Below are 111,562 nucleotides of genomic sequence, written 5' to 3'. Positions count from 1 at the left end.
GGGTCGGCGTGGCAGGCCGAGCCACACGCGAGCGCGGTCTGAGTGGTGACCAGCGCGACCTTGCCGGCGCCCGCCGCCATCATGATCGTGCCCGCGACGTCCGGGGTCGGCATCGGTGCGCCGTTCCCCGCGCCGGCGCCTTCCTGGACGAGGTACGCCGCTCCCGGGGCGATGCTGCCCGTCAGCTTCGTGACCTGCCACGTCGTGCCGGTGGACGAGGCGTACTGGACGGACCAGCCGCTCACGTCGACCGGGGCCGAGCTGTTGTTGGTCAGCTCGATGAAGTCGTTGGTGTACGGTGCGCCGCTGTTGCCGCCGCCGCCGTACACCTCGGTGATGACCACGTCGGTGGACGCGGCCGCGGCCGGCCGGGCCACGAACGCGGCCACCCCGGCGAAGACGAGACTGGAAGTGACCACGAGGGCGCCCAGGCGGCGCCGTGATCGGATCTGGGCAGACATGGCCGGATTGTCACACCGGGACCCTGCCTGTCCAAGGTCCAACACGTGAACAGCCGGTATGCGCGCCGAAGGCACGGGTGATCATTCGCGGGCGTGCAGTGCGAGCAGCTGGTGCACCTCGAGCGGCTCGGTCTTCCCCTTGAGTTCGATCAGCCCCAGCGACTCGGTGACGGCGTCCGGCAGCAGCGCCTTGGTCGCCGGTCCGATGGCGACGCCACCGCCGGGCGCTTCGCCCTCGATCCGGGACGCCACGTTCACGGTGTCGCCGATGACCGTGTGGGTCCGCCCGCCCTCGGTCCCGAGCAGGCTGACCGACGCGATGCCGGTGTTGATCCCGACCCGGAACGGCGGCCAGTTCGGGTGTGCCGCCTGGACCGCGGTCGCCGCCTCCTGCAGCGCGAGCCCCGCCGCGGCCGCCCGGGCCGCGTGGTCCGGCTGGTCACCGCGCTTGTTGAAGGTCACCATCAGCGCGTCGCCGATGATCCGGTCGACGTCGCCGCCGTGTCGCCGTACGACCGGTGGGACGACGACCTGGAAGTACGTGTTCAGCATCGCCGTGACCTCGGCCGAGCCGTGCTTCTCGGAGAAGGTCGTGAACCCCTGCAGATCCGCGAACAGCACGCTCAGCTCCCGCTGCCCGGAGATGGTGTCCTCCATGTACAGGTCCGCGAACCGCTCCTCGTACCACTGGATCCGCACGCCGGCCACGACCAGGACGAACGCGGCGAGCATGAGCACGTGCCACTCCCACCACGACAGCGCCCAGTTCCGGGCGAACACCAGCGCGATCATCGCCTCGGCCAGCAGCACCCACGCGGCGATCATCGACAGCAGCATCAGCGACGGCCGCTCCCACCACGTCCGCAGGTACAGCGCCGCCGCGGTCGCGTACAACAACACAGCCGGTACGGCGAGCGCCGTGAGGATGCCGTCGGCAGTCTCGGGCACCGACGTGGCGTGCAGCGGCGGCAACCGGAGCACGGACGCCGCCGCCCACAACGCCATCAGCGTCAGCAGCCCGGCCCGAAGCCGGCGCCCCCACCGGACGGCCGCCACCGCCCGTTCGCCCGTCAGATTCAGGCTGGACAGGAACGCGAACACCGACGCCAGCGCCACACCGACCGGAGTCGCGAGCGTGAACCCGGCGTTCGGTGTGTCCAGCAACACCTTCGGCGTGGCCAGCGCATGCAGCCCGAGAAACCCGGCTGCCGACAGAAAGGCCAGCGACACGAGCAGCACCCGCGGATCACCCCGCCGAAGCGCCGCCACACCGGTCATATAGGCCAGTACGGCGCTCGCTCCGGCGGTGATCAGCACCAGCCAGAAATGCGACGGATGGTGCTCCCAATGCACGTCGAGCCGCGGTTCGCGCCGCAGCAGGACCAGACCGGCCAGCGGTACCAGCAGCACCAGGGAGGTCAGCGCGATCATCGCCGGCGTGTAGACGAACCGCCGTTCAGGCATCCGACGAGACCTTGAAATGGGTGTGGATCTGCGACACGACCACCGAGCCCTCGCCCACCGCCGACGCCACCCGCTTGACCGAACCGCTGCGCACATCCCCGATCGCGAACAACCCCGGGACGGTCGTCTCGTACGGCTGCGGCGGCCGGTCCTCGTGCCACTGCGGATCCTCGGCGGCGTCCGAGCCGGTCAGCACGAATCCGTGCGCCTCCCGCCCGACCTCCGCCGGAAGCCAGCCCGTCCCCGGCACCGCGCCGATCATCACGAACAGCCCGTTGGCGGGCAGCGTCTCCTCGGCGCCGGTCTCGCGATCCCGCAGCGTCACTTCCTGCAGCCGTCCCTCACCGGTACCACCGACGACCTCGCTGGACGCGCGCACGGTCACGTTGGGCGCGGCGTCGATCGCGTCGATCAGGTACTGCGACATGCTCGCGGACAGATCCTTGCCCCGGATCACCAGAGTCACGTGCCGGCAGTACCGCGCCAGGTGCAGCACCGCCTGGCCGGCCGAGTTCCCGCCACCGACCACACAGGCGTCAAGACCCTTCAAACCATGGGCTTCCGACACACTGGCGCCGTAGTACACGCCGGTCCCCATCAGCTTCTCCAGCGACGGTACGTCGAGCCGCCGGTAGGACACGCCCGTCGCCAGTACGACGGCACGCGCGGTCACCTCGCCCACGCCACCGATGACGGCGACGAAATGGCCGTCCCGCTTCTCGAGCTTCTCCACCGTCCGCATCAGCACGAAGTGCGCACCGAACACCCACGCCTGCTGATAACCCCGCTGCGCCAGCTCCGACCCCCGGATCCCGCGCGAGAAGCCGAGGTAGTTGCGGATCAGCGAGCTCGTCCCGGCCTGCCCGCCGATCGACTCCCGCTCCACCACCAATGTCCGCAATCCCTCGGACGACGCGTACACAGCCGCCGCCAGCCCGCCCGGACCCGCACCGATCACGAGCACGTCGAACGACGGGTCCTCGCCCTCGGCCAACGTCGTCGACACACCCCAGGCCTCGGCGATCTCCACGTCCGTCGGATCGTGCAGGACGGCGCCACCCACCGCCGACATCCACACCAGCACACCGTCGCCCGGATCCGGTTCCCCGATGTACTCCAGGACGTCGTTCGCCAGGTCCGAACCGCTGTTCCGGAACGCGCTCGGGATGCCGTTGCGCGCGAGCAGGCTGCGCACCTCCTGACCCCGGACCGAGTCGACCGAGGCGATCACCACCACCTCACGCCAGTTGGCGACCTCGTACCGCGACCACTCCTGGACGAACTCCGCCACCGTTCGGTGGAACAGCTCGTCGTGCGCGATCCACGGCTTGAGCACGTAGTAGTTGATGTCGCCCACCGACATCGCGGACAGGATCGCGGCGGCCGTCGTCCGGTCGGCCCACGCACCCCACTCGATCAGCAAGGCCCGGCGGGCGTCGGGATGCAGCGTCCGGGCCGCCGCGAAGATCTCGGCGCGCTGCTCGTCCGGAATGGCATGGTCGACCAGCACGATGGCCACCCGCTGTCCCGCATCGTGTGCCCGCCGTAGGGAGTCGAGCGCACCGGCGGCCGACGGCTCGCCGCGCACCCGGAAGTCGGCGCCGAAGCCGCGTTCCAGCTCTGTCTCGCACCGGTCCAGACGCCCAGGGTCAGCGTCGACGACGAGCAGTAACGGCCGTGCGCGATGCAGCTTGTTCAGTTCCCCGGGATCCCCACCCATGCTTGTGACGGTAGGTGCGGCCGGACCCGTGGGCAATGGTCAAAACGCTTGTTCGCCGGTCCTGTCCGCCCCAGTGGGACAGGACCGGCGAAGCTCGAACCGTCAGTTGACGCTGACCGCCGACCACGCGGCGGCGACCGTCGCGCGCTCGGTGCTGTTCGCGCCGTACAGGTCGGTGGCCGCGTTCAGCGTCGCGGTCCGGGCCTGGGCGTACGTCGTACCGGTGGTCATGTAGGTCGTCAGGGCCCGGTACCAGATCTTGCCGAGCTTGTCGTGGCCGATCCCGGTGATGGCCGAACCGTTGCAGGTCGGCGAGTTGTGCGGCAGGCCGCCGATCGTCTTCGCACCGGTGCCCTCGGCGAGCAGGTAGGCGAAGTGGTTCGCGATCCCGGAGGAGTAGTGCACGTCGAGGTTGCCGACGCCCGAGGACCAGCAGTCGGGGGAGTTGCCGTCCTTGCTCGGCTTGTCCATGTACCGCAGCGCCGGCCGGTCCTTCATGATCTCTTCGCCGATGTAGTAGTCGCCGGGGTCGGCGGCCTTGTTCGAGTAGAACTCGACCAGGGTGCCGAAGATGTCGCTGGTGGCCTCGTTCAGGCCGCCGGACTCACCGGAGTAGGTGAGGTTCGCGGTCGCCGAGGTGACGCCGTGGGACATCTCGTGGCCGGCCACGTCGATCGACACGAGCGGACCCGCGACGACGTTGTCGCCGTCGCCGTACGTCATCTGCTTGCCGTCCCAGAACGCGTTCACGTAGTTGGTGCCGTAGTGCACCCGGCTCGGGACGCCCTTGCCGTTGTTGAAGATGCCGTTCCGGCCGTGGGTGTTCTTGTAGTAGTCGAACGTGGTCGCGGCGCCGTAGTGCGCGTCGACGGCGGCGGTGGCCCGGCTCGCGGTGGTGCCGGTGCCCCAGTGGTTGTCCGCGTCGGTGAAGCGCGTCGGCGTCGGGCAGCCGAGGCCGAACAGCTGGCAGAGGATCGAGTCGGTCTTGTTGTTCGCGTCGGCGGTGTAGCCGTTGCCGCGGGCCGGGTCGGTCAGCGTGAAGCCGCCGGTGGCCGGCGTGGTGTCGAGCGGCACGGTCCCGCTGTAGAGGCTCTGGCCGTCGCCGGTCGCCGTCTCGATGTGCTGCTCGCTGACGAGCTTGGCGCCGGTCAGGGCGTCGACGGTCGTGGTGATGCGGCTCGGCGTACCGTCGGCCTGGGTGCCGACCGTGGTGACCAGGTAGGCCAGCCGCGGGGCGCCCTTGCGGGCCTCGATCACCAGCGCGGGCTTGCCTTCGGCCTTCAGGCCCTTGGCCAGCGCCTTCGAGGTGGCGGTGGCGACGCTGACCTTCGGCGTCCGGTTCACGTTCGCGCTGCGGGTCAGCGTCAGGCTGGCGCTCTTGAAGCTGCCGTCCTTGGCCTGGTGGACGACCACGTCACCACCGAGGACCTGGAGGCCGCCGACGGTCCGGTCCATCCGGACGTGGCTGGCGCCGTCGGGGTCGACGATGACGTCCTTGACCACGAACGCGTCGGCCGTGGTCGCGCTCAGGGCGGTGAGATGGCTGTCGATCGCGGCCTTGGCCTTGGCGACAGCCGCGGCCGGGGTGGGGACGGGGTCTGCTGTCGGCGCACCCGTGGCGGTGGTGGCACTGGACAGACCGAGGGCGGTAGTGGTCGCCACTGCGGTGGCAGCGGCGAACAGGGCGGATCTGTTCATCCTCGTGCTCCTTCTCAGGTGTCCCGGGGGCCTCACGCCCCAGGAACGAGGTGCTGGAACGTTACCGCCCGGTCACCGGGCGTGGCCAGAGGTGGAGAAAAGTTGCCTTTCCTGCAGCCTCGCGGGGAATTCCACGCTTTGGTCGGTACGGGGCGATACCGTCGCGGCATGGCGAAGAGCACAGCGGTGATGGTCACCGTGGGAGGCCGCGAGGTCCGGGTCTCCAGCCCCGACCGGATTGTCTACGAGGCGACCGACTGGGCTCCGGAGGTCACCAAGCTGCAGGTCTGCGAGTACTTCATCGGTGTGGCTCCCGCGTTCATGCGAGCGTCCGGCGACCGTCCGGTCGCTCTGGAACGCTGGCCCGGCGGGTGGCGCGAGGGGATGACGCTGTCGGTGGACTCGATCGGTCGGCAGACCGGGGACGGCTTCTACTCGAAGCGCCTCCCCAAGGGCGCGCCCGACTGGCTCCGGACCTGCCGCGTCCTGACGCCGAACGACCGCCCGATCGACGAGCTGTGCCTGACGGAGCCTGCCGCCGCGGTGTGGGCGGCCCAGATGGGCACGCTGACCTTCCACCCGTGGGCCGTGCGCAGCAACGATCTCGACCACCCCGACGAGCTGCGCCTCGATCTCGATCCACAGCCCGGCGCGACCTTCGCCGACGCCCGGAGGGTGGCCGGCGTCGCCCGTGAACTGCTCGAGGAGCTGGGCCTCCGGGGATACCCGAAGACCAGCGGCAACCGGGGGATCCACATTTACGTGCGGATCCGGCCGGAGTGGTCCTTCGACGAGGTCCGGCACGCCGCGATCGGCCTCGGCCGTGAGCTCGAGCGCCGCGACGACGGCGTGACGACGGCCTGGTGGAAGGAGGAACGCGGCGAGGCCTCGATCTTCCTGGACTTCAACCAGAACCTCCGGGACCGCACGGTCGCCGGCGCCTGGTCGCTGCGACCGCGACCGGGCGCGCCGGTCAGTACGCCGATGACCTGGGACCGGCTCGCCGAGGTGGACGACCCGCGGGCCTTCAACCTGCACACGGTTCCGGACTACCTCGCCGACGGTGATCCCTGGGCGGACATGGACGACACGGCGTACCCGCTCGACGCGCCGCTGCGGTTGTGGGAGGAGCTGCCTGGCGGCGAGCTGAACTTCCCGCCCGACTACCCGAAGATGCCGGGCGAGCCGCCCCGCGTCCAGCCGAGCAAGAAGGTCGCCGAGCACTGGGACGAGCAGGGCAACCGCATCGCGCCGGACTGACACTTCGCCGGGCTGTCTCGTCGGAAGGGCGTCAACAGTCAGCACGGCAAGGAGAAGCACCTATGGACGCCCGTTTCAACTACGCGGCCAGCACGATCGGACCCAAGTTCGTCAAGCACATCGTGTCGGCGAGCACTGCGGTCGCGGGGTCGTTGCCGATCGCCACCTTGGAGCTGGTGCAGCTCCGGGTCAGCCAGATCAACGGCTGTGCGGTCTGCATCGACATGCACACCAAGGACGCCACCGAGCACGGCGAAACCGCGGTCCGGCTGAACCTGGTCGCGGCCTGGCGCGAGGCGACGGTCTTCACCGAGGCCGAGCGTGCGGCCCTGGAGCTGGCCGAGCAGGGCACCCGGATCGCCGACGCCGCCGGTGGTGTCAGTGACGAGGTCTGGGCCAACGCGGCCAAGCACTACGACGAGGACCAGCTCACCGCGCTGGTGTGCACGATCGCCGTCATGAACACCTGGAACCGCCTCAACGTCATCACCCAGCAGCCGGCCGGCGACTACGTCCCCGGCCAGTGGGGCTGACGGCTAGATCGTCCGCAAGGCCCCGCCGTCGATCGGAATGATCGTCCCGGTGATGTACGACGCGGCGGGGGACAGGATGAAGGCGGCGACCCGGCCGAACTCGTCGGGATCGCCGTAACGACGCAGGGGAATGGTCTTCTCGGAGGCGCGCCGGGCCGCCTCCGAGTCGCCACCCTTGCCGTCGAGCTCCTTCAGCCGGTCGGTGGCGATCCGGCCGGGCATCAGGCCGTTCACCCGGGTGCCGTTCGGGCCGAGCTCGTCGGCCAGGGTCTTCGCGACCATCGCGAGGCCCGGGCGCAGGCCGTTGGAGATGGCCAGTCCGTTGATCGGAGACTTCACCGACGACGACAGCACGAAGGCGATCGACGTACCGTCCGAGCCGGCTCGTGCGACCGCGCGGGCGATCCGCAGACCGCCGAGGAAGACGCTGTCGAAGGCGGCCCGCCAGTCGTCCTCGTCGCTGTCGAGCGCCGTGCCCGGCCGGGGCCCGCCGACGCTGATCAGGGCACCGTGCAGGGCACCCCACTTGGCGATCGCGGTCGCGGCCAGCCGCTCGGCGCTGTCCGGGGCGGCGTTGTCGACCGGGATGCCGACCACGTTCTCGCCGAGCTCGGCGGCGGCCCGGGTGATCGCCTCCTCGTTGCGGCTGGAGATCACCAGCCGGGCGCCTTCGGCCGCGAGGGCTTTCGCGGTGGCGAAGCCGAGTCCGGCGCTGGCGCCGGTGACGATATAGGTGCGATCGCGCAGTCCGAGGTCCACGGTCCCATCCTGCCTCACCACTGTCCGTCGCGCACCTCGGCGGTTTTCGTAGCCGACAGCAAGGACTACCGAGTGGTCTAGTACGCCGACCGCCGCAGCGGGGACTCGGCCGTGGTCAGGTGCCAGGCGGTGTTCACCAGGCCCAGGTGCGAGAAGGCCTGCGGGAAGTTCCCGAGCATCCGGCCGGTGGCCGGGTCGTACTCCTCCGAGAGCAGTCCCACATCGTTGCGCAGGGCAACGAGCTTCTCGTACAGGTCGCGGGCCTCGCCGACCCGGCCGATCATCGCCAGCGCGTCGGCCAGCCAGAACGAGCAGATCAGGAACACGCCCTCGTCGTCGTCCAGCCCGTCGTCGGTGTGCTCGGTCAGGTACCGCCGGACGAACCCGTCGGACGTCAGTTCCCGCTGCACCGCCTCGACGGTCCCGACCACCCGCGGGTCGCTCGCCGGCAGGAACCCGACCTGCGGGATCAGCAGTACGGCGGCATCGAGCGCCTTGCTGCCGTAGGCCTGGGTGAACGTGTTCCGGTCGGCGTCGAACGCCTTCGCGCAGACGTCGCGATGGATCTCTTCGGCCAGCGCCCGCCACTGCTTGGCCGGACCGCCCAGTCCGTACCGGTCGACCGCCCGCGCGGCCCGGTCGAACGCGACCCAGGCCATCACCTTGGAGTATGTGAAGTGCTGGCGCCCGCCGCGGACCTCCCAGATGCCTTCGTCGGGCTGGTCCCACACCTCGGTGAGGTGGCGCATCAGCCCGCGCTGCACCGCCCAGGCCTCGTCGGTCGACCCGATCTGCGTCTCGCGGGCCAGCGCGAGGACGTCCATCACCTCGCCGAACACGTCGATCTGCAACTGGTCGGCGGCCGCGTTCCCGATCCGCACCGGCGCCGACCCGCCGAACCCGGGCAGCCAGTCGGCCTCGAACTCCGACAGCCGGCGTTCGCCGGTCACGCCGTACATGATCTGGACGGCGTCGGGCGAGCCGGCGATCGCGCGGAGCAGCCAGTCGCGCCAGGCGACTGCCTCATCGGCGTACCCGGCGCGGAGCATCGCGGACAGCGTCATCGTTGCGTCCCGCAACCAGCAGTACCGGTAGTCCCAGTTGCGCTGCCCGCCCAGGGACTCGGGCAACGAGGTGGTCGGCGCCGCGACGATGCCGCCGGACGGCCCGTAGGTGAGTGCCTTCAGGGTGAGGATCGACCGGGTGACCTCCTCGCCGAACCCGTTCGCGCCCTTGCTGCGGGCGATCCACTCGGTCCAGAACGTCTCGGTCGGTTCCAGGGCCGCGAGGGCGTCGGTCGGTTCCGGCACGGGGTGGTGCGACGGGTGCCAGGTGAGCACGAACCAGGCCCGGTCCCCGGCCGAGACCCGGAAATCGGCGTACGTCGCGAAGTCCCGCCCGTACTGGTGGACGTCGGAGCGCAACGACACCGCGTCCGGACCCGCGATCGCGACCACCTGGCCGTTCAGGTTCCGCACCCACGGAACGACGTGACCGTAGTCGAACCGCAACCGCAGCTCGGACCGCATCTCCACGGTCCCGCTGATGCCTTCGACGATCCGGACGATGTCCGGCGCGGCGTCGCGGGGAGGCATGAAGTCGATCACCCGGACCGAGCCGGTGTCCGTCGACCACTCGGTCTCCAGGACCTGCGTGTCGTCGCGGTAGTGCCGGCTGCTGACCGCGTCGGCATCGCGCGGAGCGACCCGCCAGTGGCCGTTGTCGTCGGTGCCGAGCAGCGCGGCGAAGCAGGCGGGGGAGTCGAACCGCGGGAGGCACAGCCAGTCGATCGAGCCCTGCTTGGACACCAGTGCGGCAGTCTGCAGGTCACCGATCAGCGCGTAGTCCTCAATCCGCCGCTCCGGCCCGCGCTTCGGGCCGGGACGCCGCCGGGGATCCGGGTGCTGGCCCGTCGTCTGCTGCGCTGTCGCCTGCTGCGCCGTCTGCTGGCTTGTCACCCTGTACTTCCTGTCTGGAGAAGTAGACCAGTCCGCCGAGCGCCAACAGTGCGAAGAAGAACCACTGCAGCGCGTAGAAGAAGTGTGGCCCGTCGTCGATCTCCGGCCCCGGGAACGCGCCGAACGCCGGGTCGTTGGCCGGCTCCTGCTTGTCCACGGTCAGGTAGCCGTCGTACAGGTTCAGCCCGAGGGCCTTGGCGAAGTCCGGTCCGTTGATCAGTCGCGCCGTACCGTCGTCCGGAATGCCGCCGGTGGTGTGGCCGCCGCGCTCGCTGCGCTGGAGCCGGCCGGTGATCGTGACCTGGCCGGTCGGTGTGGCGGGGATGGAGAGCGGCGCGAGCTCGGCGCCCTGCCGGGCCAGGAAGCCGCGGTCGACCAGCACGGCCTTGCCGTCGGCCAGGCGCAGCGGGGTGACGATCTCGAAACCGGGCCGGTCGTTCACGTTGCGGTACCGCATGACGATCTGCTTCGAGGCGTCGAACGTGCCCGTGACGACCGCGGTCCGCCAGGCATGCTGGTCGCCGACCACGCCCTGCGGGCCGACGATCTGGTCGAGCGGCGCCGGCGGAGCGGCCAGATTGGTCCGGGTGACGTCGTTGCGGGCCTTGCGCTCGTCCAGGCGGTGCAACTGCCAGCGGCCGAGCTGGACGCACACTCCGGCGAGCACGAGGACGGCCAGCGCGGCGGCGATCCAGCGGACATTCATCAGGCGACGCACATCTCGAACTTAAGCCATAGCCTGAAACCACCCGCCCCCGGCACGTAGGCTGGAGCCGTGACAGCAACGGACGAGACGACCCAGATGGGCCTGGCGGACCGGTACGGCCGGGTCGCCACCGACCTCCGCGTGTCGCTCACGGACCGTTGCAACCTGCGCTGTACCTACTGCATGCCCGAGGAAGGCCTGGAATGGCTCCCCAAGCCGGAGCTGCTCACCGACGACGAGATCGTCCGGCTGGTCTCGATCGCGGTGACCCACCTGGGCGTGCGGGAGATCCGGTTCACCGGCGGTGAGCCGCTGCTCCGCCGGGGGCTCGTCGGCATCGTCGCGCGGACGACGGAACTCGCACCACGGCCCGAGGTGTCGCTGACGACCAACGGGATCGGCCTCGCCCGGCAGGCGCAGGCCCTCAAGGACGCCGGTCTGGATCGGGTGAATGTGAGCCTGGATACGGTTCGGCCGGACACTTTTGTCCAGCTCGCCCGCCGGGACCGGTTGAAGGATGTGCTGGCCGGGCTCGAGGCGGCGCACGTCGCCGGGCTGACCCCGGTGAAGGTGAACGCCGTACTGATGCGCGGTGTGAACGATCAGCAGGCGCCAGAGCTGCTGGACTACTGTTTGGAACGCGGTTACGAGCTGCGTTTCATCGAGCAGATGCCGCTGGACGCCCAGCACGGCTGGAACCGCGCCACCATGATCACGGCGGACGAGATCCACGAGCAGCTCGACGGCCGCTTCGGCCTGACCCCGGTCGATGCGTCGACCCGGGGGAGTGCGCCGGCCGAATTGTTCCTGGTCCGCGGCGGTCCGCAGACCGTCGGCATCATCGCCTCGGTCACCCGGCCGTTCTGCGGTGACTGCGACCGGGTCCGGCTGACCGCCGACGGTCAGGTCCGCGACTGCCTGTTCGCGCGCACCGAGTCGGACCTGCGGACGGCGCTGCGATCGGGGGCCGACGACGCCGAACTGGCCGACCGGTGGCGGCGCGCGATGCGGAACAAACTCCCCGGCCACGGCATCAACGACCCGAGCTTCCTGCAACCCACCCGGCCGATGTCCGCGATCGGCGGCTGAGCGCCATACCGGCCCAATCCGGAAATGTACTTTTTCGGTGCGGCCTAACACTTAGGAGAAAGGCTCGACCTCACGCAGGAATGACCGGCGGGCCAGGAAGTCCGACAGGCTCTCCTTGTGTTCGTCGCAGGCCAGCCAGGTCTTGCGCCGGTCAGGTGTGTGGATCTTGGGGTTGTTCCAGCGCAGCGCCCACGTGGCCGGCTGTCCGCAACCCTTCGCGGAGCAGACGGCCGGAAGGGCTTCGTCGCTCATCTGCCGGCCTATTCCTGATTACTCAATAATCAAAAGAGTGGGGAAAATGAAGCGACGTCGGACAGCCACGGGGGGAGCCGTCCGACGCCGCATCAAGTCTCTGAATTTCACTCATGAACTTCAGAGCACGCGGGAGATTCTGACACGGATGCTGCCAAAGTTTCCAGTCCCGGCGAGGATCACTTTTCGGTGTCGTTGTCGCGGTCCGGATCCGGCGCTGTGACGACCCCCGGCGACGACCCGATCGCCGGCCGTTCCGGCGCCACGAACGGCGTCGCGCTCTGCACCGTCGTGGTCCGTTGCGCGTTCGCCAGCACCACCGCGATGTACGGCAGGAACACCGCCGCGACGATGAACATCCAGCGCCACGGCGACGGCGTGACCACCGCGAGCACGAAACAGACGATGCGGATCGACATCATCCAGGCATACCGAACGATCCGGCTGTCCAGATCCTCCGACCGGCCCGGCTGCGCACTCGTCACCGAGATGACGGTTTCGCCGGTCCGCTCACGGCGTCTCGACATCTATCCTCCTCAACAGGACCAACGGTACGCCGCGTCGTCCGCTCCGGCGCAGCCAGGATGGAGAGGAACGTCTCATGACCGACCGCACCTACCGCGTGACCGAGATCGTGGGCACGTCCAAGGAAGGCCTGAACCAGGCGATCACCAACGGCATCGCCCGGGCCGGCGAGACCCTGCGGCACCTCGACTGGTTCGAGGTCAGCGAGATCCGCGGCCACATCGCCGACAACCAGATCGACCACTACCAGGTGACCATGAAGGTCGGCTTCCGGCTCGAAGACTCCTGATCGGCCCACCGCGACCCGGCGTTCGAGGGGACAACCCCCTCGAACGACGGCGGTGCTGATCCGCGATAGCGTTCCTCCGAACTGGTGTCGGGTGAGGAGGACTTGTGAGCAGGTCTGTGTTGGTGACCGGTGGCAGCCGGGGCATCGGGCTGGCGATCGCGACCGCGTTCCGGGAGGCCGGTGACCAGGTCGCCGTGACCTACAACAGCAGCGAGCCGCCGGCGGGCTTCCTCGGGGTCAAGTGCGACGTCACCGACGCCGAGCAGGTGGACGCGGCGTTCGACACCGTCCAGGAGCAGCAGGGGCCGGTCGAGGTGCTGGTGGCCAACGCCGGCATCACCCGCGACACGCTGCTGCTGCGGATGTCCGACGACGACTGGGACGCCGTCATCCAGGCGAACCTCACCGGCGCGTTCCGGGTCGCCCGGCGGGCGGCGAAGGGGATGTTGCGGCTGCGCCGCGGCCGGATCGTGTTCATCTCGTCCGTGGTCGGCATGCTCGGCTCGCCCGGCCAGGTCAACTACGCGGCCAGCAAGTCCGGCATGATCGGCATGTCCCGGTCGATCGCGCGCGAGCTCGGCAGCCGCGGCATCACCGCGAACGTCGTCGCCCCGGGCTTCATCGAGACCGACATGACCGCGGTCCTGCCGGAGGAGACCCAGAAGCAGTACCTGAGCCAGATCCCGCTCGGCCGGTTCGGCCGGACGGAGGAGATCGCGCAGGCGGTCCGCTGGCTCGCCTCCGAGGAGGCCGGGTACATCACCGGTGCGGTGATCCCGGTCGACGGCGGCATCGGCATGGGCAACTGACTCTCGTACTTCGTAGCTCCGTACTTCAGAGAAAGGGACGCCGGTGGGCATCCTCGACGGCAAGCGCATCCTGGTCGCCGGAGTCACGCTGGACTCCTCGATCGGCTTCGCCACGGCCAAGGTGGCGCAGGAACAGGGCGCCACCGTGCTGATCTCGAACTTCGGCCGCGCGCTGAGCATCACCAGACGGATCGCCAAACGCCTGCCGGTCGAACCTCCGGTGCTGGAGCTCGACGTCACCAACCCCGAGCACCTGGCGGCCCTGCCGGATGCCGTCCGCGAGCACGTCGACGGCTTGGACGGGGTCGTCCACTCGATCGCCTACGGCAACCCGGAGACGATCCTCGGCGGCAAGTTCCTGGACGGTCCGTGGGACGACGTGGCCCAGGCGGTGCACGTCTCGGCGTACTCGCTGAAGGCGCTGGCCGTCACCTGCGCGCCGTTGATGAGCCGCGGCGGCAGTGTCGTCGGGCTGACCTTCGACGCGACCGTCGCCTGGCCCGGGTACGACTGGATGGGCGTGGCCAAGGCCGCCCTCGAGTCGACCAGCCGCTACCTGGCCCGGGACCTCGGTGCCCAGGGCATCCGCTGCAACCTGGTTTCGGCCGGCCCGCTGAAGACGCTGGCCGCGAAGGCGATCCCGGGCTTCGAGAAGTTCGAGGAGCCGTGGCTGGACCGGGCCCCGCTGGGCTGGGACCCGTCCGACCTGGAGCCCACCGGCCGCACCATCGTCGGCCTGCTGAGCGACTTCTTCCCCGCGACCACCGGCGAGATCGTGCACGTCGACGGCGGCTACCACGCGATGGGAGCGTAGGGGTTGGCCACATCGCTGGTTGAGCTCCGGGTCCTGGACGGCGCCAACCTCTATTTCAGTCGTGCCGCGGTCAAGCTCACGCTCGACGTGTCGGCCCTCGTCGACGCCCCGGCCCCGGCCGCGAAGGCGTACGCCCAGGCGATCGGTCTCGGCGCCACCCGGCCCGGCCGGATCGGGTCCGGGTTCCGGCAGCGGTTCGCGATCCGCGTCGCCGGTCACGTCGTACGCCGGATCGCCCGGGAGGCCGGCATCGGCCGGATCGGCGTCCGGGTCCGCCCGGAGTCCGACGTACGGCGTCTCGTCGTGGCGTTCCCGTGGGCCCACGAGGGCCGGGCCCGGGCGCTCGGGGCCGCGATCGTCGAGGTGCTCGACGCGTTCGGGGACAGTGACCTGACCGACCTGATCACGGCCGTCGGCGACCGGGTCCGCAACGAACCACCCGGGAACTCGCCGCCGACGCTGCGCCCGAAGGTGCCGGTGGTCGCGGTCACCGGTACGAACGGCAAGACCACGACGTCGCGGATGATCGCGCACATCGGCCGCGCGGCCGGCCTGCACGTGGGCTGGTCCAGCACCGACGGCGTGTACTTCGACGGCAAGCTGGTGAAGTACGGCGACTTCTCCGGGCCGAGCGGTGCCGGTCAGGTGCTGTCCCAGCCGGGGATCCAGCTGGCGGTGACCGAGACGGCCCGGGGCGGGATCCTGCGCCGCGGGGTCGGCGTGGCGTCGAACGACGTGTCGGTCGTGACGAACGTCACCGCGGACCACCTCGGCCTGGGCGGCATCGACACCGTCGACCAGTTGGCCGAGGTGAAGGCGGTCATCACCCAGATCACCCGCCCGCGCGGCTGGTGCGTGGTGAACGGCGACGACCCGCGCACGTTCGCGATGCGGCTCGGTTCGCCGGCCAAGTGCTGGGTGTTCTCGCGTGACCCCGACTCGCCGTCGATCCGGACCGTGCTGGACGAGGGCGGCCGGGCGACGACCGTACTGGACGGCTTCATCACCGTGCTCGACCAGGCCAGCGACCCGGAGCCGCTGCTGAAGGTCGTCGACGTACCGATGACGCTGTCCGGGCTGTCGCACTACAACGTCGAGAACGCGCTCGCTGCCGCGTCGGCCGCGCTCGGGCTCGGGCTGCCGCGGGCGGCGGTGATCGAGGGGCTGAGCACGTTCGCGCCGAACGAGAACAACCCCGGCCGGATGAACATGTACTCGCTGCGCGACTTCACCGTCGTGATCGACCTCGCCCACAACGAGGCCGGGCTGGAGGCGTTGCTCGAGATCATGAACGGCGTCCGGCCCGAGGGCGGGCGGTTGCTGCTGGCCCTCGGTTCGCCGGGGGACCGGGCCGACGACATGGTCTCCGCGCTGGGGGCGATCGGGGCTCGCGGTGCCGACCGGGTGGCGATCGGCCACAAGACCGAGTACCTGCGTGGCCGGCCGCCGGCCGAGCTCGAGGAGGTGTTCCGGGAGGGCGCCGCGTCGGTGGGCGTGGACGACGTACCGGCGTACCCGACCGAGCTGGAGGCGGCCCAGGCCCTGGTCGGCGAGGCGAAGCCCGGGGACGTGGTCGCGGTGATGTCTCTGCAGGATCGGGCGAGTCTTGACACCTGGTTGCGGTCCGAGGGGGCTACCGTCGACACACCGGAGATCTTGAAGAGCAAGGTCGAGAGAGCCCAGCACTAGCCCCGTCCCGCCGCGGTTGGGGCGGGGAACGGGGTGTCATGCGCTATCTGTGGTCGATTCCGTCCGCGGTGGTCGCCTGGTTCGTGGCGGGCTTCTCCGCGACGTACCTGAAGGGACTGCCGGGCGGTACGACGCTGTTCGTGCCGCCGCGGATCGACCTGCTGGTGCTGGGCGGGTTCGCCGGGGGAGTGCTGGCCGGGCTCCTGATCGCCCGGGTGCGAGTCGCCGTACCGGTCGTGCTGGTCGTTGCCGCGGGCATGTGGTGGCTGACCGGCAACAGCTGGTCCGACCGGTCGCTGGTGATCATGTTGCTGGTGGCAAGCGCTGTCGGCGCCCTGTTCGGTGCCCTGGGTGCCCGCAGCTCGGTCGTCGCGGCGTTCGCGCTCGCTCTCCCGGTGGCGTGGTACGCCCTGCGTCCCGCTCAGCAGCTGACCGAGTGGCGCTGGCTCTGGCAGCTCAACGGCTTGCTGGTCGCGATCGGGCTCGCCCTGCTCCTGTACGTCGCCTGCTGGCGGCGAGGTTGGCGGTCGGCGTACTTCTGGCTGCCGTTGGCGGGGTTCTACCTGGCATCCTTCGGCGTCGTGGACGCGGTCCGCGTGATCAGCCGCTCGACCGACAAGCCGATGGACGCGGTCGGGGACGGCGCGACCGAGGCGTTCTTCCAGTCCTTCGAGCCCCTCCTGCGCGAGTACTGGCCCTGGCTGGTCGCCGCCGTCCTGCTCGCCGTCCCGATGGTTGCCCTCAAACTCCGCGCCCTGCCTCCGCCACCACCCCCGATCGATCCCTACGCCGACCGGTCCAACGACGCCGTCCTCTCCGACGACCTCGACTGGATAGACCGCGACGAACCCCGCCGCCGCCTCCTACCCCGCCGAGACCCGGTCACCTAGCCGAGAAGTTTCCGGCCGAGACGCTGGGGGCTATCGAGTTCCGAACGTGTTGCGGATCGCTTCCAGGAAAGCGGTCCCGTGCGTCGTGTCGGGCAGGATGCGGCACGCTCTGATCGGTCCGTGGCGACGAGTCCCAGCCCACCGTGACGTTGGGATAGAACGGTACGCCGAGTTGCCCGGCGTACCGCTCGTACTCCGCGAACGCGGCCGCACGCAACTCGTCGACGGACCCGTCCGGGAAGTCGGCCTTCCCCGCGTCGTAGTGATGCAGCCACACGTACGACGTCCCGGAGTCGAACCCGAGCCGGGCGAACGTCTCGTGGGCCATCAACGGCGAGTCGGACCCGGTCGGGATCACCTCGGTGCTCCAGAGCACCGCGTCCAGGTGCAGCCCCGGATGCCCGGTCCGCTCCGTCTCCGCGCGGAACCAGTCGAGCGCGTCCCGCGCCGCCTCCACCCCGCCGAGCCCCTGCACGAAGTTGGCCACGTCGTACACCGTGAACCACGGCCGTCCGTCGAGCCGGAGGTAGTTCGGCCGGGAGAAGTAGTGCTCGATCACGAACCGGACCATCGATTCGAACGCGGCCCGGTCCAGCGCGCCGTCCTTCAGCTGTGGCGGGACCGCGGTACCACTCGGGAAGATGTCGACCAGATGAGGAACCCGTTGTCCAAGGCCCCGGACAGGTACGGCCTGTCGTCGTACCAGTAGTAGTCGAACAGGAACCCGTCGACCCCGTGGGCCACGGCGAGGTCCACATCCTCGGCCGCGGCCACCGGATCGCTCTCGTCACGGCATCCGAGCGCGGGCACCCGCGGCTGCCGATGCCCCGGGAACCGCGAGGTCGCCCCTTTGACCAGCTCCCACTCGGTCCAGCCGGCACCGAACCACTCGGCGTTCCGGGGATCCCGGTGCCAGCTGGGGAAGTAGTAGGCGAGAACGGTGGGGCGGGTCATCCGGTCACTCCGTCGAGGTGTCGGTCTCCTCGTCGGGCTGGACGAAATCGGGGTCGCCGCCCTCGTCGCCGGAGCGCGCGCCGGCCTGGGCGAGGTGCGAGACGGACTCGAGCTCGGCCAGCACGGTCTGGTGCTGGTCGACGCAGAGTACGACGAGGTCGCCCGGGTTGGAGCGGCTGAGGGCGTGCCGGATCGCGGTCAGCTCGTCCAGCACGGTGTCGACCTGCCGGCAGCGGGCACCCTTCTCCATCGCCGCCCGGACGCCGGCCTCGACCAGCGCCGCCGACTCACCACGCTTGCGTCCGCGCAGCCGCGCGTCCTCCCGGACCACGACCACGTCGAAGTGCTCGGCCGCGACCTCACCCAGCTCCCGGATGTCGTCGTCGCGCCGATCGCCCGCGGTCGCGACCACGCCGATCCGCGACGGCCGCCCGAGCTCCGACGATGCGCTCAGGCTCTCGCCGAGCTTGTCGACGAAGTCCCCGAGCATCCGCATCGCCGGCGCGTTGTGGCAGTAGTCGACGATCACCGTGCGCCCGTCGACGTCGATCTCGTTCAACCGCCCCGGCGACAGGTAGTACGACGTACTGAAGGTCCGCAGGCCCTGCCGGATGTCGTGCAACGGCGCACCGGCCGCGAACGCCGCCGCGGCGGCCGCCATCGCGTTCTGCACGTTCATCATCGCCCGGCCGCCGAACGTTGCCGGAAGCAAGTGTGTCCAGGCCAGCTGCATCGACCGGCGGCCGTGCTTGACCACGATCATGTCGCCCAGATCGGACCGTTCGAGGACGACGGCCCGGCCACCACGCCGGCAGTGTCCCTCGATGTACTCGCGGACCTCGCTGCCCGGCTCGGCCATGCTGAACCACACCACCTGGCCGGAACACCGCCGCCGCATCTTGCGCACCAGCGGATCGTCCGCGTTCAGTACGGCGTACCCGGTCCGCGGCACGGCCTCGACCAGGACCGCCTTCACGTCGGCGAGCTGCTCGAGCGTGTCGATCCCACGCATCCCGAGGTGGTCCGGCTGGATGTTGAGGACGACGGCGATGTCGTTGCGCTCGTACCCGAGTCCTTCCCGCAGGATCCCTCCGCGCGCCACCTCGAAGACGGCGAAGTCGACGCGCGGGTTCTGCAGCACCATCCGGGCGGACTTCGGCCCGGACGCGTCCTGGCGGATCACCAGCCGCTCGTCGATCACGATGCCGTCGGTCGACGTCATCCCGACCTTGCGGCCGATGCCCTTGAAGACATGGCTGATCATCCGCGAGGTCGTGGTCTTCCCGTTCGTCCCGGTCACCGCGACGATCGGGATCCGGCTGGTCGCGCCGGGCGGGAACAGCATGTCGACGACCGGCTTGGCGATGTACTGCGGCTCGCCGATCGTCGGGTTGGTGTGCATCCGGAACCCGGGTGCCGCGTTCACCTCGCAGATCGCGCCGCCGGTCTCGCGCACCGGCTGGGTGATGTCCGGGCAGATGAAGTCGATGCCGGCGATGTCGAGCCCGATCATCCGGGCCGCCTCCTCGGCGATCTCGACGTTCTCCGGGTGCGCCTCGAAGGTGCGGTCGATCGAGATGCCGCCGGTGGACATGTTCCCGGTCAGCGTCAGCTTCACCATCACGTCTTCGGGCGGTACGTCGTCCAGCTCGAAACCCTGGCTGCGGACGAGCTCCCGGGCCGCGGCGTTCACCGTGATCCGGGTCAGGATCTTCTCGTGCCCGACACCGCGCCGCGGGTCCGCGTTGGTGATGTCGACCAGCTCCGCGACCGTGTGGATGCCGTCGCCGACCACGTGTGCGGGGACGCGTTCGGCGATCGCCTCCATCCGGCCGTTGATGATCAGGCAGCGGTAGTCCTTGCCGGTGACGAAGCTCTCGACGATCACCGAACCACGCCGCGACTGCTCGGCAGCTATCGGGAAGGCTTCCCGGACGGCGTCCGCGTCCTGCAGGTTCAGGCAGACACCACGGCCGTGGTTGCCGTCGAGCGGCTTGCACACGACGGGGTAGCCGATCTTGTTCGCCGCCGACACAGCTTCGTCGACCTCGCGGACCGAGACCGACCGCGGTACCGGCAGACCGGCGGAGGCGAGCAGCTTGGTGGTGAGGTCCTTGTCGCCGGCCACGTCCACCGCGATCGAGCCGGTCTCGGACGTCATGGTGGCCCGGATCCGCTTCGCGTGCACTCCCTGACCGAGCTGCACCAGGCTGAACTTGTTCAGCCGGATCCACGGGATGTCGCGGGACACCGCCTCGTCGACGATGGCCTGCGTCGACGGTCCGAAGGCGCTCCGCTCGGCCTGCCGGATGAACTTCTCCAGCTCGGTGGTGAAGTCGAAGTCCGGCGTGGGCTGGACCAGGTAGTTCACGAACCGGACGGCGAGCTCGCCCGCGGCCAGACCGACGCCCTCGTCGGCGTACGCGTAGACAATGTTGTAGCGGCCCGGGAGGCCCTTGACCTGGCGGGTCTTGCCGCGACGCATGTCGTGGCCGGCCTCCTGCTGGAGCTGCAGTGCCACGTGCTCGGCGATGTGGCCGAGCCAGGTGCCCTCGTGCAGGCGCTCGATGAAGCCGCCGCGGCGTCCGCGTGAGCAGTGGTGCTGGTCGAGGCGGGGCAGGTACTCGAGCAGCTTCTCGGTGAAGCCCGGGATCGTGTTGGACGGGAAGTTCTCCAGCGAGCCCAGATCGACGACGAGGTGAATGGCGGGGTCGTAGCTCCACACGTTCGGGCCGCGGTAGACGCGGGTCTCGATGATCTTCAGGTCCGGGCTGGGGGTGCCGGCGGTGCTGGGGGTGTTCTCGGTCATGCGTGTCCACTGTCTGGTTGCGGGCTGTCGGGGTGGCTGAGTTCGGCGCCGGCCGTGATCGGCTCGGTCGCCTCCGGTCTGGACTCCCCGGCCGCGGCAGGCCTGGTCGCCCGCTTCGACGATTCAGTCTGTGCCGTACGGCGTCCGGCCCGGCGCTTGCGGTCCGCGTAGTACTTGGGTGACACCCCTTCGGCGGCGATCTCCTTGGCCAGCTTGCGCAGATCCGCCTCGGCGGCTTCCATCTCGGCGATCTCCGCGGGTGGCGGCTGCTTGCCGTACGAGAGCAGTACGCGCGCCTGCAGGTCGAAGGTCGCGGTGGCCGGCAGCACGTGCAGTACGACGCCGGAGGCGAGGATGGGTTCGGCCCGGCCGGCGTAGTGCGCGTTCGACGTGATCCGGCTGCCGTCGAAGATCGTCACCGCGCCCCGGCCGACGACCTCCAGATGAGATCCTCGGAAGACGGCCGCGGTGTCCTCGTCGACGCCGATGCCGAGCAGGCCGGGGGACTGGGCGACGAGCGACAGCAGGCGGCCGTAGCGGTTCCGCTGGGCGAAGTGCTGGTCGACGATCGCGCCCTGGACCAGGCCGAGCCCGTTGGACAGCTGGCTCATCCGCTGCCGCGGGGTGGCGCCGGAGCGGCCGAAGGCGATCATGTGCTCGGCCAGGATGCTCGCGCCGGCCGACGTACCGCCGACCGCGGCACCGCGCGCGTGGGCGGCGGTGACCGCGCGGCCGAACGCCGTACCCGTGACGACGCCGGCCAGCTTGAGCTGGTTGCCGCCGGTCATGAAGATCCCGGTCGCGTCGTTCAGCGGCGCGATGAACGCCGGGTCGTCGGCGTCCTCCCGATTCTCCGGCCGTACGCCGACCACGCTCGCGGCACCGAGCGCGGCGAACAGGGCGTGGTACACGTCGACGACATCCGGCCCGAGCGCCGACGCGGTCGGCACGACCACGATCCGCGCCTTCGCTCCACCCGCCGCCTCGACGAACTCCTGCAGCACCATCCGCTTCTTCAGTTTGTCCTCGGCACCACCGATAGCGAACAGAGCCCCCGGCCCACCCTGCACATCAGACATAGCCGAAGAATAGGTGCTCACCCCGGCGGCTGGTGCCGGGGACCGGCACCAGCCGTTCTGTGTCAGTGGGTGAAGGTGAACCAGTTGAGGTTGACGTAGTCGGCGGGCTGGCCGCTGGTGAAGGTGATGTAGACGTCGTGGGTGCCGGTGACCGCGGAGATGTTGGCGGGGACGGTACGCCAGGACTGCCAGCCGCCGGTGCTGGCGATGGCGAAGCTGCCGATGGGTGCGTTGGACCGGTTGTCGAGGCGGACCTCGACGAGGCCGCTGACACCACCGGCCGCGCCGGAAGCGACCCGGCCGACGAACTGGTGAGCGGCGCTGCTGCTGAAGTCGATGCCTCGGTAGAGCGCCCAGTCGCCGTTGCCGATCTGCATCAGGTTCTGCCCGCCGCCGGAGTCGGTCGTCGTCTCGACGCCCAGACCGGACTGCTGCTGGAACGACTCGGCCTGCAGCGTGCCGTAAGCACTGCCGCCACCACCGGGCGGAGGAGTCGTGGGCGGGGGAGTCGTGCCACCGCCGCGGCTGGACACCGCCACATAGTCGACGATCATCGGGCGGTCAGGCACGGTCTCAGCCCGTGGGGTCGGCCCGTTCAGCGCATCGGGGAACGCTCCGCCGATGGCGACGTTCAGCAGGATGAAGTAGCCGGTGTGCGAGGTCATGGTGGCCCAGGTATCGGCCGGCAGTTGACCTTGACTGACGGAGTGGAACTGCTGTCCGTCGACGTACCACCGCAACTGGTTCGGCGACACGCTGGTGTCCCACTCGAAGCGGTAGGTGTGGAAACCCGACTGACAGGTCGAGCCCGGGCAGGCACGGCTGGCACCGATGCCGGTGGTCTCGTTGCAGGGACCGCCGGGGTTCACGCCGCAGTGCAGCACGCCCCAGACCGAGTTGATCCCGTTGACGTTCTCCATGATGTCGAACTCGCCGATGCCCGGCCAGTTCCAGTAGTTGCCGCGGTACGGCGCGCCGAGCGCCCAGAACGCCGGCCAGTACCCGAGGGCCGCGTTGCCGGTGACGTTCGGCATCTGGATCCGGCTCTCGATCGCCAGCACCCCGCCGGACGGCGGCTTGAAGTCACTGCGCTGGGTCTCGACCCGGGCGGACGTCCAGTTCCCGGCGCTGTCCCGGCGGGGTGTGATCCGCAGGTTGCCGGTGCCGTCGAGGGCGAGGTTGCTGGTGCTGTTCGTGTAGTTCTGGATCTCTCCGGTGCCCCAGTTGCCCGGGCCGCCCGGGTAGCCGTGACCGGTGTCGATGATCCAGTTGGCGCCCGAGGGCAACGTGCCGCCGGCGCCGTCGAAGTCGTCGCTCCAGACCGTGGTCCATCCGGCCGGTGGCGTCGGGACACTGGCCTGCGCCGCGACGGCGAGGGCTCCGGTGACCAGGAGTGGGGCGAGCAATGCGGTGATGAGGGGGCGGGAACGCATAGCGACCTCCAGGGATTGGTGAGGCCAATGTGAGCGCTCTCATGCCTGGGTGTCAACAGCTCGTCACACTCCGGATCGTCCGGATCAGAGGTGGATGCGATACACCGTCGTACTGCGCCGGACCCGCATGCCGAGGCGTTCGTACATGGCCAGGGCGCCGGTGCCGGAGTGGGTCCAGAGGATGCAGCTGCGACGGCCGTCCCGGTGGAAGACCGCGCAGGTCTCGTCGAGCATCGCCCGGGCGATGCCCTTGTTCCGCTGATCGGCGCGGACGGCTAGGCGCTCGACATACCCCTCGTCGCTGTCCGGAAGGTCGAGCGAGATCACCGCACCGACCAGTTCGTCGCCGAGGTAGGCCAGCGTCGAGGCATCCGGCCGGAACGTCGATCGCTCCACGGTCAGCCCGGCGAACTCGGCCAAGGACTTCCGCCGCGGCTGGAACGCCGAGAACGCGTCCTCGACCAGTTCGTACACCTCCTCGGTCCGCGTCGAGTCGTAGCTAGCGAGGCGCAGCCCGGCCACCGGCTGCGCCGACCGCGGTCCGTCGATCGGCCGCTCGAGCAGCCAGTTGGTGGCGAGTACGTCGTACCCGCGCGACCGCAGCAGCCCGGTCCCGGGCTTGTCCGCGTCGTCGATGACCTGGGCCACCCAGTCGCTGCCGACCTCGCGGGCCCGTGCCTCGACCCAGCCGACCAGCATCGTCCCGATCCCGGCCCCGCGGAACGACGGCAGGACCTCGACCTGAGCGTGTTTGCCGAGATGGACCCACGCCCACGCGGCCAGCTCACCGTTGCCGGCGTGCACGACCAGCGTGTCACGCTCGATGTCCAGCTCGGGGCGGGCCAGGTCCGCCGCGACCTGGTCGGGGATCACCTCGACCTGTCCGTGCCATTCCTGCTCGGCTGCCGCGATCAGCTCGTAGATCGCCGCAGCGTCGTCGGCCGTCGCCGGTCGGGTCGAGAACTCCATGGCCCGAGTTTCGCGCACGCGGGCCGGCGATCCGGCCGGTTTGCAGCTTGTTGCACTCAGGCCGGGTTCTCCGCGTCGGCGGCTTCGACTTCCTCGCGGCTGATGCCGAGCAGGTACAGGATCGTGTCGAGGTAGGGCACGCTCAGGTGGGTGTCCGCGGCGGCCCGGACGACCGGCTTGGCGTTGAAGGCCACGCCGAGGCCGGCGACCGCGAGCATGTCGAGGTCGTTGGCACCGTCGCCGATCGCGACCGTCTGGGACAGCGGCGTACCGGACCGGGCCGCGAACTGCCGCAGCGCGGTGGCCTTGCCGGGCCGGTCGACGATCTCGCCGATGACCCGGCCGGTGAGCTTGCCGTCGACGATCTCCAGCTCGTTCGCCTTGGCGTAGTCGATGCCGAGCTCGGCGGCCAGCTTGTCGGTGATCTGGCTGAACCCGCCGCTGACGATCGCGAACTGGTACCCGAGCCGCTTGAGCGTCCGCACCAGCGTCCGGGCTCCCGGGGCCAGTTCGATGGCGGCGTACACCTCGTCCAGAGCCGAGACCGGCAGACCTTCGAGCCGGGCCACCCGGTGCTGCAGCGACTCCGCGAAGTCGAGTTCGCCGCGCATCGCCTGTTCGGTGACGGCGGCAACCTCCGCCTCCCGGCCGGCGTGGCCGGCGAGCATCTCGATCACCTCGCCCTGGATCAGGGTCGAGTCGACGTCCATCACGATCAGCCGCTTGGCCCGGCGGTACAGCCCGCCGTCCTGGACGGCGACGTCGAGTCCTTGCCGGACCCCTTCCAGGGCCAGAACGGTCCGCAGCCGTTCCGGATCGGCACCGGAGACGGCGAACTCCATCGCGGTCACCGGGTACCGCGCCATCCGGCTGATCCGGTCGATGTTTGCGCCGGTGTCGGCGATCCGGCCGGCGATCGCGGCCAGACCGGCCGCGGACAGTGGGTGCCCGATCACCGTCACCTGGCTGCGGCCCTTGCGCCGCGGTTCGTTGTCGCCGACACCCTTCTTCACGGAGATGTCGACGTCGAGGAGGGTCGCCAGCGCCTTCAGTTCGTCCTTCAGGCTCTTGTGGTCGCGCGGCGCGGACAGCAGGACACCGAGCACCAGCCGGCCCCGGAGGACGACCTGCTCGGCGTCGATCACCTCGAGCCCGCGGGTGGCCAGCGTCGAGAGCACGGCCGACGTCAGGCCCGGTCGATCTGTACCCGTCAACGTCACCAGCAGGGTCGGCCGCTCAGCCGCCTGCCTCTCAACCTCACCGAGATCAGTCATCGCAGCACGAACGCTACCTACCTCGACTGTCGTCCCGGCCGACCGGTCCAGATATCAGGCGTGCACCGGCGGGGCGCACGCCGCGACCAACGCGCGGCGCGCGGCAGCGGCGAGGTCGAGGAGAGTCCGGCGGCGGGCGTCGGCCTCGGCTCCGGTGACCGCGGCGCCGTCGTCCTCGAGCGCGGCGTCGGCGATCGCGAGGCAGCGCCGCGCGGTCGCGGCCGCCTTCACCGCCCGCGGTTGGTAGCCCGGGGCAAGGTCGTCGTTGCGGCCGCTCCCGATCCGGCGGATGTCGATCAACGCGTCCGCGATCTCCGGCTTCCAGCGCGCGACGTCGAGGGCCGCGAGCGACTCGGCCGCGTCGATCAACGCCTGCCGCAGACCGCGATCCGCCTCACCGAAGTCGGCCGGTTGCGGGCTCGTCGCCGGCAGCACGGTCCACTGCACGGCCGGACCGACGTACGCCGGAACGAGTCCTATCTCGGCGCCCGTGAGTACGACGGCCTCGCCGGTCTCCAACGCGGCCTCGTTGAAGGACGGCGGACCGGCCAGTCCGATCGGATCACCGGGCACGGGCAGCGCGAGGTGGGCCTGGGTGGCACCGGCGGCGCGCAGCAGGTTCAGCGCGACCGGCAACGTGGCCGGCTCCGGATGGTTGGCCAGGCCCGCGACGTGGTGACCGACGTCGTCGCCGAGGATCCGCTGCGCGGCGGTGTCGGGGTCGCAGGCGCCGGTCAGCATCGCGTTCGTCCACACGGTGAACCGGACGGAGGCGGAGGTGGTCAGCACGCCCGCAAGTCTCTCACCACCCGAAGAGCGGCCGCGGAGGGCGACCCCTTAGGTTTTGAGCATGACTGCAGTGGTGGAGCTGGCCGGGGTGTCGATCGTCCGTGGTGGGGCGCTTCTGCTCGAGGGGATCGACTGGACCGTCGACGAGGCCGACCGGTGGGTTGTGATCGGCCCGAACGGTGCCGGCAAGACGACCCTGTTGCAGATCCTCGCGGCCCAGATCCACCCGACGTACGGCGTCGCCGGACTGCTCGGCGAAGTCCTCGGTGCGATCGACGTGTTCGAGCTCCGGCCGCGGATCGGACTGACCAGTGCCGCATTGGCCGACCGCCTTCCCAGGGGCGAGCGCGTCTCGGATGTCGTGGTCTCCGCGTCCTACGCCGTCCTCGGTCGCTGGCGTGAGGAGTACGACGAGCTGGACCACCAGCGGGCCAAGGAGTTGCTGGCCGAGCTCGGCATCGCGCACCTCGCGGACCGCACCTTCGGCACGCTGTCGGAGGGGGAGCGGAAGCGGGTGCAGATCGCCCGTGCGCTGATGACCGACCCCGAGTTGATGCTGATGGACGAGCCAGCGGCCGGTCTCGACCTTACGGGTCGCGAACAGTTGGTCCGGTCGCTCAGCTCGATCGCGACTGCGGTTGGTGCGCCCGCGATGGTTCTGGTCACCCACCACGTCGAGGAGATCCCGCCCGGCTTCACGCACGCTCTGTTGCTCAAGCAGGGCCGCATCGTGTCGGCCGGCCCGATGGACCAGGCGCTCACCGCCGAGACGCTGAGCGAGACCTTCGACCTGGCCCTGTCCCTCAAGCAGGAGGACGGCCGCTACACGGCCCGCGCGCTGTAGCCGGGAGCGCGTGACCGACCAGACGCGTCCAACCGCCACGGGAAGCCCTCAACGTGGATAGGCTTGGGAAATGATGGATTGGCTGCGGGACAACATGTGGGCGGCGTGGCTGACGATCGCCGCCGTCCTGGGCCTGGCTGAACTGGCGTCACTCGACTTCACGCTGCTGATGCTGGCCGCTGGTGCGCTCACGGCCGCCGGGGTGGCGGCCTTCTTCCCGGGACTGTTGTGGCTGCAGATCGTCGTCGGGCTGATCACCGCCGCGGCGATGCTCGGCGCGATCCGGCCGATGATCGTGCGCAAGATGCATCACGGCACCGAGCTGAAGACCGGCTCGGCCCATGTGATCGGACGGACCGGGACCGTGGTCAAGGAGATCCATCCCGACGGCGGCGGCTCGATCCGGCTGAACGGTGAGCTGTGGACGGCCCGTCCGTACGACGAGGTGTCGACGATCGCACCGGGCACCCGGGTCGAGGTCATGTCGATCGACGGGGCGACCGCGATCGTCTACCCGGTCAGCGATCCTCTGCACCACCAGCTGAACAACCCCGAACAGACACCGAACCCGAACCCCACGGACCCGCCGCAGAGCTGACGGTTGAGTGGCCTGACGCCGCAGTACTGTCGGTAGTGAGGGACGGTGGAAGTACCTGCTCGATCAGGCAGCCGACGCGCCGGGAACCGGTACGCGAGGTGGACCGTCGATAGGAAAGACTGTCCGTCCTGAGGGTTCTGTCGAGTGGAGGGTCAAGTGACCGCGTTCCTCATAGTGCTGGCATTGGTCGCCTTACTGGTGATCGTCACACTGGTTAAGTCCGTCCGGGTGGTGCAGCAGCAGACCGTCGGGATCGTCGAGCGGTTCGGCAAGTTCAGGACCGGTCTGCAGCCGGGTCTGAACCTGTTGACGCCGTACGTCGACAAGGTCCGCTACACCATCGACATGCGCGAGCAGGTCGTCGCGTTCCCGCCCCAGGGCGTCATCACCGAGGACAACCTGATGGTGTCGATCGACTCCGTCATCTACTTCCAGGTGAACGACCCGGTCCGGGCGACGTACGAGATCTCCAACTACATCCAGGCGATCGAGCAGCTGACCATGACGACGCTGCGGAACATCATCGGCGGCATGGACCTGGAGCAGACGCTCACCAGCCGCGAGGAGATCAACGAGAAGCTGCGCTACGTGCTGGACGAGGCGACCGGCAAGTGGGGTATCCGGGTCAACCGGGTCGAGCTGCGCTCGATCGACCCGCCGCCGTCGATCCAGGACTCGATGGAGAAGCAGATGCGCGCCGACCGCGACAAGCGCGCCGCGATCCTCACCGCCGAAGGTATGCGGCAGTCGGCCGTCCTGTCGGCCGAGGGCCAGAAGCAGTCCGCGATCCTGACCGCCGAAGGTGACAAGCAGTCCCGGATCCTGCGGGCCGAGGCCGAGCGGCAGGCGCGGATCCTGAAGGCCCAGGGTGAGGCGCAGGCCATCACGACGGTCTTCAACGCGATCCACGCCGGCAAGCCGGACCAGGGCCTGCTCGCCTACCAGTACCTGCAGATGCTGCCGTCGATCGCCCAGGGCGACGCGAACAAGCTCTGGATCGTGCCGAGCGAGATCGGCGACGCGCTCAAGGGTCTGGGCAGCGCGGTCGGTCAGGTGGCCGGGATCCCGCAGAAGGCCGAGGGGACCTGGCAGGCGCCGGAGCTCTCCAACGGCGAGGTGCCGGAGCTGGACAGCACCGGGGCGACGATCGGTGCGCCGGCCGCGGCCGTGGCCGAGGCCGACAACGCCGTGCGCGAGGCGATCGCCGCGGCCGAGAGCGCCGCGGTCGGCAACCGCGGCCAGGTGCCGATCACCCCGCAGCAGGACCTTCCGGCCCAGGAACCGCCGGCCGCGGAGCCGCCGCAGCGCTGAAGCTCCTTCCAGAAGCCCTCCCGGATTCGTCCGGGAGGGCTTTCCGCATTACTTGCCTGCTCAACTGACGGACGGATGAGCGCCAGGAGTAGTCAGGTGCGTAAAGTCGGGCAGCGATGACATGGTACGAGGCGCTGTTCGTTCTGGTGGCGGGGATGGGCGCGGGCACGATCAACGCCGTCGTGGGCTCGGGCACGCTGCTGACCTTCCCCGCGTTACTTGCCGTCGGCATCCCACCCGTGCTGGCGAACGTGAGCAACACTGTCGGCCTCGCGCCGGGTGCGGCGGCCGGCGCGATCGGCTACCGGCGTGAGCTCGAGGGCCAACGCGGCCGCATGCTCCGGCTGGTGCCGGCGTCGCTGCTCGGCGGCATCGTCGGGGCGGTGCTGCTGCTGACGCTGCCCGACTCCGCGTTCCACGCCGTCGTACCGGTCCTGATCCTGCTGGGCTGTCTGCTGGTCGCGTTCCAGCCGTGGCTGTCGCGGTGGATCAGTGCGCCGTCGCATCTGCACCGGGGCGCTTGGTGGGTGATCCCGGCGGTGTTCGCGACCGGCGTCTACGGCGGGTACTTCGGTGCCGCGCAAGGCGTGCTGCTGATGGCGATCCTCGGCCTCGGCCTGGACACGAACCTGCAGCGGATGAACGGCCTGAAGAACGTGCTCGCCACGGTCGTGAACTCGGTCGCCGCGGTGCTGTTCGTCCTCGTCCACGACATCGACTGGCTGGCCGCCGGCATGATCGCGGTCGGCTCGACCATCGGCGGCTTCATCGGCGCCCGCTACGGCCGCAAGCTGCCGCCGATGGCGTTGCGCGCGCTGATCGTCTGCATCGGCATCCTCGCCATCATCACGATGGTGTTCTGACCCGCAGTCCTTCGAGCAGCAGGTCCAGCCCGTAGTCGAACTGCTCGTCGCCGCCGGTGGTCCGGGCCAGCTCCGGCGCGAGCTCGACGACGCTCGGGAACTCGCGGGCCGACAACGACTCCATCGTCGTCCGCAGGCGCCGCCACGCCTCCGGATCGCGGCGCTCGGCCGCCATCTGGATCTCCCAGGACGTTGCCCCGAGCACGTAGGTGAACAGCGTGGTGTGCGTCCGCGCCGCCGTCTCCGGGTCGAACCCGGCCGCGCGCAGCACGCCGAGCAGGCCCTCGGCGACCCGGGCGGTCTCGTGCCCGCTCAATGGCCGGCCCGACAGTAGTTGCGCAAGGCAAGGATGCTGCAGCATCAGCAGCCGCAGCGACCGGCAGACCGCCCGGACCTGGTCCGGCCACGCCACGTCCGGCGGGACGGCGGGCAGCAGCCCCATCAGGTGGTCCCGGACGGCGTCGTACAGATCGTCCTTGTTCCGGAAGTAGGTGTAGAGCGCCATCGGGCCGACGCCGAGCTCGGCGGCGACACCGCGCAGGCTGAACGCGTCCGTGCCCTTGGACTCCATCAGCTCGAGCGCGGTCCGCACGATCAGCTCGGAGCTCAACGTGTTCCGCGGTGTGCGGGCCATGTGACGCACCTCCCTTCGATCTTCATAACGTACAGTGTATAGTACGGTGTATGCGAGCCATTCAGATCACCGAGTTCGGCGGACCGGAGGTGCTGACTATCAGCGACGTCCCGGATCCGGTCGCCGGTCCGGGCCAGGTCCTGATCACCGTCGACCGCGCCGGGATCAACTACGCGGACACCCACCAGGTCGAGAATTCGTACCTCTCCAAGACCGAGCTCCCACTCATCCCGGGTGGTGAGGTCGTCGGGCACACCGACGACGGTCGCCGGGTGGTCGCACTGGTCGGTTCCGGTGGGTACGCCGAGAAGGCCGTGGCGCACGCGCCGTACGCCTGGGACGTCCCGGAAGGTGTCAGCGACGGTGAGGCGCTCGCCCTGGTCCTGCAGGGGACGACCGCCTGGCACCTGCTGAAGACCTCCACGCACCTGCGGCCGGGGGAGTCCGTCCTCGTGCACGCCGGTGCCGGGGGCGTCGGATCGCTCGCCGTGCAGCTCGCGAAGCAGTGGGGCGCCGGCCGGGTGATCGCGACCGCGTCGTCGGAGGAGAAGCGCAAGCAGGTGCTCGAGCTCGGCGCGGACGCCGCCATCGACGGTACGCCGGAAGGCCTGAAGGACCGGATCATCGAGGCGAACGGCGGCAAGCCCGTCGACATCGTGCTGGAGATGGTCGGCGGACCGACGTTCGACGAGTCGTTCGCCGCGCTCGCCCGGTTCGGCCGGCTGGTCACCTTCGGTGCCGCGTCCCGGCAGTCCGCCGCCGCGATCGACCCGGCCCGGTTGATGAAGGGCTCCAAGACCGTCGCCGGCTTCTGGCTGGCCGACTGCTTCGGCAACCCCGCGTCGCTCCGCGAGCCGCTGGCCGAGCTATTCGCGCTCACCGCGGCCGGAACGCTCCGCCCGATCGTCGGCGGCGAGTACGCGCTGACCGACGTCGCCACCGCCCATCAGGACATGCGAGCCCGCCGGACCGTCGGCAAGCTCGTGCTCGACCCCACCCGCTAGGAGAAGGCCCGATATGACCATTGCAGTAGAGAAGGTTCTGTACACCGCGCACGCCACCGCCCACGGCGGTCGTGACGGCAAGGTCGCCACCAACGACGGCAAGCTCGACGTCACCGTCGCGCCGCCGGTCGAGATGGGCGGCAACGGGAAGGGCACGAACCCGGAGCAGTTGTTCGCGGCCGGCTACGCGGCCTGCTTCCACAGCGCGCTGAAGCTGGTCGCGCGCAAGGCCCGCCAGGACGCCGACGGCTCGACCGTCACCGCGTCGGTCGGCATCGGCCCGATCAACGGCGGCGCCGGCTACGGCCTGCAGGTCGAGCTCGAGGTCAGCCTGCCCGGCGTCGAGCGCGCGGTCGCCGAGGAGCTGGTCGCGAAGGCCCACGAGGTCTGCCCGTACTCGAACGCCACCCGCGGCAACATCAAGGTCGACCTGACGGTCGCCTAGTCCATCCGCGCGAGGGCCTCTGTGAGCAGGCTCTCGGTCTGGGAGACGGGTGCGGCCGCGATCGTGAGCCCCTCCATGATCGCGACGTACTCGTCGACCTCCTCCAGCTTGTCCAGGTACAGCGCGCTGGCGGCGTGCTCGATGTAGACGACGTCCGGCAGGTCGCCCTCGGGGAACCGCAGGATGCTGAACGCGCCGCCCGAGTCCGGGTAGCCGACGCTGCTGAACGGCATCACCTGCAGCGTGATGTTCGGCTGCTGGTTCCACATCATCAGGTGCTCGATCTGGGCCCGCATGATCTTCTCGCCGCCGACCGGCCGGTGCAGGACCGACTCGTCGATGACCACCCACAGCCGGGCCGGGTTCGGCCGGGTCAGGATCTGCTGCCGGTTCACCCGCAGCCCGACCCGCTGGTCGATCTCGGCGCTCGGCAGGTACGACTTGCCGAGCTGGACGACCGCTCGCGCGTACTCCTCGGTCTGCAGCAGGCCGGGGACGAACATCACCTCGTAGGTCCGGATCAGTGTCGCCGCGACCTCGAGCCCGACGTAGTTGGTGAACCAGCTCGGCATCACGTCGCCGTACCGGGACCACCAGCCCGGGTTGTTCGCGGCCCGGGCCAGCTCCATCAGCCGGAAGCGTTCCTCCTCCTCGGCCATCCCGTAGAGCTCGAGCAGGTCGCTGACGTCGCGCTCCTTGAACCCGACCCGGCCGAGCTCCATCCGGCTGACCTTGGACTCGGACGCGCGGATCTGCCAGCCGGCGTCGGCACGGCTGATCCCGGCCGCCTCCCGCATCCGCCGCAGCTGTCCGCCGAGCATGATCCGGAGCGCGGTCGGTCCACCGTCGCCACCACTCACTGTCACAGGATCACTCACTCGACTCGAAACCCACCCTCGCGCCTGTCCACGCACCCATTTCAGCCCGCGATGCTACCGCCTGTCCACGGCAACGGCCCGGTTGCCGCTCCGCCGAGTGAGATCGCGAATCCGCCGAGCCAGATATCGGGCGTCCCGATCGACCCCCTGGATGGTCGCGGAGGCCACCGTGAACTGGAAATCCAGCCCCAGGAACAGCAGGCCCGGCCGGCCGGCCACGACGCCGCGCTCGTGCCGGATCCGGCCGCCGTCGAACCCCGGCAGGTCGATCCAGCTGTGGTCCGGACCGGAACCGGTGCACCAGACCACGGTGGACACCTCGTCGAGTACGTCGCCGTCCGCGGTGACCGGCCGGCCGTCGCGGACCCCCTCGATCCGGCCGATCCGGACGATGCCGGCCGCGTCGAGGTGAGCCAGCTTGTTCCGGGTGAGCGGGAGCCCGTTCTGCTCGGCGTTCGCGATCGCTTTGCGGCCGATCGGCGTACCGCGGGTGAGGACGTACTTGAAGAGGAACATCACGAGCGGTGTGGTCAGCCGTCCGGCGGTGGAGTCGATGTCGACCGGCACCTGACCCGGGTGCCGGCCGGCCAGCAGGACGCGATGCGTCTTCACCGCCTCGAGCGCGATGTCGGTGCCGGAGTTGGCGGCGCCGACCACGAGCACCGTTCCGTCCTCGAGTTGCCCGGGATTGCGGTACTCCAGTGAGTGCAGTTGCCGGATCGCGGGATCGAGTTCGTCCGCGAAGGCGGGCCGGTGCGCCGTCGTGTGCATGCCGGCGGCAACGACGACCTGATCGGCCTGCCAGTCTCCGTCATTCGTCTCGATGACGAAGCCCCTGGTCGTCCCGCGACAACCGCGTCACTCGTACGCCGATCCGGACCGGCAGCTCGTGGTGGACGGCGTACCGCTCCAGGTAGTCGGCCATCTCGTCGCGGGTCGGACAACCCCGTGTCCCGATCCGCAGCCCCGGAAGGCTCGCGTACCGCGGCCGGCTGAACAGCAGCAGCGAGTCGTACCGCTCCCGCCAGCAGTCGCCGACCCGCTCGTTCGCCTCGAGTACGACGAAGTCCTCGCCGGCCTTGCGCAGGTAGTAACCCATCGCCAGTCCGGCCTGGCCGCCCCCGATCACCACAATCCCCACCCTGCTCATGGCTTCACGGTAGGACTGCGGCCGCCGTCACCACATCGACCGACCACGCCATGTCAGTGCGGAGCCGAGTGGTCATTTCTACCCAGTCAGCTTGGACTTGTACGCCCACGCCGTGGCCGCCGCCCGGCTCGAGACGCCCAACTTGCCGAAGATGTTGCTGACGTGCCGAGCAATGGTCCGCTCGCTGAGGAAGAGCTGGTCGGCGATCGCCCGGTTCGTGGCGCCGGTGGCGAGCAACCGCAGCACCTCCAGCTCGCGCGGACTCAGCCCGCCGCTGCGGTCCGAGTGATCGAGGGCGGCCAGGTCGACGACCGCGCCGAGTCGCTCGAACACCGCCCGCGCGCTGTCGATCTCCATCTGCTCGGCGTCGACGTCACCGAGCGCGCGGCAGGCCTGCCCGACCAGGAGCCGCGTCCGGGCGCCTTCGTACGGCATCTCGAGCCGCTGCCAGAGCGACCACGCCCGCCGCAGCCACGGGATCGCGCCCTGCGGATCACCAGACGCGATCCGCACCGCGCCCTCGGAGTATGCCGCCAAGGCCTGCAGGTACGGCGAATCCGCGCGGACGAACTGGCCCAGCTCGGTAGCGGCCGACTGGGCGGTCTCGAGGTCGCCGCACTCGATGGCCAGCTCCACCCTGGCGGCAAGGAGCACCGGCCGGTTCGGGGACAGCGGATCCTCGGCCAAGGCCCGGTCGAGTCCGGCGATCGCGGACTCCTGGTTGCCCTGCGCCGCCCGCAGCCGGGCCAGACCGGGTTGCACATCCATACCGTCAGCGGCCGCCGTCTGGTAGGCGCGTTCGGCCGCCGCATAACGGCCTCGCTGGCGCTCGACCTCGGCCAGGCGGTACCAGGCGGAGCCGACCGTGCCGGCCGACAGTCGACGGCAGGCGTCCTCGGCCGCACCTGCCGCCTCGGTCCACGCCCCGCGCAGTTGGAGGATCTGCGCTCTGTGCACCAGACACGCACCGCGGTACGGCACCAGGCCGGGCTGCTCGTCACACCACCCGGTCAGCGCCTGCGTCCACTCCTGTGCGCGGCGGATGTCGTACAGGTCCAGAGAGAGTGCGATGACCGAGCAGTAGGCCATCCCGGTGACCTCCGGCCCGACCCGGCCGCTCGTCACGTGCACCATCGCCTCGTCGAAGGCCGCGAGCGCCTCGGTCCGGCGGCCGACCATCCGCAGGCAGTTGGCACACCCGAGAAGGCCCAGCACAGTCGTGTCCGGATCGACCGCCAACGCCAGGCAGCGCTCGAACAACGGGAGTGCCGCGGCTCCGTCGCCGGCGGACATCAGCAGCGCGGCGTCGGCCTGCAGGAGCAGACCGGTCAGCTCGCTGTTGTCGTCCGGCACGAGTCGCTCCGTGCGGGCCCACCAGCCGGCCGCCCGAGCGACCTCGCCGTGCTGCTGCAGATGGAACCCGAGCCAGAAGGCGCTCCGCAACGCCCGGACCAGGTCACCGCGGGCCAGGTACTCCTCGTGCGCGCGCTCCCGGCAGGCGGCGACCTCGTCGTCGTGACCGAGGACGAAGGCGACGACGGCCAGCCGGTCCAGCTCCTCGGGCGGGAGCGGACCGCGCCGGCCGGCGGCGGTCAGTTCCGCGTACTCCGCGGGCCAGTCGTGCTGCTCCATCGCACCGCGCCCCGGCTCACCGTCAGTGCTGGGCCAGGTCCAACACTGTTGCTGTCGGCAACTTCGCCAGCTCGGCGCCGTCGAGCAGCAGCTTGGAACCGCGGATCCCGCTGCCGATCACCACCGCCCCGGCCGCCGCGACCGCCTCGTCCACCAGGATCGGCCAGTCCGCGGGGAGTCCGACCGGCGTGATCCCGCCGTACTCCATCCCGGTCGAGGAGACCGCGTCGTCCTGGCCGGCGAATGAGATCTTCCGGACCCCGAGGTGCTTGCGGACCACGCCGTTCACGTCGGCCCGGTCGGTGGCCAGCACCATGACCGCGGCGTACGTCTCCTCACCGGCGCGCTTGCCGAGCACGATGACGCAGTTCGCCGACGCGGCCATCGGTACGTCGTACTCCGCGCAGAAGGCGGCGGTGTCGGCCAGGCCGGGGTCGATCGGGGCGGCGTACGCCGGGATGTCGCCGAGGGCCTCGCGCACCGGTGCCGCGAGCAGTCCGGGGACGTCGGCGGCCGGCTGCCACTCGAGCTTGCCCAGCACCGGGGCGGTCACCTGGACTCCTCGGCGGGGCGCTTGACGAGGTCGGCGTACTCCGTGTGCTCCTCGAGGAAGTCCCGGTAGAACGGGCAGGCCGGCTTCACCCGGAGCCCGGACGCCCGCGCGTCGTCGAGCGACCGGGTCGCGATCCGGCCGGCGACGCCGCGGCCGCGGAAGTCCGGCAGGGTCTCGGCGTGCAGGAAGATGATCACACCAGGGTGCAGCTTGTAGTCGACGAAGCCCATCAGGTTGCCGTCGGCGTCCAGCGCCTCGTACCTGCTGCGCTCCGTGGCGTCCACCACGCTGATCTCGTTCTCCATGCCGCAACTCTAGCCATCCGCGCGAGATTCTCACCGTGGGTTTGGAATTCGTCACTCCCGGGGTACGGGCGGGAGCGGCGTGCCCGGGGCACGCCGCCGGAATCGGCTCTCGGGAGGAGCAGGGATGAGCGAGCACGCGTTGGAAGACGGCCGGGCGATACCGAGTCTCGTGCCGGCCCGGATGGACCGGCTGCCCTGGACGAAGTTCCACTGGATGATCGTCGTCGGTCTGGGCGTCTCCTGGATCCTCGACGGGCTCGAGATCCAGTTGGTCTCGCTGGTCGGCAACGTGCTCAAGGAACCGGAGACCCTGCACCTCAGTACTGCCCAGGTCGGCCTGATGGCCTCGATCTATCTCGGCGGCGAGGTGGTCGGCGCGCTGGTCTTCGGCCGGCTCACCGACAAGTGGGGCCGGCGCAGCCTGTTCATCATCACGCTGATGATCTACCTGGTCGCGTCCGGTCTGGCCGGCCTGTCCTGGGACATCTGGTCCCTGCTGATCTTCCGCTTCATCGCGGGCATGGGCATCGGCGGTGAGTACGCCGCGATCAACTCCGCGATCGACGAGCTGATCCCGTCGAAGTACCGCGGCCGGGTCGACATCGGCGTCAACGGCACCTACTGGGCCGGTGCGCTGATCGGGTCCGCGGTCGGCCTGGTGTTCCTGAACGAGAACATCGTCCCGATCGAGTGGGGCTGGCGGCTGTGCTTCCTGATCGGCCCGGTGATGGGCCTGATGATCATCTTCCTGCGCCGGCACATCCCGGAGAGCCCGCGCTGGCTGATGACGCACGGCCGCGTCGAGGAGGCCGAGCGGACCGTCGACGGCATCGAGGAGACGGTCCGGCGCCAGGGCGGCGAGCTGCGCGAGGTGTCCGGCGACGAGGCCATCAACGTGGTCGACTACCCGCCGGTGACATACCGCGAGATCGCGCGGGTGATGCTGCGCGACTACCGCAGCCGGTCCTTCCTCGGCTTCTCGATGATGGTGACCCAGGCCTTCCTCTACAACGCGATCTTCTTCACCTACGCGCTGGTCCTGAAGGCGTACTTCGGGCTGAGCGACTCCAGCATCGCGCTGTACTTCTTCCCGTTCGCGATCGGCAACCTGGCCGGACCGCTGCTGCTCGGGCACCTCTTCGACACCATCGGTCGGCGCAAGATGATCTTCGCCACGTACTCCGTCTCCGCCGTGGTGCTGTTCATCACCGCGATGCTGTTCAACGCCGGTGCGCTGAGCGCCGCATCGCTGACCGCCCTGTGGTGCGTGGTGTTCTTCTTCGCCTCGGCCGGTGCCTCGTCGGCGTACCTGACGGTGAGTGAGATCTTCCCGATCGAGCTCCGTGGTCAGGCGATCTCGTTCTTCTTCGCGATCTCGCAGCTGACCGGTGGTGTGATCGCGCCGTTCCTGTTCGCCTCGCTGATCGGCGAGGGCGACAACCCGGCCCGCGGCCCGCTGACCGTCGGGTACGTCATCGGCGCGGCGGTCATGCTGGCCGGCGGCATCATCGCGTGGATCTTCGGCGTCGACGCCGAGGGCCAGTCGCTGGAGAACGTCGCCAAACCGCTGTCCGCGCGCGACACCGGGGCGACCCGGTTCCAGGGCGCGGCGCCGCGGCTGCCCAGCACCGGCGCGCGCGGCCGCAGGATGACTCCGGTCAGGCCGGAGGCCGAGCAAGGCAGGCGCGCCGACGAGCCATAAGATCGCCGGGTGGGTGCGCTCCTGATCGCTGGTACGACGTCCGACGCGGGCAAGACGACCGTGGTGACCGGGCTCTGCCGGTGGCTGGCGCGGCAGGGTGTCCGGGTGGCGCCGTACAAGGCGCAGAACATGTCGAACAACTCGATGGTCTGCGCCGACGGCGCCGAGATCGGCCGCGCGCAGTGGATCCAGGCCGTCGCCGCCGGCGCCGAGCCCGAGGCCGCGATGAACCCGGTCCTGCTCAAACCGGGCAGCGACCGCCGCAGCCACGTCGTCCTGATGGGCGAGCCGTGGGGTGAGCTGACCGCGCGCGGCTTCCTGACCGAGCGGGCCGAACTCGCCAAGGCGGCCTTCGCCGCGTACGACGATCTCGCGTCCAGGTACGACGTGATCATCAGCGAGGGCGCCGGCAGCCCGACGGAGATCAACCTGCGGCGCTCCGACTACGTGAACATGGGTCTCGCCCGGCACATCCAGGCACCGGTGGTCGTGGTCGGGGACATCGATCGCGGGGGAGTGTTCGCCTCGATGTTCGGCACGGTCGCGTTGCTGGACGCCGCCGACCAGGCGCTGATCAGTGGCTTCCTGGTGAACAAGTTCCGTGGTGACGTCTCGCTCCTGCAGCCCGGGATCGACATGCTCACGTCGGTGACCGGCCGGCCGACGTACGGCGTACTCCCGTGGCTGCCGGAGCTCTGGCTGGATTCGGAGGACGCTCTCGACATCCCGGTACGGCGAAGCTCGCCGGCGGATCTGCTCACGGTGGCGGTGGTCCGCTTCCCGCGGATCAGCAACTTCACGGACCTCGACGCACTCGCGGTCGAGCCGACCAACAGCGTGTTCTTCACCACCAGCCCGGCCGAGTTGCGCGACGCGGATCTCGTCGTCCTGCCCGGCTCGCGGGCGACCGTCGCGGACCTGGAGTGGCTGCGGTCGCAGGGTCTGGCCGAGGCGGTGTCGGCCCGGGTCGCGGCCGGTCGGCCGGTGCTCGGCATCTGCGGTGGCTACCAGGCCCTCGGCGCCACGATCTCCGATCCGCACGGTGTCGAGGGTGGCGGCGAGCACACCGGTCTCGGGTTGTTGCCGGTCGCAACAACATTCCAGGCCGGGAAGACGCTGGCCCGTCCGGCGCCCACGGCGTACGAGATCCACCACGGCGTGGTCACGGTCACCGGCGACGCCGTCGACTTCCCCGGTGGCTGCCGCGCGGGCAACACCTGGGGGACCATCTGGCACGGCCTCCTCGACGACGACGCGACCCGCCACGCGTTCCTCGCCGAGATCGCGGACCTGACCGGCAAACCCGCGCCCGACGGCACGGTCTCCTTCGCCCGGCTGCGGGAAGCCCGCCTGGATCGCCTGGCCGACACCATCGACGAGTACGCCGACACCGCCGCGCTGATGAAGCTCATCGAGCAAGGCCCGGCCACGGTGCCCTTCGTTCCGCCGGGTGCGCCGGGAACTGTCTGACGCCTCGGCTAGCGTCCTCCGCATGAAAGCCGAACTGCAGACGTACCTCCAGGCGACCCGCGCGCTGATGCTCGCGAAACTCGACGGGCTGAGTGAGTACGATCGTCGCCGGCCGCTGGTGCCCTCCGGGACGAACCTGCTCGGCCTGGTCAAGCACCTGGCCGGGATCGAGTACGTCTACCTCGGCACGAGCGTCGGACGCCCACCGGCGGAGCAGTTGCCGTGGGACGCGGACGGCACGGTCTGGGAGGGCGGCGACATGTGGGCGCTGCCGACCGAGTCCACCGACTACCTCACCGGGCTCTACAAGGAAGCCTGCGCGCACAGCGACCGCTCGATCGCCGAGCTCGACCTGGACACGCCGGCCGAGGTTCCCCACTGGGCCGAGGGGAACCGGCGTACGACGTTCGGCGCGTTGCTGGTCCGGGTCGTCGACGAGACCGCGCATCACGCCGGGCACGCGGATATCGTCCGGGAGCTGATCGACGGTCAGGGCGGCGCGGACGCGGGCATGCTCGACGAGGCCGGCTGGTCGGAGTACTACACGAAGATCCAGCGGGCGGCGGAGAGCTTCCTGACAGACTGACGGCGTGGATGACTTCGAGTGCCTGCGGGGCCGGCTGTTCGGGATCGCCTACCGGATGCTGGGTACGGCGACCGATGCCGAGGAGATCCTGCAGGACGCATGGCTGCGCTGGCAGGGTGTCGACCAGGCGAGCGTGCGAGACCCTGACGCTTACCTGGCCAAGGTGGTCACCAACCTCTCGATGAAGGAGCTGACGTCGGCCCGGGTCCGGCGGGAGACGTATGTGGGGGAGTGGTTGCCGGAGCCCGTGCTGACCGGCCGGGCGGAGTTCGACGCGCTCGGGCCGCTCGAGGTCGTCGCGGAGCGGGAGTCCGTGTCGTTCGCGCTGCTGTTGCTGCTCGAACGACTCACGCCGGCGGAGCGGGCGGCGTACGTACTGCATGAGGCGTTCGCCTACGGCTATCGCGAGGTCGCCGAGCTGATCGGCACGAGCGAGGCGAACGCGCGTCAGCTCGCGTCGCGGGCCGGCAAGCGGATCGCCGCCGGGTCACGCCGGGATCAGCCCGTCGATCGGGCCGGGTGGCAGAAACTCGTGGAGCGCTTTCTCGCGGCCGCCCGGCTGGGGGAGATCGAGGAGCTCGAGCAGTTGCTGGCCGAGGACGTGGTGTCGACGGCGGACGGCGGCGGCAAGGTCATCGCGGCCCGGAACGCGATCGCCGGCCGGGATCGGGTCGCGCGTTATCTGATCGGCACGCTGGAACGTTTCGGGGCCGGGATCGAGGCGGACTTCGCCGAGGCGAACGGACGGCCCGCACTGGTTGCCGTAGGCCCCGATGGGGTGGTGGCGATCTGCTTCGTCGAGGCCGGTCCGGACGGTGTGACCGACCTGCGCTTCGTGATGAACCCCGACAAGCTCGCCTTCGCCGCGAACCAGTTGTCACGAATCGGAGGGCTACCGGATCTGAGCTGGTGAACGAAAGGACACCAGATGACCTCCATCCTCGTCACCGGCGGCACCGGCACCCTGGGCCGACCGACGGTCGCCCACCTGCGGTCGGCCACCGGCCTCGGCCGCCGCGACGTCCAGCAGGCCCGCAACCTGCTCGCCGTCCCGCTGCAGCCCATCGGCGTCGAGGATGTCGCCGTACGCCTCACCGAGTTGGTCGGCCGGTCTCCGGTCAACGGGCGCGCTCCCGACATCGGTGGGCCTGAGAGGCGGCCCGTCCCGGAGCTCGCGCGCGCCTGGTCACCCCGTCGGCGAGTGCTCCCGCTTCGCGTCCCCGGGAAGGTGTTCCGCGCTTTCGCGTCCGGTGATGCTCTGGTCGACGGGCCGCCGTACGGTCACACGACCTTCGCGGGACTACCTCGGAGCGAAGTCGTGAAGACCTACGTCCGCACGGTCCTGGTGGTGTTCGCCGCGTACCAGCTCATCCTCGGTCTCTGGCTCACGATCGTCCCGAAGACGTTCTACGACCACGTCCCGACGGTGAACTGGACCCCGCCGTACAGCGACCACCTGTTCCACGACTTCGGCGGCGCGACGCTCGGTCTCGGCATCGTGCTCACCGCCGCCGCGATCCGCTTCGACCGCTTCCTCACCACCGTCGCGCTGCTGGCCTACCTGGCTTACGCGGTGCCGCACCTGTTCTTCCACCTCGGGCATCTGGAGGGGAACGAACCCGGCTGGTCGATCGCCCTCGCGGTCGTGCTCGCGCTGAGCGCGCTGATTCCGGCCTCCGCGGTGGTGGCGGCGCGCACAATGACTTGACGACTGTGACAGTAGAACTGTCACAATGGCTCGCATGGGTCCACTCGAGGGCGTGAAGGTGGTCGAGCTGGCCGGGATCGGGCCGGCGCCGTTCGCGTGCATGATGCTCGCCGAGCTCGGCGCCGACGTGCTCCGGATCGACCGCCCCGGCGGTGGACCCTCGATGGGTCCACCGGAGCTCGACCTGGTCAACCGCGGCCGCCGCAGCGTGGCCCTGGACCTCAAGAACCCAGCCGCGGTCGACGTCGTACGACGCCTCGTCGCACAGGCCGACGTCCTCGTCGAAGGGTTCCGGCCGGGCGTCGCAGAGCGGCTGGGCGTCGGTCCGGAGGACTGTCGGGCGATCAACCCCAGGCTCGTCTACGGCCGGATGACCGGCTGGGGTCAGGACGGCCCGCTCGCGCAGACCGCCGGCCACGACATCGACTACCTCGCGTTGTCCGGCGCACTGCACCTGATCGGCCGGGCCGGTGGTCCGCCACAGGTCCCGGCGAACCTGCTCGGTGACTTCGCGGGCGGCTCGCTGTACCTGGTCATCGGCGTGCTCGCGGCGCTGCACAACGCCCAGCGCAGCGGTCAGGGCCAGGTGGTCGACGCCGCGATCGTCGACGGCTCGGCACATCTGACCACGATGCTGCTCGGTGCCCTCGCGGCCGGGACCTGGCGGCAGGAGCGCGGCACGAACCTGCTCGACACGGGTGCGCCGTTCTACGACGTGTACGAGACGTCGGACGGCAAGCACGTCGCGGTCGGCGCGCTGGAGCCGCAGTTCTACGCCGAGCTGATCGAGAAGCTCGAGCTCACCGTCCCGGACCGCAACGACCCGGCGCAGTGGCCCGAGCTCCGGAAGGTGCTGACCGAGGCCTTCCGGCGGCGCACCCAGGCCGAGTGGGCCACGCTGTTCGACGGCTCGGACGCCTGCGTCACGCCCGTCCTGCCACTCGCCGCCGACCATCCGCATCTCGTTGCCCGAGGCACCTTTGTGGACCACCACGGCGTCCGGCAGGCCGCCCCGGCACCACGCTTCGGCCGTACGCCGACCAGCCTCGGCCGACCGCCCGCGCGCGCGGGACAACACACCCGCGAAGCCCTGGCCGACTGGGGAATCACCGATGTCGACGACCTGATCGGCACCGGCGCCGCCATCCAGAACTGAGCCGTCACAACCGAGAGGACCGCCCGTGGAACGTCAGCTGTTCGACGCCGATCACGACGCCTTCCGCGAGACCGCGCGAGCGTTCTGCGACAAGGAGATCGTGCCGCACCACGACAGCTGGGAGGAGGCCGGCATCGTGCCGCGTGAGCTGTGGACGGCGGCCGGTCAGGCGGGCCTGCTCGGCTTCATGATGCCCGAGCGGTACGGCGGCGGTGGGGTCCGCGACTTCCGGTTCAACACCGTGCTGATCGAGGAACTGACCCGGGCGCGCGCGAGCGGGGTCGGGTTCGCGATCCACACCGACATCAACTCGGCGTACCTGCTGGACTATGCGACCGACGAGCAGAAGGCGCGCTGGTTGCCCGCGTTCTGCTCGGGGGAGATGATCACCGCGATCGCGATGACCGAGCCGGGCGCCGGCAGTGATCTCCAGGGCATCCGGACCACGGCGCGGCGTGACGGCGACCACTACCTGCTGAACGGCCAGAAGACGTTCATCTCCAACGGGATCCTGGCCGACCTCGTCATCGTCGTCGCCAAGACCGACCCCGACGCCGGTGCGCAGGGCATATCGCTGCTGGTGGTCGAGCGCGGGATGCCCGGCTTCGAGCGCGGCCGCAACCTCGACAAGATCGGCCTGAAGGCGCAGGACACCGCGGAGCTGTTCTTCGACAACGTCCGCGTCCCGGCCGGGAACCTGCTCGGCGAGGAGGGCCAGGGCTTCGTCTACCTGATGGAGAAGTTGCCCCAGGAGCGCTTGGCCATCGCGGTCGTCGCGGCCGCTGCCTGCGAGAACATGCTCGAGACGACCTTGCGGTACGTGAAGGACCGCAAGGCGTTCGGCCGGCCGATCGGCTCGTTCCAGAACAGCCGGTTCGTGCTGGCCGAGCTCGCCACCGAGACCCAGATCGCCCGCGTCTTCGTCGACCGTTGCATCCAGGAGCTCATTGCCGGCACGCTCACCGTCGCCGAGGCAGCGATGGCCAAGTGGTGGACCACCGAACTGCAGAAGAAGGTCGTCGATCGCTGTCTGCAACTGCACGGTGGCTACGGGTTCATGACCGAGTACCCGATCGCGAAGGCCTATCTCGACACCCGGATCCAGACCATCTACGGCGGCACCACCGAGATCATGAAGGAGATCATCGGCCGGACGATGGGCGTGTAGGCCGGGCGCAGAGAACCCGCCATCGGTGCGCTCGCGGGTGGCGCAGCGTGGCGGGTCCTGCGCCTGATCCGCCAGCCGCGCGGTGGGTGCGACCGAGACTGACTCCTGCCGTGCCGCGCCAACCCCTCCCTGGGACGCAGCACGTCCGGCGCCGGGGTCTGGGGTGGGCTGGACAGGCGAAACTCACAGTAACTACCCAAGCGCTGTGGCACCAGAGCGCGACCGACGCCGTTATACCGGCGGTGCGGAGTCCGGCCTGGTGATCGTTATACGCCCTTGGACGATGTCGGCGGCCACCTCGGTCAGGCGGCGATTGTGCGACCGGGCGTACGCGCGCAGTTCGGCGAACGCCTCGTCGACCGGAAGGCGGAGGCTGTGGCTGAGGAATCCCTTCGCCTGCTCGATCAGGATCCGGCTGTTGAGGGCCGCCTGCAGTTGTTCGGTCACGACCTCCTGGCGGGCCAGGGCGCGCTGGTGCACGATGCCGATGGTCGCGGCGTCGGCGAGCGCCTGACCGAGGGTGATCGTGTCCTCGTCCAGCGGTCCCACCTCGATGCTGAACAGGTTGATGGCGCCCAGGACGGTCTCGCGCAGCCGCATCGGCAACGCCTGCACCGAGACGTAGCCGGCCTCGACGGCTGCCACGGCGAACCGCGGCCAGCGGGGGTCGTCGTCGGTGCGGAGGTCGGCGCGCTGGACCGGCTGTCCGCTGGTGAAGGCGTCCAGGCAGGGGCCTTCGGAGTTCTGCAGCTGGACGAGCTCGACGAGCCGCGCCTGCTCGCTGGTGGCCGCGACGAGGTTCAGCACGCCGCTGTGGTCGGCGAGCAGGATGCCGCAGGCCGAGACCCCCAGCAGCTCACTGCACCGCTCCGCGAGCCGATCCAGGAATTCGATGACGTCGAAATCGTCGACGAGAGTGTCGGCCAGCTCGATGAACACCTCCCGCACCCTCCGGTCAGATGTGCTCATCACTCGTCCTCCTGCTCGTTGTCGGCATGCTGCGGACGTATCTGTTCGCCGTCGCTCTCCAGGACGAGCCGGCCGGCCATGACCTCTGCGGCGACCTCGTGCAACGGGCGTCCCCGGCTGTACGCGTGCGCGCGGAGCCGGGCCAGCGCGTCGGCGACGCTCAGGTGGTGCTGTGCCGCGATCAGTCCGGCCGCCTGGTGCACCTCCGCACGCCGGGTGGAGAACGCGGTGTCGATCACTTCGCGCAGGTCGGAGCTGACGCCCCGGCGCTGGTCCAGGGCCAGGACGAAGACCGCGTCGGCATAGACCAGTGTGTCACGGAGCTGATCGGCTCGCAGCAGACCCGCCTCGTGCCGATACACACTCAGCACTCCCAGCTGGGCCGCTCCCGCGCCGACCGGGAGCGCGAAGACGCCGCGCATGCCGCGCTCGGCCGCGACCGGGGCGAAGGCCGGCCACCGCTGCCCGGCGTCGAGGCCGGACATGTCGGTGGACAGCACCGGCACACCGATGGCGATGGCGTCGGCGTTCGGCCCTTCCGCGAGCGTGGACTGGAGCTCGTCCAGCTCGCCGGCCTTGGGATCGGTGGCGAGCAAGGGCTCCAGCACACCGCCGTCACCCTTCATCGACAGCCCGGTGCCGACCGCACCCAGCGCCTGGGCGCAGGCCTCGACGGCATGACGCAGGGACGGCGATTCGCCTGCGCTCCGGGCAACTGCGTCGATCGCCCCCCACACCCTGGCACTGCGGTCGTGATCCACCCATTCCGTCCACACTCGAGCCGCCGCGGGGCGGATGCTGCTCCACCCTAGCGGTCCGATTGCCGAATTCCGGTACATCTTCACGCCAGCCACCAGCTGTGCACTTTTCCGGCGACCGGTACCTGTCCGCGGCCGGACCTGGTCACCTCCCGTTCCAGTACCCAGCCTGGCGAGACTCATTCGTCCGTGGGCGGATCCTCCGCCGGCGGCGCCTCCGGGGGCGCGTCGGGGGGAACCGGTCGTTCGGCCGGCCGCTTGGGTGTGGCCGCCCTGGTCTCGGCGGCGGGCCTGTAGCCGAACCATTCGCTCATCGATGCTCCTCCCGGACGCCGAGCGGCGACGCGAGGTCGCCGGGGTCCTGGGCAACGCCACAGGTCTGTCAGTCTAGGCCGATTCCCCGCGGTCGGCGTTCCGGAGCGACGCGCCGTCGACGAATTCCCGGCCAGGGGATGGCGATCCGGCGGAGCCGTGGTTGACTTCCCCTCAGGATCTTCAGGGAGGTCGACATGGGCATCGTGTCGCCAGGTTTCACCGGTCGTCGCGGGGGTGGGACGGATCTGCCGCCGGGGCAGTATCTGACCCGGGATTTCCCGGTCTTGTCGGCCGGGCCGACGCCACATATCCGCACCGAGCACTGGGAGTTCACCGTCACCACCGAGACGGGCGAGAACTCCAAGTGGGACTGGGCCGCGCTGCTCGCGTTGCCGGCCGAGGACATCACCAAGGACATCCACTGCGTGACCCGGTGGTCGAAGCTGCAGACGGAGTGGAAGGGCGTCTCGCTCGACACGCTGCTCGCCGACGTCGAGACCAGCGCCGACTTCGCGCTCGCGCACAGCTACGGCGGCTACACCACCAACCTGCCGCTGGACGACCTGCTCGACGGCCAGGCCTGGATCGTCTACGAGTACGACGGTGAGCCGCTGGACCCCGAGCACGGTGGCCCGGCCCGCCTGCTGGTGCCGCACCTGTACTTCTGGAAGAGCGCCAAGTGGGTGCGCGGCCTGGTCCTGACCGACACCGAGGACCTCGGCTTCTGGGAGACCGCCGGCTACCACGAGTACGGAGACCCATGGAAAGAACAGCGATACGCCGGCGACTGATGTGGCAGATCGCCACGGTCTCCGACGTACGGCGTGAGACGGCAACCGCCCGGACGATCGTGCTCGACGTACCGGACTGGCCCGGGCACCTGGCCGGGCAGCACCTGGACGTCCGGCTGACCGCACCGGACGGCTACCGGGCATCCCGCTCGTACTCGATCGCCTCGGCCTGGTCCGGCGGGAGCATCGAGCTGACCGTCGAGCAGGTGCCCGAGGGTGAGGTCTCGCCGTACCTGGTCGACGTGCTGAAGGTCGGCGACCCGCTGGAGATCCGTGGCCCGGTCGGTGGCTGGTTCGTCTGGAAGCCGGAGCAGGAGGGTCCCGTCCAGCTGATCGGCGGGGGATCGGGTGTCGTCCCGCTGCGGGCGATGCTGCGCGCCCACGCCGCCGCGGACAGTACGACGCCGGTCCGGCTGCTCTACTCGGTGCGGCGTCCTGCCTCGGTGATCTACGTGTCCGACCTGAAGGAGCTGGCCGCGTCCGACGACGTCGACGTACGCCTCGTCTACACGCGCGAGGCGCCGGCCGGGGAGCCGCGGGTGGGGCGGATCGACGCCGAACTGATCGATCAGCTCGCGTTCAAGCCCGAGGACGCGCCGACGACGTACGTGTGCGGGCCGACGCCGTTCGTGGAGACGGTGGCGGACCTGCTGGTCGAGGCCGGGCACGACCCGGCCCGGGTGAGAACAGAGCGATTCGGACCGACAGGAGGGTCGTGATGACCGAAGCCAGCTATCTCGACGGCAATGCGGCGGCCGGCGCCATGAGCGAGCTCTTCGCCGTCGACATCACCGCCGCGATCACCCGCTGCGCCGCCTGCGGCCAGATGGGAGTGTTCGCGGACTCGCACGTCTACATGAACGCGCCCGGCCTGGTCGCCCGGTGCCGCGGGTGCGACAGCGTTCTGGTCCGGGTGGTGACGACAGGCGAGGAGACCTACCTCGACCTGCGTGGCCTCACCTACCTGCGGATCCCGAGCGCCTGACCGTCACCGGCGCTGCTTGCTCTGGGTCCGGCGGATGGTGTCGCGCTGGGTCTCGCCGACGGCGCGTTCGTAGGCGAGGACGAGGCCCTGGATCGTGACCGGCTTGAACCGCTCGACCAGCTGCTGGATGTGCTCGGGCGGTCCACCGGAGTCCCGGTAGTGCGGCCAGACCTTGGTCCGGAACACCTCGGTGAGCTCCTCGGCGATCGCACGGCCGTGCTCGGTGAAGATCCGGCCCGCCGAGAGCACCGCCTCGACCGGCAGGTCCAGGTCGAGCAGCTCGACCCCGAGGCTGAGGTGCGCGGTCGCGACCTGGAACACGTCCTCGTCGGGCGTCGGCTCGACGACGCCGAGCGCGACCAGCATCTCGATGTCGTCGTCGGTGAGCTCGCGGCCGGTCCGGCGGACGAGCGTGGCCCGGTCCAGGGTCTCCGGCAGGTCGCGCATCCACGGCGTCAGCAGCGTCCGGTGCAGCGCGATGTCCTGCGGGGTCGCGTCGGACGGGATGCGCTCCAGGTATCCCTCGATCGCCGACAGCGTGAACCCGTGCGCCTGCAACTCGCGGACCAGATCGAGCCGGGCGATGTGCTCCGGCCCGTAGTAGCCCACCCGGCCGCGCCGGATCGGCGGCGGGATCAACCCCCGCCCGGCGTAGAACCGCAGCGTCCGCACCGTCATCCCGACCCGCGTCGACAACTCGTCGACCGTAAGGGTCGCAGCGTCCCCCGTGACTTCCGACATGGCGGAGATCATAACGACCCCTCCTTGACCATCGTGACAGCGATACTGTCACAATCGGAGGGACTTCTCGACCGACGGGATCATCATGAGCAACGAAGCCTTCCTGTACGACGCGATCCGCACCCCGCGGGGCAAGGGCAAACCGGCCGGAGCGCTGCATGAGGTCAAGCCGATCCAGCTGATCACCGGCCTCCTGCACGAGCTGCGTGAGCGGCACCCCGACCTGGATCCGGCCGCCATCGACGACGTCGTGCTCGGTGTGGTCACGCCGATCGGCGACCAGGGCATGGACATCGCCCGGACCGCGGTCCTTGCCGCCGGCTACCCGGTGACGACCGGTGGCGTGCAGCTCAACCGGTTCTGTGCCTCCGGCCTGGAGGCGGTGAACCAAGCGGCCCAGCGAGTCCGGTCCGGGTGGGAGGACTTCATCCTCGCAGGCGGTGTCGAGTCGATGTCGCGCGTCCCGATGGCCTCCGACGGCGGTGCCTGGGCGATGGACCCGGAGACGGCGTTGCAGACCAACTTCATCCCGCAGGGCATCAGCGCCGACCTGATCGCGACCCTCGACGGCTTCTCGCGCACCGACGTCGACGCGTACGCCGCCGAGTCGCACGCGCGCGCCGCCAAGGCCTGGGCCAACGGGTACTTCACCCGCTCGATCGTCCCGGTGCGCGACCGCAACGGCCTGCAGATCCTCGACCACGACCAGCTCGTCCGGCCGGGGACGACGGTCGAGACGCTGGCCGGACTGCCCGTGTCGTTCGCGGCGATCGGGGAGCACGGCGGGTTCGACGCGGTCGCCCTGGAGAAGTACCTGACCGTCGAGCGGATCGAGCACGTGCACCACGCCGGGAACTCGTCCGGCATCGTCGACGGAGCGGCTCTGGTTGCCATCGGCAACGAGAAGGCCGGTGCGGCACTCGGCCGGGCTCCGCGCGGCCGGGTGGTCGCCACCGCGGTGAGCGGTGCCGATCCGACCATCATGCTGACCGGTCCGGCGCCGGCCGCCCGGAAGGCACTGGCCAAGGCCGGGCTCGAGGTCGGCGACATCGACCTGTTCGAGATGAACGAGGCGTTCGCGGCCGCCGTCCTGCATTTCATGAAGGATCTCGGCGTACCGCACGAGCGGGTGAACGTGAACGGCGGCGCGATCGCGCTCGGTCACCCGCTCGGGGCGACCGGCGCGATGCTGATCGGAACCCTGCTGGACGAACTGGAGCGGCGTGAGCTCCGGTACGGACTGGCCACCCTGTGCGTCGGCGGCGGGATGGGCGTCGCGACGATCATCGAGAGGCTTGCCACATGATCTCCTGGACCAACGCCGACGGTGTCGTCACGCTGACGATGGACGACCCGGACGCCTCGGCGAACACGATGAACGACACCTACCTCGCGGCGATGGGTTCGGTCGTCGAGCGCCTGCAAGCGGAGAAGGACTCGCTGCGCGGCGTCGTGATCACCAGCGCGAAGTCCACGTTCTTCGCCGGTGGGAACCTGCAGATGCTGTCGCAGATCCAGCCGTCCGACGCGGCCCAGGTCTTCGAGACCGTGGAGGAGGTCAAGCGGCAGCTCCGGATCCTGGAGACGCTCGGTGTCCCGGTCGTTGCGGCGATCAACGGCAGCGCGCTCGGTGGTGGGCTCGAGATCGCGCTGGCCTGTCACCACCGGATCGTGGCCGACGACAACCGGATCGAGCTCGGCGTACCCGAGGTCACGCTCGGTCTGCTGCCCGGCGGTGGCGGCGTGACCCGGACCGTCCGCATGCTCGGCCTGCAGGATGCCTTGATGAAGGTGCTGCTGCAGGGGCAGCGGATGAAGCCCGCGCACGCGGTGAGCGTCGGCATCGTCGACGAGGTGGTCCCGGCGGACGAGCTGCTGGACGCGGCGTACCGGTGGATCGCGTCGTACGACGGGGACGCGAAGCAGCCGTGGGACCGGGACGGCTACAAGATCCCCGGCGGTACGCCGGCCTCGCCGAAGCTGGCCGCGTTCCTGCCCGCCTTCCCGGCGAACCTGCGCAAGCAGCTGAAGGGCGCGCCGTACCCGGCGCCACGGGCGATCATGAGCGCCGCGGTCGAGGGCAGTCAGGTCGACTTCGCCACCGCGTCGCGGATCGAGTCGCGGTACTTCGTGTCGCTGGCCACCGGGCAGATCGCGAAGAACATGATGCAGGCGTTCTTCTTCGACCTGCAGGCGATCAACGCCGGCGCATCGCGGCCGGGCGACGTACCTCGGTACTCCGCGCGGAAGGTCGGCGTGCTCGGTGCGGGGATGATGGGCGCGGGGATCGCGTACGTGTGCGCGAAGGCGGGCATCGAGGTCGTGCTGAAGGACGTCTCGCTGGAGGCGGCCGCGCGCGGCAAGGAGTACTCGGAGAAGCTGCTGGCGAAGCAGGTGCAGAAGGGGCGGATGACGCCAGCGGAGGTCGAGGCGTTCCTGAGCCGGATCACGCCGACCGCGGATCCGAATGCTCTGGCCGGGTGCGACCTCGTGATCGAAGCCGTGTTCGAGAGCGAGGAGCTCAAGCAGAAGGTGTTCGCCGAGATCGCCGGTGTGGTCGAGCCGGACGCGCTGCTCTGCTCGAACACCTCGACGCTGCCGATCACCTCGCTGGCCGACGGGATCGACCGGCCGGACGACTTCATCGGCATGCACTTCTTCTCACCCGTCGACCGGATGCCGCTGGTCGAGCTGATCGTGGGGGAGAAGACCTCGGATCGCGCCATCGCCAAGGCCTACGACGTCGTTCGGCAGATCAAGAAGACGCCGATCGTGGTCAACGACAGCCGTGGCTTCTTCACGTCGCGCGTGTTCGGCACGCTGGTGATGGAGGGCGCGGCGATGGTCGCCGAGGGCATCGACCCGGTGATGATCGAGCGGGCCGCGACCCAGGCGGGCTTCCCGGCACCGCCGCTGGCGATGCTGGACGAGGTCACGCTGACGCTGCCGCAGAAGATCCGCGACGCGGCCCGGGCGGCTGGCGACAGCGCGGGTGCCTTCGACGGCCACCCGGGGATGGCGGTGACGGATCGGCTCGTTCAGGACTTCGACCGGCGCGGAAAGGCTGCCGGGGCTGGGTTCTACGACTACCCGGCCGACGGTCCGAAGCATTTGTGGCCAGGACTGTGGGAGCACTTTGCGCGTGACGTCGACGTACCGCTGATCGATCTGCAGGAGCGGATGACGTTCGCGATGTCGCTCGAGACGGTGAAGTGCCTGGACGAGGGCGTGCTGCGTTCGGTCGCGGACGCCAACGTGGGTTCGATCTTCGGCATCGGCTTCCCGCCCCTGCACGGCGGCGCGTTGCAGTACATCAACGCCTACGGGTTGCCCGCCTTCGTCGAGCGGTCCCGCGCACTGGCCTCGTCGTACGGCGCACGCTTCGAGCCTCCTGCCCTCCTGGTGCGGAAGGCGGAGGCCGGCGAACTGTTCCGCTGATCACGGCGCGGTATCAACTCCAGCAAACCTCCACATATTCGAACAAACAAGAGCGCGTCCGGTCTTGCGCCGGGCGCGCTTTTGAGACATTGTGCTGACACTTCTACAACGATTGACCTTGACCGGGATGGCGTGGCGGCTTCCGATGTCGCCCCTGCTGTGCCAGAACGGTCTGCGGCGAAGTCTGTTGTGGTGTTGGTTTTAGTTGTACCGTGTGCGAAATCGGAGATGCTTAACGCCGTTAAGTAACTCGGAACCGTCGGCGTCGTACCCCTGCGGCGTCGCTTTCGGGAGGTGGAATACATGCCTGCTCATGTTCCGAACGCCGGTCTGTCCCGGCGCGAACTGCTCAAGCGGACCGGTGGTCTGGCCGCGCTCGCCGCGTTCACCGCGGCCTGCGGCGGGAATACCGGCCGGCCGGCGACGTCCGGCGACGGCGGAGGCGGCGGAGCGAAGGTCAATCTGGCCCAGTGGTACCACCAGTACGGCGAAGCCGGCACCCAGCAGGCGGCGACGAAGTACGCCAAGGCCTACACCGACGCGAACGTCGCGGTCCAGTGGACGCCGGGTGACTACGCCAGCAAGCTCGCCTCCGGCCTGCTGTCCAGCAAGGGTCCGGACGTGTTCGAGAGCCAGTTCAACATCGGCATGGTGAAGAGCAACCAGGTGGTGCCGCTGGACGACATCATGGCCGACGTCAAGGACGACTTCCAGCCGGGCGACCTGGCCACCAACACCCTCGACGGCAAGATCTACGGGATCCGGATGATCGTCGACCCGCAGGTCATCTACTACAAGAAGAGCCTGCTGGACAAGGCCGGGATCAAGCCGCCGGAGACGATCGACGACCTGATCGCGGCGGCCAAGGAACTCACCACGAACAAGGTGAAGGGCATCTTCGTCGGCAACGACGGCGGCAACGCGATGGGCGGTCCGGCGCTGTGGTCGTCCGGTGGGGAGTACCTGACCGACGACAACAAGCCCGGCTTCACCGGCGATCGCGCGGCCAAGGCCTTCGGCAAGCTGCACGAGCTGTACGCCAGCAAGAGCATCCTGCTCGGGGCGCCCACCGACTGGTGGGACCCGACCGCGATCAACCAGGGCCTGGTGGCGATGCAGTGGATCGGCATGTGGGCGGTGCCGGGGATGCAGAAGGCGCTCGGTGACGACATCGGCGTCATCCCGTTCCCGAAGCTCGACGCGGAGAGCAAGCCGGCCGTGTACTCCGGCGGCTGGACCCAGTTCGTGTCCGCGAAGAGCGCGAACGTCGACGCGGCGAAGAAGTTCGTCAAGTGGCTGTGGATCGACAAGGAAGACTTCCAGGAGGACTGGTCGCTGAACTACGGCTTCCACATCCCGCCCCGCAAGAGCCTCGCGGCCAAGGCCGCGAAGCTGCAGAGCGGTGTCGCGGCCGACACGGTCAAGCTGACCCAGGACTTCGGCCACACCGACAACCCGTCCTGGACCCCGAAGATGGGTACGGCGTTCGGCGACATGCTCACCAACATCATCAAGAAGGGAGCCGACCCCGCCGCCGAGATCACGAAGGCCGAGAAGACCGTCAACGAAGAACTCTCGCGGTTGTTCGGATGAGCGCTTCGGTCAAGACTCCCCGGACCACGGACCCCGCCGCCACTGGTGAGCGGCGGGGTTCCCGGCGGCGCAAGGGCATCGCCGGGAACACGATGGCGTTCTGGCTGTTCGTCGGGCCGTTCGTGGTCGGCCTGCTGATCTTCTCCTACCTGCCGATCATCTGGAGCCTGGTCCTCAGCTTCTTCGAGGCCTACAACACGGTCACGCCGTCGAAGTTCGTCGGGCTGCAGAACTACATCGACATGCTCACCGACCACAACTTCCTGTCCAGCCTCGGCACGTTCACGATCTTCGCGGTGTTCATCGTGCCGCTGACGTTCGTCCTGTCGCTGGCCCTGGCGTTGCTGGTCAACCAGGTGAAGATCGCGCGGGCGTTCTTCCGGTCGGTGTTCTTCCTGCCGACCGCCTGCTCCTACGTGGTGGCGTCGCTGATCTGGCGGCTGTCGATCTTCAACGGCGTCCGGTTCGGATTGGCGAACACGGTGCTCGGGTGGTTCGGCATCGACGGGATCGCATGGCTGTCGACGGTGGATCCGCCGTGGTACTGGATCCCGATCGTGACGGTCCGGCTGTGGCTGCAGCTCGGGTTCTACATGATCCTGTTCATCGCCGGTCTGCAACGGATCTCGCCGACGCTCTACGAGGCGGCGTACGTCGACGGGGCGAAGCCGGGGTGGCAGGTGTTCCGGTACATCACGTTGCCGCAACTGCGGGCGACGTCGGTCGCCGTACTGATCCTGAACCTGATCGCGGCGTACCAGGCGTTCGACGAGTTCTACAACCTGGTCGGCAACGTGAACTACGCGCGGCCGCCGCTGGTCTACCTGTACGGGATCTCCCTGGGGTCGATCCAGGACCTCGGCCACGGCTCCGCCGGTGCGCTCATCCTCGCGGTCATCATCATGCTCGTGACACTGCTGCAGAGCCGGATCTTCGGCTTCGGAAAGGCGGGTGACTGATGGCTGTCGCCGAGCGTACGACGGGAACCCCCCAGCCGATCGGCTTCAACCGCAGCGCGATGGGCCGCGTCGGCCTGGTGCTGCGCTGGGTCGCGCTGTTCGTCGCGGTGGTGCTGTTCCTGCTGCCGTTCTACCTGATCCTGCGCAACGCCCTGTCCACCGAGGCCGACATCACGGCACCGGACTGGACGCTGTTCCCCGCGCATCTGCAATGGGGGAACATCACGGAGCTGTTCAACGACACCGAGGTCCCGATGGCGCGGGCGCTCTACAACTCCGCCGTCGTCGGAGTCCTGGGCACCGCCGGACAGTTGCTGCTGGCATCGATGGCCGGCTACGGGCTGGCCCGGATCCCGTACCGGCACGCGGACAAGATCTTCTACGCGATCGTCGCGACCTTGATGATCCCGGCCGCGGTCACCTTCATCCCGAGCTTCATCGTCGTCTCGTCCCTGGGCTGGGTCAGCTCGCTCCGCGGCCTGATCATCCCGACCCTCTTCAGCGGCTTCGCGGCGTTCCTGTTCCGCCAGTACTTCCTGGGATTCCCCAAGGAACTGGAGGAGGCGGCGCGGGTCGACGGTGCCGGCCACTTCGGTGTCTTCTGGCGGATCGTCGTACCGAACTCCCTGCCGTTCTTCGCGGCGCTCGCGGCGATCACCTTCATCGGCAACTGGAACTCGTTCCTCTGGCCCTTGGTGATCGGCCAGGACTCGTCTTCCTGGACCGTCCAGGTAGCGATGTCGACGTTCGTGACGGCCCAAACCATCAACATCCACGAACTCTTCATGGCCGTAGCGGTCTCCATCCTCCCGCTGGTCCTGATCTTCGCCTTCCTCCAGCGCTACCTGATCCAAGGCGTCACCCAGTCCGGCATCAAGGACTGAAATCGGACACCGCTTCGCGGCGGCTGTTCCTTTGGCCGCCTCCGGCGGCGCGCGAACCGTCCACCCGCACCCGGCGAGCGACTCCTGTGCGGGTGAAAGCTCCGGCGGGGAGTCCACCAGGCTCCCCGCCGGTCAACCACAAGCGGACACCGCTGCGCGGCCGCTGTTCCTTCGGCCGCCTCCGGCGGCGCGCCAACCGTGGACACGGACCAGCGCACTCGGCAAAGGAAACGCCGTGCGTCGAGCCCAGCGTGCTCGGCGAGCGAGTGCCGGGAAGGGAGCCGCGAGTGGATCGTCGCGGACGCAATCAGCGGCCGAAGCCGCCGATGGTCTGGCTAGCCGCTGGCACAAAGCCACACGGCTGCGGCGCTTTCAAGTGGCCTTCGGCGAGTTCTACAGACCGTCCAGTCGCCTGGCCATCGCGTCGAGTGTCGGCCAAGGAGGGCCTTCGCGCAGTGCGCGCAGGAATTCGTGTCCGAAGCGCCTGCCGTTCGGGAACTGGTCGCCAGCGTCCCAACGCCACGCTGCGACCATCGCGAGGACGAGCTGCCGGCACTCGTCCAGCAGTCCTTGGTCAACGCCCGGGTAGTGCTCGCAGACCGCCTCGGGGACATGGGCGAGATCGAACTCGACGGGTCCACGGCAGCATGTCTCGAGGTCGATGAACAACGGGCCGTTCTTCGTGCTGAGCAGATTGCCTGGATGCGGTTCGCCGTGAAGCAGCTGCTCCGCGGCGCCGCGGTCGTCGATCGCCCGTCGCAGGCTTTCCAGTCTGCTGCTGAGGAACACCCGGTCTGCGTCGGCGAGCTCCGGCGAGAGATCCGGGTTGGCGACGATTTCTTCCGCCTCCGCGATTCGATCCGTGAACCTCGGGCTCGCCACATCAACCTTGCGCATGCCGGCGTGCAGCCGCTCCAGCGCCTTGGCGTAGTCGACTGGTGAGACGTGAGGTGTCACGGGCTCGTAGTAGACCCACAGCGTCACTGCGAAGCCATCGCGCTTGTGCACAACCGGGTCCACCCGAGGCTCCAAGGCGCCTACCGGGGATCCGACCTCGGCGAGCCGTTGAGCGAGCTCGACTTCGAGCTGTGCAACCTCTTCCCCCACAGGGGCGACCCGGGCAAAGACGTCGCATGGCGTCAGCCGCAGCGCCAGCTTGTTCGAGTTGTGGAGAACTATTGCGTCGTTCACTGGCAGCTCGAGCGATTCGGCAACCGAAGTCGCAGCCGCGATCGCACGCGTGACGTCGGACATCTCCATAGCTCGGTCAGGCTACCTTCGTGATCTCCTTCTGTCCCGCGTATTTCGCGGAGCCGCGGCAGCCGAGAGAGCGCTGCGCAACCGGGTGCCGTCGTACAAGCCGCCATGCGTGACGGCGGAGAAGTGTTGGGAAAATCCCAACGGTTTTGTTAGGGTTGGGGCATGGATCAGCAGCTGGCGGCGGTGGGGGAGCGCATTCGTGCGCGGATGCCTGCTGGGCTGAGTCAGCGGAAGCTTGCGGCGGCAGTGGAGATGGCACCGGACGCGCTGTCTCGTGCTCTGAATGGGCAGCGTGGGTTCTCCTCGGTCGAGTTGGCGAGTATCGCGGAGGCGCTCGGGGTGGGGTTGCATTGGCTGATCACTGGTGAAGAGGACCCGCTGCGCGTGGATGTCGCGGCCCGGCACGCTTGGGACGCGTTGCGTGCGGAGCGCGTGAATCCCGGTCGTGAGGCCGACGATGCGGTGATCCAGAAGGTCATCGCGGTGTACCACGAGGCGTATCCCGACGGTCCGCCGAGTTCGCGGGAGCTTCCGAGCGAGCCAGAGGTGCTGCGTGGGCAGTTGGAGGACGGCTTTGTCCGGCGGATCGCGGAGTTGGTCGAGAAGACTTTTGCGATCGACGTTATTCGCGTGCCCGAGCTGTCGACCGACTACTCGCTGCGGATCGGCAGCCGTTCGATCATCCTGCTGGTGAGTACGACGAGTTGGTTCCGCAACAACTGGTCCGTGGCGCATGAGTTGGGCCATCTTGCGCTCGGACACCATGCCGGTGATGCCGTTGACGTGACGAACGAACGTCCGGCCAACGACTTTGCCGCAGCCATGCTGCTGCCCGAGGCTTGGATGCGCCGGATCAAGTGGGCACGGCTTGATGAGCGAGGCCTCGCCGAGATCATCTGGGGAGCCGGCGTCTCCGCCGAAGCGTTGCGAAATCGCCTCCGCGAGCTACGCATCAAGCCTGGGGCTGTGGTGGACGCCTCGCTCAAGCAGCCCACGCAGCGCCTTTTGCGTCCGCACGCGAAGGCGATCGCCGGCTCGGATCCGGACGTCGATCCCCTGGTGGAGCGAGAGACCGAGTCGACCGGGCGAAAGTTCCCACTGCATGTGCTCTCGGATCTGTCGCACCGGGTTGGAGCAGGTCAGGCCGATCCGTACGTGCTCGCGTGGGCCATGGGTGTCACAGTCGACGAGATCGATTTTCCCGAGCCGGATGAGGAATTGGCGGCGACGGAGTACGAAGAGCTGCTGGCCGCGCGACCCAGTGCGCATGAATGGGCGGAGCGGCTGGCGTTCGAGCGTGGACAGACTGGCGCTGACGGTTGAGCGCCGATTTCACTGGCGGCGGATCAACAAGCAAGAGGCTCGCGAGCTGCAGTCGTTTACCTGCACGGTTGCATGGCCGTGTACGCCGGGCGGACGGAGAGAGCCGCAACACCCGCGTCCCTGGGAGTGGCAGGCCCAGCGACATCTCCGTCAGCTGACGCAACACCTACGTGAGGGCGACGTTGCGCTCGTGGGGTGCGACGAGGAAGGCTTCGTCGGCGCCGCGCTGCATCTGTCTTGTGCGGCGAGTGGCGACCTGTTGGTTGTGGAGGTCAAGGTCGGCGCGGTGAGTATGCGGTATCGGCACCAGCGGGGTCTGTTCCTGGGAGACGAGCTCGTCGACGTTGCGCGAGCGACCGCGATCGACGAAGTCAGGCGGATTGGTGCGTCGGCGCTGAGTTCTTTGGGTTACGTCCGCGAACGGAACCTGGCGAGCACCTACATGGCGATGCGGGCTGGAGCGGAGCCGCAAGGGATGCCAGATGAGCGTGGCTACCAGGTATGGCGCTATGACGCCGATGTGCCCCCATCCGGCTGATCGGTCGGCTGTTCGCCAATCTCGCTGCTCGGCGATTCGATTGTTGAGTGGCGAGAAGGATGCCGCTGAAGGCACCCGGTGGGGTGGCAGGGTTGGGGGGTGGATGACGTGATCAGGGCTGGGTGGTTGAGGTTGCGGGGGTTTACGACGGCTGATGTTGGGTGGGTGTTCGAGGTTTCTCAGGATCCGGCGGTGCAGCGGTTTGTGCAGGTGCCTTCGCCGTACCTGATGGAGCATGCTCGGTTCTTTGTGGAGTGCCTGGCGATCGAGAAGGTGGCTCGTGGGGAGCGGGCTGAGTTTGTGGTTGAGGATGCCGGGTCGGGGGAGCGGCTGGGGCGGGTTGGGTTGGGGATGGGGGCTAACGCGTCGGCGGAGATTGGCTATTGGGTTGCGCCGGGGGCTCGGGGGCGAGGGGTGGCGCCGGAGGCGGTGCGGGCTGTTTGCCGGTGGGCGTTCAGCGTGAAAGGGCTGGAGCTGATCGAGTGGCGGGCCGAGGTGGGGAACGAGGCGTCGCGGCGGGTTGCGGTGAAGGCGGGCTTCCGGATGGAGGGGGAGTTGCGGAAGCGGCTGGTGCATCGCGGGGAGCGGGTGGATGCGTGGGTGGGTTCGCTGCTCAAGGACGAGGCGGTCGGTTAGCGGTGGGACCAGAAGAGGGTGTGGCCTCCGTCGCCTTCGGGGATGTAGTTCTCGGAGTCGACTGGGAGGCCGGCTTGGGTTAGCCAGGATCGGTTGGTGGTGGCGTCGGTGTGGCTCCACCACATGGGAGCTCCGCCGTCGAGCCAGTTGTCCTCGGTGCCGGTCAATGCGCTGTGGCCGGTCGTGCAGAGGAACAGGCCGCCGGAGCGGAGCCAGGTCGCGATCTTGTGCAGCAGTTGCTGTCGTTCGTACAGCGGGATGTGGATCACCACGGCGTCGAACTACTTCGGCTGGGAAGTCCAGCGTCGTGGCGTCGGCGTTGATGAACTCGGCCTGCGGGACGAGCTCACGAGCGCGGCGGATCTGCACCTCGCTAGTGGCGACACCGGTGACATGGTGTCCCGCGGCTGCGAGGTCACGGGCCATTGGTACGGCGCTCCCGCAGCCGGCGTCGAGGACCCGACAGCGTGCAACGGAATTTGTTACAGAGGGCCCGAGATGGTGAGTTGGTGGCCTTCGGGGAGGGTGAGGGTGAAGGTTCGGCGGTGCCAGGGGGTGTTGGTGGGTCGAGTGGAGGTTGTGAGGCCGGCCGCCACGGCCGCGGCGTACAACGGGTCGACTGGTACGCCGACTTCTAAGGTGAGGGTGGTTGGGGGGATCTCGGCGGTGGTGCGTTGTACGTCGAGGCCGCTGGCGCCGTTCCAGGGGGTGAAGCCCAGGGACGCGAACTCTGGCTCGGGGTCGCCGAACTGGAAGTGGGTGTGGAGGCCGAGCAGGTTGGTCAGGAGGGTGACTGTGGCGGTCACGTCGCGGACCTGCAGGAGGGGGCGGACGGCGAAGGTTGTCGGGTCGGTGGGGGCAGCGGCGCGGGCCATGATGACGGACTGGGCTATCTCGCCGTTGTGGGTTCGGGGGAGGCGGCCGACGAGGTCGAGGCCGGCGTGGCGGGCTACGCCGATGGAGCGGGTGTTGCGGGAGTCGATCCAGGCCTCGATGCCGGCGATGCCGGGTTGGGCGAGGAGGTGGTCGACGACCGCACGGGCTGCCTCGCTCATCAGGCCGGCGCCCCAGTGGTCGCGGTTCAGGTACCAGCTGATTCCGCGGATCGGGGTGCCCTGGTCGGAGAAGACGCCGATCACGCCGACGGCGGTCGTGTCGGGCCGGATCCGCAGTACCCAGGTCCAGCCGCCGTTGTCGCCGAACTCCCGCTCCAGCCGGTCGAGGCTCTCATCCGGGCTGCGACTCGCGCTGGAGTAGCCGGCACGCGCCCACTCGGGGTCGGCGAACATAAGGTGCAGCGCGCCGAGGTCGCGGGTCGCGTCGTACGGCGCCAGGTCGAGCCGGCGCGTCGTCAGCTCAGCAGGTCGAGTCTGCCCGCGGTGCATCTCCATCGCCCCAGTCTGCCCAGCCCCGAGGGCCAGCCTCACGAAGGCGACTGGGGGACGCCCATGGAGGTGAGGCGGGTGGGGTCGCTGACGGAGGTGATTTCGGTGATGCGGCCGTTGACGATGGTGCAGGCCATGACGCCGAGTAGGTGGCCGTTGGCGCCGTACGTGACGATGCCGGGCTCGCCGTTGACGAGGGCGGCGCGGGCGGTCACGGTGGCGCGGGCGCCGCGCTGGACCCGCTCGGCGACCTCGGCGGCGCCCTGCCGGACGACGAGGCCGCGGCGGGTGTGGGAGTGCCACGTCACGTCCGGGTCGAGCAGTCGCAGCAGACCTTCGAAGTCCCCTTCGCGGGCGGCCGCGAGGAACGCGTCGACCACCGCGCGCTGCCGCGGCTCGTCGGACGGGCGCTGTGTGCCCTGGATCTTCCGGCGGGCCCGGCTGGCGAGCATCTTGGTGGCGTCCGCGGACTTGCCGATGATCTGACCGATCTCCGCGAACGGCACCGCGAACAGGTCGTGCAGTACGAACGCCAGCCGCTCACTAGGACCGAGAGTGTCGAGCACCACCAGCAACGCCACCCCGACCGACTCCGCCATCAGCGCGTCGTCCTCGGGGTTGTCCTCGATCACCACGAAATCCGGCAGCTCGTCGTCGTACGACGCCTCGGGCCGGGTCTTGCGGGACCGCAGTACGTCGATGCAGACCCGGCCCACCACCGTCGTGAGCCAGCCGTTCAGGTTGTCGATCGAGCTCGCGTCCTGGCGGGCCAGCCGCAGCCAGGCCTCCTGTACGGCGTCCTCCGCGTCGGCCCGCGATCCGAGCATGCGGTGGGCGACCGCCACCAGCCGCCCCCGCTGCTCCTCGAACGCCGCCGCCAGGGCGTCTCCGGTCATGGGGTTACCTTCCTCGAGCGATGTCCGTCATACCCATGACGAGGACCGGCCCGCCGAGGTAACCGGAGACCGCTACTCCGCGATCTGGTAGGTCGGGGTGATGATCGCCCGGGCCAGGGTGTGGAAGGCCAGGTTGAAGCTGACCACGGCCGGGGTGGCGTCGGCGTCCACGTCCAGGGCCTCGACGTCGATCGCGTGCACGACGAAGTAGTAGCGGTGGACCTGGTCACCGGCCGGCGGGGCCGCGCCGCCGAAGTTCTTGGTGCCGAAGTCGTTGCGGACGTGGAACGCACCGTTGTCCAGACGGTCGGTCGCGCCGGCGCCGGTGGGCAGCTCGGTGACGGTCGCGGGCAGGTTGACCAGCAGCCAGTGCCAGAACCCGGACGGGACCGGGGCGTCGGGGTCGAAGCAGGTGACGACGAAGCCCTTCGTCTCGGCCGGGAAGCCGGACCAGCTCAGCTGTGGCGACTTGTTCCCGCCGGCGAAGGCCTGGTCGTCGGACAACTGCTCGCCGCCGGCGACGTCGGTACTGGTGACGGTGAAGGAACCCGCCTTCGGGAGCAGTTCGTACGGGTCCGGGGCGACGGGTCGATCGAGCGACATCTGGATCCTCCGGGATCTCGCGACGTGTGGTGATTCCGACATTACTGTCCACCGGAACCGGACTCGTCCCGGGGCACGGGTCGGAGGATGCGAAGATCGGGGCAGCGGGACCGGTCGCACCGCGGACAGGCGGCCGGCAACGAACTGGAGGAGCGCGGTGGAGCAGTACCTGGACCGGATCGGACCGGCGGACGAGGTCGCGATGCGCGCGGCCACCGAGCGGCAGGCCCGGTTGACGAAACCGGCCGGTTCCCTCGGCGTGCTCGAGGAGCTGTCGGTCCGGGTGGCCGGGATGACCGGCAGTTGCCCGCCCGCGGTGCCGGCACCGGCGGTGGTGACCGTCTTCGCCGCCGACCACGGCGTGCACGCGCAGGGGGTCTCGCCCTGGCCGCAGGAGGTGACCGCCGCGATGCTGGCGAACTTCGCCGCCGGCGGTGCCGCGGTGAACGCCTTCGCGGCGAACAACCGCGTCGACGTCCGCGTGGTCGACGTCGGCGTGGCCACGCCCGTGGACGAGCTCGACATCGTGCACGCGAAGGTCCGGCCCGGTACGCGCGACCTGTCCACGGAGGCCGCGCTCACCGAGGACGAGGCTCGCGCGGCGATCGCGGTCGGCCTCGACCTGGCGGACACGCTCGTCAAGGACGGCTACCGCTGCCTGCTCACCGGCGACATGGGAATCGCGAACACCACCGCGAGTGCCGCCCTGATCGCGACCTTCACCGGCTCGACCGCCGACGTGGTCACCGGCCGCGGCACCGGCATCGACGACGCCATACTGGCCCACAAGACCGCGATCGTGCGGTCCGCTCTCGCTCTGCACGACGTACCGGCCACCGATCCGCTCGGTGCACTCCAGGCGTACGGCGGCCTCGAACACGCGGCGTTGGCCGGGTACATCCTGGGCGGCGCGGCCAACAAGGTGCCGGTGATCCTGGACGGCGTGATCGCGGGCGCCGCCGCGCTCGTCGCGCAGGCGTTCCACCCAGCGGTGATGGACTACTGCGTCGCCGGTCACCGATCCGCCGAGCCGGGCCACGCGGTCGCGCTGAAGACCCTCGGGCTGCAGCCGCTGGTCGATCTCGATCTGCGGCTGGGCGAGGGGACGGGCGCCGTACTCGCGTATCCGATCCTGACCTGCGCCGTCCGCGCCCTGGCCGAGATGGCGACGTTCGAGTCCGCTGGGATCACCTCGTGACAAGTCAGTACCTGTCCGGTCTGGTCCTCGACGGGCGGCGCGTGGTCGTCGTCGGAGGCGGCGGAGTCGCGCAGCGGCGGCTGCCCCGGCTGCTCGAGGCGGGCGCCCGGATCGACCTGATCTCCCCGTCGATCACGCCGACGATCGAGGGTCTCCTCAGCAACCCGTCGCTCACCTGGATCGAGCGCGGCTACGCGGACGGCGATCTCGACGGCGCCTGGTACGTCGTGGTCGCGACCGACGACACCGCCGTGAACGACCGGGTCTCGGCGGAGGCCGAGGAACGGCGGATCTTCTGCGTCCGGTCCGACGACCGTTCGCGGGCGACGGCGTGGACGCCCGCGTCGGGGCAGCACGATCACGTGACCATCGGCGTACTCGGTGGTGGCGATCACCGGCGGTCGGCCGCGGTCCGGGACGCGATCCTGGAAGGGTTGCGGACGGGGGAATTGGGAGCGCGCGAGGTCGACAAGCACCCCGGTGTGTATCTGGTCGGCGGGGGACCGGGCGATCCGGATCTGATCACGGTGCGCGGGCGGCGGTTGCTGGCCGAGGCAGATGTGGTGGTGGCGGATCGGCTCGCACCGCAGCCGTTGCTGGACGAGTTGCACCCGGATGTCGAGTTGTTCGACGCGGCCAAGCTCCCGCGCGGGCGCGCGGCTCAGCAGGAGGAGATCAACCGGATCCTGGTGGATCGCGGCCGGCAGGGAAAGGTCGTCGTACGGCTGAAGGGCGGCGATCCGTACGTGTTCGGCCGCGGCTTCGAGGAGGCGCTGGCCTGCGCGGAGGCCGGGGTTCCGTGGACGGTCGTGCCGGGGATCACCAGCTCGATCTCGGTGCCGGCGGTGTCGGGGATCCCGGTCACGCATCGCGGGGTGACGCACGAGTTCACGGTGGTGTCGGGGCACATCCCGCCGTCGCACCCGGATTCGCTGATCAACTGGGACGCGTTGGCTCAGCTGAGCGGCACGCTGGTGCTGCTGATGGCGGTCGAGAACCTGCCGGCCATCACCGAGCGGCTGATCGCGGGCGGCCGGCCGGCGACGACTCCCGCCGCGGCGATTGCCGACGGCACCCTTCCCGGCCAGAAGATGGTGACGTCGGACCTGGCCGGGATCGCCCGGGCGATGAAGGAAGCGGGTGTCGGAGCCCCGGCGATCGTTGTCATCGGCAACGTGGTCGACGTCGCGGCGCAGGTGCGATGAGTCGACTGGTCCCGTTGGAGGATCCGGCGGATCCGCGGCTGGCGGATTACGTGCAGCTGCGGGAGGTGAATCTGCGTCGCCTGCTGGAGGAGGAGCACGGACTGTTCATTGCCGAAGGCGACAAGGTGATCCGTCGCGCCGCCGACGCCGGGTACGAACCGCGGTCGTTCCTGCTCGCGTCCCGCTGGCTGGACTCGCTCAAGGACGTGCTGGCGAAATGGCCCGACACCCCGGTGTACGTCGTCTCCGAGGAGCTGGCCGAGCACGTCACCGGGTTCCACGTGCACCGCGGCGCGCTGGCGTCGTACAAGCGTCGTGCTGCCGTGCCGCTGGCCGAGCTCCTGCGCGGCGCGCCCCGGCGGATCGCGATCTTCGACGACATCGTCGATCACACCAACGTCGGCGCCGGGTTCCGGGCGGCCGCGGCGATGGGTGTCGAGCTCGTGCTGGTGACGCCGACCTGCGCGGATCCGCTGTACCGGCGGTCGATCAAGGTCTCGATGGGCACGGTCTTCCAGGTCCCGTGGACGCGGCTGGAGAGCTGGCCCGGAGATCTCCAGCTCCTGCAGGACAGCGGGTACGTCGCCGCCGCGTTCGCACTCACCGACGACTCGATCACCCTCGACGACCTCGCCGCCCGCCACGACGAGCGGCTCGCACTGATCTTCGGCACCGAGGGGCACGGCCTCAAACCGCACGTGCTCGACAAGGCAGACCTCACCGTGCGCATCCCGATGGCCGGCGGCGTCGACTCCCTCAATGTGGCATCCTCGGCAGCAGTCGCCTTTTACGCAACGCGGCCTTAGGGGGAGCCATGCGTACGACGGAACGCCTGGTACTGCGGCCGTTTCGGGACGAGGACCTGGAGCCGTGGGCCGCGTTGAACGCGGACCCGGAGGTGACCGAGTTCCTTGGGGAGCCGCTGAGCCGGGAGGAGTGCGACCGGACCGCGGCCGATATCAACGAGCAGTACGCCGCCGAGCGGATCGGGTTCCTCGCGGTCGAGCGTCGTACCGATGGGGCGTTCCTCGGCGCGGCCGGGCTGACCCGTGAGCAGTGGTACCCCGACGATCTCGAGATCGGCTGGCGGCTCGCCCGCGAATACTGGGGTCAGGGCTATGCGACCGAGGCGGCGGCGTCCTGGCTGGACTACGGGTTCACCGCCCTGAGCCTGCCGCGGATTATCGCGGTGACCGACACGCCGAACGTCCGTAGCATCGCCGTCATGCGCCGGCTCGGGATGAGCTTCGACCACGAGGCGGTCCTGGCGGAGGACGGCGTCGAGTTCGGCGCGACGATCTACTCATTGACGGCGGAGGCATGGAGCGCAGCCCGAAAGTAGTCCTGGTCACCGGTCTGCAGGCCGCGGGTAAGTCGACGGTCGCACCGCTGCTCGCCGCGCGCCTCGGTCCACCGGCGGCGACGCTGGACGGGGACGTGTTCTATCGCGGCGTGGTCGCCGGGGCCGAGATCATGACACCGGAGCCGTCCGCGGAGGCCGTGCGGCAGTTGGAGCTGCGGTACGACGCGACCGCGCTGGTCGCGCAGCACTATGCGGATGCCGGGTTCGACTTCGTCTGCAGCGACATCATGCTCGGTGAGCACGTCGAGAAGTGGTTCGCCGGCCTGCGTGGGGTGGACACGTATCTCGTCGTGCTGACCCCGTCGGTCGAGTCGATCGTGGAGCGGGAGATCGGTCGAGGCGGCAACAATTCGTACCGCGACTGGGGCCCGTCGCTGGAGGACGGCGTCCGGGCGTTGCAGTCAGGGCTCGAGGAGATCCCGCGCCGGGGCCTGTGGCTCGACACCACCGGACAGACCCCGGAGCAGACCGTCGACATGATCCTTGCGGACCTGGAGAAGGCCCGCTGGTAGACCGTCAGGTCGCGGGGGTGTCCTCGTGGGCGTCCTCGTGCTCGATCATCGGGGAGACCGGCCAGTCGGACGGGTAGTCCGGCGCCAGCTCCTCGGCCTCGCCGAACAGACGCTTGCGGTACTTGCGGGAGAGGCGGTCGCCGAAGACCGTGCCCTTGGTGTGGTCCGTCTCGTGCTGCAGGCAGCGGGCGAGCAGGCCGTCGCCCTCGAAGCTGACGGGCTCGCCGTGCTGGTCGACGCCGGTGACCCGGGCGAAGTCGGGGCGGGCGCACTTGGTGAACGCGCCCGGCAGCGACAGGCAGCCCTCGTCGCCCTCGTCCAGGTGGCGGTCCTTGCCCTCCGGAAGCTCGATCACCGGGTTGCAGACGACGCCCTGGACCCGGTTGCCCTCCTTGTCCGGGCAGTCGAACACGAACACCTGCAGGTCCACGCCGACCTGGTTCGCGGCCAGGCCGACACCCTCGGCCGCGTTCATCGTCGCGACCATGTCGGCGACCAGCGTCTGCAGCTCGTCGCCGAAGTCGGTGACCGGCTGGTTGACCCGGTGCATGACGTCCTCACCCCACCGGGTGATGGGCCGCACCGAACCGTTCTCAGGCAACGTAGACATGCCGGAAATCCTAGCCGGACACCTTTGCGTCCGGAGAACCGTGCGCCACGGCACGGCTCTCCGGACGCGCGGGGACTACTTCGCGTTCAGCTCGTCGCGCCAGGCGACCCATTCGCGCAGCAGGCCCAGGTCGTAGTCCGGGCCGGAGGCATGCACGGTGAACAGCCGGGTGCCGACGTCGAGAAGCGACTTGCCGATCTCCTCGGGCGTCTTGGTGCCGACCGCGGTCGAGCGCTCGATCTCGCCCGGGTCGCGGCCGATCGTGCGGCAGTGCTCGTCCAGGACGGCGTGCTTGTGCGCGATCGTCTCGGCGTCGCCGAAGCCGTGCCAGATGTGCGCGTGCTGGGCGACCAGCTTGAGCGTCTTCTTCTCGCCGCCGCCGCCGATCAGCACCGGGATGTCCCGGGTCGGCTTCGGGTTCAGCTTGGCCCAGCGCTGCTCGATCCGCGGCAGCGCCTCACCGAGGGCGTCCAGCCGGCCGCCCGCCGTACCGAAGTCGTAGCCGTACTCGTCGTAGTCCTTCTCGAACCAGCCCGAGCCGATGCCGAAGATCAGCCGGCCGTCGCTGATGTGGTCGACCGTGCGGGCCATGTCGGCGAGCAGGTCGGGGTTGCGGTAGGAGTTGCAGGTGACCAGGGCGCCGATCTCGACCCGCTCGGTCGCCTCGGCCCAGGCGGCGAGCATGGTCCAGCACTCGAAGTGCAGGCCCTCGGGCTCGCCGCTCAGCGGGTAGAAGTGGTCCCAGTTGAACAGGACATCGACACCGATCTCCTCGGCCGCGGCGGCGGTCCGCCGGATGTCGGCGTACTGGGCGTGCTGGGGCTGGAGCTGCAGGCCGATCCGTACCGGGAAGGCGGCGTACGGGCGGTCGGTGGACTCGGAATCTGTCATGGTGGTGATCCTATCCGGCGTTGCGGAGGGTCCTCCGGATCGCCCCGGATAGCGGACCACGAGGGGGTACGGCGGGATGCCGGACGAGAGCGGGATCGACGAGTTCGCGCGGCTGTTCACGGGCTTCCTGGAGCGGATGCAGTCGCCGCGGCCACGGGCCGGCCGGGAGAGCCTGCGAGAGCGGTTGCGGGCGCATCTGGGCGCGGATCCCGAGCAGGTGCCGGTGGTGTCGTCGAGCTTCCCGTCGTACGACCTGCCGAACGTGCAACGGGCGATCGAGGCGTGGTTCGACGAGTTCGAGGTGCTCGGGCTGGCCGGGTCGAACCGCGGCCACCACTCGCTCGGTGAGTTGCTCGAGCTGGCCGAGTACGACCGGTTCGGGATCGGCGCGGTGGACTACCAGCGGCTGCAGATCGACGTCGACGAGGAGATGGACTGCGTCGCCTTCGGGTTCTACCTCGGCGTCCACGGCCAGGACCGGTACGTCGCTCTGTTGCGCGCGGCGAACCCGCAGTACGGGCGGTCCAGCGTCGACCTCGAGGTGCTCGCACCGGAGAAGGACGCGGGTGACCGCTTCCTGAGTGCTCTCCCGGAGCTGATCCGCGAGCACAACGTGTTCCGGGGCAAGGTGGTGTCGTTCGAGGGCCACGAGTTCGGGCAGGGCGTGGGTCCGTTCCGGCTGCACCCACGGCCCGGGATCAGCCGGCAGGACGTCGTACTGCCCGAGGGGGTGCTGGAGCGGGTCGAGCGCGAGGTCGTCGGCATCGCGGAGCACCGCGAGGCTCTGCTGAGTGCCGGCCAGCACCTGCGCCGCGGTGTGCTGCTGTACGGGCCGCCGGGGACCGGGAAGACCCACACCGTGCGCTACCTGTTGTCGCGGCTGCCGGAGTTCACGGTCGTCCTGCTGGCGGGGACGAGCATCCACTTCATCTCGCAAGCATGTTCGCTGGCACGGATGCTGCAGCCGGCTCTCGTCGTCCTCGAGGACTGCGACCTGGTCGCCGAGGCTCGCGACTTCTCGCGCGGGATGGAGAATCCGCTGCTCTTCCAGGTGCTCAACGAGATGGATGGGCTGGCGGAGGACGCGGATGTCGCGTTCCTGTTGACGACGAACCGCGCCGACCTGCTGGAGCCGGCCCTGATGCAGCGGCCGGGCCGGGTCGACCTCGCGGTGGAGGTGCCGCTGCCCGACGCCGAGGGCCGAGCCCGTCTGCTGTCGCTCTACGGGCCGAACCTGGACGTGCCACCCGAGGTAGTCGCTCAGACCGAGGGCACGACGGCTTCGTTCATGAAGGAGCTGGTACGGCGGACTGTGCTGCTCGCCGCTGAGTCGGGAGTGGCTCCAACCGCGGACCACCTCCGCGACGCGGTGGCCGAGCTGCTGTCCTCACGGGACGCGTTGACCCGGCGCCTCCTCGGCGCCACCAACGGAGACGTGCCCGACTACGACCCCGGACCGCCTGCCATGCCAGGCGTCTACCCTGGGCCGGTCAGCTGAAGTAGTTCGCCATGTAGCCCAGCATCTGAGCCACACCCGTCTGAATCGTGGGCTCCTGATCGGCCGGCAGGCCTTCGCTCCGGTAGTCGAGCCGGGTCCGTCCGTCGCCCAGATCCCGCAGGCGCACGCTGATCTCCTCGGCCGGCTCGTCGAAGCGGAGCTCGACGCTGCGCGGCAGGTCGACCGCGCCGAAGCGCAGACTGAACGGCACCTCGACCTCGCCCTCGCCGATGAAGACGGCCGAGATGAGTCCGCCGGGGCGGGCGTCGATGGCGACCCGGTCCACCGGGGTGGTGAAGCCTTCGGCGACGAACCACGCCGCGAACGGCTCCGGCTCGGTGAAGGCCCGGGCGACCTCGGTGGGCGGTGCGTCGATGGTCTGGGTGAGGGTGAACATGTCGCGGACCTCCTGGAATCGGGCTGACTCCAGTACTGTGCCGCGACCGGTTTACGGAATCTTTCCGGTCGGCGTTCGGGTCAGTTCGGCCGGGGGACTGCGGTCGTGCCGGCGAGGCGGAGGCTCCAGATCGGGAAGAGCAGGTAGATGCCTGCCCAGCTGAGGCCGCCGAGGTAGGTCCAGGCAGGCGCGGTGTTCATGTCGTCGAGACCCATGGCGATGCCGGGTGCGTTGACGAAGCCCAGCAGCATCACGACGCCGGCGATCAGGCCGGCTGTCCGCAGCCGGCTGGGCAACGGTTCGTCGGAGCGCCGGTTGACGGCGACCAGCCAGATCCCGATCACCGCGAACCCGAGGCCAGACACCAGGCCGGCGAGAAAGTACCCGGTCGCGTCGGTCAGGACCAGGATCGAGCCGACGACGGTGATCACGGCGCCGAGCGCCGCAATGCCGACGAACGCGCGCCCAGCGGTCAGTCCGGCCTGGTGGCAGCGCCAGGCCAGCGCGGCGCTGAGCAGCCCCAGTACGCCGTTGCCGACGTCGTTGATCGGGCCGAACGCGCCGGCGCCGAGGTAGAGCAGGATCAGGCAGAAGCAGGTGGCGAGGCCGACGATCCCATGGACGATCGCCACCCTGCCCAGACTTGGTTCGGACTCAGCCATCGTTGCCCCCTGTACGACCAGACTGTCCTCCCAGGGGAGCCCGGCTGACAACTACGGGTGGCGGGCGAACAGCTGGTTGAGCTCGGCCTGGGGGATCTGGTCGGCGGCGAAGCTGATGGTGCCCTTCGTGGCGAGTTCCTCCGCGCTGCGGCGGACGAAGCCGAGGGCGGCCCGGGCGATGCTGCCGCCGAGGCTGATCCGGGCGACGCCGGCGGACTGCAGGTCGGCCACGGTGAGAGTCGACGTACCCAGGCCCATCACGACGTTCAGCGGGCCGTCGATCTCGCGGACGAGTGTGCGGATGGTGTCGAGGTCGTTGACACCAGGCACATAGAGGCAGTCGGCGCCGGCTGCGCGGAAGCGGTTGGCGCGGTCGATCGAGTCGCTGAGCGACGTTGGCGTACGCAGCAACTGGCCGTCGGTCCTGGCGGTCAGCACGAAGTCGTCGCCGGCCGCCTCGCGCGCCGCGACGATCCGCTCGACGGACAGCTCGGCGTCGTACAGCTCCCGACCGTCGTAGTCCTCGATGTTCCCGCCGGCCAGCCCGGCCTCGCGGGCCAGGGCGATCGTGTCCGCGACCTGCTCGGGCTCTGCGCCGTACCCGTCCTCGAGGTCGCCGTTCACCGATACGGCGCTCACCGCGGTGATCTCGCGGATCCGCTCGACCATCACCTCCCGCGACACCGACGGCGCGCCATCGGGCAGCGTGTGATCCCCCTTCGCCAAGGAGAACGCGATCCCGGCACTCGTGGTCGCGATCGCCGGAAACCCGGCCGCCGCCAGCAACATCGCGCTGCCGGCATCCCAGGCGTTCGGCATCACGAAGTGACCGCTGTGCAGGTCGCGAAAACTCGTCATACCGCCGAGTCTGTCACCTCGTCAGTTCGGCCCCCGCCGAACTCAGCCTTGACTCTTCGAGAGCCCTCCAGCGGCTGCTTCGTCCAGTAACCAAAGGGTGCGCTCGAGGCCACGCGGGCTCGCCGCGGGGACGTCGCCGCCAGACAGCGCTTTGGCGACGGCGTCTGCCTTGTCCTCGCCGGAGACGACGAACCAGACCTCGCGGGCCCGGTCGATGGCCGGGAGAGTGAGGGACACCCTGGTCGGCGGGGGCTTGGGGGAGTCGTGGACCGCGACCGCGGCGACGTCGGTGATCTTCACCTGGGGAAAGCCCGGGAAGAGCGACGCCACATGGCCATCGGGACCGACGCCGAGCATGAGTACGTCGAACGTCGGTACGCCGTCCCGATCCCCGGCACCCATGGCCGCGGCCAACTCGGCCGCGTAGGACGACGCTGCCGCCTCGGCGCCCTGGCCCGTGTCCGCCGGCATGGGGTGGACCCGGGCCGGGTCCACGTCCACGTGCGAGAGCAGAGCGTCCCGCGCCTGCGTCTCGTTGCGGTCCGGATCGCCGTCGGGCAGGAAGCGCTCGTCACCCCACCAGAACTCGACCCGGCGCCAGTCGATCGCGCTCCGGGCCGGCGACTCCGCGACGGCCCGGTGGACGACGGCCGCGACGCGACCACCGGTCAGCACCACCTGCGCGACCCGACCGTTGCTCTGGGCATCGATCAGCGCGGTGATCAGGCGTGCCGCGACGGCGTGGGCCAGGCCCTCGGCGTCGCGGTTCAGCAGGACGGACGGGGTGCTCATGAGCGCCCCGCCACCCGCTTGCCCGCCGTCTTCTTCACCGCGGCCTTCGAGGTCCCGGTCTTCGTGGTCCCGGCCTTCTTGGCGACGGTCTTCCTGGCCGCAGTCTTCTTCGCTGCCGCCTTGCGTACGGTCGCCTTCTTCGCCCCGGACTTCCCGGCCGCAACCTTCGCGGCCGCCTTCTTCGCCGGAGCCGGCGAGGCTCCGGCCGTCCGGGCCGCCGCCCTGGACACCGCGGACTGCACCGACCGCCGGTCGACCGCGTCGACCTTCTTCTCGGCTTCCGGCATGTTCTCCCGGACGACCATGCACGCCAGCGTCTTCGCGTACACGTCGTCCGGGTCGAGCCGCCGCAGCTCCTCGCTCAGCAGCTCGGACGTCGTACGGCGCTTCAACGCCACCGGCCGGTCCGGCTGCCCCGGGATGCTGAACGTCGCCACCGAGCCATCCGGCCGGGTCAGCGCGATCGGTCCCGACGGCGTGAACATGCGTACGGCGGTGACGCCCGGACCACGCGAGTTCTTCTGCTCGACCGGGACGCCCAGCCGGCACTGCAGCCACGCGGCCATCAGGTCCGCACTCGGGTTGCCCTTCGCCGACACGACCTCGGCGCCCGTCACCTTGGTCGGGTACTGGTCCAGGGCAGCCGCCATCAGCGCGCGCCACGGGGTCAGCCGGGCCCAGGCGAAGTCGGTGTCGCCGGGTTTGTAGCCCTCGGCCCGCGCGGTGAAGTCGACCGATGCGCGACGGGTCGCGGCCGCGTCGGTCACCCGGCGCCGGCCGAGCCGGCCCAGCGGGTCGTCGGCCGGAACCTTCGGCCCGCCACCCGGCCACCAGACGACGACGGGCGAGTCGGGCAGGAGCAACGGCGTCACCACGGACTCCGGCACCTTGGCCAGCTCACCGTGCAGCCGGAGCAGCACGGCCTCGCCGGGGATGCCCTCGCCGATCCGCACCTCGGCGTCCAGGCTGGACGCACCCCGGCCGGGGCGCAGGATCGCGACCAGAACGCGGGACGGGTGTTCGCGACCGGCCTCGTTCGCGGCCTTCATCGCGTCGTGGTGGGACGCCTCGTCGACGACCACCACGATCGTGCCGACCATGCCCATGGCCGGCGAGCCGGCGTTCCGGCGGGCCCGCAGCAGCGCCGACGCGATCTCGCTCGACGTCGTGTCGGTGAGGTCGATGATCATGGCCGCCTCCAGGCGCGTCCGTCGCGGGCGAGCATCTCGTGGGCGGACGGCGGACCCCAGGCACCCGGCTCGTACTGCTCGGGCTTGCCGTGCTCGGCCCAGTAGTTGATCACCGGGTCGAGGATCTTCCAGCCCAGCTCCACCTCGGTGTGCTGCGGGAACAGCGGCGGGTCGCCGAGCAGGACGTCGAGGATGAGCCGCTCGTACGCCTCGGGCGAGGACTCGGTGAACGAACCGCCGTACTGGAAGTCCATGTTCACGTCGCGGATCTCCATCGCGGTGCCGGGCACCTTCGCGCCGAAGCGCATGGTGATGCCCTCGTCCGGCTGGATCCGCAGGACCAGCGCGTTCTGGCCGAGCTCCTCGGTCTCGGTCTTGCTGAACGGCAGGTGCGGCGCGCGCTTGAACATCACCGCGACCTCGGTCACCCGGCGGCCGAGGCGCTTGCCGGTCCGCAGGTAGAACGGCACACCGGCCCAGCGGCGGGTGTCCACGTCGACGCGCAGCGCGGCGAAGGTCTCGGTCGCGGAGGACGCCGGGATGCCGTCTTCCTGCAGGTAGCCCTTCACCTTGGTACCGCCGGCCCAGCCCGCCGCGTACTGACCGCGGGCCGAGTGCAGGTCCAGACGCTCGGGCAGTTGCACCGCGGCGAGGACCTTCTTCTTCTCCTGGCGCAGCGACCAGGCGTCGAAGCTGACCGGCTCCTCCATCGCGACCAGCGCGAGCAGTTGGAGCAGGTGGTTCTGGATCACGTCGCGGGCCGCGCCGATGCCGTCGTAGTACCCCGCCCGGCCGCCGATGCCGATGTCCTCGGCCATCGTGATCTGGACGTGGTCGACGTAGTGGCTGTTCCACACCGGCTCGAACATCGCGTTGGCGAACCGCAGCGCCAGCATGTTCTGGACGGTTTCCTTGCCCAGGTAGTGGTCGATCCGGAAGACCGCCTCGGGCGGGAACACCGACTCGACCACGCGGTTCAGCTCCCGCGCGCTCTTCAGGTCGTGTCCGAACGGCTTCTCGATCACCACTCGCCGCCACGATCCCGGGAGATCGTCGGTCAGCCCGTGCTCGGACAGTTGCCGCACGACCTCCGGGAACAGGCCCGGCGGGATCGACAGGTAGAAGGCGTGGTTGCCACCGGTACCGCGGGTGACGTCCAGCTCGTCCACGGTCTCCCGCAGCCGCTTGAACGCCTCGTCGTCGGTCAGGTCACCCGGCACGAACCGGAAGCCCTCGGCGAGCTGCTGCCAGACCTCCTCGCGGAACGGGGTCCGGGCGTGCTCCTTCACCGAGTCGTGCACGATCTGGGCGAAGTCCTGGTTGGTGTAGTCGCGGCGGGCGAACCCGACCAGGGCGAACCCCGGGGGCAGCAGCCCCCGGTTCGCCAGGTCGTAGACCGCCGGCATCAGCTTCTTGCGGGCCAGGTCGCCGGTGACCCCGAAGATCACCAGGCTGCACGGCCCGGCGATCCGCGGCAGCCGCCGGTCCTGCGGGTCCCGCAGCGGGTTCACCGGGCCGGCCGGCCCGTCGTCGAGCTCAGCGGTCATCAGCCGCTTCCCTCCGAGAGTTGTCTAGTTTCCGAACAGGGACAGGAGCTGTTGTACGCCGTTCGCCGGGTCCGTCAGGTGCAGCCGCAGAACCGGACGGCCGCGCTCGGCGAGCACGTTCGCGTCCCCGGCGGCCTGCGCCGAGATCAGTGTGCCGAACGTGAACGGCCGATCGGGGATTTCCACGTCCGCCGGGTGTGCCGCGGTGATCTGCAGGAACACGCCCTGCGGGTGGCCGCCCTTGTGGTACTGACCGGTCGAGTGCAGGAACCGCGGACCCCAGCCGAAGGTCACCGGACGGCCCGTGCGGGTCGCCAGCGCCGGACGGATCGCCGCCAGGCCGGCATCGCGCTCGGAGTCCAGGTACGCCATCACGGCCAGGTAGCCGACCGCGTCGAGCTTGCCCAGCAGCGCGTCGACCGCGCCCTGCAGCGAGTCCACGCCGTCCAGCAGGCCCTCGGAGCCACGGACCTCGACGACACCGTCGGTGAAGGCCGCCGCCTCCGGCTCGGGCTGAGCGTCGAGCAGACCGCGAGCGGCCTTCTTCGCGCTCTCCACGTCCGGCTGGTCGAACGGGTCGATGCCCAGCAGGTAGCCGGCCACGGCCGTCGCCATCTCCCAGAGCAGGAACTGACCACCGAGCGAGCCCGAGGTCAGCGCCGTCGGCACACCGCTCGTCGCCTTCTCCGCGAGCAGCGCGTTGGTCAGGTCGGCCGCCTCGCTGCGCAGCTCCGGCGCGCCGATCTCGACCGCGACCGGCAGTACGCCGGTGCCCTGCTTGCCGGTGCTCTCCGCGATCAGCTGCTCGGCCCAGTCCGGGAACCCGACGATGTCGGACCCGTCGGCCGTGATGATCGCCTTGTCCCGGCCCGCACTCGCCGCGAGCACGGCACCCAGCCACAGGGCCGGGTTGTCCGTCGAGTCGGCCTGCAGCTCCGGGGCGGCCTCCGCCGCCTGGTCGAGCAGCTCCGCGATGTCAGCGCCGGCCAGACCGGACGGAACCAGTCCGAACGCGGTCAGTGCGCTGTAGCGGCCGCCCACGTTCGGGTCGGCCAGGAACGTCTTGCGGTAGCCCTCGTCGGCCGACAGCTTCTCGAACGGCGAGCCCGGGTCCGTCACCACGACGACCCGCGACGCGGCGTCGATGCCCGCGTCGGTGAACGCCTTGACGAACGTCCGCCGGTGGCTGTCCGTCTCGACCGTCCCGCCGGACTTGCTGGACACCACGATGACGGTCTTCGACAGGTCGCCCGCCAGCGCCCGGCCGACCACGCTCGGGTCGGTCGAGTCCAGCACGACGAGCTCCACGCCGGCGGTCCGGGTGATCACCTCGGGCGCCAGCGACGAGCCGCCCATGCCGGACAGCACGATCCGGTCCAGGCCCTCGGACCGCAGGTCCGCCTGCAGGGCCTCGATCTCGGCCAGCAGCGGCCGCGAGGTCTCGTGCAGGTCGACCCAGCCGAGCCGGATCGACGCCTCGGACTCGGCGTCCGGGCCCCAGATCGTCGCGTCCTTCGCGGCGATCCGGGACGCGATCTTCTCGTCGACCAGCTTGCCGACCACCTCGGCCCAGTCGCCGTTCTGCGTGCTGACCCGCGGAGCGCTCACTTGGCCGCACCCTTCAGTGCCGCGGTGACGGTGTCCTGCAGCTCCGACCAGGACGCGTCGAACTTCGCCACGCCCTCGTCCTCGAGCACCTGCACGACCTCGTCGTACGAGATGCCCAGCTTCTCCAGGTCGTCGATCACCTTGCGGTCGGCCGCGTAGTCGCCGCGGACCGTGTCCCCGGAGAACTCGCTGTGCTCCTCGACCGCCTTGATGGTTGCCTCAGGCATCGTGTTGACGACGCCGCTGGTGACCAGGTTGTCGACGTACAGGGTGGGGGAGTACGACGGGTCCTTGGTGCCGGTGGAGGCCCACAGCGGGCGCTGCGGCTTGGCGCCGGCGGTCTCGATCTCGCGCCAGCGGTCGGTGTCGAAGATCTCCTCGTACGCCTCGAACGCGAGCCGGGCGTTGGCGATCGCGGCCTTGCCCTTGAGCGCCTTCGCCTCGTCGGTGCCGATCGCGTCCAGCCGCTTGTCCACCTCGGTGTCGACGCGGCTGACGAAGAACGACGCGACGCTGGCCAGGTTGGTCACGTCGTGGCCGTTCTCGATCGCCTGCTCGAGGCCGCTCAGGAAGGCGTCCACGACGGCCTTGTAGCGGTCGAGGGAGAAGATCAGCGTCACGTTCACGCTGATCCCGGCGGCCAGCGTCGCGGTGATCGCCGGCAGGCCCGCCTTGGTGGCGGGGATCTTCACGAAGACGTTCTCCCGGCCGACGATGTCCCAGAGCAGCTTGGCCTGCTCGATCGTCTTCGCGGTGTCGTGCGCCAGGCTCGGCTCGACCTCGATCGAGACCCGGCCGTCCTGGCCCTCGGTGTCGTCGTAGATCGGCTTGAAGAGGTCGGCGGCGTCCCGGACGTCGTCGGTGGTGATGGCCCGGATCGCCAGGTCGGTCGTGACGCCGTCGGCGGCCAGCCGGGACACCTGCTCGGCGTACGCGTCGGCGTCGGAGATGGCCTTGGCGAAGATGGTCGGGTTGGTGGTCACGCCGACGACGTGCTTGTCCTGGATCAGGGTGGCCAGGCTGCCGCTGGCCAGCCGCTCCCGGGAGAGGTCGTCGAGCCAGATGGAGACACCCGCGTCAGCGAGTGCTTTCAAGCGATCGTTCATGTCCGAAGCCTTCCGAAATGTTCTGTTGTGGGTGTCTCAGTTGGCGGCGTCGGCGGGTCCGACCGGGCCGGCCGCGGCGCGCTTGGGCGGCACGCCCGGGCCGCTGATCGCGGCGGCCGCGGCGATGCTGTCCTTGGCTGCCTGGACGACGGCGCCGGCGGTGATGCCGAACTCGTCGTACAGCGTCTGGTAGGCGGCCGACGCGCCGTAGTGCTCGAGGCTGACCGTGCGGCCGGCGTCGCCGACGATGTCGTGCCAGCTCTGCGCGATCCCGGCCTCGACCGAGACGCGGGCCCGGACGTCCGCCGGGATGACGGACTCGCGGTACGCCTCGTCCTGCTCGTCGAACCACTCGCGGGAGACCATCGAGACGACGCGCGCCTTGATGCCCTCGGCGGCCAGCGTGTTCCGGGCCTCGACGGCCAGCTGCAGCTCCGAACCGGTGCCGATCAGCACCACGTCCGGCGTGCCGTCGGTGTCGAGCAGCGTGTAGCCGCCCTTCTTGACGTTCTCGGTGGTGGCGAAGCCGTCGGTGCCGCGCGGGAACGTCGGCACGTTCTGCCGGGTCAGCGCCAGGCCGGCCGGGCGGTCGGTGTGCTCGAGGATCGCGGCCCACGCGGCCGCCGTCTCGTTCGCGTCACCGGGGCGTACGACGTCCAGCCCGGGGATGGCCCGCAGCGCCGACAGGTGCTCGACCGGCTGGTGCGTCGGGCCGTCCTCGCCGAGACCGATCGAGTCGTGCGTCCACACGTAGGTGACCGGGAGCCGCATCAGCGCGGCCAGCCGGACCGACGGGCGCATGTAGTCGCTGAAGACCAGGAAGGTGCCGCCGTACGGGCGGGTCAGGCCGTGCAGGGCGATGCCGTTCAGCACCGAGCCCATGCCGTGCTCGCGGATGCCGAAGTGCAGGACCCGGCCGTACTCGTCGCCCTGGAACTCCTTGGTGGAGAACTCGGCCGGGATGAAGGACGGCTGGCCCTTCGGGGTGGTGTTGTTCGACCCCGCGAGGTCGGCCGAGCCGCCCCAGAGCTCGGGCAGCTCGGGCGACAGCTTGGTCAGCACGTCACCGGAGGCGGCCCGGGTGGCGACACCCTTCGCGTCGGCCTCCCAGCTCGGCAGCGCGTCCTTCCAGCCGGCCGGCAGCTCCCGCTTCGACAGCCGGTCGAGCAGCGCGGACCGCTCCGGGTTCGCGGCCTTCCAGGCGTCGTACTTCGTGGTCCACTCGGCCTCGAGGGCCTTGCCGCGCTCCAGGGCCTGCCGGGTGTGCGCGATCACGTCGTCGGCGACCTGGAAGCTCTGCTCCGGGTCCCAGCCGAGGACCTTCTTGGTCGCGGCGACCTCCTCGGCACCGAGTGCCGACCCGTGGATCTTGCCGGTGTTCTGCTTGGTCGGGGCCGGCCAGCCGATGATCGTGTGCAGCCGGATGAAGCTCGGCTTGTCGGTGACCGCCCGGGCCGCCTCGATGGCGTCGTACAGAGCCTGGACGTTCTCCTCGTAGCCGGTGCCGCCGTTGGTCCAGTCCACGTCCTGGACGTGCCAGCCGTACGCCGCGTAGCGGGCGGCGACGTCCTCGGAGAACGCGATGTCGGTGTCGTCCTCGATCGAGATCTTGTTCGCGTCGTAGATCACCGTGAGGTTGCCGAGCTGCTGGTGACCGGCCAGCGAGGACGCCTCGGACGAGACGCCTTCCTCCAGGTCGCCGTCCGACGCGATCACGTAGATCTGGTGGTCGAACACGCCGTCGCCGGGGGCCGCCTCGGGCTCGAGCAGGCCGCGCTCGCGGCGGGCCGCCATCGCCATGCCGACCGCGTTGCCGACGCCCTGGCCGAGCGGGCCGGTGGTCGTCTCGACGCCGGGGGTATGGGCGTACTCCGGGTGGCCCGGGGTCCTGCTGCCCCAGGTCCGCAGCGACTCCAGGTCGTCCAGCTCGAGGCCGAACCCGGCCAGGTAGAGCTGGATGTAGAGGGTGAGGCTGGAGTGACCGGCCGAGAGCACGAACCGGTCCCGGCCGGCCCAGTGCGGGTCCGCCGGGTTGTGCCGCATCACCTTCTGGAACAGCAGGTACGCCGCCGGAGCCAGGCTCATCGCCGTCCCGGGGTGGCCGTTGCCGACCTTCTCGACCGCGTCCATCGCGAGCACCCGCACGGTGTCGACCGCGCGCTGGTCGAGCTCGGTCCATTCAAGCTTGGGGCTGGTCTTCTCCGTCACGCCGCCGGCGCTCCTCTCGATGGCTACCTACATACCTGGGACACCCGTACTGGTCCTCCGCCAGGAGCCTACTCGCCAGCACGTTTCGGGCTTCTCACAGACAAGCAACTCGGACATGTACATCGTTGTTCCCGGACTCACCCAGGGGGGTGGCTCGACCCTCCTACGGGGCGTCGTAGACTGTCGAATCGTCAGCGCCGGAGGTCCGGCGTCAACCCACTGCTTTCGAGGTGTTCGTGACGGCCGTCGACCCGCGTCCAGCCGCGACGACGTCGTACCCGACGCCGCTGGTGGACGCTCCTGCTGTGGTGAGTCCGTCGGTGCGCGACGTGGTGAAGGCGTACGTCGGTCTGACCAAGCCACGCATCATCGAGCTGCTGCTGATCACCACGGTGCCGGTGATGTTCCTGGCCGCCGGGGGAGTGCCCGGCCTCGGCGTCGTCGTGGCCACCCTGGTCGGCGGCATCCTGGCCTCCGGCAGCGCCAACACGATCAACTGCGTGCTGGACCGCGACATCGACGAGCAGATGCGCCGGACCCGGCGCCGGCCGCTGCCGCGGCACGCGGTCAGCCCGCGCTCGGCGACGGTCTTCGGCGTCGTCCTCGGCGTGCTGGCCACGCTCGAGCTCGGGTTCTTCGTCAACTGGCTGTCCTCGGGCCTGGCGCTGGCCGCGAACCTGTTCTACGTGTTCGGCTACACGATGGTGCTCAAGCGCCGGACCGTGCAGAACATCGTCTGGGGCGGGATCGCCGGCTGCTTCCCGACCCTGATCGGCTGGACCGCGGTCACCAACGAGCTGGCCTGGACGCCGATCGTGCTGTTCCTGGTGGTGTTCTTCTGGACCCCGCCGCACACCTGGTCGCTCGCGATGCGCTACCGCGAGGACTACGCGTCGGTCGACGTACCGATGCTGCCCGTGGTCGCCACGCCGGTCGCCACCGCCCGCCAGATCATGGCGTACTCGGTGGTGATGGTGATCACGTCGGTCGCGCTGTGGCCGATCGCCGACACCGGTTTCGTCTACCCGCTGGCCGCGATCGCGCTCGGCGTGGTCTTCCTGCGCGAGGCCCGCGCGTTGTTGCTCCGGGCCCACACCGGCGCCGAAGGCGCGGCCCTGCGGCCGATGCGGCTGTTCCACTTCTCGAACATCTACCTGGCGCTGTTGTTCATCGCCGCGGCCCTGGATCCCTTGCTGCACTGAGCGTTGTGCCCCGGGCGCGGGGAGTCCTCCTGTTGACCTCATCGTGACTTGATGTTGCGATGGGGCCCTGTCTGTGGGGGGTTCCACATCTGGGGAGACACAGATGCAGGGGGACACATGGGGGTTCGAACACGCATCGCCGCGGTCGCAGCACTGGCGCTCGCCGGGTCCGTGCTGGTCGCGGGACAGGCCGACGCCGGTGGCTCACACAGCAGTTTGAAGCCGGTGGCAACGGGTCTCGACGGTCCGCGGGGGGTGTCGACGTTTGGGCACAGCGTCATCTACAGCGTCACCGACGGTTCGGTGTACGCGACCAACGGCAAGAAGACCGTCAAGCTCGGCCAGGTGCCGGGCGGCTTCGCACCGGCGATCGACACGAGCAAGCGGGGCGTGACGTACGCCCTGACCGGCGGTGGCGGCCCGGAGGGTGACATCCCACCGGGCGGCGCGAGCCTGTTCCGGCTCCGCGGGCCCGGCAAGTCGCCGGTCGTCGTGGCCGACATCGGGAAGTATCAGGCCACCGATCCGGACCCGTACAACCAGGCCGACTCGCCGACGGAGTCCAACCCGTTCGGTGTCGCGGCGCTGAACGACGGCACGGTCCTGGTGTCCGATGCCGCGAACAACGATCTGCTGCGGGTCTGGCCGAACGGCAAGATCAAGACCGTCGCCCGGCTCAAGCCGCGCGTCGTCAAGGTCCCGTCCGGTCTGCCGGCCACGGATCCGGAAGGCAACCCGCTGCCGCCCGCCGGCACGCCGATCAACTCCGAGGCGGTCGCGACGTCGGTCACGGTCGGTTCGGACGGCTACTGGTACGTCGGTGAGCTCCGGGGCTTCCCCGCGACTCCGGGCACGTCGCAGATCTGGCGGATCAAGCCGGGCTCGGTGGGTGCGGTGTGCGACCCGGAGAGGCCCAGCAAGGGCAACTGCCAGCGGTACGCGGACGGTTACACGTCGATCGTCGACCTGGCCGGCGGACCACGTGGCGTGCTCTCCGTGGTGCAGCTGGCGCGGGACAGCTGGCTCCAGTTCGAGCTCGGCGGCTCGACGATCGGTTCGCTGTACCTGCAGTTCCCCGGCAGGCACCACAAGGCCGGGTTCAAGAAGGAACTCGTGCGCGGCCAGCTCAACCTGCCCGGCGGTACCGCCTGGAGCAGATGGGGTGACTTGTACGTCGCCGGACCGGTCTTCGGGCCGGGTGCGGTCTACAAGGTGAAGTGACCTGAGCGGTGCGCCCGCGGCGTGGACTACGTCGCGGGCGTACCGCGTTCGGCGTACACCGCTGTCACCAGGGCGATGAGCAGGCCGGCGAAGAACATGTGCACCAGCACCAGGCCCCAGGGCAGGCCGGTGAAGTACTGCGTGAAGCCGACGGCGCCCTGCAGCAGTTCCATCGCCAGCAACCACGCGGCCAGCTTCCGCAACGTGCGTGACGTCGCGGTCACCCGCGTGGCGATCACCAGCGCGATCGTGATCCCCAGCAGGCCGAACACGACATCCGCGTGCAGCTGACTGATCAGCTCCTCGTTGAACCCGTTCCGTCCGGTGTCGGGATCACCCGAATGCGGACCGGCACCGGTGACCAAGGTGCCGAGGGCAACGGTCAGCCAGACCGCCACCACACTGGCGGTCGCGAGCGCCCGGACGACCGGGGGAGTGTGCGGGTACGGACTGGTCCGCGACCGGCGCATCAGCGAGACCGTCAGCGTGATGATCACCGGTGAAACGAGGAAGTGGGCCGACACGATCCACGGGTTCAGGCCGGTCAGCACGCTGATGCCGCCGATCACCGCCTGCAACGGGACGCCGAGCGCGGCCGCCGTGGCGAGCCGGCGCAAGTCGTGCCGGACCGGGCGGTACCGCATCACCACGAGCCACGTGCAGATCGCGATCACCGCGACCACGAAGCCGAGCATCCGGTTGCCGAACTCGATCGCGCCGTGGATCCCGAGCGCGGCGTGCGGTACGTACGACTGGTCCGTGCACGACGGCCAGGTCGGGCAGCCGAGGCCGGAGCCGGTCAGCCGGACCAGACCACCGGTCACCACGATGCCGATGTTCGCCACCACCGAGGCCCAGCCCCAGTGCCGGACGGTGTCCAGGCTCGGCTCGGGCACCAGTCGCCAGAATCCGCTGACTGGCTCGGTCTCTTGTGGCGGGGTCTCCGTGCTCATCACCGGCACACTCTAAAGGTCAGTCCCATCGGAACGTCCGGGAGACCAGGTAGCCCAGCACGGCGGCCCACAGCGCCAGCGACAGTGCGGCCGCCCACGGGATCACCCCTTCGACGGTCGAGTTCGCCAACCCGTTGGCCAGCGCCGCACTCGGCAACAGGCGTACGACGCCTTGCATACCGGCCGGGTACTCGTCGACGGGCGTGAGGATCGCGCCACCCACGAGCAACAGCAGATACAGCAGGTTCGCGGCGGCCAGCGTGGCTTCGGCGCGCAGGACACCGGCCATCAACAGGCCGAGTGAGGCGAACGCCGCCGTACCGCAGAGAACCATCAGGATCACACCGAACACGGCGTTGACTCCGCCGGCCGGGTCCCATCCGAGGGCGAAGCCGGCACCGATCAGGACGGCGAGCTGGATCACCTGGACGACCAGGACCGCGCCGATCTTGCCGGCGAGGAGTCCGGTCCGGGACAGCGGGGAGGCGCCGAGGCGTTTGATCACGCCGTACCGCCGCTCGAATCCGGTCGCGATCGCCAGCGAGGTGAAGGACGACGACAGCACCGCCAGCGCGAGCACGCGCGGGACGGCCTGGTCGACGGCCGGACCGTCACCGAGGGGGAGCCGGTCGCCGAGTCCCGTGCCGCCCAGCAGCAGGAGGAGGCCCAGCGGGATCACCAGGGCCAGCAGCAGCTGCTCGCCGTTGCGGATGAGCAGCTTGAACTCCATCCGGGCGTGGGCCAGCACCTTCCGGGGCCACGGCGCGCTCCCCGGCCGCGGTGCGTAGGCCGCCTCGGCGCTCATCAGTTCCCTCGCTTCGGCGCGGTCAGCTCGAGGAACACGTCCTCGAGCGACTTCGTGTGGTGCTGGGTCAGCGCGTCCGGCGTACCGGAGGCGATCACCTTGCCGGCGGACACCACGTGCACCTGGTCGGACAGCTGCTCGGCCTCGTCCATCGCGTGCGTGGTGAGGACGACGGTCACGCCGTCGTCGCGCAGGTCGCGGATCAGCTGCCAGATCTCCCGCCGGCCGTGCGGGTCCAGCCCGGTGGTCGGCTCGTCCAGGAACGCGATCTCCGGCCGGCCGACGATCGCCAGCGCGAACGACAGCCGCTGCTTCTGCCCACCCGACAACCGCCGGTACGGCGTCCGGCCGCAGCTGCCCAGGTCGAGTCGCTCGACCAGTGCCGGGATGTCGAGCGGGTGGCTGTGCAGGGTGGCGACGTACCGGAGCATCTCGATCGCCCGGACGCCGGACCAGGCGCCGCCCTCCTGGAGCATCACCCCGATCCGGGGCATCAGCTCGTCGTGGTTCGCGATCGGGTCCAGCCCGAGCACCCGGACCCGGCCGGAGTCCGGCCGCCGGAACCCCTCACAGCTCTCCACGGTCGTGGTCTTGCCGGCGCCGTTGGGGCCGAGCACGGACGTCACCGTGCCGCCGGTTACGGTGAGACTGAGACCGTCGACCGCGGCTTTCTCGCCGTACCGCACGACGAGGTTGTCGATCTCCACCGCGACTGGCACAACGGCAGCATAGAGAACGGCCGAACGTGACGTCGCTCACGCCCGGTCTTCTGACTCCGCGTGAGCGCCCGAACCGGTTAGGGCAGCCTTATTTGAAGGCGTCGGTGAATTACGCGACACTGATGTTGTGAAAACTCCTGCGACGAACGGACCGGTGCCCGCGGGCACGGCCGTGACGCGGGACGAGTCCACCCGGGACCGGGTCGCCCGCTCGATCCTGACCAACGGTCCGTCCAGCGCCGCGGTGCTCGCCGAGCGCCTGGAGCTGACGCCGGCGGCGGTCCGCCGGCACCTCGACCACCTGCTCGACGAGGGCCTGGTCGAGTCCCGCGAGGAGCGTGTCTACGGCCCGCGCGGCCGCGGCCGCCCCGCGAAGGTCTTCGTGCTGACCGACACCGGCCGGCACGCGTTCCACCAGGCGTACGACGACCTGGCGGCCACCGCGATGCGGTTCATCGCCGAGGCCGGCGGTGACGAGGCGGTCGCGGAATTCGCCCGGCGTCGCGTCGCCGACGTGGAGCAGCGGTACCGGGAGCTGGTCGACGCGGCCCCCGAGAGCACCAAGGCGGAGGCACTCGCCGAGGCCCTCACCGGGGACGGATACGCCGCGTCCACGGCGAAGGCCGCGCACGGCGAGCAGCTCTGCCAGCACCACTGCCCGGTCGCGCACGTGGCCGAGCAGTTCCCCCAGTTGTGCGAGGCCGAGACCGAGGTCTTCTCGCGGTTGCTCGGCAAGCACGTCCAGCGATTGGCCACCATCGCCCACGGCGACGGTGTTTGCACGACTCACATCCCCGGCCCCCAGCCGGTGACTGCCCCTGAAATCGACGGCGAATCTGCGAGGACTCGATGACGCAAACCGCTCACCCCGAACTGGAAGGCCTCGGTAACTACCAGTACGGCTGGGCCGACTCCGACGCCGCCGGCGCGGTCGCCCAGCGCGGCCTCAGCACCGACGTGGTGCGGGGCATCTCCGCCCTCAAGAACGAGCCGGAGTGGATGCTCGACCTGCGCCTGAAGGGCCTGAAGCTCTTCGACCGCAAGCCGATGCCGTCGTGGGGTGCGGACCTGTCCGGGATCGACTTCGACAACATCAAGTACTTCGTCCGCTCGACGGAGAAGCAGGCCACCAGCTGGGAAGAGCTGCCCGAGGACATCAAGAACACCTACGACAAGCTCGGCATCCCCGAGGCGGAGAAGCAGCGCCTGGTCGCCGGAGTCGCCGCGCAATACGAGTCGGAGGTCGTCTACCACCAGATCCGTGAGGATCTGGAGGCCCAGGGCGTCATCTTCCTGGACACCGACACCGGCCTGCGCGAGCACCCGGAGATCTTCCAGGAGTACTTCGGCTCCGTCATCCCGGTCGGCGACAACAAGTTCGCCTCGCTGAACACGGCGGTCTGGTCCGGCGGCTCGTTCATCTACGTGCCCAAGGGCGTCAAGGTGGACATCCCGCTGCAGGCCTACTTCCGGATCAACACCGAGAACATGGGCCAGTTCGAGCGGACCCTGATCATCGTCGACGAGGGCGCCTACGTGCACTACGTCGAGGGCTGTACGGCGCCGATCTACAAGTCGGACTCGCTGCACTCCGCGGTGGTCGAGATCATCGTGAAGAAGGGCGCCCGCTGCCGCTACACGACGATCCAGAACTGGTCGAACAACGTCTACAACCTGGTCACCAAGCGCGCCACCTGCGAAGAGGGCGCGACGATGGAGTGGATCGACGGCAACATCGGCTCCAAGGTGACGATGAAGTACCCGGCCGTCTACCTGATGGGCGAGCACGCCAAGGGCGAGACCCTGTCGGTCGCGTTCGCCGGCGAGGGCCAGCACCAGGACGCCGGTTCGAAGATGGTGCACAACGCGCCGTACACGTCGAGCTCGATCGTGTCGAAGTCGGTGGCCCGCGGCGGCGGCCGGACGTCGTACCGCGGTCTGGTCGAGGTGGCGCCGGGCTCGCACCACAGCAAGTCCACGGTGCGCTGTGACGCGCTGCTGGTCGACACCATCAGCCGCTCGGACACCTACCCGTACGTCGACGTCCGCGAGGACGACGTGGCGATGGGGCACGAGGCGACCGTGTCCAAGGTCAGCGACGACCAGCTCTTCTACCTGATGAGCCGGGGCATGGCCGAGGACGAGGCGATGGCGATGATCGTCCGCGGCTTCATCGAGCCGATCGCCCGCGAGCTCCCGATGGAGTACGCGCTGGAACTGAACCGTTTGATCGAGCTGCAGATGGAAGGGGCCGTCGGCTGATGTCCGCCGCTGAAACCCTTGTTGCCACCGGTAACAAGGCGCACTCCCACGGGCCGGGTTCGCCGGTCCCGCTCCAGGCCCGCAGTGAGCGGCCGACGTCGTACGACGTGGCCGACTTCGCGGTGCCGAACGGGCGCGAGGAGGAGTGGCGCTTCACCCCGGTCAAGCAGCTCAAGGCACTGTTCGACGACGCGGCCGGCAGCGAGACCCCGAAGATCGACGCGAGCGGACCCGAGGGCGTCGTGTTCGAGACGGTGGCCGCCGACTCGCTGCAGGTCGGCAAGCCGCAGGACCGGTCGGCCGCCATCGCCTGGAACCAGGCCGGCGGGGCGTTCGCGGTGCGGATCCCGGTCGAGGCCGAGCTGACCGAGCCGGTGCACGTGAATGTCGCGGGCCTCGGCGCCCGCGGCTTCACCCACCTGATCGTGGACGCCGGGCGGCACAGCCGCGCGATCGTGATCATCGATCACACCGGCGCCGGCGAGCTGGGCAGCAACGTCGAGATCGTCACCGGCGACGGTGCCGACCTGCGGGTCGTCAGCATCCAGCAGGCCGACCACGAGTCGATCCACCTCGCCCAGCACGACGCGCTGGTCGGCCGGGACGCGAAGCTCCACCACGTGGTCGTCACCCTCGGCGGGAGGGTCGTCCGGGTCGCCACGAACGTCCGGTACGCCGGGCCTGGTGGCGACGCGGAGCTCTTGGGCGTGTACTTCGCCGAGTCGGGTCAGCACCACGAGAACCGGCTGTTCGTCGACCACGAGGCCACCCACTGCAAGAGCAACGTGATCTACAAGGGTGCGCTGGCCGGTGACAACGCCCGGTCGGTGTGGATCGGCGACGTGCTGATCCGCGCCGCCGCTGAGGGCACGAACACCTTCGAGCTGAACCGGAACCTGGTCCTGACCGACGGGGCGCGTGCCGACTCGGTGCCGAACCTCGAGATCGAGACCGGCGAGATCGAGGGCGCCGGGCACGCGTCCGCGACCGGCCGCTTCGACGACGAGCAGCTGTTCTACCTGCAGGCCCGCGGCATCCCCGAGGACGCGGCCCGGCGGCTGGTGGTGTCCGGCTTCTTCAACGACATCATCGGCAAGATCGGCGTCCCCGAGGTCGCCGAGCACCTGCACGACGTGATCGAGGAGAAGCTCGCGCGGGCCGCGGAGTTGAGCGCATCGGCCAAGGCGGTCGTCGGCCAGTGAGCGACACCTTCGAGCGCGCCTGCGCCGCCACCGACGTACCGGACGAGGGAGTGATCCCCGTCGAGGTCGGTGGCGTCGAGGTCGCGGTCGTGAAGAGCGAGGGACAGTACTTCGCGGTGCGGGACGAGTGCTCGCACGCGCAGATCCAGCTGTCCGAGGGCGACGTCGGTGAGTGCGAGATCGAGTGCTGGCTGCACGGCTCCCGCTTCGACCTGCGCACCGGCGAGCCGACCAGTCTGCCCGCGTACGAACCGGTGCCGGTGTACCCGGTCCGGCTGGACGGTGACGACGTACTCGTCGACGTCAAGAACCCCCTGAACCAGACATCCCTGTAAAGCGACGGAGATAGAAGAACCTCATGGCGACACTCGAGATCCGCGACCTGCACGTGTCTGTCGACACCGAGAGCGGCCCGAAGCAGATCCTGCGCGGCGTCAACCTGACCATCAGCGGTGGCCAGACGCACGCGATCATGGGCCCGAACGGTTCCGGCAAGTCCACCCTGGCGTACTCGATCGCCGGCCACCCGAAGTACAACATCACCTCCGGCACGGTGACGCTGGACGGCGAGAACGTGCTCGACATGAAGGTCGACGAGCGCGCCCGGGCCGGCCTGTTCCTGGCCATGCAGTACCCGGTCGAGGTGCCCGGCGTGTCGGTGGCGAACTTCCTGCGGACCGCGAAGACCGCGATCGACGGCGAGGCGCCGAAGCTGCGCACTTGGGTCAAGGACGTCAACAAGGCGCTCGGTGACCTCGAGATGGACCCGGACTTCGGTACCCGCAACGTGAACGAGGGCTTCTCCGGCGGTGAGAAGAAGCGTCACGAGATCGTCCAGCTGGAGCTGCTGAACCCGAAGATCGCGATCCTCGACGAGACCGACTCCGGCCTCGACATCGACGCGCTGAAGGTCGTCTCCACCGGCGTGAACCGGTTCGCCGAGCAGGGTGACAAGGGCGTCCTGCTGATCACCCACTACACGCGGATCCTGCGCTACATCAAGCCGGACTTCGTGCACGTGTTCGTCGACGGCCGGGTGGCCGAAGAGGGCGGTCCGGAGCTGGCCGAAGAGCTCGAGGCCAACGGCTACGAGCGGTTCCTGAAGGCAGGCGCGAAGTGACCGACGCCCGGACGTTCAGCAGTCCCCTGGACCTGCAGTCGGTCCGGGCGGACTTCCCGATCCTGTCCCGCGAGCTCGCGGGCGGTTTCCCGCTGGTCTACCTGGACTCGGCGAACTCCTCGCAGAAGCCGCGCCAGGTGGTCCAGGCGATCGAGGACCACTACCTCAAGCACAACGCGAACGTCGCCCGCGCGATGCACCAGCTCGGTGCCGAGGCGACCGCGGCGTACGAGGGCGGCCGGGACAAGGTGGCGGCCTTCATCGGAGCGCCGTCGCGGGACGAGATCGTCTTCACCAAGAACGCCTCCGAGGCGCTCAACCTGGCCGCGCACACGCTCGGGGCGTCGCTGAAGCCGGGCGATGTCGTGGTGGTCTCCGAGATGGAGCACCACAGCAACATCGTCCCGTGGCAGCTCGCCTGCGAGCGGACCGGCGCGACGCTGAAGTGGTTCGGCGTCACCGAGGACGGCCGGCTCGATCTCAGCAACGTCGACGAGCTGCTCACCGAGCGGACCAAGGTCGTCGCGCTGACGTGGGTGTCGAACGCGCTCGGCACGATCAACCCGATCAGCGACATCGCCGCCAAGGCGCACGCGGTCGGCGCGACCGTGGTGGTGGACGCGTCGCAGGCGGTGCCGCAGTTCCCGGTCGACGTCTCGACGCTGGGTGTGGATCTGCTCGCCTTCACCGGCCACAAGGTCGTCGGGCCGACCGGCATCGGCGTGCTCTGGGGCCGGTACGACCTGCTCGCCTCGCTGCCGCCGTTCCTCGGCGGCGGAGAGATGATCGAGGTCGTGCGGATGACGGGGTCGACGTACGCCCCGCCGCCGGCCCGGTTCGAGGCCGGTACGCCGCCGATCGCGCAGGCCGTCGGCCTCGGTGCGGCCGTCGACTACCTGTCCGGGATCGGGATGGACAAGATCGCGGCGCACGAGCACGCGATCGTGGAGTACGCGCTCGAGGGCCTGAAGACCGTGCCGGGCCTGAGCATCCTCGGCCCGACCGACGCGAAGGACCACGGCGGCGCGATCAGCTTCGCGCTGGAGGGCGTCCACCCGCACGACGTGTCGACCGTGCTGGACACCCGCGGGATCGCGGTCCGGGCCGGGCACCACTGCGCGCGGCCGGTGCACGAGCGGTTCGGAATGCAATCGTCGACCAGAGCGTCTTTCTACCTGTACACGACGCCCGAGGAGATCGACGCACTCGTCGACGGACTCGGCTTCGTCCGTTCGTTCTTCAAGGTGGACTGATATGCAGCTGGACAGCCTGTACCAGGAGATCATCCTGGACCACTACCGCAGCCCGCACCACGCGGGGCTGGCGGATCCGTACGACGTGGAGGTGCACCACGTGAACCCGTCCTGCGGGGACGAGGTCACGCTCCGGGTCGAGCTCGACGGCGAGACCGTGAAGGGCGTCACGCACGACAGCGTCGGCTGCTCGATCAGCCAGGCGGCGACGTCGGTGATGTCGGACCTGGTGATCGGAAAGCCGGTGTCCGAGGGCATGGCGACGTACGAGAAGTTCCTCGAACTGATGCAGGGCCGGGGGAATGTCGAACCGGACGAGGAAGTCCTGGAGGACGGCGTCGCGTTCGCGGGCGTCGCGCAGTTCCCGGCCCGGGTGAAGTGTGCGCTGCTGGGCTGGTCGGCCTGGCGGGACGCCACCGCCCGGGCGCTGGCCGCGAAAGAAGGAGTGAGCAATGCCTGACCAGACCGACGAGAAGATCGAGCTGCCCGAGGTCGACCTGGAAGCGGCGGCCGCTCAGCCCGGCACCAGCCCGGCCAAGGAAGAGGACGTCACCGAGGCGCTCAAGGATGTCGTCGACCCCGAGCTCGGCATCAACGTGGTCGACCTGGGCCTGATCTACGGCATCACTGTCGACGACACCAGTACGGCGATCATCGACATGACGCTGACGTCCGCGGCGTGCCCGCTGACCGACGTGATCGAGGACCAGACCCGGATGGCGCTCGACGGCCTGGTCAACGACTTCCGGATCAACTGGGTCTGGATGCCGCCGTGGGGTCCGGAGAAGATCACCGACGACGGCCGCGACCAGCTGCGGGCGCTCGGCTTCAACGTGTGAGCCGAGTCGTCTCCGTCGCCCCCGAGCGACTGGACAAGTGGCTGACCGGCTTCGGCGAACGCCATGGTGCCGTCGAGTACGACGTGACGCCGGCGAGCGTCACGGTGTCCGCCGAGGACGGTTCCACTGCCGTCGTCACGGTGCCCTTCGAGCCCCTCGCGGTGTTGTCCCGCGAGGGGCTCGTCGCGCACGTGCTGACCGAGCGGCGCCTCGGCGTCCTGCTCGTCCGGCGCGGCGGCTACGGCGCCGGAGTGTTTGCCGGCGGCAAGCTTCTCGACTCCAAGGTCGGATCCCGCCACGTGCAGGGCACGACCAAGGCCGGCGGCTGGTCGCAGCAGCGATACGCCCGCCGGCGCGACAACCAGGCCCGCGAGGCGTTCGCGGCCGCCACCGAGGTCGCCGTACGGATCCTCGCTGCGGCGAAGCTCGATGTCCTCGTCTGCGGGGGAGACCGGCGGGCCGTCGACACCGTGCTCGAGGACCCGCGGTTGAAGGACCTGACCGGACTCGTGCGGCCGCCGTTCCTCGGCGTACCCGATCCGAAGCAGAAGGTCCTCGAGCAGGCCGGTATCGACGCCCGGGCGATCCGGATCGACCTGACTCAGGAAGACTCGCCGTAGAGCGCGCGGAAGTCCGCGAGCGTCCCCCGGTAGTACTCCAGGTCGTCGGTCAGCTTGGCGCGCGTCAGCAGTTGCGGAGTCTGCGCCCGGGCCTGCGCGCCGAACTCTGACCACACCGCCGTGTCGGGCGCGTCGTCAGCGCCGTCCGGCAGGAACTTGAGCGCCTCGCCGACGGCATCGGCCGCGAACTCCCAGTTGAGCTCGACGGTGTCCCGATCCTGGTCCGGTCCGCCGGTGTAGGCCATGTCGGCCTCGAGCGCGCGCCGGGCGAACGTCGCGGCCACCACGGCCCACTGCGCGGCGTCGACCAGTTGCGAGACTCCCAGGCCGAACCGCACACCGACTGTCCGTGCGGCGTCCTCGGACGCGTACGGGATGGTCAGCTCGCCCGCGGCCGATGCGAGCGTCCACGCCTCCGCGCCCTCGGTCAGGTTGCCCCCCGGCTCGAGCGGCGCGGGCTGGGCCGGCGCCTCCAGATCGGCAGCCGTCATCAGGCTCACGTAGATCTGCGCCTCGGCCAGGGTCCTTGCGGTCAGCATCGGTTATCTCGCTCCTGTTTCTCGGACCAGATCGCGGTAGGTGTCGCGGGCCACCAGCAGCCGGTCCAGCCGGAACCGCCCCGGCTCCGCGTCCCGGACCGCCCGGCCCTCGGGCGTCCAGAACTCGTCCTCCGGTACGGCGTCCTGCCCGGCTGGGACGAACTTGACCACCTCGTCGACGGCGGCCCGGGCGACGGCCAGCACCCTACCCGCCTCGACCGGATCCGCGGGGACCTCGGTGGCGGCGCGATCGGCAACGTCCATCCACTGTCCGGCATCCAGCAGCTCTGACGGCTCCGGACCGCCGAACGTCGGCCAGCCGTCGACCCGGGTCTCCCGGGCCGGCAGACCGAACAGGTACTCGCGTTCGGCCGCACAGCCCGGGCAGATCCCGGCGTAGCTGGCCGCGAGCTCGCCGTCGACCTCGATCAGGCCGTGCTCCCACGGCGTCTCGGCCGAACCGCAGTCCGGGCACGGATGCAGTTCCAGGTACAGCTGTGCTTCGTCCCTCGTGCGGGCTACCGCGAACGCCATTCCGTCCCTCTCGTCGATGCGTTCCACCATCATCCGGCTACGGGCCCGACAGCGACGGCCCGTGGCCGGTGGGTGCGATGGTCCGCCCGGCCGCGGCGCCACCCGCCGACAGGTGCGCACCGTGGTTCGGTGCGGTCGTGAACTCGCGCGCGGTGGTGGCGTAGTCGAGGCCCTTGAGCACACTGGTCGGTACGCCGCTCTTCTCGAGCTCGGCGGCCACCTTGGCACTGAAGCTGCCCTCCTGCGACGACGTGTTGTACAGCTTGCGCAGGTCGACCCGTCCCTCCGCCATCAGCGCCATGCTGGGGTGCAACGTGGCGAAGGCCGACGCGTAACCACCGTCGTTCACACCGGCCATCGTCCCGTTGGGGAAGGCTTGGTAGAGCCGCTCGGTCCCATCGGTCTCCCGCACGGACAACACCACCGCGGTCTGGGTGCTCTTGGCCTGTGCGAGCGCCTTCAGCAGCGGACGGTACGGCTGGTACTCCTGACCCGACTTGCCCGGCCCGTACTCCGTCGCCTCGAGGTCCGGCTTCCCCAGCTCGGTCGGCACGGCCTGCAGGCGCGCACCGGCCAGTACGGCGTCCACCGACGCGCCCTGCTCCATCTGCCGGAGCCGCTCGAGGAACTCGTGCTGGAGCATCTCCACCTTGTAGACGGCGCCGGCCACATTCGGCAGGTAGGTGGTGTCCTTGACCTGCGGCGTACCGCGGCCCTTGTCCGTCGTCTCGTCGATGGTGACGTGGTACGCGACCGGGATGTCGACCGCGACCAGCACGCCCTCCTCGAACTTGCTGGTCTCCCGCCGGGTGCCGTCGCCATCGGAGGACTGCTCCTTGACCTGCTCGCCGATGGAGTGGCTGACCGAGCCGATCCCGGCATTGAAGCCGCCGGTCGCGGTCACCGGGCCGAGGTGGTTCCCGGCCTCCCCGGCGCGGACCGCCTCCTGCCGCCGCCGGACCTTGCCGACCTGCCCCTTCACCGGGTCGCCGAGCTGGAAGCCCACCGGTTCGGCGTGGATCGTCACCACCGCCGTGGTCCGGCCGTTGCCGGTGGTCGCCATCGGCACCATCCGCAGACCCTGGTCACTGGTCAGCCGCTCGAACTTCGCCTTCAGCGCGGTCGGTTTCGTCTGCTCGTGGATCGCGGCCCGGAACTCGGCCGCGAAGGCCCTGCCGTACTTAGCTTCGAGTCGGGCGGTCAACTGCTCGTGCAGCTGGTCGGACTCCGGCTCGCCGTCGACGTTCGGCTCGACCGCCTGGACCACCGCGCTCTCCGGGAGCACGAAGGCACGGTGCTCGGGCAGGCGCTCGGCCGGTTGCTGGACCACCGCGGCCGGGCCGTCGGTGATCAGGTCCCGGGGGACCAGCACGGTCATGTCGGCGCGGAGCTGCCGGGGCTGGGCCGCGGTGGTGATGTCGGCCGGGTTGGTCCGGTCCAGCTTCCAGCGCAGGCTCGCCATCGTCGCCGCACCGGCGTTGTGCAGCCGGACCACCTCGGTGGTGAAGACCAGCTTCCGGTGGGCCTTGGCCAGGTCGAAGTGTCCGCTCCGGTCCAGCGTGGTGTTCTGCTCGCCGCTGCCGGCGGTGTGCTGACGGGTCCGATCGGTCCCGACCCCGCCGGACATCGCCTCGCCCGAACCGTTGGTGTCCTTGGCCTCGACACTCCCGGAGTACGTCGTGGTGTGGCCGGTCGACCGGTCCCGCTGGTTGTAGTCGTACCCCTGGTTGATGCCGACGGCATCGACCTTGGGGATCTCCGGCGTCCCGTTCTCGGGGTTCTCCGGGCCGCCGGCGATGGTGACGTCACCCTCGTAGCGGGCCCGGACCCGGACCAGCAGGACGTCGGGTTGCTCCCGGCCCTGGATCGGGACCTCGATCGAGCCGATGTACCCGCGCGGGCCGAGCATGTCCTCCAGGTGGCCCTGGTAGCTGTCCGGGCTGAGATCGACCTGCAGCGCGGCGCTCAGCAGGGGACTGGCCTGCTGCAGGCCGGGCGCGACCTCCTCGATCTGCGGCTTGATCAGGGCGAGCAGGTCGACCTGCTCGTCCGGCCGGCCCTCGGGGGTGATCGACTCGATCTGGCTCGACGCGAGGCTGCCGTTGTAGGCGTCCGGCAGATGCACGACCCGGCGCTTCTCGGCGATCTCCTCGGCCCGGTCCATCGCCGTCCGCAAGCGCTCGCTCGGCGTCGGGGCATGCGAAGCGGGCACCCTGGTCTGCGCCAGGATCTTCTCCGTCAGCCGTTCGTCGGTGTGGGTCGCGGCCAGACCGGTCGTCACGCCGGCCTTCTCCAGCTTGTAGCGACGGACGAAGCCGACCGCGGTCTCCGGACTGAGGTCGAGCTTGCCGGTCAGGTACCGCTCGGCGGCGTCGGCCACGACCGGCAGCGGCAGGTCGAGCTTCCGCTGCTTGTAGAGGTCCAGGGCACGGCGCTCGGCCATCGCCTTCTGGGCGAGCGCGTCCTCCAGCGGCACGGTCTGGATCACGCGGCCGTCCTGGACGATGTCCGCGACCATCGTGTACCGCTCGATGAACTCGTAGTGCGTGCCGACGTTGACCAGCAGCCGTTCCTCACCCGAGGTCTGGCCGTTGGTGGTGGACTGCGACCTGCCGCCGGTCCGTCCGAGCGAGGCGCTGCCGGACCAGCCCGACCCGTCGCCCCCGACCACCCCGGCGCCCCCGTCGAGGCTGACCCCACCGGAGGCCGACGTACCGGACGTGGAGCCGACGTCGGTCATGGTGAAGTTGATGTCGACGGTGTTCTGCTCGCTGGTCGCGGCGTACGTGAGGCTGGTGGCCTGACCGCGGATCACGATCTTGAGCTGCTGCGGCAGCAGGGTCCGGTCCTCGAGGGCCTGGGCCGGGTTCGCCGGTGCCGGAATGACAGCCATCGGCAGCTCGTAGCTGCCGTTCATCCACTCGCGGTTGGCGACCAGGCTGTCCGGGGAGAGCAGCGTGTGCAGCTGCTGGAACGCGCTGGAGTCCGCACGGATCGCGCTGACGGCCTTGAAGATCCGGTCCGCCGGGTTGCCGGCGTCCACCGCGACCGGGATCGCCTGACGGACGGCCTCGGCGTGCGGTGGCTTCGGCTGCGCTTCGTACACCGGCGGCTCGGCGCGGGTCAGCGCACTGTCGTACTCGACGTCGAAACTTCCCCGGACGTCGGCCAGCGGCGCGGGGTCGTCGTTGTCGGTGACCTCGGTGAAGGTGATCCGGATGCCTTGCCGGAGCCGGTCGAGCGGTGCCGTGCTCTCGTTCAGCGTGACCCGGTTGACGCGCCGGCCGTTGGACCAGCTGAAGCTCCGGCCGAGTGCGTTGCGGCTGAGCTTGACGCCGAGCCGGCCGGCCCAGCCGCGGACGCCCTGGGCCGGACCGTTCGAGACGCCGGCGCCGGCCGAGATCGGCACCGACTTCGAGCGGCCGGACGACCGCCCGGTCGCCCGGGAGCTGATCCCGAGCCGGACGATGTTCTCCGTCGCGGTCGTGCCGCGGCCCTCGACGTCGTCGAAGTCCTGGGTGACGGACAACCGGAACGGCCGGTAGTGCGGTGTGTGACCGGTGCGGTGATCGTCGAGCACCACGATCAGGCCGCCCTGGCAGGCCTGGTTCATCCCGGCCTCGATCCGCGGCGCGGTGATCTGCGTGCGGATCCGGTCGTAGTTGCGCAGCTGGCTGGTCCGGCGGAGCGGATCCTTCGACAGGTTGTCCCACTGCGGCTGGAGGTTGGAGTCCAGCGGCGGAACGAGTCCCATCTTGCTCAGCTCGAGCAGCGCCTGACGCTGGGCCTCTTCGGCTCCCCGGAGTTGTTGCGGCAATGCCTTGCCCGGGCCGCGCAGCTGGTTCTGGCCGCGACCGTGCCACGGCGGCAGGGTCTGCCGGCCGATCGGGGGTTCGGGATCGCCGCGCAGCAGCGCCCGCCCGTCCTGATCGGTCCGCAGCGTGTCATCGGGCTCACGGCGTACGGCGTTCTTGTCCGCGCGACCGCCGGCCCGCAGGAGGTCGTTCTCCGGGACGCGCAGGTGCGCCTCGCAGAGGTCGGAGACCACGATCGGCTCGGCCTTACGGTCGTTGAGCTTGCGCAGGGTGGCCTTGACCTTGAGCCCGACGATGACGCCCTGGGTCGGGCCCTGGTTGCGATGGACCGACGGGGTGATCGAGGTCGCGCTGACGCTCTGTCCACCTTGGCGGGAGACGTTGCGACCGACGGACACGCTCGGCGAGATGTCCGCCGTCGTGCTGCCGACGTCGCTCAGCGCCGTGGGGCTCGGCATGTAGCCGGGGACGGGCTGGCCGGCGATCGGCTTGCCCGGGTAGGCGACTGACGCCGTACCGGTCAGTGAGGTGCCGAAGACCTGGCCCGCGTTGACGCCGGCGAAGTCGACCAGGACCTCTTCCTGCCACATCTCGGAGCTCGCCTCGCCGCTCAGCTTGGCGTCGGCCCAGATCGGCTCGACTTCCAGGGTGAGTGCGTACTCCGACTCGCCACCGGAGGGGATCGGCCGGGTGATGCCACCGGGCCGGGCCGCCTCGCGGAGCAGCCGGTGCGAGTCCTCGGTGATCAGTCCACTGATGTGGTCGTAGGTGACGCGGTCGATCCCGCCCCACTGCTGCTGGGTCTGGGTGACCAACCGGTCGTCGATGCTGTGCAGACCGCTGATCCTGGTCACGGCGTGCCGCGGGAAGTCGGTGGTGACCTCCGAGGCTCTGCCGAGCTCCGCGAGCGAGACGGTCTCGGTCGCGGCCTTGACCGTGTAGGCGCTCGACACCCAGGTCAGCTGCCGGCCCGCGTCCAGCGTCTCGACCGGGGACCAGGGCTCGGTGGGGGAGTTGCGGACCTCGATCTCCCACTCGCCGGACCACTCGTACAGCAGGGACTCGCCCCGGTTGTCGTCGACCCAGCCGGACTGGTGGTGCGCGGTCGAGCCACCGGTCTCGGCCAGCGTGCGGCCGGTGGACACCTCGCCGCGCGGCGAGAGCACCTGGGACGCGGCGTGCAGGACGGTCCCGGGCGCGGCCAGCGCGAGGAACGGCTGGACGTTGACGCCGACGGTGGTGTTCGACGAGTGGGTGCTGGTGGTCGCGATGCTCTGGCCGCCCTCGCCGAGGGTGCCGGACATCTGCTCGGCCAGGTCGTAGTCGCGGTCGATCACCTCGGTGAGATCACGCGGCTTCATCCGCAGCCGGACCTCGGTGACCCGGGTGACGTCGTCGTCCGGATCGCCGCCGACGGTGAACACCATGCCGTCGGGTGACATCAGCCGGCGGTACTCGGCGCCCGGCATCGGGATCGGGGCGTCGGTGGTGAGCCGGCGCGTGCTGCCGTTCTTGGCGAGCATGCGGTTGATGTCGTCGACCGGAACGGTCAGCGCCTCACCGGTCGGTACGCCGGTCTCCAGCAGGTCCTTGACCGGCATGGCCTGGTCCAGGCTGCCTTCGTAGACCCTGACTCGCCGGGCGGCCTGGCCGGCCAGCTCGGCGATCCGGGTCTGTGTGCCGTTCGCATCCAGCTCGCCGAGCAGCGCCTGGTACCCGGCCAGCGCGTTGCGCGCGTCGGTCGCCGCCTGGCCGTACGCCGCGGCGGTCTCGGTGTGCCGGCGTGCTTTGTTGCTAGCGGCAACGGCCGCGGCGCGCAGCGTGCGGGCCCGCTCGGGCGCGCCCTGGTCCTTCCCGGAGTCCTCGGCCTCGGCGTCGCGCTCGTTGCTGCCGGCCTCGGTGAGCGCCGCGACGGCGGTGGCCGTCTTGGCCTTGGCCTTGCCCTCGAGATCCGCGACCGCGGCTTCGAGCGTCTCGATCTGGGTGACGACCTGCTGGCGCAGGTGGCCGGGGGTGTGCCGCGCCGGGGTGGCCTCCGCTTCGGCGCGGGCGGCGGCGAGGCCGGTAGCGGTCGCGTCGGCGGTGGCGATCGCCTCCGGCGCCCAGGGGAGAGTCGGCTCGGTCCCGCTGCGGCGTCCGATCGCCGTCGCCAGGCCCTGGATGTCCCGCTCCAGCTCGGCCACGCTGCGCGGCCCGCTGGGCCGGCCGTTGGCGAGCGTCTCGGCCCGCGCCTGCCGCCAGTCCTGCGTGAGCAGCTGGTAGGCGGCGTTGTCGGCCCGGAGGCGCCGGTCGCTCCGCTCGTGGCCGAACGTGGACCGGAGCCGGCGGAGGATCCCGGTCGGCCGCTCGGCCTGTGCGGCCGCGAGCTGCTGCGTCATCAGGGAGAGCTGATGTGCCCAGACGTGCCGGAGCTGGTGGTCGGCGAGCCGGGGCGAGATTCGCAGCACGTGCGGGTCGTTCGCCGTCCCCGAGCGGAGCCGGCCCTGCGCCACCAGGCCGCCGATCGTGGGCAGCACCTCGACCCGGACATGCTGAGGTACGTCGCTCGCCGTCATCCGCACCACGGCCAGCTCGGCCTGCGCGTCCACGGCCGGCCTCGCGGTGAGCGACGTACCCAGGTCGTCCTGGGTCATGGCCGACAGGACGGTCAGCGCGGCGCGCCCGTCGAGGTCCGGATCCTGACTCGGACGGCCGCCGGCACCGGTCACCAGGCCGGTGCGGCGGACTGCCCGAGTCAGGGTCTGACGATTCGACGCGCGACGGTGGCTGCCGCCGACCGATGCCCGATGGCGTCCGGTCCGGCTGGCCGGAGTGGTCGCGCCGAGCAGGTGGGCGTCGCGGCTGATCTGCTGCGAGGCCGAGATCACCGCGGACGTGGCGATCGGGTTCGCCGTACCCGACAGGCGTTCCAGCCGGGCCGCCGCCTCGGGGGAGTCCGCGGCGGCGCTGAGCAGGGCGACGCGGAGCATCGCCTCGGCCTCGGCACGACGGGACTGGTCCAGGCCGCGGACGTGCAGGTAACGGTCCAGGGCCGCGGTGGCGCCGGCCGCGGGCGAATCCCCGCGGGCGCGGGCGATCTCCGCGCCGAGGACTCCGACAGCTTCGGCCAGCAGACGGTCGTCGTGCACCTGATCCGCGGCACGCCGGCTGAGCTGGGTCTCCAGCGCCCGGACGACGTACGCCGGCAGGACGTCGTCGCGGCTGGTCAGCCAGACGCGTCCGTCACGCAGCGGTACGGCCGTCGGGTGGACGATGCCGAGAGCGGTTCCGAGGGCCGTTCGGGCCCGGACCGCAGGATCAGGGGCGGCCATCGTGGGTGTCGTCAGCCGACCCACCCCCCTCCGTTGGGTGCCTCGGTGCTCACCAGTTGTCACCGAGACGTCTGGTTCCGGAATTTAGCAAACTTTCGGTTACTCGCCAGCAACTCAGATCACCCGAACTGTTAACGATTTACGCCTGCCGGCCACCTAGGATTCGGCGCATGAACGACCGGCTGGGTTCCTCGCAGTGGACCGTCACCGAGGCGCGGAGCATGGTGGCGCAGCTGCGGCACGTGGCCACCGACGGCCCGGAGTACGACGGCGTCGAGCTCTTCCTCGCGCTGTGCGACTACCTCGACGAGCTGCACGGCGGGATCGGGTTCGACCAGGTGCTCACCGGCCCGGAGCTGTCCGCCCTGTCCGACGTCGTACGCCGGGTCCGCGGGCGGAGCGTCGTACCGGATCCGCGCGGTGAGCGGCTGGTGCAGCCGGTGAACGCGGCTGTCACGTTGGACGAGGGACGTGAGCTCGCGACCGACCTGGAGGGAGCCGACGGATGGCAGCGGGAGCTCGGCCGGGCACTGCAGGGGCTGTACAGCTATCTAGACCAGTTGTACGGCGGACCGGGCGCGTTCACCGAGTTGCTGACCACGACCGAACGGGACCGGGTCGCGAGCCGGTAACGGCACCGACTTGGCGGGCCGGTTGGCACCTAGGTGCCACTACGGTAGGCGCGTGAGTCTCTCGTCCTCCACGCGAACCCCCTCCCAAGGCGCCCGCGGAGCGGGCCGATCGGCGGGCGGTGGATCGAACCGCCTCCCCAGCAGCCGGGAGCGCCGCCCCGCTCTGGCCGCCTTGGCGGTCATCCTGATCCTGCTCGGCGCGGCCGGTTCGGCCCTGATCGCGCTCAACAGCGGCAACCGGTCCGACTTCGTCGCGATCTCCGCCAACAGCCTCGAGCCCGGCCATCGGCTGGAGGCCAAGGACCTGTCCCGCGGCGACCTCGCCGGAGCGACCGGCGGCCTGATCCCGTGGTCGCAGGCGAGCCAGTACATCGGCCGCTACACCACGACCTGGCTGTACAAGGACCAGTTCGTCACGCCGGCCAACTTCACCAAGGCCGGCGCCAAGCCGATCCCCGCCGACGGTGCGCTGGTCGGCGTCAGCCTGGAGGCGGGCCGCGCGCCGTCGGACGGCATCGAGGTCGGTGACATCGTCCGGGTGGTCCGGGTGCCCACCTCCAACCAGGACTCCGGGACGGCGGTCCCGCTGGTCAGTGCGGCCGAGGTGACCTCGAGCTCCGGCGCCATCGCCGACCCGAAGACGAGCGCCAGCACCACGCTGAACGTCACGGTGCTGGTCCCGACGGACAAGGCGACCGCGGTGGCCGCCGCGGCCGCGGCCAAGTCCCTGGTGCTGGTCAAGCTCTCGGCGGACACCAAGCCCGAGGTCTCGCGCAACGACGGGACCAATTGATGGCTCTGGTGGCACTGGCGAGCGCGAAGGGCTCGCCCGGGGTGACGACCGCCAGTCTCGTCTTCGGCGCGCTCTGGCCACGGCAGGTGCTGCTGGCCGAGTGCGACCCGGCCGGCAGCGATGTGGCCATCCGGATGACGGCACCGGGCGGTGCGGCGCTCAACTCCGACCGTGGCCTGGTCAGCCTGGCCGCGGCCAGCCGTAAGGGCCTGGGCGACGAGGTGATCCTCGCGCACAGCCAGCAGCTCGACGGTGGTCTCGACGTCCTGCTCGGAGTCCGCGCGCCCGAGCAGATCGGTGGCATGGGCGGTCTGTGGCATCCGCTCGGCATCTCGTTCAACCAGATGCAGCATGGCGACGTACTGGCCGACTGCGGGCGCATCGGTGCGTCCTCGCCGCAGCTCCCGGTCATCCAGTCCGCGCGCCTCGTCGTACTCGTGTGTACAGCGACCGGCTCGTCGGTCGCGCACCTGCGGGAGCGACTGTCCTCACTGGTGCACCACGTCGACGCACAGCTCGGTGTGGTCGTGGTGGGCGACCCGAAGCGCCGGGAGGGCGTGAAGCAGGTGTGGACCGTGCTGGACGCGATGTCCGTGCCGGTGCGGCACCGGTGGCATCTGGCGTACGACCCGGTCGGTGCCGCGTTCTTCGACGGACGCGGTCACGGCCGGCTCGACAAGACTTCGCTGATCCGGACGGCGTCCGACATCACCGCGGAGATGGCCGCCATCGTCGCGGCACCCGCACCGCAGGACTTCGACATGGCCAACGCCGCGTTCCCGCCGCCGGGGGAGCGGCGATGAGCGCTGACCAGGAGCTGGTCCGCAAGCTGCGGGTGCAGGTCGCGGAGCGGCTGAACGAACAACGCCGCCGCGACCAGGTGAACGGCGTACCCCCGATGAGCGCCGAGGACGAGCGCGAGTACGCGCGGTCGCTGATCGTCCAGGTGCTCGAGGACCACGCCCGCTACGAGCTGGCCGAGGGCCGTACGCCGCCGACCCCGGACGACGACGCGCAGATCGCCGGCGCGATCCACTCGGCGCTGTTCGGTGTCGGCCGGCTGCAGCCGCTGATCGACGACCCCGAGGTCGAGAACATCGACATCAACGGCTGCGACCAGGTCTTCGTCCAGTACGGCGACGGCCGCGAGGAGACCCCGGGCCCGGTCGCCGAGAGCGACGAGGAACTGGTCGAGCTGATCCAGGTGCTGGCCGCCCACGCCGGCCTGACCAGCCGGCCGTTCGACTCCGCCAACCCGCAGCTGGACCTGCGGCTGCCGGACGGCTCCCGGCTGTCCGCGGTCATGGGCGTCACGTCCCGTCCCGCGGTGTCCATCCGGCGGGCCCGGCTCGGCCGGGTCTTCCTCAGCGACCTGGTTGCCAACGGCACCATGTCGGAGGACGTCGGCTCGTTCCTGCGGGCGGCGGTCGCGGCCCGGAAGAACATCATGATCGCGGGGGCGACGAACTCCGGGAAGACCACCCTGCTGCGCGCGCTGGCGAACGAGATCGGCCCGAGCGAACGCCTGATCACGGTCGAACGGTCGCTCGAGCTCGGCCTCGGCGAGTTCAAGGACCTGCACCCGAACGTGGTCGCGTTCGAGGAGCGGCTGCCGAACTCCGAAGGCGTCGGCATGGTCAGCATGGCCGACCTGGTCCGCCGCTCACTGCGGATGAACCCCTCGCGGGTGATCGTCGGCGAGGTGCTGGGCGACGAGATCGTCACGATGCTGAACGCGATGAGCCAGGGCAACGACGGCTCGCTGTCGACGATCCACTCGAACAGCTCGATGGAGGTGTTCAACCGGATCAGCACCTACGCGATCCAGGCGATGGAGCGGCTGCCGATGGATGCCACCCAGATGCTGATCGCCGGTGCGCTCGACTTCGTCGTGTTCGTCCGCAAGCACAACGACTACCAGCACGGCGGCGGCCTGAGCCGGTACGTCGAGAGCATCCGCGAGGTCACCGGGTGGGATGGCCGGGTGCTGTCCGGCGAGGTGTTCGCTCTCGGTCCGGACGGCCGGGCCGCGGCGCACGCGCCGATCGCCTGCATGGACGAGCTCGAGCACTTCGGGTACCAGCCGCTCGTGCACGGAACGTGGGCGTGAGGCGATGAACGACCGGACCCTGCTCGCCCTGCTCTGCGGAGCGGTCGTCGGCGGCGCCGTACTGCTGCTGATCGTCGCGATCCGGGGCACCGAGCCGCGGGACGAGACGCCGTCGCTGTTCCAGCGCAACAACGCCGACGCCCGGAAGAACCTGATCCGGATCGGCGTCGGCATCGGCGTCGGCCTGCTCGTGCTGGTGGTGACCCGCTGGCTCGTGCTCGCCGTCGCCCTCGGGTTCCTGGCGGCGCTGGCCGACCGCTTCTTCGGCGGCACCGGTGAGGAACGCCGGGCGATCGAGCGGCTGGACGCACTGGCGACCTGGACCGAGGCGCTGCGCGACACCATCGCCGGCGCGGTCGGTCTGGAGCAGGCGATCCCGGCGACCGCGGTGAACGCGGCCCCGGCGATCAAGCCCGGCCTGAACCTGCTGGTCGACCGGCTGCGGATCCGTGAACCGTTGCCATCGGCATTGATGCGGTTCGCCGACGACCTGGACGACCCGTCGGCCGACCTGATCGTCGCGGCCCTGGTGCTGAACGCCCGGCTGCGCGGGCCCGGTCTGCGCGAGGTGCTCAGCGCCCTGGCGGACTCGGCCCGCGAGGAGCTCGACGTACGGCGGAAGGTCGCGGCCGAGCGCCGGTCGACCCGGCGCAGTGTGCAGGTGGTCGTCGCGATCACGCTGGTGATGGCAGCCGGGCTGGTGCTGTTCAACCCGACGTACATGCAGCCGTACACGAGCTTCGTCGGCCAGGTGGTGCTGGCGGTCGTGATCGCGCTGTACGCGCTCGGCCTGATCTGGCTGCGCCGGCTGGCGAAGATCGAGGTGCCCGAGCGGTTCCTGATCACCAGCGCCGGGCGGGCCCCGCGGATCGGCGAGGAGCGGATGGAGGTGGTGGACCGATGACGTGGGCGTTCATCACCGGCGGTCTCGTCGGCCTCGGCGCGTACCTGCTGGTCCGGATGTTCATCAAGCCGCAGGCCAACGTGCTGTCCACCATCGCCCGGATCGACGCCGGCCGCGGCGGGTACACCAGCGGCGCTACCACGAGCGCGGCCGGCGAGCGCGTGCTCGGCGGCGTGGACCGGGCCCGGGAGTCGCTCGGCCGCCGGCTCGAGCTGGAGGCGAACGCCCGGGGCTGGGCGTTCGGCAAGCTGCGCCGCGACCTCGCGGTGATGAACCAGCCGTTCGCCGCGATGCTCGCGACCAAGGTGTTCTTCGCCCTCGGCGCGATGATCTTCATCCCGATCGTGCTGTTCCTGTTCGGAATGCTCGGCCTCAGCGCGCCCGGCGCCAGCCCGGCGATCGTCACCCTGGCCGCGATGACACTGGCGTTCTTCCTGCCCGACCTGGCGTTGCGGCAGGAGGCGGAGAAGCGGCGGCGCGACTTCCGGCACGTGGTCGGCAGCTTCCTCGACCTGGTCGCGATGAACCTGGCCGGCGGCCGTGGTCTGCCCGAGGCGCTGATGACCGCGTCCACCATCGGCGACCACTGGGCGATGGCGCGGATCCGGCAGGCACTGGCGAACGCGCGGCTGATCGGCATCACGCCGTGGGACGCGATGGCCCGGCTCGGCGAGGACCTCGGCGTCGAGGAGCTGCGTGACCTGGCGTCCGCGCTGGCGCTGGCCGGCGACGAGGGTGCGAAGATCCGGGCCTCGCTGCTGGCCCGGGCGGCGTCGCTGCGGCGCAAGGAACTGGCCGACGTGGAAGGGAAGGCGGGGGAGCGGTCGCAGTCGATGCTGGTCGCGCAGCTCGTGATGATCGCCGCGTTCTTCCTGTTCCTGGCGTTCCCGGCGGCCATCGCGATCCTCGGAAGTTAGGCCGGACCGTGATCAGGGCAATGGATCCAACGCACGAAGTTGTCCGTCGTAGAGGGCATACTGAGGCCTGCTTCGGCCTCACGAATCGGAAGGCACTCGGATGAACTCGGAACTGCAGTTCTGGCGCGCGATGGCAAGCTACGCGGTGGCGCGGGCGCACGCGCAACGAGCCCGGGCACGCCAGGGCCGGACCCAGCTCGGCGCCTCCGCCCTGGAATGGGCCATCATCTCGGCGATCCTGGTCGCCGCCGCGCTGGCGATCGGCGTGGTCGTGAAGCGCGTCATCGACAAGCGCACCGGCGAGATCGGCGAAGGCTGACCGATACCGTCATGCCTGTCCGCCCCGGCTCTCCCGCTGACGCCGTACCGTCGCCGCTGCGCGCGCGCCGGTGCGGCGTCCGTCGTGGTTGCGGTCGGCATCGAAGACGGCGGTCGGAGCGCGGTGTCAGCTCGCTCGAGCTGGCCATCCTCGCGCCGGCGATCCTGGCGCTGATCTTCATGTCGATCCAGACCGCGCTCTGGTTGTACGGGCGGTCGGTGGCGCTGAACGCCGCGCAGGAAGGCGTCTCCCGGCTGCGGCTGGTCCAGCCGCCGGTCTACACCGAGGCGGTGGGGGAGAAGGTCCGCGCCGACATCGAGTCGTACGCGCAGCAGGTCGGCGGCACGTCGCTGCAGCACGCCAGCGTCCCGCCGCCGTCGTACAACAACCCCGAAGGCATGGTCTCCTTCACGGTCACCGGTGAAACGGTCTCGCTCGTCCCCGGCCTGACGCTGAAGGTGAGCCGCACCGCCACCGGACCGATCGAGCAGTTCGAGGCCGACGACAAGTGAGCCGGGAGATGACGCGGAGACTGGGGATCCGTCGCACCGTCGCGCGACGTCCGCGGCGGCGCGAGCGCGGCGCGCTGGCGCTCGAGCTGGCGATCCTCGCGCCGGTGCTGCTGGTGCTGTTCATGTTCCTGCTCGCCTGCGGCCGCTACTTCCAGACGTCCTCGCTGCTGGAGAGCGCGGCCCGCGACGGCGCCCGCTCGGCCAGCCAGTCGCGGTCGCTGGCCGAGGCGCAGGGCCGGGTCGACGAGGCGGTCACGAACACGATGAGCCAGGCGGTCAAGTCCTGCCAGGAAACGGCCTCCGGGACCATCACCACGGCGTTCGTCGCCGGTACGCCGCTGTCCGTCGAGGTCACCTGCACGATCAACTACCGCGACCTGGGCCTGCTCGGTCTCGGCGGCGACACCACGATCACCAAGCGGTTCACCTCGTCCCTCGACCCGTACCGGGGAGTCCGCGATGGCTCCTGAACAGCACCGGTCCCGGCTCGTCGAGTTCTTCCGGATCGATGCCCCCGGCAATCATCGGCTCGTTCCCGGCCGCGGCGCGCTCAGCCCCGCGGTGGCGATCCTCGCGGTGATGATCTTCACCCTGGCCGGCCTGGTGATCGACGGCGGCCGCCAGCTCGGCGCCCGCTCCCGCGCGGTCGGGTACGCCCAGGAGGCGGCCCGGGTCGGCGCGGCCGCCATCCAGCTGAACAGTGCCGAGGCCAAGATCGACACCGCCAAGGCCGCGACCGCGATCGCCGCCTTCTGCGCCCAGGTCGTGTCCAACGACCCGGCCGTCACGGCCTGCGCGCCCACCACGCTGACCGAGAAAGAGGTCGACATCTCGGTCTCGATCGCCAACAAGACCACGTTCCTCGGCCTGATCGGCAAACAATCCCTGAAAGCCTCCGGCACCGGGCAAGCCCACCCCGAACAAGGCATCAACAAGGCCGACGACAGCCCCACCATCCCGCCGATCGTGGTGAACCCGACCACCGACGGCCCCGGCGCGCCGACCGGTACGGCGATGCCGCCGACCATCGACCTCCCGTGCCCGACCTGGACCATCGGCTCGCCCACCCCGGTCTGGACGCTGACGCCGTTCCCGTTCCCGGCCACCTGCTCGCCGACCGTGACCCCGACACCGGACCCGTCGTCGACGCCACCCGGGAGCCCGCCGGTCACGCCGCCCACCTCCACCCCGCCCAGCCGCTAGAGACCGAAGGAATGTCATCCGTGCGTAGGTTCGCTCTCCCCGCCGCGGCACTGGCCGGCGTCCTCCTCCTGTCCTCCTGCGGCGGCAAGGACTCCACCGACGGCGGCCTACCGGTGCCGGCCGGCGGCGACTCCAGCACGACAACCTCCAGCACACCGTCCTCCAGCACGCCGTCCACCAGCGAGACCTCGAAGCCGGCCACGACGGCCGAACCCACCGCGCAACCCAAGTCACAAATCATCATCAAGGCAGGGAACTTCGAGTCCAATGACGCCGTCCAAGGCCTCGTGAGCAGCTACCCGCTGTACTTCCAGGCACTGGTGTCGAAGGACGACACGGTGCTGAAGAAGCGGTTCCCGTCGTTCTTCTACGCCGACGTGTCCGAGGGGATTGTGGATGCCAAGCGCAACGGATGGGTGATGCGCCCGCCGGGCAGCGTGGTCGTCGTCGGCGTACAGAATCAGCCGGACGGCACTGTCCGGGTGAAGACGTGCCGCTCACAGACCACGGAGTACTGGGACCCGAAGGCGAAGAAGTGGACCGTGGTAGCGCCGAAGGGCTCGCCCGAGGTGATCGAGATGATCAAGACCGGCATCGGCTGGCTGCCGTACCGGCTGGCACCGACGACCGGCGTGAACTGCTCACGGGTGCACTATCCGGCTTAGATCGGAACGCGGAATTCATGTTCCGAACAGGTGACGGGGCCTTGAGCAACGGGCATGATGCCCCTGGTCGAAGATAATCTGCCGGGTAGCCGAGTCTGGGGAGTGAGGATGCAGAACCGAGTAGGCCGCACACTGCTCGTCCTGAGCGCGGTACTCGCACTACTCACGATCGGCCCCGCCACCACGGCCACCGCGGACACGATCCAGACCGGCACCTCGGTCTGCAGCATGTACGTGAACTCCGTGGGCTTCGGCGCGTACTGCAGCAACGGCTCGCCCTATCTGGGTGGTCCGTTGCCGCCACCACCCACGTGGCGGGAGCGGCTGGACGGCAAGCCGTTCATTCCGTGCCGCGACTTCGACATCCCGAACGGCATCCGGCTCCCGAAGGCGCCGGAGGGCAAGAAGTGGGTGCTCCGGATCACGATCACCGACTACAAACTCGACACGTACGACGGTGGTCCGGCCGCCCACCTGGAGCGCGTCTACGTTCCGGTGAGCCCCGCGGAGGAGGCGCAGTGCCCGTTTCCGCCGTACATGGTGCCCTTCTGGCACGAGTTCAGGAGCAACTATCCGCCGCCGGCGCTGGTGGTCATGCCGACGTTCACGCCCCGGGTCAACGTGCCCGCCTTCTTCTCCCTGACCACGGAGAGCTCGAGGGCGGGGGCCGACGAGAAGGACCCGGGCAAGCTCAGCGGGTACATCGACCCGAAGCACAACCTGACGATGCGCGGCCAGATCGTCGAGATGACGGTCGATCCCGGGGACGGGAGCAAGCCGTTCAAGTGTCTGATGGGTGTCACGCCGGAGGACGATCCGGACGGGTACGACGAGACCCAGGACCCGTTCCACCAGATGAACACGTGCAAGCACACCTACCAGCGGTCCAGCGCGAACCAGCCGGACAGCATGTACACGGTGAAGCTCACCATGACGTGGGAGGTTTTCTACTGGGTCGGTAAGGATGCCGGCGGGTGGCATTCGATCGGCACAGCGGACGTGACGGCTGTGCAGCGACTGCCTGTCCAGGAAGCGCAGGCCATTGGTGGCTGATGGTGGGGGTATGGAGGAGCGATGGTAAGGACGAATGAGCCGGTGCGGGCGGCGCGGTTGCCGCAGCGGCGGGCGGGGAGTCCGGGTGCGGACCGGCTGAAGGGGTTCGTCGCGCTGCTCGCGATCCTGGCGATCGTCGGCGGTGTCCCGTACGTCCTGCTGCGCTACTTCGGTACGCCGTGGCCGGACACGATGCCGAGCCGCGACATGCTGTTCAGCGAGCTGAGCATCGAGACCGTGCTCGGCATCATCGCGTTCTTCATCTGGATCGCCTGGCTGCACTTCGTCATCTGCCTGATCGCGGAGGCGGTGGCGGAGATCCGCGGCCACGGCCTCTCGCCGCGCATTCCGTTCGGCGGCGGCTCGCAAACGCTGGCCCGCCGGCTGATCGGCACCGTCGTACTTATTGCGGCCGGAGCGGGCGTCAGCCTGCCGGTGGCCAGCGCGGTGACGACGAGCGGTGTCGCGCCGACCTCGGTGACCGTCACCCAGGGCGGTGAGCAGGGTTCGACGGCGCAGTTCCGTCAGACCGAGGCGCGCAGCAGCGTGCTCAGCGGCAACCAGACCCAGACCACCACGCACACGGGCGTCCGGACGAACAGCGACGACAAGGGCACGGTGATCAAGTACACCGAGGTCAAGCCGCCGCAGGGCCGGAACTACGACTGCCTGTGGGACATCGCCGAGCGGTACCTGGGCGAAGGCCGGCGGTACAAGGAGATCTACGACCTCAACAAGAACAAGCTGCAGCCCGACGGCCGCCGACTGAACAACCCGGACCTGATCCTGCCGGGCTGGCAGGTGCGCCTGCCAGCGGACGCCAAGGGCCCGGGTGTGCACACGGTGCGCGTCAACATCGACGACCACACCAACACGAGGCTGACCACGGGCGCCAAGGTCGCCACCGGCACCAAGGTCACGACGGAGACCAGGACGACTGGGACCAAGACGTCGACGACCGGTTCCAAGGTCACCACCGGCGGCAAGGTGGCGACGGGCTCGGGGACGACGACCGAGACCAGGACGACGCCCGGCGCGGGCAGCCGCTGGTCGGAGCAGGGCGAGGAGTCCGGCTCGACGGTCACTATCGGCAGCGCGAAGAACGACCCGGGTGCGAAGAACGTTAAGCCGGGCGAGCCCGGCATCACGGTCGGCCCGCACGGTCCGGGTACGGCGAACTCCGAGCCGGGCGACCCGGCCGCCGGTGGCACGCAGGTGCCCGTCGCCGTCCCGGTCGCGACCGGCGACGACGGCTTCAGCCTGAAGGACGCCGGCATCTACGGCTTCGGCGCGACGCTGCTCGCGGCCGGTCTGGCGCTGGCGCTGAAGCGGCGCCGCGGCTGGGCGCTGGGTCCGGGTCCGAAGGCAGCCGGCCACCGGAACACCGAGGTCGGTCTCCGGCTGGCGTCCGACATCCCGACCGCGCAGTTCGTCGACAACGCGCTGCGCAAGCTCGGCGCGGACATGACCCAGGCAGAGCGGCCGATGCCGAAGGTCGTCGCCGCGCTCGTGACGGACCGCGCGCTGACGCTCGTGCTCGACCCGTACGGCGCGCAGCCCGCTCCGCCCGGTCCGTGGCAGGCGATTGCCGAGGGCACCCGGTGGACGCTGCGCCGTGGGTACGCCCCGACCGGTGAGGTCAACGCGCCCGCGCCGTACCCGACGCTGGTCACGATCGGTCAGAACGCCGACGGCGCGACCGTGCTGGTCGACCTCGACACCGCGAACGGCATCGTCAGCTTCGGCGGGGTGAACAACCCGTCTCGTGACGTGGTCGGTTCGCTCGCGGTCGAGCTGGCGACGAACCTGTGGTCCGAGGGTGCGCACATCAGCATGGTCGGGTTCGGTGACGACCTGTCCTCGCTGGCGCCGAGCCGGCTGAGCTACTGGGTCCGGCTCGACGACGCGATCGCCGAGGTGACTCGTCGGACCGACGCCCAGGTGCAGGCCTGTGCGCGGCGGGAGCTGAGTTCGGTCGACGAGGCCCGGATGGCCTTCCCCGACCCGGTGCTGTGGGGTGCGGAGATCATCTTCGTGTCCGCGCCGCCGTCGCCGGAGGAGCAGGACCAGCTGAACCGGCTGGCCGCGGACCAGCAGCGCAGCATCGCGG

General features: G+C 69.8%; 111 protein-coding genes and 1 pseudogene (2 of these 112 cut by a window edge). 62 read left to right on the top strand and 50 right to left on the bottom strand.

All coding sequences use genetic code 11. The annotated features are described in order from the left end of the window. The 4 genes from ACZ6O0_RS17525 to ACZ6O0_RS17510 form a co-directional block, all read right to left on the bottom strand. Positions 1-461, bottom strand: the 5' end (the start) of a protein-coding gene (locus tag ACZ6O0_RS17525) for a lamin tail domain-containing protein (RefSeq protein WP_465765944.1). It extends 1,933 nt beyond the left edge of the window; 461 of the gene's 2,394 nt are visible here — the first part of the coding sequence; the start codon lies at positions 459-461; the stop codon falls past the left edge of the window. Between the two features lie 81 nt (positions 462-542). After that, positions 543-1,925 (bottom strand): adenylate/guanylate cyclase domain-containing protein, encoded by a 1,383-nt coding sequence (locus ACZ6O0_RS17520; protein ID WP_465765943.1) that lies wholly within the window; start codon positions 1,923-1,925, stop codon positions 543-545. Continuing rightward, a complete protein-coding gene (locus ACZ6O0_RS17515) occupies positions 1,918-3,645 on the bottom strand; it encodes an NAD(P)/FAD-dependent oxidoreductase (protein WP_465765942.1) in 1,728 nt (575 codons plus the stop codon). Before ACZ6O0_RS17515 ends, ACZ6O0_RS17520 begins: the two co-directional genes overlap by 8 nt. Positions 3,646-3,747: 102 nt before the next feature. Then, positions 3,748-5,343 carry a M4 family metallopeptidase gene (locus ACZ6O0_RS17510; protein ID WP_465765941.1) on the bottom strand — a complete coding sequence of 532 codons (1,596 nt, stop codon included), beginning with the start codon at positions 5,341-5,343 and terminating at the stop codon, positions 3,748-3,750. A 168-nt stretch (positions 5,344-5,511) separates the two neighbouring features. Between ACZ6O0_RS17510 and ACZ6O0_RS17505 the strand changes: the two genes are divergently transcribed. Together ACZ6O0_RS17505 and ACZ6O0_RS17500 are read left to right on the top strand one after the other, a co-directional pair. Continuing rightward, positions 5,512-6,603 carry a DNA polymerase domain-containing protein gene (locus ACZ6O0_RS17505; protein ID WP_465765940.1) on the top strand — a complete coding sequence of 364 codons (1,092 nt, stop codon included), beginning with the start codon at positions 5,512-5,514 and terminating at the stop codon, positions 6,601-6,603. A gap of 62 nt (positions 6,604-6,665) precedes the next feature. Then, positions 6,666-7,136: a carboxymuconolactone decarboxylase family protein gene (locus ACZ6O0_RS17500; RefSeq protein ID WP_465765939.1), complete on the top strand. Its 471-nt coding sequence runs from the start codon at positions 6,666-6,668 to the stop codon at positions 7,134-7,136. A gap of 3 nt (positions 7,137-7,139) precedes the next feature. Here ACZ6O0_RS17500 and ACZ6O0_RS17495 read toward each other — a convergent pair whose 3' ends face one another. The 3 genes from ACZ6O0_RS17495 to ACZ6O0_RS17485 form a co-directional block, all read right to left on the bottom strand. Next, positions 7,140-7,895 (bottom strand): SDR family oxidoreductase, encoded by a 756-nt coding sequence (locus ACZ6O0_RS17495; protein ID WP_465765938.1) that lies wholly within the window; start codon positions 7,893-7,895, stop codon positions 7,140-7,142. 77 nt (positions 7,896-7,972) lie between these two features. Further along, a complete protein-coding gene (locus ACZ6O0_RS17490) occupies positions 7,973-9,853 on the bottom strand; it encodes a glycoside hydrolase family 15 protein (protein ID WP_465765937.1) in 1,881 nt (626 codons plus the stop codon). Beyond that, on the bottom strand, positions 9,744-10,559 hold the full coding sequence (locus ACZ6O0_RS17485; protein WP_465765936.1) for an SURF1 family cytochrome oxidase biogenesis protein: 816 nt from the start codon (positions 10,557-10,559) through the stop codon (positions 9,744-9,746). The genes ACZ6O0_RS17490 and ACZ6O0_RS17485 overlap by 110 nt, the downstream gene beginning before the upstream one ends. A 96-nt stretch (positions 10,560-10,655) precedes the next feature. Between ACZ6O0_RS17485 and moaA the strand changes: the two genes are divergently transcribed. Beyond that, complete coding sequence (gene moaA, locus ACZ6O0_RS17480; RefSeq protein ID WP_465766424.1) at positions 10,656-11,648, top strand: GTP 3',8-cyclase MoaA; 993 nt, start codon at positions 10,656-10,658, stop codon at positions 11,646-11,648. Between the two features lie 51 nt (positions 11,649-11,699). Here the strand turns inward: moaA and ACZ6O0_RS17475 are convergent, their stop codons facing one another. Both ACZ6O0_RS17475 and ACZ6O0_RS17470 read right to left on the bottom strand, forming a co-directional pair. Next, positions 11,700-11,900 carry a hypothetical protein gene (locus ACZ6O0_RS17475; RefSeq protein WP_465765935.1) on the bottom strand — a complete coding sequence of 67 codons (201 nt, stop codon included), beginning with the start codon at positions 11,898-11,900 and terminating at the stop codon, positions 11,700-11,702. Positions 11,901-12,079: 179 nt separating this feature from the next. After that, on the bottom strand, positions 12,080-12,427 hold the full coding sequence (locus tag ACZ6O0_RS17470) for a DUF3099 domain-containing protein (RefSeq protein ID WP_465765934.1): 348 nt from the start codon (positions 12,425-12,427) through the stop codon (positions 12,080-12,082). Between the two features lie 74 nt (positions 12,428-12,501). On the opposite strand from ACZ6O0_RS17470, the gene ACZ6O0_RS17465 reads away from it, so the two are divergent. From ACZ6O0_RS17465 to ACZ6O0_RS17445, 5 genes are all read left to right on the top strand, one after another. Continuing rightward, positions 12,502-12,714 (top strand): dodecin, encoded by a 213-nt coding sequence (locus ACZ6O0_RS17465; RefSeq protein ID WP_465765933.1) that lies wholly within the window; start codon positions 12,502-12,504, stop codon positions 12,712-12,714. 104 nt (positions 12,715-12,818) lie between these two features. Further along, positions 12,819-13,523, top strand: coding sequence for a 3-oxoacyl-[acyl-carrier-protein] reductase (gene fabG, locus ACZ6O0_RS17460; RefSeq protein WP_465765932.1), 705 nt, complete (start codon positions 12,819-12,821; stop codon positions 13,521-13,523). Between the two features lie 43 nt (positions 13,524-13,566). Beyond that, positions 13,567-14,337, top strand: a complete 771-nt coding sequence (gene fabI, locus ACZ6O0_RS17455) for an enoyl-ACP reductase FabI (protein WP_465765931.1) — start codon at positions 13,567-13,569, stop codon at positions 14,335-14,337. A gap of 3 nt (positions 14,338-14,340) precedes the next feature. Then, entirely contained in the window at positions 14,341-16,026 is a 1,686-nt protein-coding gene (locus ACZ6O0_RS17450; protein ID WP_465765930.1) for a Mur ligase family protein, read from the top strand. Positions 16,027-16,064: 38 nt separating this feature from the next. Then, a complete protein-coding gene (locus tag ACZ6O0_RS17445) occupies positions 16,065-16,916 on the top strand; it encodes a hypothetical protein (RefSeq protein WP_465765929.1) in 852 nt (283 codons plus the stop codon). On the opposite strand, the gene ACZ6O0_RS17440 is transcribed toward ACZ6O0_RS17445, so the two are convergent. The 8 genes from ACZ6O0_RS17440 to ACZ6O0_RS17405 form a co-directional block, all read right to left on the bottom strand. Beyond that, a complete protein-coding gene (locus ACZ6O0_RS17440) occupies positions 16,909-17,487 on the bottom strand; it encodes a glycoside hydrolase family 71/99 protein (protein ID WP_465765928.1) in 579 nt (192 codons plus the stop codon). The genes ACZ6O0_RS17445 and ACZ6O0_RS17440 overlap by 8 nt on opposite strands. A 35-nt stretch (positions 17,488-17,522) precedes the next feature. Then, entirely contained in the window at positions 17,523-17,870 is a 348-nt protein-coding gene (locus ACZ6O0_RS17435) for a glycoside hydrolase family 99-like domain-containing protein (RefSeq protein WP_465765927.1), read from the bottom strand. A gap of 4 nt (positions 17,871-17,874) precedes the next feature. Next, positions 17,875-20,679: a cyanophycin synthetase gene (cphA, locus tag ACZ6O0_RS17430; protein ID WP_465765926.1), complete on the bottom strand. Its 2,805-nt coding sequence runs from the start codon at positions 20,677-20,679 to the stop codon at positions 17,875-17,877. Next, positions 20,676-21,758 carry a cyanophycinase gene (locus ACZ6O0_RS17425; protein WP_465765925.1) on the bottom strand — a complete coding sequence of 361 codons (1,083 nt, stop codon included), beginning with the start codon at positions 21,756-21,758 and terminating at the stop codon, positions 20,676-20,678. The genes cphA and ACZ6O0_RS17425 overlap by 4 nt, the downstream gene beginning before the upstream one ends. A gap of 62 nt (positions 21,759-21,820) precedes the next feature. After that, positions 21,821-23,191 (bottom strand): glycoside hydrolase family 16 protein, encoded by a 1,371-nt coding sequence (locus ACZ6O0_RS17420; protein WP_465765924.1) that lies wholly within the window; start codon positions 23,189-23,191, stop codon positions 21,821-21,823. Between the two features lie 84 nt (positions 23,192-23,275). Beyond that, positions 23,276-24,160 (bottom strand): GNAT family N-acetyltransferase, encoded by an 885-nt coding sequence (locus tag ACZ6O0_RS17415; protein WP_465765923.1) that lies wholly within the window; start codon positions 24,158-24,160, stop codon positions 23,276-23,278. A 56-nt stretch (positions 24,161-24,216) separates the two neighbouring features. Further along, entirely contained in the window at positions 24,217-25,434 is a 1,218-nt protein-coding gene (gene serB / locus ACZ6O0_RS17410; protein ID WP_465765922.1) for a phosphoserine phosphatase SerB, read from the bottom strand. A 54-nt stretch (positions 25,435-25,488) separates the two neighbouring features. Continuing rightward, the gene (locus ACZ6O0_RS17405) at positions 25,489-26,223 is read right to left on the bottom strand and encodes a hypothetical protein (RefSeq protein ID WP_465765921.1); all 735 of its coding nucleotides are present in this window, start codon (positions 26,221-26,223) and stop codon (positions 25,489-25,491) included. A 61-nt stretch (positions 26,224-26,284) separates the two neighbouring features. On the opposite strand from ACZ6O0_RS17405, the gene ACZ6O0_RS17400 reads away from it, so the two are divergent. The 4 genes from ACZ6O0_RS17400 (at position 26,285) to ACZ6O0_RS17385 (ending at position 29,839) form a co-directional block, all read left to right on the top strand. Next, entirely contained in the window at positions 26,285-27,067 is a 783-nt protein-coding gene (locus ACZ6O0_RS17400) for an ABC transporter ATP-binding protein (protein WP_465765920.1), read from the top strand. A 70-nt stretch (positions 27,068-27,137) separates the two neighbouring features. Then, on the top strand, positions 27,138-27,665 hold the full coding sequence (locus ACZ6O0_RS17395) for an NfeD family protein (protein ID WP_465765919.1): 528 nt from the start codon (positions 27,138-27,140) through the stop codon (positions 27,663-27,665). Positions 27,666-27,821: 156 nt separating this feature from the next. Further along, entirely contained in the window at positions 27,822-28,976 is a 1,155-nt protein-coding gene (locus ACZ6O0_RS17390; protein ID WP_465765918.1) for an SPFH domain-containing protein, read from the top strand. Positions 28,977-29,092: 116 nt separating this feature from the next. Further along, positions 29,093-29,839, top strand: coding sequence for a sulfite exporter TauE/SafE family protein (locus ACZ6O0_RS17385; protein ID WP_465765917.1), 747 nt, complete (start codon positions 29,093-29,095; stop codon positions 29,837-29,839). Here ACZ6O0_RS17385 and ACZ6O0_RS17380 read toward each other — a convergent pair. Then, the gene (locus ACZ6O0_RS17380) at positions 29,823-30,473 is read right to left on the bottom strand and encodes a TetR/AcrR family transcriptional regulator (protein ID WP_465765916.1); all 651 of its coding nucleotides are present in this window, start codon (positions 30,471-30,473) and stop codon (positions 29,823-29,825) included. The genes ACZ6O0_RS17385 and ACZ6O0_RS17380 overlap by 17 nt on opposite strands. Before the next feature lie 50 nt (positions 30,474-30,523). Here ACZ6O0_RS17380 and ACZ6O0_RS17375 point away from each other — a divergent pair, with 50 nt between their 5' ends. Beyond that, entirely contained in the window at positions 30,524-31,477 is a 954-nt protein-coding gene (locus ACZ6O0_RS17375) for a quinone oxidoreductase family protein (protein ID WP_465765915.1), read from the top strand. Positions 31,478-31,490: 13 nt separating this feature from the next. Further along, positions 31,491-31,922: an organic hydroperoxide resistance protein gene (locus tag ACZ6O0_RS17370; protein ID WP_465765914.1), complete on the top strand. Its 432-nt coding sequence runs from the start codon at positions 31,491-31,493 to the stop codon at positions 31,920-31,922. Here ACZ6O0_RS17370 and ACZ6O0_RS17365 read toward each other — a convergent pair. The 6 genes from ACZ6O0_RS17365 to ACZ6O0_RS17340 form a co-directional block, all read right to left on the bottom strand. Continuing rightward, positions 31,919-32,743: a helix-turn-helix domain-containing protein gene (locus ACZ6O0_RS17365; RefSeq protein ID WP_465766423.1), complete on the bottom strand. Its 825-nt coding sequence runs from the start codon at positions 32,741-32,743 to the stop codon at positions 31,919-31,921. The two genes, ACZ6O0_RS17370 and ACZ6O0_RS17365, sit on opposite strands and share 4 nt — an antisense overlap. Positions 32,744-32,854: 111 nt before the next feature. After that, complete coding sequence (locus ACZ6O0_RS17360) at positions 32,855-33,625, bottom strand: NAD(P)-binding domain-containing protein (protein WP_465766422.1); 771 nt, start codon at positions 33,623-33,625, stop codon at positions 32,855-32,857. Next, on the bottom strand, positions 33,612-33,950 hold the full coding sequence (locus tag ACZ6O0_RS17355) for an NAD(P)-binding domain-containing protein (protein ID WP_465765913.1): 339 nt from the start codon (positions 33,948-33,950) through the stop codon (positions 33,612-33,614). Before ACZ6O0_RS17355 ends, ACZ6O0_RS17360 begins: the two co-directional genes overlap by 14 nt. Before the next feature lie 78 nt (positions 33,951-34,028). Next, positions 34,029-35,582 (bottom strand): LuxR C-terminal-related transcriptional regulator, encoded by a 1,554-nt coding sequence (locus ACZ6O0_RS17350; protein WP_465765912.1) that lies wholly within the window; start codon positions 35,580-35,582, stop codon positions 34,029-34,031. 22 nt (positions 35,583-35,604) lie between these two features. After that, on the bottom strand, positions 35,605-36,135 hold the full coding sequence (locus ACZ6O0_RS17345) for a YbaK/EbsC family protein (protein ID WP_465765911.1): 531 nt from the start codon (positions 36,133-36,135) through the stop codon (positions 35,605-35,607). Beyond that, positions 36,132-36,440 (bottom strand): GNAT family N-acetyltransferase, encoded by a 309-nt coding sequence (locus ACZ6O0_RS17340; RefSeq protein WP_465765910.1) that lies wholly within the window; start codon positions 36,438-36,440, stop codon positions 36,132-36,134. Before ACZ6O0_RS17340 ends, ACZ6O0_RS17345 begins: the two co-directional genes overlap by 4 nt. A gap of 124 nt (positions 36,441-36,564) precedes the next feature. Here ACZ6O0_RS17340 and ACZ6O0_RS17335 point away from each other — a divergent pair, with 124 nt between their 5' ends. From ACZ6O0_RS17335 to ACZ6O0_RS17305, 7 genes are read left to right on the top strand one after another with little or no spacing between them, the layout of a single operon-like run. Further along, entirely contained in the window at positions 36,565-38,142 is a 1,578-nt protein-coding gene (locus tag ACZ6O0_RS17335) for an MFS transporter (RefSeq protein ID WP_465765909.1), read from the top strand. Positions 38,143-38,151: 9 nt separating this feature from the next. Further along, entirely contained in the window at positions 38,152-39,612 is a 1,461-nt protein-coding gene (locus tag ACZ6O0_RS17330; RefSeq protein WP_465765908.1) for a cobyric acid synthase, read from the top strand. Between the two features lie 22 nt (positions 39,613-39,634). Then, positions 39,635-40,198 carry a DinB family protein gene (locus ACZ6O0_RS17325; protein ID WP_465765907.1) on the top strand — a complete coding sequence of 188 codons (564 nt, stop codon included), beginning with the start codon at positions 39,635-39,637 and terminating at the stop codon, positions 40,196-40,198. Positions 40,199-40,202: 4 nt separating this feature from the next. Further along, complete coding sequence (locus tag ACZ6O0_RS17320) at positions 40,203-41,111, top strand: RNA polymerase sigma-70 factor (RefSeq protein WP_465765906.1); 909 nt, start codon at positions 40,203-40,205, stop codon at positions 41,109-41,111. Positions 41,112-41,126: 15 nt separating this feature from the next. Continuing rightward, complete coding sequence (locus tag ACZ6O0_RS17315) at positions 41,127-41,906, top strand: hypothetical protein (RefSeq protein WP_465765905.1); 780 nt, start codon at positions 41,127-41,129, stop codon at positions 41,904-41,906. Positions 41,907-41,940: 34 nt separating this feature from the next. Continuing rightward, entirely contained in the window at positions 41,941-43,062 is a 1,122-nt protein-coding gene (locus tag ACZ6O0_RS17310; protein ID WP_465765904.1) for a CaiB/BaiF CoA transferase family protein, read from the top strand. Positions 43,063-43,087: 25 nt separating this feature from the next. Then, positions 43,088-44,230, top strand: coding sequence for an acyl-CoA dehydrogenase family protein (locus ACZ6O0_RS17305; protein WP_465765903.1), 1,143 nt, complete (start codon positions 43,088-43,090; stop codon positions 44,228-44,230). Positions 44,231-44,461: 231 nt separating this feature from the next. On the opposite strand, the gene ACZ6O0_RS17300 is transcribed toward ACZ6O0_RS17305, so the two are convergent. Next, positions 44,462-45,199 (bottom strand): ANTAR domain-containing protein, encoded by a 738-nt coding sequence (locus ACZ6O0_RS17300; RefSeq protein ID WP_465765902.1) that lies wholly within the window; start codon positions 45,197-45,199, stop codon positions 44,462-44,464. Further along, positions 45,199-45,960 (bottom strand): ANTAR domain-containing protein, encoded by a 762-nt coding sequence (locus tag ACZ6O0_RS17295; RefSeq protein ID WP_465765901.1) that lies wholly within the window; start codon positions 45,958-45,960, stop codon positions 45,199-45,201. Before ACZ6O0_RS17295 ends, ACZ6O0_RS17300 begins: the two co-directional genes overlap by 1 nt. Positions 45,961-46,466: 506 nt before the next feature. On the opposite strand from ACZ6O0_RS17295, the gene ACZ6O0_RS17290 reads away from it, so the two are divergent. From ACZ6O0_RS17290 to ACZ6O0_RS17280, 3 genes are read left to right on the top strand one after another with little or no spacing between them, the layout of a single operon-like run. Beyond that, positions 46,467-47,063 carry a sulfite oxidase-like oxidoreductase gene (locus ACZ6O0_RS17290; RefSeq protein ID WP_465765900.1) on the top strand — a complete coding sequence of 199 codons (597 nt, stop codon included), beginning with the start codon at positions 46,467-46,469 and terminating at the stop codon, positions 47,061-47,063. Then, positions 47,033-47,782 (top strand): ferredoxin reductase, encoded by a 750-nt coding sequence (locus ACZ6O0_RS17285; protein WP_465765899.1) that lies wholly within the window; start codon positions 47,033-47,035, stop codon positions 47,780-47,782. Before ACZ6O0_RS17290 ends, ACZ6O0_RS17285 begins: the two co-directional genes overlap by 31 nt. After that, positions 47,782-48,048, top strand: a complete 267-nt coding sequence (locus ACZ6O0_RS17280) for a DUF6510 family protein (RefSeq protein ID WP_465765898.1) — start codon at positions 47,782-47,784, stop codon at positions 48,046-48,048. Before ACZ6O0_RS17285 ends, ACZ6O0_RS17280 begins: the two co-directional genes overlap by 1 nt. 3 nt (positions 48,049-48,051) lie before the next feature. On the opposite strand, the gene ACZ6O0_RS17275 is transcribed toward ACZ6O0_RS17280, so the two are convergent. Further along, positions 48,052-48,789, bottom strand: coding sequence for a MerR family transcriptional regulator (locus tag ACZ6O0_RS17275; protein ID WP_465765897.1), 738 nt, complete (start codon positions 48,787-48,789; stop codon positions 48,052-48,054). 85 nt (positions 48,790-48,874) lie between these two features. Here ACZ6O0_RS17275 and ACZ6O0_RS17270 point away from each other — a divergent pair, with 85 nt between their 5' ends. From ACZ6O0_RS17270 to ACZ6O0_RS17250, 5 genes are all read left to right on the top strand, one after another. Then, positions 48,875-50,095: an acetyl-CoA C-acetyltransferase gene (locus ACZ6O0_RS17270; protein ID WP_465765896.1), complete on the top strand. Its 1,221-nt coding sequence runs from the start codon at positions 48,875-48,877 to the stop codon at positions 50,093-50,095. Continuing rightward, positions 50,092-52,227: a 3-hydroxyacyl-CoA dehydrogenase NAD-binding domain-containing protein gene (locus ACZ6O0_RS17265; RefSeq protein WP_465765895.1), complete on the top strand. Its 2,136-nt coding sequence runs from the start codon at positions 50,092-50,094 to the stop codon at positions 52,225-52,227. The genes ACZ6O0_RS17270 and ACZ6O0_RS17265 overlap by 4 nt, the downstream gene beginning before the upstream one ends. A 303-nt stretch (positions 52,228-52,530) precedes the next feature. Then, entirely contained in the window at positions 52,531-53,820 is a 1,290-nt protein-coding gene (locus tag ACZ6O0_RS17260) for an ABC transporter substrate-binding protein (RefSeq protein WP_465765894.1), read from the top strand. After that, positions 53,817-54,779 carry a carbohydrate ABC transporter permease gene (locus ACZ6O0_RS17255; protein WP_465765893.1) on the top strand — a complete coding sequence of 321 codons (963 nt, stop codon included), beginning with the start codon at positions 53,817-53,819 and terminating at the stop codon, positions 54,777-54,779. Before ACZ6O0_RS17260 ends, ACZ6O0_RS17255 begins: the two co-directional genes overlap by 4 nt. Continuing rightward, positions 54,779-55,663: a carbohydrate ABC transporter permease gene (locus tag ACZ6O0_RS17250; RefSeq protein WP_465765892.1), complete on the top strand. Its 885-nt coding sequence runs from the start codon at positions 54,779-54,781 to the stop codon at positions 55,661-55,663. The genes ACZ6O0_RS17255 and ACZ6O0_RS17250 overlap by 1 nt, the downstream gene beginning before the upstream one ends. A gap of 393 nt (positions 55,664-56,056) precedes the next feature. On the opposite strand, the gene ACZ6O0_RS17245 is transcribed toward ACZ6O0_RS17250, so the two are convergent. Beyond that, complete coding sequence (locus tag ACZ6O0_RS17245) at positions 56,057-56,923, bottom strand: phosphotransferase family protein (RefSeq protein WP_465765891.1); 867 nt, start codon at positions 56,921-56,923, stop codon at positions 56,057-56,059. Positions 56,924-57,085: 162 nt separating this feature from the next. Between ACZ6O0_RS17245 and ACZ6O0_RS17240 the strand changes: the two genes are divergently transcribed. The 3 genes from ACZ6O0_RS17240 to ACZ6O0_RS17230 all read left to right on the top strand — a co-directional run bounded on the left by ACZ6O0_RS17240 (position 57,086) and on the right by ACZ6O0_RS17230 (position 59,420). Further along, positions 57,086-58,246, top strand: a complete 1,161-nt coding sequence (locus ACZ6O0_RS17240; RefSeq protein ID WP_465765890.1) for a helix-turn-helix domain-containing protein — start codon at positions 57,086-57,088, stop codon at positions 58,244-58,246. Continuing rightward, the gene (locus ACZ6O0_RS17235) at positions 58,221-58,784 is read left to right on the top strand and encodes a hypothetical protein (RefSeq protein ID WP_465765889.1); all 564 of its coding nucleotides are present in this window, start codon (positions 58,221-58,223) and stop codon (positions 58,782-58,784) included. The genes ACZ6O0_RS17240 and ACZ6O0_RS17235 overlap by 26 nt, the downstream gene beginning before the upstream one ends. A 99-nt stretch (positions 58,785-58,883) precedes the next feature. Then, a complete protein-coding gene (locus ACZ6O0_RS17230; protein WP_465765888.1) occupies positions 58,884-59,420 on the top strand; it encodes a GNAT family N-acetyltransferase in 537 nt (178 codons plus the stop codon). On the opposite strand, the gene ACZ6O0_RS17225 is transcribed toward ACZ6O0_RS17230, so the two are convergent. From ACZ6O0_RS17225 to ACZ6O0_RS17205, 5 genes and pseudogenes are all read right to left on the bottom strand, one after another. Then, complete coding sequence (locus tag ACZ6O0_RS17225) at positions 59,417-59,692, bottom strand: hypothetical protein (RefSeq protein WP_465765887.1); 276 nt, start codon at positions 59,690-59,692, stop codon at positions 59,417-59,419. The genes ACZ6O0_RS17230 and ACZ6O0_RS17225 overlap by 4 nt on opposite strands. Positions 59,693-59,717: 25 nt before the next feature. Beyond that, positions 59,718-59,972 (bottom strand): annotated as a pseudogene (locus tag ACZ6O0_RS17220) (class I SAM-dependent methyltransferase); the annotation flags it as partial. Next, positions 59,903-60,811, bottom strand: a complete 909-nt coding sequence (locus ACZ6O0_RS17215; RefSeq protein WP_465765886.1) for a GNAT family N-acetyltransferase — start codon at positions 60,809-60,811, stop codon at positions 59,903-59,905. The pseudogene ACZ6O0_RS17220 and the gene ACZ6O0_RS17215, both read right to left, overlap by 70 nt. 32 nt (positions 60,812-60,843) lie before the next feature. Next, positions 60,844-61,701, bottom strand: a complete 858-nt coding sequence (locus ACZ6O0_RS17210) for a sigma-70 family RNA polymerase sigma factor (protein ID WP_465765885.1) — start codon at positions 61,699-61,701, stop codon at positions 60,844-60,846. A 72-nt stretch (positions 61,702-61,773) separates the two neighbouring features. Further along, the gene (locus ACZ6O0_RS17205; protein ID WP_465765884.1) at positions 61,774-62,304 is read right to left on the bottom strand and encodes a YbhB/YbcL family Raf kinase inhibitor-like protein; all 531 of its coding nucleotides are present in this window, start codon (positions 62,302-62,304) and stop codon (positions 61,774-61,776) included. Between the two features lie 157 nt (positions 62,305-62,461). On the opposite strand from ACZ6O0_RS17205, the gene cobT reads away from it, so the two are divergent. The 5 genes from cobT to ACZ6O0_RS17180 are packed head-to-tail and all read left to right on the top strand — an operon-like array spanning position 62,462 to position 66,582. Continuing rightward, the gene (gene cobT, locus ACZ6O0_RS17200) at positions 62,462-63,502 is read left to right on the top strand and encodes a nicotinate-nucleotide--dimethylbenzimidazole phosphoribosyltransferase (protein ID WP_465765883.1); all 1,041 of its coding nucleotides are present in this window, start codon (positions 62,462-62,464) and stop codon (positions 63,500-63,502) included. After that, entirely contained in the window at positions 63,499-64,707 is a 1,209-nt protein-coding gene (gene cobA / locus ACZ6O0_RS17195; protein ID WP_465765882.1) for a uroporphyrinogen-III C-methyltransferase, read from the top strand. The genes cobT and cobA overlap by 4 nt, the downstream gene beginning before the upstream one ends. Next, a complete protein-coding gene (locus ACZ6O0_RS17190) occupies positions 64,704-65,513 on the top strand; it encodes a TrmH family RNA methyltransferase (protein ID WP_465765881.1) in 810 nt (269 codons plus the stop codon). Before cobA ends, ACZ6O0_RS17190 begins: the two co-directional genes overlap by 4 nt. A gap of 8 nt (positions 65,514-65,521) precedes the next feature. Continuing rightward, positions 65,522-66,049 (top strand): GNAT family N-acetyltransferase, encoded by a 528-nt coding sequence (locus tag ACZ6O0_RS17185; RefSeq protein WP_465765880.1) that lies wholly within the window; start codon positions 65,522-65,524, stop codon positions 66,047-66,049. Further along, entirely contained in the window at positions 66,028-66,582 is a 555-nt protein-coding gene (locus ACZ6O0_RS17180; RefSeq protein ID WP_465765879.1) for a P-loop nucleotide/nucleoside kinase family protein, read from the top strand. The genes ACZ6O0_RS17185 and ACZ6O0_RS17180 overlap by 22 nt, the downstream gene beginning before the upstream one ends. Before the next feature lie 4 nt (positions 66,583-66,586). Here the strand turns inward: ACZ6O0_RS17180 and def are convergent, their stop codons facing one another. Next, entirely contained in the window at positions 66,587-67,192 is a 606-nt protein-coding gene (def, locus tag ACZ6O0_RS17175) for a peptide deformylase (RefSeq protein ID WP_465765878.1), read from the bottom strand. A gap of 75 nt (positions 67,193-67,267) precedes the next feature. Continuing rightward, positions 67,268-68,083: an LLM class F420-dependent oxidoreductase gene (locus ACZ6O0_RS17170; RefSeq protein ID WP_465765877.1), complete on the bottom strand. Its 816-nt coding sequence runs from the start codon at positions 68,081-68,083 to the stop codon at positions 67,268-67,270. 76 nt (positions 68,084-68,159) lie between these two features. On the opposite strand from ACZ6O0_RS17170, the gene ACZ6O0_RS17165 reads away from it, so the two are divergent. Then, positions 68,160-69,581, top strand: a complete 1,422-nt coding sequence (locus ACZ6O0_RS17165) for an AAA family ATPase (protein ID WP_465765876.1) — start codon at positions 68,160-68,162, stop codon at positions 69,579-69,581. Here the strand turns inward: ACZ6O0_RS17165 and ACZ6O0_RS17160 are convergent. The 9 genes from ACZ6O0_RS17160 to tkt all read right to left on the bottom strand — a co-directional run bounded on the left by ACZ6O0_RS17160 (position 69,574) and on the right by tkt (position 79,949). Continuing rightward, positions 69,574-69,978: an SRPBCC family protein gene (locus tag ACZ6O0_RS17160; RefSeq protein ID WP_465765875.1), complete on the bottom strand. Its 405-nt coding sequence runs from the start codon at positions 69,976-69,978 to the stop codon at positions 69,574-69,576. The genes ACZ6O0_RS17165 and ACZ6O0_RS17160 overlap by 8 nt on opposite strands. Positions 69,979-70,058: 80 nt before the next feature. Further along, on the bottom strand, positions 70,059-70,610 hold the full coding sequence (locus ACZ6O0_RS17155; RefSeq protein WP_465765874.1) for a hypothetical protein: 552 nt from the start codon (positions 70,608-70,610) through the stop codon (positions 70,059-70,061). Positions 70,611-70,691: 81 nt separating this feature from the next. Next, positions 70,692-71,498: an isocitrate lyase/PEP mutase family protein gene (locus tag ACZ6O0_RS17150; protein WP_465765873.1), complete on the bottom strand. Its 807-nt coding sequence runs from the start codon at positions 71,496-71,498 to the stop codon at positions 70,692-70,694. Positions 71,499-71,540: 42 nt separating this feature from the next. Beyond that, positions 71,541-72,290, bottom strand: a complete 750-nt coding sequence (gene pgl / locus ACZ6O0_RS17145) for a 6-phosphogluconolactonase (protein WP_465765872.1) — start codon at positions 72,288-72,290, stop codon at positions 71,541-71,543. Then, the gene (locus ACZ6O0_RS17140) at positions 72,287-73,480 is read right to left on the bottom strand and encodes a glucose-6-phosphate dehydrogenase assembly protein OpcA (protein WP_465765871.1); all 1,194 of its coding nucleotides are present in this window, start codon (positions 73,478-73,480) and stop codon (positions 72,287-72,289) included. Before ACZ6O0_RS17140 ends, pgl begins: the two co-directional genes overlap by 4 nt. After that, on the bottom strand, positions 73,477-75,027 hold the full coding sequence (zwf, locus tag ACZ6O0_RS17135) for a glucose-6-phosphate dehydrogenase (RefSeq protein ID WP_465765870.1): 1,551 nt from the start codon (positions 75,025-75,027) through the stop codon (positions 73,477-73,479). The genes ACZ6O0_RS17140 and zwf overlap by 4 nt, the downstream gene beginning before the upstream one ends. A gap of 24 nt (positions 75,028-75,051) precedes the next feature. Further along, positions 75,052-76,635, bottom strand: a complete 1,584-nt coding sequence (locus ACZ6O0_RS17130; RefSeq protein ID WP_465765869.1) for a glucose-6-phosphate isomerase — start codon at positions 76,633-76,635, stop codon at positions 75,052-75,054. Continuing rightward, positions 76,632-77,741 carry a transaldolase gene (tal, locus tag ACZ6O0_RS17125; protein ID WP_465765868.1) on the bottom strand — a complete coding sequence of 370 codons (1,110 nt, stop codon included), beginning with the start codon at positions 77,739-77,741 and terminating at the stop codon, positions 76,632-76,634. Before tal ends, ACZ6O0_RS17130 begins: the two co-directional genes overlap by 4 nt. A 36-nt stretch (positions 77,742-77,777) precedes the next feature. Continuing rightward, on the bottom strand, positions 77,778-79,949 hold the full coding sequence (gene tkt, locus ACZ6O0_RS17120) for a transketolase (protein WP_465765867.1): 2,172 nt from the start codon (positions 79,947-79,949) through the stop codon (positions 77,778-77,780). Positions 79,950-80,236: 287 nt separating this feature from the next. On the opposite strand from tkt, the gene ACZ6O0_RS17115 reads away from it, so the two are divergent. Together ACZ6O0_RS17115 and ACZ6O0_RS17110 are read left to right on the top strand one after the other, a co-directional pair. After that, positions 80,237-81,151, top strand: coding sequence for a heme o synthase (locus ACZ6O0_RS17115; RefSeq protein ID WP_465766421.1), 915 nt, complete (start codon positions 80,237-80,239; stop codon positions 81,149-81,151). 117 nt (positions 81,152-81,268) lie between these two features. Then, complete coding sequence (locus ACZ6O0_RS17110; RefSeq protein WP_465765866.1) at positions 81,269-82,372, top strand: ScyD/ScyE family protein; 1,104 nt, start codon at positions 81,269-81,271, stop codon at positions 82,370-82,372. A 26-nt stretch (positions 82,373-82,398) separates the two neighbouring features. Here ACZ6O0_RS17110 and ACZ6O0_RS17105 read toward each other — a convergent pair whose 3' ends face one another. From ACZ6O0_RS17105 to ACZ6O0_RS17095, 3 genes are read right to left on the bottom strand one after another with little or no spacing between them, the layout of a single operon-like run. Further along, positions 82,399-83,325 carry a COX15/CtaA family protein gene (locus ACZ6O0_RS17105; RefSeq protein ID WP_465765865.1) on the bottom strand — a complete coding sequence of 309 codons (927 nt, stop codon included), beginning with the start codon at positions 83,323-83,325 and terminating at the stop codon, positions 82,399-82,401. 19 nt (positions 83,326-83,344) lie between these two features. Further along, positions 83,345-84,130: an ABC transporter permease gene (locus ACZ6O0_RS17100; protein ID WP_465765864.1), complete on the bottom strand. Its 786-nt coding sequence runs from the start codon at positions 84,128-84,130 to the stop codon at positions 83,345-83,347. Continuing rightward, complete coding sequence (locus tag ACZ6O0_RS17095) at positions 84,130-84,849, bottom strand: ABC transporter ATP-binding protein (protein ID WP_465765863.1); 720 nt, start codon at positions 84,847-84,849, stop codon at positions 84,130-84,132. Before ACZ6O0_RS17095 ends, ACZ6O0_RS17100 begins: the two co-directional genes overlap by 1 nt. A 154-nt stretch (positions 84,850-85,003) precedes the next feature. Here ACZ6O0_RS17095 and ACZ6O0_RS17090 point away from each other — a divergent pair, with 154 nt between their 5' ends. The 9 genes from ACZ6O0_RS17090 to ACZ6O0_RS17050 are packed head-to-tail and all read left to right on the top strand — an operon-like array spanning position 85,004 to position 92,145. After that, positions 85,004-85,702 (top strand): helix-turn-helix transcriptional regulator, encoded by a 699-nt coding sequence (locus ACZ6O0_RS17090; RefSeq protein WP_465766420.1) that lies wholly within the window; start codon positions 85,004-85,006, stop codon positions 85,700-85,702. Continuing rightward, complete coding sequence (sufB, locus tag ACZ6O0_RS17085; RefSeq protein WP_465680397.1) at positions 85,699-87,111, top strand: Fe-S cluster assembly protein SufB; 1,413 nt, start codon at positions 85,699-85,701, stop codon at positions 87,109-87,111. The genes ACZ6O0_RS17090 and sufB overlap by 4 nt, the downstream gene beginning before the upstream one ends. Next, entirely contained in the window at positions 87,111-88,313 is a 1,203-nt protein-coding gene (sufD, locus tag ACZ6O0_RS17080; protein ID WP_465765862.1) for a Fe-S cluster assembly protein SufD, read from the top strand. The genes sufB and sufD overlap by 1 nt, the downstream gene beginning before the upstream one ends. Beyond that, a complete protein-coding gene (locus ACZ6O0_RS17075) occupies positions 88,310-88,648 on the top strand; it encodes a non-heme iron oxygenase ferredoxin subunit (protein ID WP_360372023.1) in 339 nt (112 codons plus the stop codon). Before sufD ends, ACZ6O0_RS17075 begins: the two co-directional genes overlap by 4 nt. A gap of 23 nt (positions 88,649-88,671) precedes the next feature. Next, positions 88,672-89,433: a Fe-S cluster assembly ATPase SufC gene (sufC, locus tag ACZ6O0_RS17070; protein ID WP_360372026.1), complete on the top strand. Its 762-nt coding sequence runs from the start codon at positions 88,672-88,674 to the stop codon at positions 89,431-89,433. Continuing rightward, entirely contained in the window at positions 89,430-90,686 is a 1,257-nt protein-coding gene (locus tag ACZ6O0_RS17065) for a cysteine desulfurase (protein ID WP_465765861.1), read from the top strand. Before sufC ends, ACZ6O0_RS17065 begins: the two co-directional genes overlap by 4 nt. A 1-nt stretch (position 90,687) precedes the next feature. Next, positions 90,688-91,146, top strand: a complete 459-nt coding sequence (gene sufU, locus ACZ6O0_RS17060; protein ID WP_465765860.1) for a Fe-S cluster assembly sulfur transfer protein SufU — start codon at positions 90,688-90,690, stop codon at positions 91,144-91,146. After that, a complete protein-coding gene (locus ACZ6O0_RS17055; protein WP_328521293.1) occupies positions 91,139-91,525 on the top strand; it encodes a metal-sulfur cluster assembly factor in 387 nt (128 codons plus the stop codon). The genes sufU and ACZ6O0_RS17055 overlap by 8 nt, the downstream gene beginning before the upstream one ends. Further along, a complete protein-coding gene (locus ACZ6O0_RS17050) occupies positions 91,522-92,145 on the top strand; it encodes an acVLRF1 family peptidyl-tRNA hydrolase (protein WP_465765859.1) in 624 nt (207 codons plus the stop codon). The genes ACZ6O0_RS17055 and ACZ6O0_RS17050 overlap by 4 nt, the downstream gene beginning before the upstream one ends. Here ACZ6O0_RS17050 and ACZ6O0_RS17045 read toward each other — a convergent pair. Genes ACZ6O0_RS17045 through ACZ6O0_RS17035 form a run of 3 tightly spaced genes read right to left on the bottom strand, consistent with a single transcriptional unit; the run spans position 92,127 to position 100,344 of the window. Next, a complete protein-coding gene (locus ACZ6O0_RS17045; RefSeq protein ID WP_465765858.1) occupies positions 92,127-92,684 on the bottom strand; it encodes a hypothetical protein in 558 nt (185 codons plus the stop codon). The two genes, ACZ6O0_RS17050 and ACZ6O0_RS17045, sit on opposite strands and share 19 nt — an antisense overlap. Positions 92,685-92,687: 3 nt before the next feature. Next, positions 92,688-93,251, bottom strand: coding sequence for a hypothetical protein (locus ACZ6O0_RS17040; protein WP_465765857.1), 564 nt, complete (start codon positions 93,249-93,251; stop codon positions 92,688-92,690). A 4-nt stretch (positions 93,252-93,255) separates the two neighbouring features. Then, on the bottom strand, positions 93,256-100,344 hold the full coding sequence (locus tag ACZ6O0_RS17035; RefSeq protein WP_465765856.1) for a hypothetical protein: 7,089 nt from the start codon (positions 100,342-100,344) through the stop codon (positions 93,256-93,258). A 170-nt stretch (positions 100,345-100,514) separates the two neighbouring features. Between ACZ6O0_RS17035 and ACZ6O0_RS17030 the strand changes: the two genes are divergently transcribed. The 13 genes from ACZ6O0_RS17030 to ACZ6O0_RS16970 form a co-directional block, all read left to right on the top strand. Further along, entirely contained in the window at positions 100,515-100,976 is a 462-nt protein-coding gene (locus ACZ6O0_RS17030) for a hypothetical protein (RefSeq protein WP_465765855.1), read from the top strand. 52 nt (positions 100,977-101,028) lie between these two features. Continuing rightward, complete coding sequence (locus ACZ6O0_RS17025) at positions 101,029-101,769, top strand: hypothetical protein (RefSeq protein ID WP_465765854.1); 741 nt, start codon at positions 101,029-101,031, stop codon at positions 101,767-101,769. Beyond that, positions 101,769-102,572: a hypothetical protein gene (locus tag ACZ6O0_RS17020; RefSeq protein WP_465765853.1), complete on the top strand. Its 804-nt coding sequence runs from the start codon at positions 101,769-101,771 to the stop codon at positions 102,570-102,572. Before ACZ6O0_RS17025 ends, ACZ6O0_RS17020 begins: the two co-directional genes overlap by 1 nt. Further along, a complete protein-coding gene (locus ACZ6O0_RS17015) occupies positions 102,569-103,879 on the top strand; it encodes a CpaF family protein (RefSeq protein WP_465765852.1) in 1,311 nt (436 codons plus the stop codon). Before ACZ6O0_RS17020 ends, ACZ6O0_RS17015 begins: the two co-directional genes overlap by 4 nt. 4 nt (positions 103,880-103,883) lie before the next feature. Next, positions 103,884-104,783, top strand: a complete 900-nt coding sequence (locus tag ACZ6O0_RS17010; protein WP_465765851.1) for a type II secretion system F family protein — start codon at positions 103,884-103,886, stop codon at positions 104,781-104,783. Further along, the gene (locus ACZ6O0_RS17005) at positions 104,780-105,700 is read left to right on the top strand and encodes a type II secretion system F family protein (RefSeq protein ID WP_465765850.1); all 921 of its coding nucleotides are present in this window, start codon (positions 104,780-104,782) and stop codon (positions 105,698-105,700) included. The genes ACZ6O0_RS17010 and ACZ6O0_RS17005 overlap by 4 nt, the downstream gene beginning before the upstream one ends. A 100-nt stretch (positions 105,701-105,800) precedes the next feature. Beyond that, complete coding sequence (locus ACZ6O0_RS17000) at positions 105,801-106,019, top strand: hypothetical protein (RefSeq protein ID WP_360372068.1); 219 nt, start codon at positions 105,801-105,803, stop codon at positions 106,017-106,019. Between the two features lie 11 nt (positions 106,020-106,030). After that, complete coding sequence (locus ACZ6O0_RS16995) at positions 106,031-106,531, top strand: TadE family protein (RefSeq protein ID WP_465765849.1); 501 nt, start codon at positions 106,031-106,033, stop codon at positions 106,529-106,531. A gap of 8 nt (positions 106,532-106,539) precedes the next feature. Further along, complete coding sequence (locus ACZ6O0_RS16990; RefSeq protein ID WP_465765848.1) at positions 106,540-107,001, top strand: TadE/TadG family type IV pilus assembly protein; 462 nt, start codon at positions 106,540-106,542, stop codon at positions 106,999-107,001. Next, positions 106,991-107,734, top strand: a complete 744-nt coding sequence (locus ACZ6O0_RS16985; protein ID WP_465765847.1) for a TadE/TadG family type IV pilus assembly protein — start codon at positions 106,991-106,993, stop codon at positions 107,732-107,734. Before ACZ6O0_RS16990 ends, ACZ6O0_RS16985 begins: the two co-directional genes overlap by 11 nt. Positions 107,735-107,754: 20 nt before the next feature. After that, entirely contained in the window at positions 107,755-108,399 is a 645-nt protein-coding gene (locus tag ACZ6O0_RS16980; RefSeq protein WP_465765846.1) for a hypothetical protein, read from the top strand. Positions 108,400-108,507: 108 nt separating this feature from the next. Further along, entirely contained in the window at positions 108,508-109,452 is a 945-nt protein-coding gene (locus tag ACZ6O0_RS16975; protein WP_465765845.1) for a hypothetical protein, read from the top strand. Between the two features lie 21 nt (positions 109,453-109,473). Then, a protein-coding gene (locus tag ACZ6O0_RS16970; RefSeq protein WP_465765844.1) for a hypothetical protein crosses the window boundary here: on the top strand, positions 109,474-111,562 show its 5' portion. 977 nt of this gene lie beyond the right edge of the window; the window shows 2,089 of its 3,066 coding nt (coding positions 1-2,089); it begins with the start codon at positions 109,474-109,476; the stop codon falls past the right edge of the window.

Source organism: Kribbella sp. NPDC048837 (assembly GCF_055586945.1).
The sequence above is the reverse complement of the archived record's forward strand: the minus strand, read 5'-3'. Positions and strand labels throughout refer to the sequence as shown.

Excerpts from the sequence above, each read along its gene's own strand:
- ACZ6O0_RS17020 (WP_465765853.1), top strand. The coding sequence starts at position 101,769 with ATGGCTCTGGTGGCACTGGCGAGCGCGAAGGGCTCGCCCGGGGTGACG.
- ACZ6O0_RS17325 (WP_465765907.1), top strand. The coding sequence starts at position 39,635 with ATGAAAGCCGAACTGCAGACGTACCTCCAGGCGACCCGCGCGCTGATG.
- zwf (WP_465765870.1), bottom strand. The coding sequence starts at position 75,027 with ATGACCGCTGAGCTCGACGACGGGCCGGCCGGCCCGGTGAACCCGCTG.
- ACZ6O0_RS17290 (WP_465765900.1), top strand. The coding sequence starts at position 46,467 with ATGGGCATCGTGTCGCCAGGTTTCACCGGTCGTCGCGGGGGTGGGACG.
- ACZ6O0_RS17180 (WP_465765879.1), top strand. The coding sequence starts at position 66,028 with ATGGAGCGCAGCCCGAAAGTAGTCCTGGTCACCGGTCTGCAGGCCGCG.
- ACZ6O0_RS16985 (WP_465765847.1), top strand. The coding sequence starts at position 106,991 with ATGGCTCCTGAACAGCACCGGTCCCGGCTCGTCGAGTTCTTCCGGATC.
- ACZ6O0_RS17030 (WP_465765855.1), top strand. The coding sequence starts at position 100,515 with ATGAACGACCGGCTGGGTTCCTCGCAGTGGACCGTCACCGAGGCGCGG.
- tal (WP_465765868.1), bottom strand. The coding sequence starts at position 77,741 with ATGAACGATCGCTTGAAAGCACTCGCTGACGCGGGTGTCTCCATCTGG.
- ACZ6O0_RS17415 (WP_465765923.1), bottom strand. The coding sequence starts at position 24,160 with ATGGAGTTCTCGACCCGACCGGCGACGGCCGACGACGCTGCGGCGATC.
- ACZ6O0_RS17000 (WP_360372068.1), top strand. The coding sequence starts at position 105,801 with ATGAACTCGGAACTGCAGTTCTGGCGCGCGATGGCAAGCTACGCGGTG.
- ACZ6O0_RS17365 (WP_465766423.1), bottom strand. The coding sequence starts at position 32,743 with ATGCTCGGCGGACAGCTGCGGCGGATGCGGGAGGCGGCCGGGATCAGC.
- sufD (WP_465765862.1), top strand. The coding sequence starts at position 87,111 with ATGTCCGCCGCTGAAACCCTTGTTGCCACCGGTAACAAGGCGCACTCC.
- ACZ6O0_RS17500 (WP_465765939.1), top strand. The coding sequence starts at position 6,666 with ATGGACGCCCGTTTCAACTACGCGGCCAGCACGATCGGACCCAAGTTC.
- ACZ6O0_RS17400 (WP_465765920.1), top strand. The coding sequence starts at position 26,285 with ATGACTGCAGTGGTGGAGCTGGCCGGGGTGTCGATCGTCCGTGGTGGG.
- pgl (WP_465765872.1), bottom strand. The coding sequence starts at position 72,290 with ATGAGCACCCCGTCCGTCCTGCTGAACCGCGACGCCGAGGGCCTGGCC.
- ACZ6O0_RS17040 (WP_465765857.1), bottom strand. The coding sequence starts at position 93,251 with ATGATGGTGGAACGCATCGACGAGAGGGACGGAATGGCGTTCGCGGTA.
- ACZ6O0_RS17350 (WP_465765912.1), bottom strand. The coding sequence starts at position 35,582 with ATGGAGCAGCACGACTGGCCCGCGGAGTACGCGGAACTGACCGCCGCC.
- ACZ6O0_RS17015 (WP_465765852.1), top strand. The coding sequence starts at position 102,569 with ATGAGCGCTGACCAGGAGCTGGTCCGCAAGCTGCGGGTGCAGGTCGCG.
- ACZ6O0_RS17340 (WP_465765910.1), bottom strand. The coding sequence starts at position 36,440 with ATGGAGAACGAGATCAGCGTGGTGGACGCCACGGAGCGCAGCAGGTAC.
- ACZ6O0_RS17035 (WP_465765856.1), bottom strand. The coding sequence starts at position 100,344 with ATGGCCGCCCCTGATCCTGCGGTCCGGGCCCGAACGGCCCTCGGAACC.
- ACZ6O0_RS17420 (WP_465765924.1), bottom strand. The coding sequence starts at position 23,191 with ATGCGTTCCCGCCCCCTCATCACCGCATTGCTCGCCCCACTCCTGGTC.
- ACZ6O0_RS17315 (WP_465765905.1), top strand. The coding sequence starts at position 41,127 with ATGACCTCCATCCTCGTCACCGGCGGCACCGGCACCCTGGGCCGACCG.
- ACZ6O0_RS17275 (WP_465765897.1), bottom strand. The coding sequence starts at position 48,789 with ATGTCGGAAGTCACGGGGGACGCTGCGACCCTTACGGTCGACGAGTTG.
- ACZ6O0_RS17385 (WP_465765917.1), top strand. The coding sequence starts at position 29,093 with ATGACATGGTACGAGGCGCTGTTCGTTCTGGTGGCGGGGATGGGCGCG.
- ACZ6O0_RS16995 (WP_465765849.1), top strand. The coding sequence starts at position 106,031 with ATGCCTGTCCGCCCCGGCTCTCCCGCTGACGCCGTACCGTCGCCGCTG.
- ACZ6O0_RS17300 (WP_465765902.1), bottom strand. The coding sequence starts at position 45,199 with ATGAGCACATCTGACCGGAGGGTGCGGGAGGTGTTCATCGAGCTGGCC.
- ACZ6O0_RS17190 (WP_465765881.1), top strand. The coding sequence starts at position 64,704 with ATGAGTCGACTGGTCCCGTTGGAGGATCCGGCGGATCCGCGGCTGGCG.
- ACZ6O0_RS17505 (WP_465765940.1), top strand. The coding sequence starts at position 5,512 with ATGGCGAAGAGCACAGCGGTGATGGTCACCGTGGGAGGCCGCGAGGTC.
- ACZ6O0_RS16990 (WP_465765848.1), top strand. The coding sequence starts at position 106,540 with ATGACGCGGAGACTGGGGATCCGTCGCACCGTCGCGCGACGTCCGCGG.
- sufU (WP_465765860.1), top strand. The coding sequence starts at position 90,688 with ATGCAGCTGGACAGCCTGTACCAGGAGATCATCCTGGACCACTACCGC.
- ACZ6O0_RS17285 (WP_465765899.1), top strand. The coding sequence starts at position 47,033 with ATGGAAAGAACAGCGATACGCCGGCGACTGATGTGGCAGATCGCCACG.
- ACZ6O0_RS17215 (WP_465765886.1), bottom strand. The coding sequence starts at position 60,811 with ATGGAGATGCACCGCGGGCAGACTCGACCTGCTGAGCTGACGACGCGC.
- ACZ6O0_RS17370 (WP_465765914.1), top strand. The coding sequence starts at position 31,491 with ATGACCATTGCAGTAGAGAAGGTTCTGTACACCGCGCACGCCACCGCC.
- ACZ6O0_RS17510 (WP_465765941.1), bottom strand. The coding sequence starts at position 5,343 with ATGAACAGATCCGCCCTGTTCGCCGCTGCCACCGCAGTGGCGACCACT.
- ACZ6O0_RS17100 (WP_465765864.1), bottom strand. The coding sequence starts at position 84,130 with ATGAGCGCCGAGGCGGCCTACGCACCGCGGCCGGGGAGCGCGCCGTGG.
- cphA (WP_465765926.1), bottom strand. The coding sequence starts at position 20,679 with ATGACCGAGAACACCCCCAGCACCGCCGGCACCCCCAGCCCGGACCTG.
- ACZ6O0_RS17055 (WP_328521293.1), top strand. The coding sequence starts at position 91,139 with ATGCCTGACCAGACCGACGAGAAGATCGAGCTGCCCGAGGTCGACCTG.
- ACZ6O0_RS17245 (WP_465765891.1), bottom strand. The coding sequence starts at position 56,923 with ATGGAGATGTCCGACGTCACGCGTGCGATCGCGGCTGCGACTTCGGTT.
- ACZ6O0_RS17380 (WP_465765916.1), bottom strand. The coding sequence starts at position 30,473 with ATGGCCCGCACACCGCGGAACACGTTGAGCTCCGAGCTGATCGTGCGG.
- ACZ6O0_RS17425 (WP_465765925.1), bottom strand. The coding sequence starts at position 21,758 with ATGTCTGATGTGCAGGGTGGGCCGGGGGCTCTGTTCGCTATCGGTGGT.
- sufB (WP_465680397.1), top strand. The coding sequence starts at position 85,699 with ATGACGCAAACCGCTCACCCCGAACTGGAAGGCCTCGGTAACTACCAG.
- ACZ6O0_RS17165 (WP_465765876.1), top strand. The coding sequence starts at position 68,160 with ATGCCGGACGAGAGCGGGATCGACGAGTTCGCGCGGCTGTTCACGGGC.
- ACZ6O0_RS17445 (WP_465765929.1), top strand. The coding sequence starts at position 16,065 with ATGCGCTATCTGTGGTCGATTCCGTCCGCGGTGGTCGCCTGGTTCGTG.
- ACZ6O0_RS17485 (WP_465765936.1), bottom strand. The coding sequence starts at position 10,559 with ATGAATGTCCGCTGGATCGCCGCCGCGCTGGCCGTCCTCGTGCTCGCC.
- ACZ6O0_RS17255 (WP_465765893.1), top strand. The coding sequence starts at position 53,817 with ATGAGCGCTTCGGTCAAGACTCCCCGGACCACGGACCCCGCCGCCACT.
- ACZ6O0_RS17150 (WP_465765873.1), bottom strand. The coding sequence starts at position 71,498 with ATGACGAGTTTTCGCGACCTGCACAGCGGTCACTTCGTGATGCCGAAC.
- ACZ6O0_RS17270 (WP_465765896.1), top strand. The coding sequence starts at position 48,875 with ATGAGCAACGAAGCCTTCCTGTACGACGCGATCCGCACCCCGCGGGGC.
- ACZ6O0_RS17435 (WP_465765927.1), bottom strand. The coding sequence starts at position 17,870 with ATGACCCGCCCCACCGTTCTCGCCTACTACTTCCCCAGCTGGCACCGG.
- ACZ6O0_RS17470 (WP_465765934.1), bottom strand. The coding sequence starts at position 12,427 with ATGTCGAGACGCCGTGAGCGGACCGGCGAAACCGTCATCTCGGTGACG.
- ACZ6O0_RS17375 (WP_465765915.1), top strand. The coding sequence starts at position 30,524 with ATGCGAGCCATTCAGATCACCGAGTTCGGCGGACCGGAGGTGCTGACT.
- ACZ6O0_RS16975 (WP_465765845.1), top strand. The coding sequence starts at position 108,508 with ATGCAGAACCGAGTAGGCCGCACACTGCTCGTCCTGAGCGCGGTACTC.
- ACZ6O0_RS17250 (WP_465765892.1), top strand. The coding sequence starts at position 54,779 with ATGGCTGTCGCCGAGCGTACGACGGGAACCCCCCAGCCGATCGGCTTC.
- ACZ6O0_RS17005 (WP_465765850.1), top strand. The coding sequence starts at position 104,780 with ATGACGTGGGCGTTCATCACCGGCGGTCTCGTCGGCCTCGGCGCGTAC.
- ACZ6O0_RS17260 (WP_465765894.1), top strand. The coding sequence starts at position 52,531 with ATGCCTGCTCATGTTCCGAACGCCGGTCTGTCCCGGCGCGAACTGCTC.
- ACZ6O0_RS17395 (WP_465765919.1), top strand. The coding sequence starts at position 27,138 with ATGATGGATTGGCTGCGGGACAACATGTGGGCGGCGTGGCTGACGATC.
- ACZ6O0_RS17475 (WP_465765935.1), bottom strand. The coding sequence starts at position 11,900 with ATGAGCGACGAAGCCCTTCCGGCCGTCTGCTCCGCGAAGGGTTGCGGA.
- ACZ6O0_RS17440 (WP_465765928.1), bottom strand. The coding sequence starts at position 17,487 with ATGGTCCGGTTCGTGATCGAGCACTACTTCTCCCGGCCGAACTACCTC.
- ACZ6O0_RS17520 (WP_465765943.1), bottom strand. The coding sequence starts at position 1,925 with ATGCCTGAACGGCGGTTCGTCTACACGCCGGCGATGATCGCGCTGACC.
- ACZ6O0_RS17465 (WP_465765933.1), top strand. The coding sequence starts at position 12,502 with ATGACCGACCGCACCTACCGCGTGACCGAGATCGTGGGCACGTCCAAG.
- ACZ6O0_RS17355 (WP_465765913.1), bottom strand. The coding sequence starts at position 33,950 with ATGAGCAGGGTGGGGATTGTGGTGATCGGGGGCGGCCAGGCCGGACTG.
- ACZ6O0_RS17105 (WP_465765865.1), bottom strand. The coding sequence starts at position 83,325 with ATGAGCACGGAGACCCCGCCACAAGAGACCGAGCCAGTCAGCGGATTC.
- ACZ6O0_RS17010 (WP_465765851.1), top strand. The coding sequence starts at position 103,884 with ATGAACGACCGGACCCTGCTCGCCCTGCTCTGCGGAGCGGTCGTCGGC.
- ACZ6O0_RS17170 (WP_465765877.1), bottom strand. The coding sequence starts at position 68,083 with ATGACAGATTCCGAGTCCACCGACCGCCCGTACGCCGCCTTCCCGGTA.
- moaA (WP_465766424.1), top strand. The coding sequence starts at position 10,656 with ATGGGCCTGGCGGACCGGTACGGCCGGGTCGCCACCGACCTCCGCGTG.
- def (WP_465765878.1), bottom strand. The coding sequence starts at position 67,192 with ATGTCTACGTTGCCTGAGAACGGTTCGGTGCGGCCCATCACCCGGTGG.
- ACZ6O0_RS17185 (WP_465765880.1), top strand. The coding sequence starts at position 65,522 with ATGCGTACGACGGAACGCCTGGTACTGCGGCCGTTTCGGGACGAGGAC.
- ACZ6O0_RS17110 (WP_465765866.1), top strand. The coding sequence starts at position 81,269 with ATGGGGGTTCGAACACGCATCGCCGCGGTCGCAGCACTGGCGCTCGCC.
- serB (WP_465765922.1), bottom strand. The coding sequence starts at position 25,434 with ATGACTGATCTCGGTGAGGTTGAGAGGCAGGCGGCTGAGCGGCCGACC.
- ACZ6O0_RS17280 (WP_465765898.1), top strand. The coding sequence starts at position 47,782 with ATGACCGAAGCCAGCTATCTCGACGGCAATGCGGCGGCCGGCGCCATG.
- ACZ6O0_RS17515 (WP_465765942.1), bottom strand. The coding sequence starts at position 3,645 with ATGGGTGGGGATCCCGGGGAACTGAACAAGCTGCATCGCGCACGGCCG.
- ACZ6O0_RS17045 (WP_465765858.1), bottom strand. The coding sequence starts at position 92,684 with ATGCTGACCGCAAGGACCCTGGCCGAGGCGCAGATCTACGTGAGCCTG.
- ACZ6O0_RS17140 (WP_465765871.1), bottom strand. The coding sequence starts at position 73,480 with ATGATCATCGACCTCACCGACACGACGTCGAGCGAGATCGCGTCGGCG.
- ACZ6O0_RS17310 (WP_465765904.1), top strand. The coding sequence starts at position 41,941 with ATGGGTCCACTCGAGGGCGTGAAGGTGGTCGAGCTGGCCGGGATCGGG.
- ACZ6O0_RS17240 (WP_465765890.1), top strand. The coding sequence starts at position 57,086 with ATGGATCAGCAGCTGGCGGCGGTGGGGGAGCGCATTCGTGCGCGGATG.
- ACZ6O0_RS17335 (WP_465765909.1), top strand. The coding sequence starts at position 36,565 with ATGAGCGAGCACGCGTTGGAAGACGGCCGGGCGATACCGAGTCTCGTG.
- ACZ6O0_RS17210 (WP_465765885.1), bottom strand. The coding sequence starts at position 61,701 with ATGACCGGAGACGCCCTGGCGGCGGCGTTCGAGGAGCAGCGGGGGCGG.
- ACZ6O0_RS17160 (WP_465765875.1), bottom strand. The coding sequence starts at position 69,978 with ATGTTCACCCTCACCCAGACCATCGACGCACCGCCCACCGAGGTCGCC.
- ACZ6O0_RS17205 (WP_465765884.1), bottom strand. The coding sequence starts at position 62,304 with ATGTCGCTCGATCGACCCGTCGCCCCGGACCCGTACGAACTGCTCCCG.
- ACZ6O0_RS17265 (WP_465765895.1), top strand. The coding sequence starts at position 50,092 with ATGATCTCCTGGACCAACGCCGACGGTGTCGTCACGCTGACGATGGAC.
- sufC (WP_360372026.1), top strand. The coding sequence starts at position 88,672 with ATGGCGACACTCGAGATCCGCGACCTGCACGTGTCTGTCGACACCGAG.